Raw genomic sequence first — 115343 nt, forward strand, 5'->3', positions numbered from 1 at the left:
TTATTCGTTAAACGCGTTTACGATCAAACGGGACTTGACAGTTAGCCTTCCGCCTTTCCAGTATTTCTCTAACATAATCCGTTATTGGAATAGTTAACGCGGACCCGTTCTTCGAAAACTCACCCGGCACGGTCCAAATGCCTCCGTGAAAATTTAGGTCTTGCCAACGCATCGCCAGGACATTCTGGCGCCTCGCCGCTGTGAACAGCGATAAAAGTATGAAGTCTTTAAAATCTTGATGCTCATGTTTTTCTATGGCCGCTAAAAAACGGGGAAGTTCGTCGCCCGTGACATACCGGTCCCGGCTAACTTCCTTGAACTTATCAATGCCGTCGCAAGGATTTTCTCCGGAGTACAGCTTCCAAGCAATGACCTTGTTGTAGAGCGAACGAAGCAGGACGTAGGCCCGATTTGCAGTTCTTGAACCGGTATTGTCTTTGATACAAATCATCATATGGCGGACGTCTGCCGATGAAATAGCCGAGAGTTTGCGGTCCTCCCAGTCAATGGAACCAGGTGATTTCTGCCGTTCCTTTCCCCTTAGCTTTTTCTGGCCCGGTGCTACTTTGCCAATATACCGAGCAAAATCGTCCCTCATGAGTTCGGCGGAGCGTTTTTCATGGGCGATCAAGTGATCAGTAAAGTACTTATCAAACGCCTGACGTAACGTCATTTCATTTTGGTGCTTTTCTCGTGCTTGCCGAGCATTTGATGCTGGGTTAATGCCTTTGTCGAGTGAGGCGTTGACCGCATCGGCCAGTTTTCTTGCCATCCGAATGTTCAACTCTGCACTGTTTCCGACGACTGATAGCGGGTCAGTTCCTGCTGGGAAATCCCGTGTTTCCGGTAAGGCAGACGAAAAGCGGCCTAACAAAATTCGTAGCGGTCTGCCACCGATCTTGCGGTAGACGTAGAACGTCCTTGCTCCGCTCGTTTGGACGTAGAGGACAAGTCCCCGAGTCTGCTCGTCGGAGATCGATGTGCGACCGGTCGCAGGCGGGACTGTCGTTGTTAGTGCTGACTTAGTAAACGGGATTTTTTCAGAGGCCATTTTGATTCATGTGCTACCACTATGCTACCAGGAGGGCGCATTTCGGCATATTTTGGGTAGCACAAGGGTATCGTCTAGCTCCCCAAAAGGCTAGTGAAATCAATGACAAAGTACTGGCAAGCATCAGCAGATGTAGCTGGTCCTTGTGGCTTCTAAGCTGAGGGTCGCTGGTTCGAACCCAGCTGGGCAGGCCAAGTCATTTTCTCCTTATTGCATCTGCCAGACGCTTCGCCGGCGCAGGCCGCTACGCGCAGCCGGACGAGATTGCCCCCGGCTGCGCGTCCGCGCCGATCAGCGGCGCCCTTCCTGCACGCCCAGGTACTTGGCCGCTTTCGGATTGCTTTTGCTCCACTTCGGCGCCTCGCTGCTGTTGGCGATGTTCCAGATCGCCAGCGCCACCGTCCGATCGACCGCCGCCATGTTTTCGTAATCGATCTTGTCCCAATGGTCGCCCGCGCCATGGTAGTCGGGGAAGGCATAGGCCACGCTCACCGTGTGCGCCGGGATGCCCTGGTCGGCCAGCGCCTGGTTGTCGCTGTGCGCGAAATACTTGTCGCTGTTCACCGGATGCTTCCAGACCTTGATGCCCGTCTGATCGCCTGCCTTTTTCAGGATATCGCCGACGTCCGAGAAGTCATAACCAGTGACGGCAAACGCGCGCTGCTGCGGGCCTTCGCTGTCGTCGGTGCGGCCCACCTGTTCGATGTTGATGCCGGCCACGGTCTTTTCGATCGGCACCAGCGGATTGGCGCCGTAGTAGCGCGAGCCGACCAGGCCATGTTCTTCGCCGAACACCGTCATGAAGACGATGCTGCGCTTTGGGCGTTCCTTGTTGGCGGCAAAGGCCTTGGCCAGTTCGATCACCGACACCGTGCCGCTGCCGTCGTCGTTGGCGCCGTTGAAGATGCCGTCGCCTTCGCCCGGCTTCATACCCACGTGATCGTAGTGGGCCGTCACCAGGATGTAGCTGTCCTTCAGTACCGGGTCCGAGCCACGCAGGATGCCGACCACGTTGCGCACCTTGGCGGGCGCCGTTGGGGCGGCGTTCTTGTCGCGGCGCGGGTTGACCTGGTTCCAGTCGGCGGTCTGGAAGTAGGGCTCGTCGCCCAGCGGTTCCAGGCCGGCGGCGCGGAATTGCGAGGCGATGAATTCGGCCGCGATGTCGAGTCCGCGCGAGGGCGTACCGCGTCCTTCCAGTGCATCCGAGGCCAGGAAGGCCAGATTGCCGCGCATGGCCGTGGCCGAGATGCGGTCGAGGATCGGCGCTGCTGCTGCCGGTGCCGCAGCGGTCGGCGCCGACGGGGTGGCTGCGGAAGCGAGCGACGCGGCGCTGGCCAGGGTGGCGAGCATGACTGCGCGGGAAAGGAGACGTCGGGTCATAGGCATAAGGAAGTCCGTGGAGTGTCCGGGCAAGCGGTCGTGGTTGATGAAATGGCAAACTCTGCAAGTATAGCGCTGGCGGGGTAGCAAAGCACAGTGCCTGCAGGCGTCCAGCCAGCGGCCGCAACGCATGACCTGTCTGTTTGCAAACAAACGCCGCCCTGCTGGGCTTCATGATAGCGTTCCGACATCGCGCGCCCATGCCGGGCCGGCCATTACGGAGTGGGTATGTCTTTTTGTCGTCTGTTGGGAAGCACCGTCCTGTTTCTTGTCCTGGTCTGCGGCCTGGCTGGCGGCGTGTCCGCCCAGGAGGTGCAAACCGCCGACACTTATACGCTGAAGCTGCCGGCCGGCGACGCGGCTGCTGCGGGCGAGCAGAACGGCAACGTGCAGTTCATCGGCACCGCCACGGTCCTGATCCGCTACCGCGGCCTGACCATCATGACCGACCCGAATTTCCTGCACAAGGGCGAGCACGTGCATCTCGGTTATGGCCTGACCTCGCAGCGGCGCACGAATCCCGCCATCGATTTCGACAAGCTGCCCCCAATCGACCTGGTGATCCTGTCGCACATGCATGACGACCACTTCGACAAGCTGGTCCAGGAAAAGCTGCCGCGCAACACGCCGATCGTCACCAACAAGGAAGCCAGCGAAGCGCTGAAGCGCCTCGGCTTTACCCAGCGCTTCGCCCTCAGTGTCTGGGACCGGCTCGAGGTGATCAAGGGCGGGGCACGCGTGCGCATCACCGCCGCCCCCGGGCGCCATGGTGCAGCCGGGGTTTCGGTGCTGCTGCCGAAGGTGATGGGCAGCGTGCTCGACTTCGGCGCCAACGCCGATGCGCCGGACTACCGCATGTACATCAGCGGCGATACCCTGGTCTACGACGACATCCAGGCCATTCCGCAGCGCTTCCCGGGCATCGACCTGGCGCTGCTGCACCTGGGCGGCACCCGCATCTTGGGCGTATTCAAGGTGACCATGGACGGCAAGGATGGCGTGCAGATGCTGCAGATCGTCCGCCCGAAAAAGGCGATCCCGATCCACTACAACGACTACGACGTATTCAAGTCGCCGCTGGCCGATTTCGCACGCGAGGTGAAAGCGGCCGGGCTGGAGGAGGGCGTCGTCTACCTGCAGCACGGCGAAAGCTATACCTTCACGCCGCGCCAGCGCTGAGCGCCGGGCCGCTTACTGGCCCAGCAGGCTGCCGCCGACCGGCGACCCCGGGTCGATGGTCGACAGCTCGGAGTCGTATTCGTGCGGCATCACCACTGGCACCTGCAGGCAGATGCTCTTGGTCGGCAGCACGGCTTCCCAGGCGCGTACCAGTTCGCGGTAGGCCACGCCCACGGGCCGGATCTTGCGGTCGAGGTCGAACAGGCCGAGGGCATTCACGTTGCCGTTGTCCTCGCGCAGGGCAGTGTCCCAGTCGACCTGGTCGGTGAGCGAATACCAGGTGAAGCCGATCAGCGGCACCCCGTTGTTGCGCACCCGCAGGACATTTGCCCATTCCTTCTTCAGCCAATACACGGCTTCGTCGCCGGCCAGACCCTGGCACAGGTTGGTCTCCGTGTGCATTACCGGCAGGCGGTAGCGGTTGTAGTACTGGTGGGTAATGACCGCATAGCCGAAGATCTCGCCGGCTGCGCGCGTCATGCCGTCGGCCGATACATAGTGCTCGTTGGTCTGGTAATAGTCGTTCCCCATGATGCAGTGGTGCTTCAGGTTGTGCTGGAGGAAGAAGTGGTATTCCTCGCGCGTCATGCCGTTGTCCAGCAGGTATTCGTACATCTCGGAATCGACCCGCCGCCCATAGTTCAGGTCGAGCGCCAGGAAGCGGCGCGCATTGTTGACCTCGGCCGGGCCGATGGCGTCGGGCGCCTCGGCGTGGAAGTATTCGGTCGACTCGCTCTGGATGAACAGGGCGTCCGGACGCACTTTCAGGATCGCGTGCATGGCCAGGATGTTCGCCTTTACCACGTGCTTGATGGCCGTCACGAAAGCGGCGTCGGTGCGCATCTGCTCGTTCCACCAGCCGTAGAGGGTGGAGAACACGGCGCAGATCCACATTTCGTTGATCGGCGTGTACATCTGCACCCAGGGATAGCGGCGTGCAAAGGCGCCGGCGTAGTCCGCGAACAGTTCGGGAAAATCGGGATTCTGGAAGTTGCCGATCCAGTCGGGCACGCCGAAGTGGCAGAGGTCGACGATCGGCGCGATGTTCCGGCGCCGCAGGTCATTGAAGGTGAGGTCGGCGAATTCCCAGTCGTAGCGCTCGGGGCCGAGGTAGCAGCGGTGCAGCGGCGGGCCGTAGCGCAGCACGCGCAGGCCGAGTTCCTGGACCAGGTCGAAGTCGAGCTTCCAGTGCTGGTAGTGGCCGCATTTCTCGAGCTCGTCCATCCGGGTACGGCCACCGTTGATGGTGGGATTGCTGTTCTCGATGCCTGTCGCGAAAATGAAACCTGGATGCATGCAGCTTCTCCTTCGTCGCCAATCTGTTTCCAGTATTGTCCACGTGCCCATGGAATGCTAGCGTGCGCAGTGTTCCTTAAGTAAACGTTAAGCTGTGAGCTCATCCATACCGCCCCCGCGCATGACCGACGCCGCCTCCGCTCCGCGCGCTCCTGATCGCGCCAACCGCCGCATGCTGGCCGGCCTCGGGCTGTCGCTGCTCGCGCATGGCGTGATCCTGGCCATCCAGTTCGGCGTGCCGGGCATGGAGGCGGGGAGCGCGGGGCCGATCACGGTCACGCTGGCGCCTGTGGCGCCGCCTGTCGTCGGGGACTTGCCGGCGCCGGTGTCCGCATCGCCTGCCATTCCTGCGCCCCTGTCTCCTGTGGCTCCTGCTCCTGAGCTAACGACGCAGCCCGTGCCGCCGCTTGTCGCGGCACGGGCGCCACGGCCGCCGTCGTCCGGGTTCCAGCTGCGCGATCCAGTGCCGCTGGCGCCGCCGCCGGCGCCGGCCAAGCCCGTGCGGCAAGCGGCAAAGCGGCGCCGCCCCCGTCCTGGTCCGCCGCCCTTGCAGCCGGGGCTGGAGACGCCGGTCATCGCCCAGCTGGACGACGCCGATTCCCTGTTCAAGCTGCCGCCTCCTGAGCTGGTTCCGGAGGACTCGCCCGATATGGCGCCCGATCCGGCGCCCGAGCTGGTCCAGGCTGAGCCCGACACGAAGACGCTTGCCCAGGACGACCCGCCCGACGCCGAAGCGCCCGCCGCAGCCGAGGCGCTGGCGCGCGAGCAGGAGGCAGAGCGCATTGCCGCCGAGGAAGCGCAGCGTCTGGCGCGTGAAGAAGAGGAACGGCTTGCCGCTGCGCGCCTGGCGGCCGGGCAGGATGCACGGCTCGCCGACGAACGCAGGATGGAAGAGGCGCGCCGGCAGGATCGCCTGCGCGCTCAGGAACAGGATGCACAGCGCCAGCGTGCCGACGAAGAACGCCGCCTCGTCCAGGCGCGTGCGGCCGAGGACAGCGCACGCGACGCCGCCGAGCAAAGCCTGGCGCAGGCGCAGCGCGAGCGGGAAGCGATCCAGGTACGCGAACGCCAACTGGCCGCGCAACGGGAGCAGGAAGCCGCGGCGCGTGCATTTGCCGAACAGCAGGCGCTGGCCGAGCGGCAGCGCGCGGAAGCCCTGCAGCGCGAGCGTGCACTGGCCCAGCAGCGCGAGGAAGAACAGCAACGCCAGCGCTCGCTGGCCCAGCAGCGCGAAGAAGAACAGCAGCGTGCGCGCGCACTGGCACGGCAGCGTGAGGAAGAGCAACTGCGCGAGCTGGCCCGGCAGCGCCTCGATGAAGAACGGCGCGTGCGCGAGGCCGAGCTTGCCAGCGCGCGCCGTGCCGCCGAGCAGGAAGCCGAACGCCTGGCGCTGGAACGCCGTCAGCAAGCCGACGCCGCGCGCCGCCTGGCCGAACAGCAGGCGCAGCAGCGGGAGGAAGAGGCGGCACGCCGCGCCGGGCAGCTTGCCCAGCAAAAGGTGCAGGAATATTTGCAAGCGCAGCAAGCGCAGCAAGCGCAGCAGGCGCAGCAAGCGCAGCAAGCGCGGCAGGCAGAGCAGGCCGAGCGCCAGCGTGCTCTTGAGAATGCACGCCACGAAGCCGCGCGGACGGCCCTGGCCGACCGTGCCAGCCAGCCTGGCGCCGGCAGCGCCTTCGATCCTGGCCTGGACGCCGGCGCCGGGCACGGCAGTGGCGCCGGCGGCGCCGGCAATTCCGCTAGCGTCCCGCGGAGCATGCTCGGCAGCGACCTCGCCCTGCGCGCACGCGAGATGATGCGTGGTATCGATATCCCGGCCAATCCGCCGGCGGCCTTGCGCGCGGCGCGCGCGGCTGCGCGCCGTATCGCCGTCGCCGCGGACGAGCGGGACGTTCCTGTGCGCATGTATGTCGACAGCTTCCGCCAAAAAATCGAACGCACCGCCGCGCAGATCCAGATGCGCGTGGCGCCGGCGCCGGCCCGCTACGACCCGCTGGTCAGCGTGGCGGTGCGCAGCGACGGCAGCATCGACGAGGTCGTCATCCTGCGTTCGAGCGGACGCCAGGACACCGACGAGGCGATACGCCGCATCGTGCACCTGAATGCGCGCTACGCCGCGTTTCCGCCGAACGTGGCGGCGCGTTTCGATGTCATCGAGATCCGCCGGATCTGGACCTTCGCCGAGAACCTGAAGCTGCTAGAAGAGGTGCGCTGAGCGCGCAAGGCGCATATTCGCAGCGCATCCGGGCGCCGCCCCACGGCCCCGCGCGCTACCTGAGCCTGCCGTTTGATTTGCAGCAAAGCTGCCTGTGGTGGACGCCTTACGCTGGCTTGGTCAGCCAGACAAGGCGCTTCATTTTCATAGGCAAGCTCATGAATTTACCAACAGAAATTTTGCGTCTGCGCATTTTCGGCGCAGGCCGTACGTGCGCGCCTGCGCTCGTCCACTCCCGCGTCTATTCCCGCGTCCCTGCGCTGGCGCTGGCGCTCGTGTTGACCCTGGCGCTGAGCGGCTGCACCGGCGGACCGCGTTTCCACTCCGAGGCCGGCAGCGCTGAAGCAGCGCCCCCCACCGAACTGATCACCGAGCAGCTGATTGCCGCCGAGCAGCAGGCGGCCGCCGCGCGCGGCAACCAGGACCTGTCGAAGCTGCTGGTGGCGCACCCGCCGCCATACACCATCGGCCGTGGCGACATCCTCTCGATCGTGGTCTGGGACCATCCCGAGCTGGCCGCCGGCGGCATGACCGCCGCCACCGCCTCGTCGGACGCCGCCGTGGCCGTGGCCGGCGCCACCGCGAATGCGCAGCAGCCCGGCTTCGTGGTCGACCACCAGGGCCGCATCCAGTTTCCCTTCGCCGGCCTGCTGCCGGTCGAGGGCCTGACCGAAGACGGAGCGCGCGCGCTGCTGACGCAAAAGATCGCCAAGTACATTGCCAACCCAAACATCACGCTGCGCGTGCAGGCCTACCGCAGCAAGCGCGTCTACATCGACGGCGAGGTCAAGTCACCCGGCCTGCAGGCCATCAACGACATCCCCATGACCCTGGTGGAAGCACTGAACCGCGCTGGTGGCCTGCTGCCCTCGGCCGACCAGAGCCGCATCGCCCTCGAACGCGGAGACGCGCGCTACAGCATCAATTTGCGTGAACTGGTGCAGAAGGGCATCAACCCCGGCAACGTCATGCTGGCGCCGGGCGACGTGGTGCGTGTGCATTCGCGCGACGAGAGCAAGGTCTTCGTGTCGGGCGAGGTCGTCACCCCGCGCGCGCTCACCATGCACAACGGCCGCCTCACGCTCAACGAGGCGCTCGGCGAGACCGGCGGGGTCAGTCCCCTGAGCGGCGACGCGCGCCAGATCTACGTGGTGCGCAAGACGCCCGAACGCACCCGCGTGTTCCAGCTCGATGCCCGCGTCACCGGCTCGCTGGCGATGGCCGAATCCTTCGAACTGCGGCCGAAGGACGTGGTGTACGTGGCCGCTTCGCCGCTGGCCAACTGGAACCGCCATCTGAGTCTGCTCTTCCCGGGCGCGCTGACCAACGCGGTCGGCGTCAGCACCCGGCCCTGACGGCAATCGGCGCCCTATCGGGGAACACTCGAAGCATACGGAGAACACCATGACCAAACCTGCCGACAACCATTCGCTGGCCCACGTCGCCCACAGCCCGCCGATCCTGAGCGTGCCTTTCGATCCGCGTCCAACGGTCAGTGCCACCGACGAGCCGACCGTCGACCTGAAAGGACACTTCAATACCTTGTACGACAGCCGCTGGCTGATCGGCGGCATCACCGCCCTGATCACGCTGCTGGCGGTGCTGTACGCGCTGGTCGCCAAGCCGGTGTATGAAGCCAACCTGATGATCCACGTCGAGGAAGAAAGCCCGAACGCCTCGAAGAACATCCTGAGCGAGGCATCGTCGCTGTTCGAGACCAAGAAGGCCGCGATCGCCGAGATGGAGCTGCTGCGTTCGCGCATGGTCGTGTCGCAGGCGGTCGACAACCTCCAGCTCTACATCGAGGTGCAGCCGAAATATTTCCCGGTGGTCGGCTACTGGTTCGCTACCCAGAACAATGGCGCACTGGCCACGCCCGGCCTGTTCGGCTATGGCGGCTACGTATGGGGCGGCGAAAGGGCCGAGGTCTCGGTGTTCGACGTACCCGAATCCTGGCTCAACCGCGAATTCACCCTGACCGCGCGCGGCGTCAACCGCTACCACTTCTCCGGCGGCGGCCAGCGCGTCGCCTTCGAAGGCACGGTCGGTCAGCGCTACCGCGTGCCCACACCCGACGGCACCGTCGAAATCAAGGTCGACCGCATGACTGCGAACCCGGGCGCGCGCTTTCGCCTGAAGCGCAAATCACGCCTCGGCACCATCCAGGCGATCCAGACCGCCATGGTGATCACCGAGCAGGGCAAGCAGTCCGGCGTGATCGAGGTCAAGCTGCAGGGGGAAAATGCCAAGCGCATCAATGCCTTGCTGAGCGAGATCGGGCGCGAATACATGCGCCAGAACCTGGCGCGCAAGACCGAGGAAGCCGAGAAGTCGCTCGCTTTCCTGAACAAGCAGCTGCCGATCCTGAAGCGCCAGCTCGAGCAGTCCGAAGACCGCTACAACCAGTTCCGCAATTCGCATGGCACCGTCGACCTGCGCGAGGAAGCGCGCGTCAGCCTGGCCCAGGCCACCGCGGCGCGCGCGCGCCGCATCGAGCTGATGCAGAAGAAGACCGAGCTGCTGGCGCGCTTCACCGAGGATCACCCGATCGTTGCCGCCGTCAACCGCCAGCGCAAGGAAGTCGACGCCGAAATCGAAGCGATTGCCGCGCGCATCCGCACGCTGCCGGTGCTCGAGCAGGATGAAGCGCGCCTGACGCGCGACATCAAGGTGAACACCGATTTGTACACGGCCCTGTCGAACACGGCCCAGCAGCTGCGCCTGATTTCCGTCGGCCGCGTCAGCAACGTGCGCCTGGTCGACGCGCCGATCGCACCCGAGCGTCCACTCAAGCCGAACCGGCCGCTGATCGTGGCCCTGGCCGTGATCACCGGGCTGTTCCTCGGCACGCTGCTCGCCTTTGGGCGCAAGGCCATGAAGGGCGGCATTGACGACCCGCAAAAAATCGAGCAGCTGCTCAATGCCCGCGTCGTGTATGCCACCATCCCGCACAGCGGCAACCAGGACAAGCTGCTGCGCAAGGCGCGCGGCGATGGCGGGGCCTTGCCGCTGCTGGCCCAGATCCTGCCGGAAGATCCGGCGGTCGAGAGCCTGCGCAGCTTCCGCGCCGCGCTGCTGTTCGCCATGCCCCACTTCAAGAACAACATCGTGATGTTCGCCGGGCCGACGCGCGACATCGGCAAGTCCTTTGTCGCGGCCAACTTCGCCGCCGTGATGGCTGCCAGTGGCAAGCGCGTGCTGCTGATCGACGCCGACCTGCGCAATGGCCACCTGCACCGCTACTTCGGCGTCGCCCGCGAGCGCGGCCTGTCGCGCTCGATCATCGGCTCGATGCCGGTCGAGGACATCATCCACCACGACGTCATGGAAAACCTCGACTTCATTCCGACCGGGGAATTGCCGCCGAACCGCTCGGAATTCCTGCTGCACCTGAACTTCGGCGCCATGCTCGAGTCCGTCAGCAAGCAATACGACCTGGTACTGCTCGATCCGCCGCCGTTGCTGGCCGTGGCCGACGCCCTGATCATCGGTGCGCATGCCGGCGCCGTGTTCATCGTGGCGCGCGCCGGCATTACCACCGAAGGGCAGATCAACGAGTCGGTCAAGCGCCTGAACCACGCAGGGATTTCGCCGCAGGGGGTGCTGTTCAACGACATGGCCCTGCGCCTGGGCGCCAGCGCCGCCCAGTATGGCGCAGCGACGGCGCAGATCGGCTACGTGGCATGAGCGACCGGGTGGCCTGACCGGAAGGAGCGGCGCCTGCGCTCCCGCGTGGGGCACGCCAGGCGCCGCATGCAGCCTCCCAAGCGTGCCGCCCACCGCTTGCATGCGGCGCTGCCGGCGCCGCCATGCCTTGTCACGGTTCTCTGTGGCCAGGGTGGCGCTGCGGCGCATCGTCCGTCCGGTGCCATACGGAGCCTCTCGATGCCACACAGATGTCAGATATCCGGTGCAGCGAGCAGGGTGGCCATGGGCCAATTTCCATTTGTCTTGGTTTGCGATGGCGCGACCCGTCTTTTCGTATGGTATATCGGCGCCTGTATGCCGGATGAGGGACTTCGAGGGGAAAGGGGCGGAGGGCGCTGGCCGGGCAAGCAGGGGGGCTGGACGAGCGGCACAGCTGGATAATGCAGCCGCCACGCGCCCAGCCGCTCCAGCCTGACTGGCCGATGGAAGCGGTTGCGCTAGCCCCAGCTTGAGGACGCAAGAACAACCCCGGTGCGCCTGTCCGGAATGAACAGGCGCACCGGCCAGACCGGCTGCATGATACTTATTTAGGGAAGAGCATCGGCTTGGCCACCGGCTTGCCTTGCGGCTGCAGCAGCAGGCGCTTGACCAGGCGGCGTACCCGGTAGGTGTTGCGCTCGAATACCAGGTAGGAGAGCCAGGCCGACAGCATCAGGATGCCGAGTACACCGAAGTAGATCGCGAAATCGGCGGCGCTGCCGGGGTCGAGCTTTTCGCGGCCGAATTGCGTCAGGCCGATATGCTGGATGAGGTCGATCACCGGCACGTGCAGCACGTACAGGGTGAAGGAGAACTCGGACAAGTGCTTGCCAATGGCGCCGAGGCGGCGCAGGAAAACCGAATTGCGGTCGATCGGCGCGTGCATCGAGGCCAGCAGGAGCACGATCGGGATCGTGCAGATCAGGTCCTGGCCGAAGGACTCGGGCAGGATGTCGTCGTTGACCCCGGTGAGCCGGTAGTACACCGATACGGCCATGGCCACCGCGAGCACGGCGATGCGGGTCCAGAAGCCGCAGTCGATGCGGATGCGCGAGAAGGCGGCGCCCAGCAGCCAGATGCCGAAGTACAGGGTCATCACGTAGGGCAGGAAGGCCACGGTGAGCGCCAGCGCAGCGGCGGCGGCAAGCGGACGCAGGATGCCACGACCGGTAAACACCAGCACCAGCAGCGGAAACTGGATGTAGTACCAGGTTTCGTTGGCCAGGCTCCAGAGCGGATAATTGCCGCCGAACTTGTCCACCAGGATAGTCTGCAGGCCGAACAGGTTGCCGGCGAAGGCGGAGGCCGAGAATTCGTCGGACGCGCCCAGCCCGGACGGCTCGGGCGCGATGCTGCCGATCACCAGGCCGATGCCCAGCATCATGACCAGCATCGGCAGCAGGACGGTCCACAGGCGCGTCACGCGGTCGATGGCGTACGAGCGCAGGGCCTGGGGCTTGCCGATCTTGTCGAGCAGGCTGCCGCCCACCAGCCAGCCGCTGATCAGGAAGAAAACCATCACCGCCTGGTGCGCGAAGCCGGTGAAGAAGGCCAGGCCCATGTAGCCCAGGCCGGGTTCTTCCAGTCCGCGCAGGCCGGGGTAGATCTCGGCGCGCAGGTGGGCTGCGGCAACCTGCAGCGAGGCGAGGCCGCGCAGCAGGTTCATCAACAACGACTGCATCGCGTTTTCGTTCAGCTGGCTCTGTCGCAGACAGTGAAAGCTTGCAATGGACATGATCATTCTCCTCGATAAAAATACGGCTCAAAAGTGCGGCGCAAGACAGGAACGGCTCAGCTGCAGCTGTCCCAGGGAAATGGGCGCGCATTGCCCGACAGGGCGAGGGCGACCTTGATCATCCAGTACCCGACCTGCGCTCTCTGCATGGCCCAGGCCACGCCGGCAAAGGCGAACAGCGCGCAAACGAGTCCTGCGGACGGCCGCGCGGCCGGCGCCGGCCCGGCGAGCCGGATGGCGGCCAGGCTGGCGCCGCAGCCGACCAGCCAGCCGGCCCAGGCTTCCGCCGGGCTGTGCTCGCCGGCGAACACCAGCAGGCCTGCGGCCACGGCGCCGAGCACGATGCCGGCCGCGGCGCCGGCACGGCGCAGCCGCGCACCCGCGTGCCGCAGCAGCAGGTAGAACAGGGTCGGGAACACCACGCTGACGCCGGCCGCATGGCCGCTCGGCGCCTTGAAATCGATCGCCGGCACGCCGGTGCCCCAGCCGAGGAAGGCCAGCTTGGCGGCGCCGACCGTGCCGAGCGCCAGCGCGAACAGGCAGGCCCAGGCAATGCCGGCGCGCCAGTCGCGTGCGCCGAGCAGCCCGGCCGCCATGGCGGCGGCGAGCGGCAAGGTCAGCGTCAGGTCGCCAAGTTCGAAAAGGGGAGGCCAGGACATTGCGCACCTGTCAATGTGCAAGCGCGCCCAGCGTACGGAAGATGATGCGCACGTCGCCCCAGAAGCTGCGTTCGCGGACGTAGCGGGCGTAATACTCGAGCTTGGTCGGCAGGATGGTCTCGATGTAGGCACGCTCGGGGTCGGCTGCCTGGCCGAGGATGCTGCTCTCGTCCTTGTACAGGATGGCGGCAAGGTCGGTCACGCCGGGCTGGACCGACAGGACCAGGTCGCGCAGGGCCGGCGGATAGCAGGCGACGTAGCGCGGCACTTCGGGACGCGGGCCGACCAGGCTCATCGAGCCGCCGACGACGTTGATCAGCTGCGGCAGCTCGTCGAGCTTGTACCGGCGCAGCAGGTGGCCGGCGCGCGTGATGCGCGGATCGCGCCCGACGGTGAGCTGGCGCTGTGGGTCGCTTGCGGCGGCCATGGTACGGAACTTCAGGATCTCGAACAGCTGGCCGCCGCGTCCGACGCGCAACTGGCGAAACAGCACCGGGCCGCGCGAATCGAGCTTCACCCACAGCGCAATCGCGGCCAGCAGCGGCAGCAGCAGCACCACGCCCAGCGCTGCGGCCGTCAGGTCGAAGGCGCGTTTCATCATGACAGCAGCTTCTGCAGCGCCGCGACGACGCGGTCCTGGTCGGCGTCTTGCATGCGCGTGTACAGCGGCAGCGTCAGCATGGCGCCATAGGCCGCCTCGGCAGCCGGGAAGCGGGCCGGGTCCGAGGCGCAGTTCTCGCGCCAGTAGGGCTGGCGGTGCAGCGGGATGAAGTGCACGCTGGTGCCGATGCCCAGTTGCGACAGCCGCAGGATGAGTTCGTCGCGGCCCAGCGGCGCCTCGGCGCGCAGGCGCACCACGTACAGGTGCCAGGCATGGGTGCTATCGCTGCTTGGGCGCGGCGGCAGGAGCAGGGGCAGGCCGGCCAGGGCCGCGTCGTAGCGCGCCGCGAGCTGCTGGCGCCGCGCCAGGAAGCGGTCGATCTTGCGCAGCTGTTCCAGGCCGATGGCCGAGGCGATGTCGGTCAGGTTGTACTTGAAGCCGGCGGCAACGACTTCGTAGAACCAGGCCGGGGTCTTGGAGACGTAGCGGTCGAAGGCATCCTGGCTGATGCCGTGCAGGCGCATCAGGCGGATGCGGCGCGCCAGGCCGGGATCGCGCACGACCACCATGCCGCCTTCGCCGGTGGTCATGGTCTTGTTGGCGTAGAAGCTGAAGACGGTGATGTCGCTGTCCAGGGTGCCGACCAGGCGGTCCCGGTAACGGGTCGGGAAGGCGTGGGCGGCGTCTTCGACCACGCGCAGGCCGTGGGCGCGCGCAATCGCCAGCAGTTCGTCCATGGCGCAGGCCATGCCGGCATAGTGGACCGGGACGATGGCGCGCGTGCGCGGCGTGATCGCTGCCTCGACGGCGGCCGGCGACATGTTCAGGGTCACCGGATCGGCATCGACCAGCACCGGCTGCGCCCCCACGTAGCGCACCACCTCGGCGGTGGCAGTGAAGGTGAGGGTCGGCACGATGACTTCGTCGCCGGGCCCGATGCCGAGCGCTTCCAGCGCCAGATGCAGGCCGGCGGTGGCCGAGTTGACGGAAATGGCCTGGACGCCGTCGCCCAGGTAGTCGGCAAACGCCGCCTCGAAGCGGCGCGTCGCGGGGCCGGTGGTGACCCAGCCGGAGCGCAGGCACTCGACCACGGCCGCGATTTCCTCGTCGCCGATGTCGGGCAAGGCAAACGGGAGGAAGGGCGCCGGCGTCGTGCTCCCGGCGTCGGGTGTGCCGTTGCCGGCAAGCTGGTGGTCATCCATGTTGTGGGTCTCCTGTGCAGGCGCTCAAGAAGCGTTGTCCGAGGACGGGATAGGTGAGGTGGGCAAGGGCGTGGCGCTGGCCGCGCAGACCCATGGCGTCGCGCTCGGCGGGCGCGGTTGCCATCAGCGCCTCGATGGCGGCGGCCAGGGCCTGCGGGTCTTCGGGCGCGACCGTGACCCCGCAGCCGGCGTCGGCCACCGGGTCGTTGCCGGCTTCGACCGCGTGCACCACCGGACGCGCCGCCATCATGTAGTCGATCAGCTTGTTCGGTGCGATGCCGAAGCGGTACAGGGGCTGGCGCTTCCAGCCGATGTAGGCGAGGTCGAAGCGGCGCAGCAGGGCCGGCACCTGCTGCTTCGGCACCGGGTCGAGGAAATGGATGTTGTCGAGCGCCAGGGTGCGGGCGCGCAGGCGCAGGCGCTGCTTCTCGGGGCCGCCGCCGGCCAGCACGAAGGCGACGCGCCGGTGGCGCAGCAGCGAGGCGGCTTCGACCAGGGTATCGAGGGCGTTCGCGATGCCGTGGGTGCCGGCATAGCCGACGATGCAATCGTTCGAGGCGCGCAGCGCCGCCAGCCGCCGCTCGGTTTCGGGCGCCAGGGAGTCGCTGCCCGCCAGCCATTCGGCCGGATCGGCGCCGTTCGGCACGATGTGCAATTTGTGCGGCGCCATGCCGTGCGCTTCCAGGTGTTCGCGCACCTTGGGCAGGATCGAAACAATGGCGTCGGCATGGCGGCAGGCGTAGTTCTCGGCCGCTTGCAGCAGCATGATGAAGGGACGCCAGCGCGAGTAGCCGCCCAGTTCCATCGGCGACAGCGGCCACAGGTCGTGCAGCTCGAACAGCAGGCGCGCGCCGGCCAGGCGGGCGATGCGGCGCGCCGGCCAGATGTCGAGCGGATAGGTGCTGGAGGCGATGACGATGTCGGGCTGCACCTCGCGTGCGAGGGCGCGTCCTTCGCGCAGCAGGCGCCAGACGAAACTGGCCATGTTGCGCACCCGCGCTGCCCCGTTGCCCTGGTAGAAAGGGGTGGCGAACCAGGTGTAGTCGACGCCGTCGATGGTCTGGTCGAGCCGCGCGCGGCCGTTCATTTCCGGCGCCTGGGCGCGGATGTGCGAAGTCGAGGATGCGACGATACGCACGCGGTGCCCGAGCCGCACCCATTCGCGTGCCAAATAATAGGGGCGGTACTCCATGCCGTGGCGTACCGAGCCGGCGTAATGGTTGATCAGGAGAATGTTCAGGCGCGCCATGCGATCTCCTCTGCCAGTCGGCGGACGTTGCAGCGGGTGTTCTCGATCCAGTTGGTTTCCCATTGCACCGGGTGGGTCAGGAAGCAGATGCGCTCGTGCCGCTCGATGGCGTCGAAGGGCGACATCGGGTGGTAGAAGTGCGGGTAGGAGCGGTCGCTGATGTACATGTTGAAATGGCGCAGCAATTCGTTGTCGTAGGATTCGCACTCGATGCCGCAGCGGCGCCGCAGGTCGGGGTCGCGCAGCAGTTCGTGGTTGATGACGTTCAGGCGCCGGTTGGCGAAATCGCCGTGGCTGGCCACGGTGACCATCTGCAGGCCGAGCCGCTCGCCGATGCTGTTGAAGTTGCGTACGAACAGTTCGCGGATCTCGGGGAAGCGCTGGCGGATCAGCTTGGCGCAGCGGATGCGGTGGCGCTTGGCGAAGTCCGCCACTTCCTCGTAGTGGTAGCTGGCTTCGCCGCCGGCGGCCTCGATTTCGCGCATGAAGCCGAAATCGAGCGTACTGAGCCGGAAGTAATAGCTGGCGCTGACGCCATGCCGGGTTTCCAGCTCAAACATCTTGCGCGCCGTCCGCACATCGCTGTCGATGTCGTGCCGGTGCACCAGGATCCTGGCTGGCGCCGCCGCCGGCCCCGGCACTGCGCCATCCCCGGCCACCAGCTGGCGGAAAAAGCTACGCACGGTCATTTGTACATAACCGCGGTCGCGCGCCTCGCGCAGCAGGGCGCCATATTCGCCCAGCCTGGTCGGCATGAAATAGTCGGCATACAGCCGATTCAAAAGACTGATCATTGCAATGTGTACCTGGCACGATAAGGACGAAAACCAAGGATCTTCTTGAATGTCTGTAGACCTGGCTGGGCGCCGAAGAAGGTGTCGTACATCAGGTAGCGGGCGCGGCCCTGGGCAAATAACTGCTCGACGATGTCGACCACCATCATGTGCATGATGCCGTCGTTGTTGCGGATGCCGATCAGTTGCGAGAACGAGGAGAAATTGCCGTAATGGCCGAGATTCGCATAAGCTACCAGGCGGTTCTCGGCATTGAACACGCCGTAATAGCTGAAATGCGCAAGCGTATCGAATGCCGCGGATTTCTCGCGGTATTTCGCGTCCATCGGCCGGCCCTGGCGTTCTTCCAGCGAAGTATTGACCGCGTAGATGTCGTCGATATACGCATTGCGGTCGATGTGGCGCAACTGGTAACCGCGTGCGCGGGCGCGCCGCGCATGGTGGGCGCCGGCGTTTTTTCCCTTGATGAATTCCAGGTAGTCGTTCTGGTTGCCCAGGCTGCCCAGGTCGAGCAGGGCAGCGCCAATGGTTTTATTCCGGATCAGTTTATAGCGCGGATGCGGTTTCGTGTAATAGCGGTAGGTGGCGCGGATATCCGTAGGATGAATTGCTGAGTCGAAATGAAGATGGGCTACCGGGAGCCGGATAATATCGGACAGCAGGCGGTAATGATGCAGTATGGGATTCATGGTGTCGGCTCGGCAGTTTAATAAGACAATAAATCCGGTCGGTAAATTGTTCTTTGAAGCCGGTTAACTCTGCGTGTGGAATGCGCAATCAGAAAGCGCAATGCCATGGCGATGTAATGGATTTCGCCGCGTTCATGTGCAATCACACCGTTTCATAAAAGGCGATCAGCTTTTCGGATTCGTGCAGCCAGTTGTAATGCTGTTCTACGGCACGCCGGCCGTTCTCCCCCATGCGCGCCGCCAGTTCCGGGTGCTGGACCAGGTGGTCGATCGCGGCCGCGATTGCCGCCGGGTCGCCCGGATCGACGCAGACCCCGCAGCCGTGCTTGTCGATGATGCTGCGCCAGAGCGGGAAGCGCGAGGCGATCACGGGGATCCCCGCGGCCATGTATTCGAACATCTTCACCGGCAGCGCATCGAGGTAGTTCAGCACCGGGTGCAGGGTCACCAGCCCGGCCATCGCGCCGCGCATCACGCGGTTCACGCCCACCCGCCCCAGGTGGCCGTGGGCGATGACCTTGTCCCAGCCCGGATAGCCGCGCACCTCGGCCTCGAGCTCGGTCTCGGCGAACTGCCCGGCCAGCGCCAGGCGCGCGTTCGAGCGCAGCAGCGCGCAGGCGCGCACCAGTTCGCGGATGCCGCGGATGGCCGAGATGCTGCCGACATAGCAGACCTGGGGCGGCTTGCCGCGCCAGTCGGCGGCGACATCGAATTCGCTCACCAGCGGATAGTTGTTGACGTCGACCGAGCGCGGATTGATGGGCACGAACTTGTCGCGGATGGTCGGGGTGGCGGCGATCACGCCATCGAAGCGGCTGCAGGCGAAGCGCTGGTAGGCGCCGAAGGATTGCGACAGCAGGCGCGCCGAGGTCTTGCCGAGATAGGGCTTGGCCAGCAGCTGCGAAGGCACGTCTTCATGCGAATCGAAGACCACTTTCTTGCCCAGGCGCTTCAGGCTGAGGCCGACGGGGATCAGTTCGGGATCGTGCAACTGATAGACGTCGGCATCGAGGGCGAGGGCGGCATCGCGCACGCGGCGGGTGGTGCGCAGCATGCGGTTGACGCGGCCGGGCAGGCGCCCGACGTCGACCACGCGCACGCCGTCGGCGTGCTCGGGGCCGGCCCCGTCCGCCACCACCAGGCTCACGTCATGCCCATGCGCGGCCAGGCTACGACATTGCTTGATGAAGATGCGGGTGTCGTGGCGCGGGTGGGCGGAGGTCAGGTGTGCGATTTTTCGCATATTTCCTCTCATAGAAGTAGCGGGAGCTGGCGCCCAGCGTGGCGCCGATCAGCATGTCGGTGAAGTAGTGGGAGGTGATCAGCAGCAGGACGGTGACGCAGGCCATCGAAAAGCCGAGCAGGAAGTTGCCGCAGTGGCGAGGGGCGAAGTATTCGCGGATAAACATCGGAATGATCGGCACGATGGTCACCAGGCTCAGGTAGGCGATGCCGAAGAAGCCGAGGTCGACCCAGGCCGAGAGCACGTTGTGCGAGTAGTAGCCTGGTTTGTAGCTGGCATAGTCGCCGAGCAGGGGATGGGCCAGGATGGTCTGCACCGCGTGCACGGTCAGGTAGTGGCGCTTGTTGGCCGAGGTCGAGTGCGACAGATCGAGCAGCTCGAGGATGCGGTTGTCGGGCAGCGCCGCCAGGATGCGGTCGAAGTACAAATGGATCACGAAGAACAGGATCAGGCCGCAGAGGATGAAGTGCAGCTTGTGGCGCGAGTAATAGAACTCGATGATGGGAATCACGAACATCAGGGCCGCGAACTCGCTGCGCGCGGTGTTCACGAACAGGGTGGCGGCGCCGACCGCGTGCAGCAGCAGGCGCAGCGGCAGTGACCGGGTGAACGCGATGACCGGCAGGAAGGTGATCAGGTAGGAGCGCGCGAAACCCTGATAGGTGGCGAGCGCGTCCGCATCCTTGGCGATGCCCATGGCGCCGAGGTAGAACACCCCGTCCACCGAATAGGAAAAGGCGACCGCCGACATCCCGGCCAGGCTGAGCAACCCGACAATGCGGAAGGGGAGGCCGGCGAAGTCGAGGAAGCTGGCGATCACGAACATGTTGAAGATGAACAGGCAGCCCAGGATGTGGTTGCCGACGATGGTGCGGTTCGCCCCGGCCGCCGCGTTCACGACGATGACGGCGGCGAAGTAGAGCAGGAACAGGCCAAGATGCAGATCGACCAGGTGGAAGCGGCGCGGGTCGCGCCGCATGCGCTTGATGTAGACCAGGGTGAGCGGCAGTGCGAACAGCACCGAGATCGGGGCAAAATAGCCGCCCAGGAAGGCGCCGGTGGTGCCGGTGCCGAGCAGGGTGTGATAGAAGAAAAATCCCGGGAACAGCAGGAAGAACGCCGTCAGCAGGGTGGCCTGCTCGCGCCGCGAGGAAAGCGGCCGCGAGCTTGAGCGCACGCGCGGGTGCAAGGCCGGAATGGCGGCGGCGTGGGTGTTCATGCTGTGGCCAGCCGGTTCTGGGAGCACTGCCAGGACATGTGCAGGTAGACGAAATACAGCGAGGAATAGCCGATCGCATACCAGAGCACGTTGTCGTGCAGCGAGCCGGGAATGACAAAGGCGCTCACCGTCATCACGAACAGGGTCAGCTGCCACCACAAATCGACGTTCTGCTTGCCGGTGACGAAGAACACGTAGCTGAGCGGGCTGGCGACGAAGTTCAGGAAATAGAGCGGCGCCAGGATCTGCGCCAGCTCGCCGGCTTCGCGCCAGGCCGGGCCGAAGACCCAGGCAAACAGGTGGGGCGAGAACAGCAGCAGGGTCAGCGAGGGCGCCAGGCCCAGCAGCATCAGCACCTTGAAAGTGTAGCGGTAGGCCTGCTTGCAGTTGCCGACGGTCTGGAACTCGTGCACCGACTGGCGCTTGAATACTTCCAGCACCGAGGCCGCCAGCAGGGATATCGGTGCGGCCAGCACGCGCTGGGTCAGGGCGTACAAACCGGCCGCCATGGCGCCGTGGCGCATGCCGATCAGGAACAGCGGCAGCTGGCCGACCAGGTTGTTGAGCAGGTTCGAGGGCAGCGCATAGCGCCAGAAGTTGCGGTGCCGCGCCAGGTAGGCGCGCGCTTCCGGGCCGGGTGTCCAGCCGATGCGCGCCGGCGGCGGTTGCAGGAAGTGGCGCGCCATCATCAGGCCGGTGAACAGGCCGATCAGTTGCCCGGCCAGCAGGGCCACGCCGCCGACGCCGACGAACAGCAGCACCAGCTGGGCCACGGCGATGGTGCCGGCGCCCCAAACCTTGGCGCGCGCCGCCTTGCCGAAGGCATTGTGCGAGGTGGCATAGGCGAGCGTAGTCTGCATGTTGGCCGTCAGCCAGGTGCCGATACCAACCGTGAGCAGCGCCGGCCAGGTCAGCTGGCGGATTGCCGGCACGTCGACCAGGTGGGCGCCGACGGTGAGCGCGGTGACGATCACCGCGGTGATGGTGGCCGAGTACAGCACCACGCCGAAGCAGGTGCGCTGCTGCTCGGTGTCGTGGTCGAGGATCATCGCCGTTTCCATGCGCAGCGTGGCGCCGATGGTGGTGACCGCCACGATGGCTAGCCACAAACTGAAGGCGCCCATGTCGGCCGGCGTGCACAGGCGCGTGATCAGCGGCGCCGCCAGCAGTGGCAGGGCCTGGGCGCCGAGCGCGCCGCCCAGCACCGTCATCACGTGCTTCCAGAAGGTCGGCGGATGCAGCTTCATGCTGTAGCGGCGCTCGCTGTGAGGGTGGCTGCGGCAGCCGCCGTATCGGACGCCGCATCATAAGCAGCAGCGGACGCCGCATCAGAAGCAGCAGCGGACGCCGCGTTCGATCCCCCCTCCGGCGCCGGAACCGGAATGCGCAGCGACTGCAGCAGGGTCTGGGCCACGCGGCGCGCGCTGGCGTCGTCGAAGTAGGGACCCATCGGCAGGCTCAGCACGCGTGCGGCCATGCTGCTGGCCACCGGGCAGGCGTCGGCGCTGGACAGGTGGGCGTAGGCCGGCTGCAGGTGCATCGGTACCGGGTAGTGCACGGCGGTGGGAATCCCGGCCGCCTGCAGCTGGGCCTGGACGCGCTCGCGCTCCTCAACCACCACCGTGTACTGGGCGTGCACGCTGCTGCGGTCGCGCGCCTGGCCGACCAGCTGCAGGCGCCCCGAGAGCAGGGCCTCGTAGCCGTCGGCCACGCGCTGGCGCTGGCCCAGCTCCCAGTCGAAGCGCTCAAGCTTGGCCAGCACGATCGCGCATTGCAGGGTGTCCATGCGCCCGCCGACGCCGACGCGGGTGTGCACGTAGCGGCGCGACTGGCCGTGCACGCGGATTTCGCGCGCGGCGGCCGCGATCGCGTCGTCGCTCGTGAACAGGGCGCCGCCGTCGCCGTAGCAGCCCAGCGGCTTGCTTGGGAAGAAGCTGGTGCAGCCGACCGTCGACAGGTTGCAGCTCTGGCGTCCGCGGTAGGTGGCGCCGAAGCTTTGCGCGGCGTCTTCGATCACGGCCAGCCCGTGGCGCGTGGCAATGGCGTTGATTTCGTCCATGTCGGCCGGCTGCCCATACAGCGACACCGGCATGATGGCGCGCGTGCGCGGCGTGATCCGTTCCTCGATCAGGCCGGGTGCGATGTTGCAGGTGGCCGGGTCGATGTCGACGAACACCGGCGTGGCGCCGAGCAGCACGATGACCTCGGCGGTGGCGATGAAGGAAAACGGTGTCGTGATGACTTCGTCGCCGGGACGGATGCCGAGCGCCATCAGGGCGATCAGCAGGGCCTCGGTGCCGGAAGCGACCGTGATGCAGTGGCGTGCGCCGGTGTAGTCGGCCAGGCGCGCCTCGAGTTCGGCCACTTCCGGGCCAAGGATGTACTGGCCGTGGTCGAGCACGGCCTGGATGCGGGCGTTGATCGATGCGCGCGAGGCGGCGTACTGGGCTTTCAGGTCGATGAATTCCATGATGGTCCGGGTGTCCGTGTGGGAGGTGTCAGGCCTGGGCTTCGGGAACGCGCATGCAGACGCCGTCCTGGAGCAGATAAAGGTCGCCGGTATGCGGGCACAGGGCTTCGCCGTTGCCGCCCAGGCGCAGCGGCAGGCGCTCGCCGTGGCGGCTCATCCAGCCGATCTGGCGCGCCGGCACGCCGGCCACCAGGGCGTAGTCCGGCACGTCGCGCGTGACCACGGCGCCGGCGCCGACAAAGGCGTATTCGCCGACCGTAACGCCGCAGACGACCGTGGCGTTCGCGCCGATGGTGGCGCCACGTTTCACCCGTGTGCGCCGGTACTCGTGCTTGCGCTCGACGGCAGCGCGCGGGTTGTGCACGTTGGTGAACACCATGCTTGGGCCGCAGAAGACGTCGTCTTCCAGGGTGACGGCGTCGTAGACCGAGACGTTGTTCTGGATCTTGACGCGGTCGCCGATGACGACGTCGTTGGCGACGAACACGTTCTGGCCGAGCGAGCAGCCGGCGCCGACCTGCGCACCGGCGCAGACGTGGGCGAAGTGCCAGACCCGGGTGCCGGCGCCGAGGGTGGCGCCGGCGTCGACGATGGCGCTGGAGTGGATGTGGTCGGCCATGCTCAATACTCCAGCGGCAGGGCCACGCGCTTGCCGTCGCGCGCCGACATGTAGGCCGCCACCAGCACCTCGAGCGACTTCAGTCCCTCGCGCCCGTCGGTCTCGGGTTCGGCTTCGCCGCGCAGCACCTTGATGACGTTGTCGTAGTACAGCGGGTGGCCGAAGCCGTAGACCGAGGTGGTCTGGTAGCTGGCGTCGCGTACCTTGTCGTCGTCGGCGTCGGGCGTGGCGAATTCCCATTGCTGCACTTCGTTGACGGCGACGCCGCCGATACGCACCGTGCCGTGCTCGCCCAGCACCGTGATCGAGCCTTCCATGTTGCGCGGATAGGTGAGCATGGTGACGTTCATCGAGCCGAGCGCGCCGTTGCGCCAGCGCAGGCTGATGACGCCGGTGTCCTCGACCTCGATGTTGCGCGCCAGCGTGGCGGTGTAGGCCTGCAGGCTTTCCACCGGGCCGATGATCCAGTCGATCAGGTCGACGTAGTGGCTGGCCTGGTTCATGAAGGCGCCGCCGTCGAATTCCCAGGTGCCGCGCCATTTGGCGCTGTTGTAGTACTCGTCGGGACGGGTCCAGAACACGTTCAGGTTGACCATGTAGATGCGTCCGAAGCGCTTCTTGTCGACCGCGCTTTTCAGCAGCTGCAGGGTGGCGTTGCGGCGGTTCTGCTTGACGACGAACAGGCGCACCCCGGCGGCGTCGGCGGCATTCACCATGCGCTTGCCGTCTTCCCAGCGCGTGGCCATCGGCTTCTCGGTGATCACATGATGCCCGGCGCGGGCGATCTGCACCGCCTGCTCGGGGTGCAGGCCCGAAGGCGTGGTGACGATAAAGGCGTCGGCGTCGCAGCGGGCCAGCATGTCGTCCAGGCTGGCATAGGCTTCGGCGCCGGTCTTGTCGGCGGCTTCGCGCAGGGCGCGCGGGTCGATGTCGCACACGCCGACCAGCTCGCAGCGCTCGCGGTGCCCGGCGATGGCGGCGAAATGGTTCCTGGCGATGCGGCCGCAGCCGATCAGGGCGAAGCGGATCTTGCGGTCGACGATGGCGGGGGGGTAGTTGCGCATGAGGTTCTCCGGTGGACGCTGGGTGGCCTCAGGCCTTGACGACGTGGGGCAGGCGTTCGAGGTAGACGCCGCGGGTGTCGACGATCAGATTCGCGTAGTGCCGGATCATGTCGTAGTCGAAGGCGCTGTGGCTGGTGGCCAGCAGCACCAGGTCGTAGGAAGCCAGGGCGTCGGGCGTCAGCGCCACGCTGGAGAGGTCGAAGCGGTGTTCGCGCATGCGCGGAAACACTGGCACGTGCGGATCGGAGTAGTCGACATGGGCGCCCTTGTCGCGCAGCAGTTCCATGAGTTCGACCGAGGGCGACTCGCGCATGTCTTCGACGTCCTTTTTATAGGCGATGCCCAGCACCAGCACGCGGCTGCCCATCACCGAGCGCCCCCGTTGATTCAGTGCGTCGGTGACCTTGCCGATCACCCAATGCGGCATGTCGCTGTTGATTTCGCCGGCCAGTTCGATGAAGCGGGTATGGACGCCGTACTGGCGCGCCTTCCAGGTGAGGTAGAAGGGGTCGATCGGGATGCAGTGCCCGCCCAGGCCGGGACCGGGGTAGTAGGGCGTGAAGCCGAAGGGCTTGGTGGCGGCGGCGCGGATCACCTCGTGGATATCGATCTCCATCTTGTCGGCGATGATTTTCATTTCGTTGACCAGGCCGATGTTCACCGCGCGGTGGATGTTTTCCAGCAGCTTGGTGAGTTCGGCGGCGCGCGTCGAGCTGACCGGCACCACGTGGTCGATAGCGGCGCTGTACAGGGCGACGCCGGCTTCCAGGCAGGCCGCCGTGCTGCCGCCGCAGACCTTCGGGATGGTGCGGGTTTCGAAGTGGGCGTTGCCCGGGTCTTCGCGCTCGGGCGAGAACACGAGGAAGACGTCGCGCCCGACTTCCAGGCCGCGCGACTCGAGGCGCGGCCGCAATTCTTCCTCGGTGGTGCCGGGATAGGTGGTGCTTTCCAGCGAGACCAGCTGGCCGGGACGGATGAAGGGCAGCAGGGCGTCGACGGTGTCGAGCACGAATGAGAGGTCGGGCTCGCGGTAGGCGTTCAGTGGCGTGGGCACGCAGATGACCAGGGCATCCGCTTCGTGGGCCCGGGTGAAATCGGTGGTGGCTTCGAAACCGGCCTCGCGCGCGGCGGCGATGTCGTCGCCTGCGATGTGACGGATGTAGCTCTCGCCGCGGTTCAGCTTCTCGACCTTGGCGCCGTCGATGTCGATGCCGAGCACGCGGAAACCCGCTTCGGCATAGCGCAGGGTCAGCGGCAGGCCGACGTAGCCGAGCCCGATGATGCCGACGACGGCTGTGCGGTCGCGCAGTTTGGCGGTGAGCTGTTGCAGGTGGGCCGATGGGTGTTCGTCGCGCATGGGTATCCTCGCCAATTCAAGGTAAAAAAATCAAAGACGGAAGCCGTGCCGCTAGATGCGGAAGGGCACGAACTTGTTGATCAGACTGAGACGGGCCGGCTCGGGCAGCGGCACCGGTGCGGCGGCCGGCAGTTGCGGCGTGTATTCGCTGACGATGGCCTTGACCATCGATTCGATCATGGCGCGCTCGTGGGTCTCGCAGGCCATCATCAGGCAGGTGATGCAGGTTTCCAGCACGCTGGGACGCAGCGCGTTTTCCTTCATGCGCATGATGCGTGGATGCTCGCTGGGGAAGACGGTGCCGTCGGTGAGCAGTTCCTCGTGCAGCTTTTCGCCGGCAAACAAACCGACGAACTTGATCTCGATGTCGCCATTCGGATTTTGCGGCGATTTTTCGGTGAGGCCTGACATGGCGATCATGGTGCGCGCCAGGTCGACGATGCGCACCGGCTCGCCCATGTCGAGCACGAAGACGTCCCCGCCCTTGGCCATGGCGCCGGCCTGGATGACCAGTTGCGCGGCCTCGGGAATGAGCATGAAGTAGCGCGACACCTCGGGGTGGGTGATGGTGAGCGGGCCGCCCTTGGCGATCTGGCGCTGGAACAGGGGGATCACGGAACCCGAGGAACCGAGGACGTTGCCGAAGCGGACCATGCAGAAGGTGGTCTGGCTGCCGCGTGCGGCCGCTGCCTGGAAGATCAGCTCGGCGATGCGCTTGCTGGCGCCCATGATGTTGGTCGGGCGCACCGCCTTGTCGCTGGAGATCAGCACGCAGGTCTCGACGTTGTGGCGGGCGCAGGCGCTGGCCACGACCTGGGCGCCCAGCACGTTGTTGCGCAGGCCCTCGACAATGTTGGCCTCGACCAGGGGCACGTGCTTGTAGGCGGCGGCGTGGTAGACGGTGTCGACGTGGCTGTCGCCCAGGATGCGTTCGACCAGGTCGGCATTGCAGACCGAGCCGAGGTGGGCGTCGATGCGCAGGTCGGGGAAGCGGGTGGCGAGTTCCTGGCGCACCGTGTAGAGCGCGTATTCGGAATGGTCGAGCAGGTGCAGGCGGGACGGGCCGAGGGTGACGATCTGGCGGCAGAGTTCCCCGCCGATGGAGCCGCCGGCGCCGGTGACGAGCACGGTCTTGCCGCGCACGCAGCGGGCAAACAAATCGAGGCGCGGCGGCACCGGCGGGCGGCCGAGCAGGTCTTCGAACTTCAGTTCGCGGATCGAGTCGCGTGGACGCACCCGGTCGTCGGCCAGGTCGACCAGGCGGCTGAGGATCTTGGTAGTGACGCCGGCCTGCGCCAGGCGCTGCATGATGTCGCGCAGGCGTTCGGCCGGCATGGCGGGCACGGCGATGACGACGGTGCGGATGCCGTGGGCGGTCACCAGGTCGGCCAGGCGGTCGGTGTGGAATACGCGCAGGCCGGCAATGGTGCGGTCGACCAGGGCGCGCTTGTCGTCGAAGAAGCAGACCGGGCGGTGCTCGTCGCTGTTGCGCATGGTTTGCGCGAGGCGTGCCCCGGGTTCGGCGGCGCCATAGATGGCGACGGCGTCCGAAGTCTGGCGGCCTTCCGTATGATTGCGCAGGAAATTACGCATGCCAATACGCGAGGTGACGACATACGAGAAAACGATAAACCAGTAAATCGCCAATGCGCTGCGGGGAAATACCGCATCGTTAATGGCAAACAGCACGACATACGCGCATAATACGGCGATGCCGAGCGCCAGGCCGGTGGCGCTTAATAAGCGCCCGTCGATGAAACGGATAACGGCGCGATAAAGATCGGACATCGAAAAGGCGGCGATCGTGACCAGCGCCACCAATATATAAGACGCCGGGCCGTAATTGGCGGCGAGCCGCATGTCACCGCGCAGCAGCAGTGCGATCAGGAAGCAAAGGGGCAGCGCAAGTAGGTCAATCGCGACCATCAGGGCGATTTTCGTGGTCCGACCAAGCGACACCATGCGGGCACAGAATTGATTCAGGATATACGTGGACTGGGTCGACATGGTAATCGCGGTCAAATGGTTGCGGGAATGCGGATTATCCAGTGCTGATAAATCATGGAATTAACGTACTCAGCAATATTTCCGCAATTAATTAAATCAATGAGCGAGAATTAGACTAATCGCCGCTGAGTAAGTTTATTATCCGGCCCACTTGGCGTGCAGCGTTTGACCCTGCTCAACCGCGAATTGCGAATTAAAATGAAAAACGGCTGTCGTTAAATATAAGAAATGGAAATAGGAAATATATCGACGTAAGTTACGTGATAGATTTCTTTTTGGAACTAACTAAGGAGATGTTGGCCTTGGCGTGACGACGGCCGAGAGGGAGTAGCAGAGCCGGAGGCTTAAGGGCGTGAGGTGTAGCGAAGAATAGCTGCGGAAGGGGCGGGGCAAGGAGCGGCGGCAGCGAACGGCTGAAGGACGGCGGCAAGAGTGGCGGCGAAAAGCGCGCAAGAGCGCCAGTCCGCCGTCCGGCGCGGACGGCGGGGACGGGCAGGCGGATCCCGCGCCGTCAGGCTCCCGGACGCGGCTGCGGCGCCATCGGCGGCACCACGATGTCCTCGTTCAGGCGCAGGAACTTGAAGCCCGCCAGGTGCTGGCCGTTCTTCCCTTCGCGTGCGTTCTTCGCTTCGCGTTCGGCGGCGCGCGCGATGTAGGCGTCGAAGGTCTCTTCGCGCACCTGCGGTTCCGACGAATGCAGGAAGTGGCGTTCACCGTTCGGCCCCAGCACCACCAGCCCGACGTGGGAGGCCCAGTGCGCGCCGTCGCGGGTCGAGATCACGTTGACGAAATCGCCTTCCTGCAGCTGCGCCGCGATCGCAGCCACGCTCTCCTTCGGCACATAGGCCTGGCGGCTGGTCTCGACCGGGATCGCGCGCACCGTGTTATGGCGCGTCTCGAGGAAGCGCGCGCGGTCGACGCGCATGTCGTAGCCCGGACCATTCGCGCCGGCCAGGCCGGCGCTGATGTCGGTGACCAGCCAGCGGTTCGACACGTTCCAGTCCAGTTCCGTGTAGTGGTTGCGCGTGGCCACGCCGATCACGCCGTCCTTGTAGCGGATGCGCTGCAGCATCCAGAAGAACTCTTCCCACGATCGCGAGAGCGCCATCGCATAAGTGTGTTCCGCAAATACCACGCAGTCGCTGTGGTCCAGGCTGAACAGCGGCAGGTTGTCGTGCACCTCAAACGGGAATTCGCCCAGCAGATTCAGGATATAGGGCTGGCCGATGTTCTTGCGGCCGATGGCGGCGATGCGCTTGCGCAGGTCGGGCTCGGCCGCGTGCTGCCAGGCCACGTAGCGCCCGGCTTCCACCGGACTCATTCGATAGAGCGGCTTTTGCAGGATGGTCTCGATGGGGACCGGGGCGGCCGGCGCTTGGGCGGTCTTCGGCGCGGGCGGGGTGGCGCAGCCGGCAAGCACGGCGCCGGCGAGGAGCAGGGGGAGGAAGCGCATGGGCACGGGTCTTTCGGAATCGAAAAGCAGACGCTAACGCGGACGAGATCGTTTTGACAATGATTATTCGTGGCCCGGCCATAACCGGCGGTTGCAGGCGCACCGTACATTCCTCCAAGTTATGACAGGAGGATGACAAGTGATTATTCAAATTATTTGCTTATAGCTAATACTTTCAGAATGGCAGAGAAGTCACGCTGCCGCAGAACACAATACTTATATCAGGAGAGAGCATGTTCAAACAGAAGCCGCTGGCAGCGGCCGTATCGACGGCACTGTTCGGCCTGGCCGCGCTGCCGGCCATGGCCCAGACCGGCGCCGCCACGAGCGCCGAAGCGCAGGCGCCGATGCAGACCGTCGAGGTCACCGGCATCCGCGCCTCGATGGCCAAGTCGCTCGCCGTCAAGAAGAACGCCACCGGGAACGTCGAAGTGATCACGGCCGAAGACGTGGGCAAGATGCCGGACAAGAACCTGGCCGACTCGCTGCAGCGCCTGGCCGGTGTGGCCGTGCGCACCGACTACGACGAAGCGGAAAAGGTGTCGATGCGCGGCACCAACCCGGACATGTCCCTGATCCTGTTCAATGGCCACACGGTCTCCGGCGGCGACTGGTACGTCGGCGACCAGGGATCGAGTTCGCGTTCGACCAGCCTGTCGCTGCTGCCGTCCTCGGTGCTGAACCAGGCCGTGGTCTACAAGACCTCGTACGCCAACATCGTCGACGGCGGCCTGGCCGGCACCATCAACGTCAGCACGCGCAAGCCATTGGCCCAGAAGGAACGCCTGTCGGGGCAGGTCAGCGTCGGCGCCAGCTATGCCCAGCTGCCGGACAAGACCGCGCCCGACCTGAACGCCTCGATCAACTGGAAGAACGAAGCGAACACCTTCGGCATCATCGCCCAGGGCTTCGCCGAGAAGCGCTACGTGCGCCGCGACTCGGTCTCGCGCTTCGCCTACGGCACCAGCAGCGGCTGGGGCGAGATCAACACCGCCACCATGCTCGGCATCACCGACGCCTCGCTGGCCGGCACCGGCCTCAAGGCGGCCGACCTGAACGGCGTGCGCCTGCCGGGTTCGATGAGCTCGGAATTCGTCGAATCCGTGCGCGACCGCAAGGGCGGCATGCTGTCGATGCAGTTCAAGCCGAACGCCGACCTCGACATGACCGTGACCGGCTTCCATTCGCGCATGAACGCGAACAACAATGGCCGCCTGACCTCGGGCGCCATCTACTCGATGCTGATGGGTAAGGGCGAGACCCTGGGCGGCACGACCGGCACCTCGCCGAACACCTCGTCGAACGGCCAGCGCGTGTATGCGCAGATCCGCAATCCTGTAATTACCACCGAGCGCACCCTGTACGGCCACGAGCTGAAGATCCTGAAGTCGGCCGACATCGTCTTCCCGGACGGCACCACGCCCCAGTACGTCGGCAACTCGGAAGGCTTCTACCGCGACGGCGCCGAGGCCACCAGCGCCTTCCTCGACCTGGACGCCAAGTACCGCGTCAACCAGGACCTGACCCTGAAGGGCCTGTTCTCGACCACGCGCGGCGTCGGCAAGACCGACCTCGACCAGGGCACCACCTTTGCCCGCTTCGGCACCGGCGTGTCCTACGCGCTGCGCGGCCTGCACGACGCGCCTTTCGTCCAATACCAGGGCGCCGGCGAAAACCGTCCGGGCATCAATCCCGACGGCAGCGGCTACATGATCGTCGGCCGCACCGCGTCGGGCGTGCGCACCACCGACAAGGAAAAGAGCGGCCAGGTCGATGCCGAATACAAGCTGGAGAACGCCTGGGTGTCGTCGCTGGAAATGGGCCTGCGCCATGCCGACCACAAGCGCGACAGCCGCCGCTGGGGTCCGGCCTTCCGCACCCCGCTGAGCGTCACCTATGATGCCACCGGCAAGATCATCCAGTCGACCGTGACGCCGACCGAAGGCTGGCAGCCTTACCCGGGCAACTTCGGCTCCGGCCTGGGCGGCTCGGGTTGGGATAACACCGGCTTCACCTACACGCCGGAAGCCCTGAAGGCCTACATCGCGGCCAACACCAAGGAAACCAGCGAAGCCTTCGAACGCCGCGTCAGCACCGAAATCGACATGCGCGAGCGCCAGAGCGCGGCCTACCTGATGGCCAACCTGGAGCACGGTCCGTGGTCGGGCAACGTCGGCGTGCGCTACGTGCGCACCGTGGTCGACGCCCAGATCGCCACCCCGATCCCGAACCCGCGCACCTGCCTGCGCAGCGCGCCGGGCCAGGCGCCGACCGTCTGCGCCGCCTACCCGGGCGCGATCACCGACGCCGGCGACGCCGTCGCCTTCTACGACGGCACGACCTTCAACCAGCTGTCGGGCACGATGTACTACAAGACGCCGACCCACAAGGTGTTCAAGAACTTCCTGCCGAGCCTGAACCTGCGCTACGAGATCACGCCGGACATGATTGCCCGCTTCGGCGCCAGCCGCACCATCGGCCGCCAGAACTACAACGTGCTGGGCAGCGGCTTCGGCACCCCGGGCTGCGACGTGAACGGCTGCCGCGTGACCGGCCCGAACCCGGACCTGCATCCGCTTACCTCGGACAACATCGATTTGTCGTGGTCCTGGTACTTCGCACGCCGCTCCGCCGTGACGGCCAGCGTGTTCCACTCGAAGATCGACGGCTACGTGAAGACCGGCACCGTCGGCACCTCGACCATCGAACTGACCGACCCGCGCGACCAGGTGGTGAAAAGCTTCTTCATCAACACCTCCTCGCAGCAGGGCGCGAAGATCACCGGCATCGAACTGGCCTACGAGCAGCCGTTCGGCAGCAGCCCGTTCGGCTTCACCTCGAACGTCAGCCGCGCCAAGACGGAGGTCGACGACGGCCGCCCAATGGTGGGCGCGTCCGAATGGGCCGGCAACCTGGGCCTGTACTTCGAGAATGACAAGGCCTCGGCGCGCCTGGTGGCGAACTACCGCGGCGAATACGTGAACAGCACCACGGCGCCGTCGCCGACCGCGAACAGCCAGGGCAACTCGGTGATCAACGGAATCGTGATGCCGACCGCGCCGACCATGGCGGCGCCGGTGACCACGCTCGCCTTTAACGCCAGCTACAACATCACGCCGCAGATGGTGCTGTCGTTCGACGCCACCAACCTGACCAACGTGAAGCGCGCCTACTACCGCTACAGCGAAGAAGAGCAGCAGAAGCTGGACGTCGCCGGCCGCGTGTTCTACCTGAACCTGAAGTACCGGTTCTGACCGCAGGGTTCGCATCAACGGGAGGGAAGCTTCGGCTTCCCTTTTTTCTGCCTGCTGATTTCATCCTTCAGCTCATCTTTTGCGCGCAGTGTGCGGCAGCTAACGGTGCGCGCGCCGGGCCCCGGTTATGATGGACCTGTGTGAGTGAGGCGCCTGCGATTCGGTTCGGCGGGCAGCCAAATACCTCAACAGGTTAGCCGGTCGCCTCGAGGATCGGCACCAGATTCCACGCCGTCGCCATGGGGCGGCGGCATGCAGTGCAAGCGGAGGCGCCATGTCTGCAACGACCACGAATCCACCGAAGCATGTTGTGCGCGAATATTTGGAACGGCGTTCGCGCGACCCGAAACCGCCGCCGGCACCGGAAGAAATCCGGCGCCAGCTCGGTTGGGAAATGCTGATGCCGGCGGACGTGGGCGTGTCGCAGCAGCACTCCTGACCGCTGCCTTTCACACCGTTTTAACAGAGGAGAAGCGCATGACCAAGAAAATCGGCAACAAGCACGAAGCCCAACACCGCGGCAAGCAGGAACGCCTGGAAATCCGCCGCGTCAACATCGCACGCGAAGCCGTCAAGAAGGCCGAAGCCAGCGCCAAGTACCGCAACCAGGTGAAGAACCAGCCGGCGATGAGCCTGGCCGCCGCCTGACGCGCGGCAGTGACGCCACCCGGCCCGCCCTCGAGGCGGGCTTTTTTTCGTCCCCGTTTTTCTTCTCCCTTTCCAGCGTTCGCCGCTAGGTTCACAGCTTCATTCACCGCGCCATTGGCCGCGCCGTTTGCCGACCCTTGCGCCATTCACCGGCTCCGCACCGCCGTTCGCCGAAAGGCGCTTTCGGCGCCACCCGTCTTTCGCTATCGTATGGACATCACATACAGGAGGACGGCATGGGCATCGAAAACGGCTACAGGCAGCGCAAGCAGATGATGTGGGGACTGGTCCTGATCGCGGTCGGCGTCGCCTTCCTGCTCGACCGCATGGACATCGCCGACATCAGCACGCTGTGGCATTATTGGCCGCTGCTGCTGGTGGTGGCGGGCATCAACCAGACCATCGGCTATCCGAGCGCCAGGGAATTCACCAGCGGGCTGTGGACGGTGTTCGTCGGCCTGTGGCTGTTCGCGGTGTTCGAGGGCCTGCTCGGGCTGACCTTCCGTAACAGCTGGCCGCTGTTCATCCTGATGTGGGGACTGCAGCTGGTGCTCGAACCCGTGCTTGCGCGCCGCTTCGCTTCGAACAAGGAGAAGGACCATGTATAAGGAAAGCCTCGGCGACGGCCGCGCAGACAGCCGCAAAGACAGCAGCGAAGCAACGCGCACACTGCGGCGCGAGGAGCGGCGCGCCCGCCGCGCCGCGCGCCGCGCCGAACGCGGCATCACCGGCCAGGTCGTGATTGGTTTACTGGTGATCGTGGTCGGCCTGCTGTTCCTGCTCGATAACCTCGACATCATCGAGATGCACGATGCGATCAGCTTCTGGCCGCTGGTGTTCATCTTCGCCGGCGTCGCCAAGCTGCTCGACACCTCGACGCCGCACGGCTACCTGATCGGCATGGCGGGCATCGGCATCGGCACCTTGATGATCCTGCACCGCCTCGGCATCATCTACCTCAGCTGGCGCATGCTGTGGCCACTGGTCCTGATCGGCGCCGGCGTGGCGGTGGTGTACCGCGCCATGCGCGGGCAGGGCCTGCCGGTGCACGGCATGCTCGACAAGGAGGCCGAGGGCGAGGCAATGCGCGCCGGCGCCGACACCCAGAAGGTCGACGTCATGGCCATCCTCGGCGGCTTCGACCGGCGCGTGCACAGCCAGGACTTCCGCGGCGGCGAGGTCACCGCGGTGATGGGCGGCTGCGTGCTCGACATGCGCGGCGCCTCGATCGCGGCCGGCGAAGCGGTGATCAACGTGTTCGCCTTCTGGGGCGGCGTCACCATCAAGTGCCCGCCCGACTGGACGGTGGTCCTGCAGGGTACGCCGATCATGGGCGGCTTCGACGAAAAGACCGTGGCCCCGCCCGACGCCAGCAAGCGCCTGGTGATCCGTGGCTACGCGATCATGGGCGGCGTCGAGGTGCGCAACTGAAATCTGCAAGCGACGCGATGACCGATGGGGCATGGATGAGGGGACAGGACTGATGCACGCGCGGCGCAGCACCGCGCTCTACCTGGCGGCCTGGCTGCTGCTTGGCCTGCTGCTGGCCGGCCTGATCGTCGCCGCCACCGGCGCGCGCCCGCTGGCGGCCCTGCTGTTCGCGCTGCCGCTGGCGCTGGTGTATGGCTGCGCCAGCGGTTTTTCGTCCTACTACCTGTGCCGCGCCTATCCCCTGGCCGGCAAGCCGCTGTACGCGGTCCTGCTGGTGTTCGCCGCCACCGCGGTCTGCGCCAGCCTGCTCTGGACCGCCGCCGGCAGCAGCTGGAGCGAGCTGCTGCACGGCGCGGCGCCCGGCTTCTTCGTGGTCACGCGGCCCTTCGCCGCCTTGATGTTCGGCCTCGGCGTGATCCTGTATGCGATGACGGCAGTGGGCCAGTACCTGGCGCTGGAGTTCGAGCGCGCGCGCAGCCTCGAACGGCGCGAACTGGAGATGAAGCTGGCGGCCCAGGAAGCCGAGCTGCGCATGCTGCGCACCCAGATCGACCCCCATTTCCTGTTCAACAGCCTGAACTCGATCAGCGCCCTGACCTCGATCGACCCGCCCGCCGCGCGCGGCATGACCCTGCAGCTGTCCGACTTCTTCCGGCGCAGCCTCGGCATGGACGCCCGGCGCAATGTACCGCTGGAGCAGGAAATCGCGCTGGTGCGGGCCTTTCTCGCGGTCGAGCAGGTGCGCTTCGGGCCGCGCCTGGCGTTCGAGGACGAGGTCGGCGCCGACGCCGCCGCTTGCCTGGTGCCGCCGATGATCCTGCAGCCGCTGGTGGAGAACGCGGTCAAGCACGGCATCGGCAACCGCATCGAGGGCGGCGTGGTGCGCATCGTGGCGCGCCGCGCCGGTTCGCTGCTGCGCATCCGGGTCGAGAACGACGCCGACGAGGACGGCGGCGCGCCGGCCCTTGCCGGCTGCGGCATCGGCCTGGCCAACGTGCGCCAGCGCCTGGCGGCGACCTATGCGCACGAGGCGAGCATCAACTGGACGCGCGAGCCGGGCCGCTTCTGCGTCGACCTGACGCTGCCTGCGTCGCGCGCGGCCGTGGACCAGGAACCGGATTCGAACTGAGGAGAAGCGAGCATGCGGGTCATCATCGTGGACGACGAACACCTGGCGCGCGCTCTGCTGCGCGAGTTCCTGGCCGCGCACCAGGACATCGAGATCGTGGCCGAATGCGCCAACGGCTTCGAGGCCGTCAAGGCGATCGCCGAACTGGGGCCGGATGTGGTATTCCTCGACATCCAGATGCCGAAGCTGGGCGGCTTCGAGGTGGTGGAGCTGGCCGGCGCCGGGCCGCTTGGCAACACGCGCTACGTCTTCGTCACCGCCTACGACCAGTTTGCGCTGAAGGCCTTCGAGGTGCGCGCCATCGACTACCTGCTGAAGCCCTTCGGCCGCGAGCGCCTGGCCCAGGCCCTGGAGAGCGTGCGCAGCCGCGCCGCGCCGCCGGCGCAGGCGCAAATGCAGGCACAGGCGCTGGCCCAGGAGGCGGCAAGGCGCCACGGCTTCCTGGAACGCATCCTGGTCCGCGACGGCGTGCGCGTGCATGTGGTGCCGAGCGCCAGCATCGACTGGATCGAGGCCCAGGACGACTATGTCGCCATCAGCGCCGGCGGCAAGACCCACCTCAAGAACGGCCGCATGGCGGAACTCGAACAGGGCCTGGACCCGGCACTGTTCCTGCGCGTGCACCGTTCCTACATCGTGAACGTGGGCGCGATTGCGCGCATCGAGGCGCCGACCAGGGACAGCTGGTGCGCCGTACTGAATGACGGCAAGCGCATCCCGGTCAGCCGCAGCGGCTACGCCCGGCTCAAGGAGCTGATGCGCTGACGGTGTCGACTTGCCACCAGCGCGGCAGCAGGTCGCGCACCGCGGGCTGGGCGAAGCGGTCGTCGATCAGGTAGACCGTGCCCTGGTCCTGCTCGGTGCGGATCACGCGTCCGGCGGCCTGCACCACCTTCTGCAAGCCCGGATACAAATAGGTGTAGTCGTAGCCGGCGCCGAACATCGCCTGCATGCGCGCGCGCAGCTGTTCGTTGACCGGGTTCAGCTGGGGCAGGCCGAGGGTGGCGACGAATGCCCCGATCAGGCGCGCGCCCGGCAAATCGACGCCTTCGCCGAACGAGCCGCCCAGCACCGCGAAGCCGATGCCGCGCCCCTCGGGCTGGAAGCGGTCGAGGAAGCCGGCGCGCTCCGCTTCGCTCATGCGACGCTCCTGGCGCCAGACCGGCACCTCCGGGTGCAGCCGGGTGAACAGCTCGGCGGCCTGCGCCAGGTAGTCGAAGCTGCTGAAAAAGGCGAGGTAGTTGCCGGGCGTGTGCGCATACTGCTCGGCCATCAGCTGCGCGATCGGCGCCAGCGAAGCCGCGCGGTGCTGGTAGCGCGTGGAGATGCGACCGGCGATGTGCACGGCCAGCTGGCCGGCGGTGAAGGGCGATTCGACGTCGACCCAGGCGGTGTCCTCGGGCATGCCGAGCAGGTCGGCAAAATAATGCCAGGGGCTGAGCGTGGCCGAGAACAGCGTCACCGAATGCGCGCCTTCGAAGCGGGGTTTCAGGAAAGGGGCCGGCACCACGTTGCGGATGCAGACCGTGGTCTCCTTGCCGTCACGCGTGACGTCGCACAGCGAATGCTCGCCGAAGGATTCGGCCAGGCGCTGCAGCGCCAGCGCGCTGAAATGGAAATCCTGCAGTGCCGGGTCGATCGGCACCGCCTGCTCGGCCAGGTAATCGTTGATGGTGCTGGTGGCGTTCTGCAGGGCCGAGAGCAGCTTGTCCGGCAGCGCCGCCAGCACCTGGTAAGGCGCGGGCGCATCCGCATCCATCTCACCCCAGGCGCGCGCGACCTTGGTGAGGACCTTCTTGACGATTTCAGGCGCGGCCGCGCGCGCCATGCGCAGGGCGGCGCGATCGAGTTCGCCCGAATACATCGAACGCGCGCGCGACACCATGTTGTGCGCTTCGTCGACCAGCACGCTGGTGCGCCAGCCCTGCTCCTGGGCCAGTGCGTAGAGCATGGCGCCGCCGTCGAAATAATAGTTGTAGTCGCCGACGATGACGTCGCTCCAGCGCGCCATTTCGCTGCCCAGGTAATAGGGACAGACGCCGTGGGCGAGGCCGAGGTCGCGCAGGGCGGCGCGGTCCAGCACCGGCACGCCGAGGGCTGCAGCGCGCGCGGCGGGCAGGCGGTCATAAAAACCTTGCGCCAGTGGGCAGGACGCGCCCTGGCAGGCCTTGTCGGGATGCTCGCAGGCCTTGTCGCGCGCGGTCAGTTCGAGCACGCGCAAGGGCAGGTGCGGGTCGGCGGCGCGGATGATGGCGGCGGCATCGAGCGCGAGCTGGCGGCCCGGCGTTTTCGCGGCCAGGAAGTAGATCTTGTCGATGCGCTGGGCGGGGGCAGCTTTCAGCACCGGGAACAGGCTGCCGACGGTCTTGCCAATCCCGGTCGGGGCCTGGGCCAGCAGGCAGCGCCCGGTGCTGTTGGCCTTGAATACGGTTTCGGCGAGCTGGCGCTGGCCGGGGCGGAAGGCCGCATGCGGGAAGCGCAGCGCACCGAGCGCCGCATCGCGCGCTTCGCGGTGGCGCAGCTCCTGCTCGGCCCAGGCGGTGAAGCGGCTGCACTGGTCCTCGAACATCGCCTGCAGTTCGGCGGCGCCGCGGGTTTCGCGCAATACGGTTTCGTGGCCGCTGCCGATCTCGTAGTAGACCAGGGCCAGGTTGACGCTGTCCAGGCCGAGCTGGGCGCACAGCAGGTGGCCGTAGACGCGCACCTGGGCCCAGTGCAGGTGGCGGTGGTTCTCGGGCATCGAGGACAGCTGGCCGCGGTAGGTCTTGATTTCTTCCAGCAGGTTCTCGCCTGCGTCGTAGCCGTCGGCGCGGCCGCGCACGTGCAGCAGGCCATGGTCGCCGGAAAGGGACACTTCCGTCCGGTAGCCGTCGCCGCGGCGCGCTGTCACCACCGCGTGGCCGGCAATGCCTTCCTGGGCCGTGGGCGAGGGCGTGAAGCGCAGGTCGAGGTCGCCCTGCTTGGCCGTGAACTCGCACAGGGCGCGCACCGCAACCGTGTACTTGCGAGCTTCGCTCAAGCGGCCTGCTCCCACTGCAGGTAGCACACCGAGACCGGCATGCCGTGGGTGGCGCAGTACTCGATCCAGCGCAGCTGGTTGTCCTGCAGGCGGTCGCCCGGCCCTTTTACTTCGATCATGTTGTAGCGCTTTTCACCCGGCCAGAACTGGATCAGGTCGGGAAAGCCGGTGCGGTTTTCCTTGACGTCGGCCAGGATGCGCTCGCACCACTTCTTCAGGTGGGCGGCGGGGATGCAGTCCAGGGCCAGTTCGAGCAGGCCGGCATCCAGGTATTCCCAGGACACGAAGGGCGAGGAGATGCCGGCCTTTTCCGCGAAGTGCCCGAGGATGGTGGCGCGGTAGCGGCCATCGTCGCACTGGGCCAGGCAGTCGGCGAATTCATTCGCGCGGCGCTGGTGGAAGTCGGGGCTGTACAAATCGGCCGGGCCGCGGTGGAAGGGGTGGAAGAAGGCCCCGGGAATCGCGGCGAAGATGGCGCGCCAGCACAACAGCCCGAACAGCGCGTTGGCGAGCATGTTCTCGACGTAGAACACGGGTGCATCGTCGCCCGCCAGGTGTTCGCGCACCACGCCTTCGACCCACCGGTCGCCCAAGGGCATGGGCAGGCACAGGTCGAGGCGTGTCGGGTCCGGCCGGCGCGCAATGGTCTTCGGATGGCCGAGGCGGCGCGCCAGGCGCGGCCCGATGCGCAGCAGGTGCTGGCGCTCGGCGTCGTTTTCCGGCGCTTCGCGCGCCACCAGCAGCAGCGCCCAGGCGTCGTCGTAGCGTTCGGCCTTTTCCAGCACGCGGATGGCACGGCCGCGCGCGCCGGGGAAGCGGCAGCGCGTGTAGACGGCGTGCGCGTTCGGCCAGTCCTTCACCTTCTCGTAGTGCTGGCCCATCTGGAACAGCAGCTTTTCGCGCCGGCTCTCGAGCCAGTCGTTGCGGAAGGCATGCTGCGGCACGTCGCGCACGATGTCCTCGAGCGGCTCGATGCCCTCGACGAAGCGCGCCCGGCAATCGTGCAGGACCAGGTAGTGCTCGATGTCGCTGCGCTCGCGGAAACCGCGCGAGGCCGGCGAGAACTCGACCTGCTCGTAGCGGAACAGGCCGAGGTCGGACAGCACGAACTCGGTCCAGTCCTGGCGCAGGTTGCCGAAGAAGATCAGGCGCAGGCGGTCGCACAGGGGCTTGACGTGGATGCGCAGGGCGACGTCGCCGCACTCCTTGAACCAGCGGGAGAACGGGAGGGAGAAGGGGCGGACGGGAAGGCCGGCATCGCTGGCGCCAATGGGTTCGCCCGCGGCCTGGTCCGCGCTTTCCGCTGCAGTCTCCTGTGCAGTCTGCTCCATGCTGGCGCGCAGGGCTTCGAGCTGCTCGGCCTTGCGCGCGTTCTTGTGCTGGAGACGGTCGCCAAAGGCGAGGACGAGCTCGGGTTTCGAGAGCAGGTCGAACAATTCGTCGAGGGTGAGGTCGGGGTCGCCGGAGACCCAGCCGGTCGGGAACAGGTGCTGCGCCGCTTCCACCGGGCAGCCGATTTCGGCGTAGCGCAATTTACTGGCGCGGAACAGCTCGCCCTTGCGCATGACCATGCGCACGAACAGGGCGCGCGCTGGCTGCGGCAGCGCCGCGAAGGCTGCAATGAAGGCCTGTTCTTCGTCGGTCAGCAAATCGGGGTAGCGCTGCACGATCCAGTCCAGGACAGCCTGGAAGTTATCCAGGTAATAAAACTCGTTTTCCAGAACCCTGTTCATCTCGAGACGTCACTGTGCTTATGTACAGTATAGCCTCGGGCGCCGCCTTCATCCCAGCATTTTCAGGCGCCGGGATGCCTGGCCGTGGTTTTTTGCCACATCAAGGGCGGGGTGGCGGTGAGGGCGGTGGCGGGCATTTCGGTCCGGTGCAGGGAGCCGGCTGTTCGCGCTCGCTGCGGTGGCGTTCGGAATGCGCGATGATGGCCGAGATCAGGGCGACGTCGGTGTCGACCGCGGATTCGGCGGCCGCGGGCGTGGCGGCCTTGCGCGCGCGCGCCGGTGTGGAAGCCCTGGCAAGGCCGGGACGCTGGGCTTTCGCCGTACGCGGGGGGGCTTTTTCCGTTTTCCCTGGCTTGTCGGCTTTGGCAAGCGTTTCCTGCTTGTCCGCCCTGGCCGGCTTCGCCGCGGCCGGCGCCGCCGCTTTGCCCGGTGGCTCCACCTTGACCGGGCCTGGCGCCGTGGCCAGCGCTGGCGCCGTTTCCTTCGGCGGCGTCGGGCTTGCCTTGGTTGGACCCTCTGGCGGCAGCATCACCAGCGGCGGCGGGGAGGCCGGCATGCTGTGCGGCTGGTCGACGATCACGGCTGGCGCCGGAGCGGCCGGAGTCGCCGGAACCGGCGGCGCCACCGCATCCGCCTCGGCCACGCGTTCGGCCTGCACCTGGACCTGCATCGCGGTCGCCGTCTCGTGGTTGTCGTACGCCAGCCACGCCACCGCGCCGACCAGGATGCCGGAAAAGGCGGCGGCCGCGCAGTACCAGGCCAGGCGCGGGCTGGTCATGCGCGTGCCGCTGCGCCGTGCGGCATCGCGTTCCAGCATCGCCAGGATGTTTTCTTCCCCCGCCCCGCGGCGCGACGACATCAGGTTCGGTCGCGTCGAGGGTCCTTGATTTTCGTCTGTAGGGCGCACGTCATTACTCCTAAGATATTCGTTTCCAATCCGATTAGAAACAATCTGGGAAAAACCATGCTGATTTTTCTCGCACTTCTGTATTTTTGCGTTGCCTGCTCCCTGATCTGGCTGGCCTGTTTCCCAACCGGAAGGGCGATGCTGGGCCAGTTCGTTTTTGGCCTGCGCAGCCGCATGAAGCGGCGCGCGCCAGGCTGGCGTCCCGCGCGCAAGCGCGAGCACGGGGCGCTGCAGCGCGACCTGGCCGGCTGGGGGGCGGCTGCGGTGAAGCTGGCGCGCCGCAACTGGATCGTGTTCGCCATCGGGGTGCCGGTGGTCGCCATACCTTCGTTGTTGGCCCTGGTGCTGCGCTCGCCCGCCATGCTGCCCGACTACGTGCCGAGCGCTACGCTGCCCGATGCCCAGATCGCCGCGCTGCTGCAGGGCGAGCAACTGGTGCCGCCGGTGGCGCCGCCGCCGCTCGCGTTTACCACCCAGGAAGTGGTGCTGGTGCGGCCGATGCTGGTCAGCGCCAGCCGCAACTGGGGCTTGCTGCACCCGGACTTCAACGCCCGGCTGCTACTCGCCTTCAAGATCATGAAGGAGCAGCACGGCTATGAAATGGCCCTGCTCGAAGGCTACCGCAGCCCGGCGCGCCAGGACCTGCTGGCGCAGATGGGCGGCACCGTCACCAACGCGCGCGCCTTCCAGAGCTGGCACCAGTACGGCCTGGCCGCCGACTGCGCGTTCTGGCGCGACGGCAAGCTGGTCATTTCCGAGAAAGACCCCTGGGCCATGCGCGGCTATCGGCTGTATGGCGAGGTGGCCGAGCAGCTCGGCCTGACCTGGGGCGGACGCTGGAAAATGATGGACCTGGGCCACACCGAGCTGCGTTTGCCAGGGGTGATGCGGCGATAGCACACCTTCCCCGGAGCTTGATACAGGTCAAATTTTGCCTGTAGGAATGGTGCGAGCATTGCCTGTCCGACCCTTCCCATAACCCACACAAGCTCCCGCCATGGCCCGTCTCTGGAAGTTCCTCACCGACAGCCGCGTGCTCGTCGTGATCGGCATCACCGCACTGCTTGGCTTCCTGCTGCTGGGGGCCGATACCTTCGAAATCGGCCTGATCTGGGCACTCATCGCGGCACTCAGCCTGCTGGCGCTGTGGGGCATGTTCTGGGGTGTGCGCAAGCTGTGGCGCATCCGCGCCGCGAAACGCCTGACGGCCAGCCTGGCCGCCGGCGAAGCGGGCGCAGTTACCGGCACCGATAGCGGCGGCAACGAAGTCGCGGTGCTGCGCAAGAACATGCTGGAGGCGATCAACACCATCAAGACCTCGAAGCTGGGCCTGACGCGCGGCGCCGAAGCCTTGTACGAGCTGCCCTGGTACATGATCATCGGGAACCCGGCGGCGGGCAAGAGCAGCGCCATCGCCCATTCCGGTCTGACCTTCCCGATCCCGGGCAGCAAGGCGGTGCAGGGGGTGGGCGGTACCCGCAACTGCGACTGGTTCTTCACCACCGACGGCATCCTGCTCGATACGGCGGGGCGCTACTCGGTGCAGGAGGGCGACCGCGACGAGTGGTTCAGCTTCCTCGACCTGCTGAAAAAACACCGCCGCCGCGCGCCGATCAACGGCATCCTGATCGCGGTCAGCGTGGCCGAACTCACGGGCGGACCGGCCAGCGCCTCGATGGAGCTGGCCAAGAGCCTGCGCACCCGGGTCCAGGAACTGACCGAGCGCCTGGGCGTGTATGCGCCGGTGTACGTGATCTTCACCAAGGCCGACCTGATCGCGGGCTTTGCCGACTTCTTCCGTGACAGCGAACGCACCGAACGCGACCGGGTGTGGGGCGCCACCCTGCGCTACAACCGGCGCAGCACGCCGCAGGATGTGCTGGCCTTCTTCGACCAGCACTTCGACGAACTGCACGACGGCCTGAAGGAACTCAGCCTGGCGAACATGGCCGGCAACCGCAGCACGCAGATGCGGCCCGGCGTGTTCACCTTCCCGCTCGAATTCGCCTCGGTCCGCAGCCCGCTGCGCGCCTTCCTGTCCACCCTGTTCGAAGAAAACACTTACCAGTTCAAGCCGGTGTTCCGCGGCTTTTACTTTACCAGCGCGCTGCAGGAAGGCGCGGTGCAGGACCTGGCCTCGAAGCGCGTCGCGAATCGCTTCGACCTGGAATTGCGCGATGGACGCCTTGACGCAGGCGAGAATCCGGCGAAGGAGGGCGAGGGCAACGGCTACTTCCTGCTCGAGCTGTTCAGGAAGGTGATCTTCGCCGACCGCGAGCTGGTCAAGCGCTACAGCAACCCGGCCAGCGCGCGCCTGAAGTACGCCGCCTTTTTTGCGGCCACCATCGCCCTCGGCGCCGCCCTGGGTGGCTGGAGCTGGTCCTACATGGGCAACAGCCAGCTGGTGGCGAACGTCCAGGCCGACCTGGACAAGGTGATGCGCATGCAGGACAAGCGCATCGATCTGCAGTCGCGCCTGGAAGCGCTCGACATCCTGCAGGACCGCATCGAGCAGCTCGACAAGTACAAGCAGGACCAGCCCTGGGCGCTGTCGTTCGGCCTGTACCAGGGCGAAAAGGTCGAGCGCAAGCTGCGCGACGAATACTTCGCCGGCGCGCGCGCGGTGATGGTGGAGCCGGTTGCCGCCGCGCTGGAGACCATGTTGACCGAAGTGAACGCGAATGCGGCGGCGCTTGATTCGAATGGACAGGCGCCCAGTGCACAGGTGCAGAATGCACAGGCACCGAACGCGCAGGTGGCGGAAGTGGCCCAGGCCGCGCCCGCCGTCAAGTCTGGCCAGCCTTACCAGGACGTCTCGCCGACCAATGTGGCCGATGCCTACAACGCGCTGAAAACTTACCTGATGCTGGGCGATAAACGTCACGCCGAGCCGGGCCACCTGAACGACCAGCTGACCCGCTACTGGCGCACCTGGCTGGAAGCGAACCGCGGCGCCATGCCGCGCGAGCAGATGATCCGCAGCGCCGAGCGCCTGCTGAGTTTTCACCTGGCACAGATCAACGACCAGGCCTGGCCGCAGGTGACGCTGAAACTCGGCCTGCTCGACGGCGTGCGCGAAAACCTGCGCCGCGTGGTGCGCGGCACGCCGGCGCGCGAACGCGTATATGCCGACATCAAGACCCGCGCCGCTACGCGCTTCCCGGCGGTGACGGTGGCGCGCATCGTGGGCGAGCATGGCGACGGCCAGGACCGCGGCCTGCTCGCCGGCAGCCACGCCGTCAGCGGCGCGTTCACCCGCGATGCCTGGAGCAAGTATGTGCAGGGCGCGATCCGCGACGCATCGAACCGCGAGCTGTCGAGCACCGACTGGGTGCTGAAGACCGTGGCCAAGGACGACCTGACGCTCGAGGGCAGCCCCGAGCAGATCCAGAAGACCCTGGTCGACATGTACAAGGCCGAGTATGCCAAGGAATGGGGCCGCTTCGTGCAGGGCGTGACGGTGGCCGACCTGAAGGGCTTCGAGGCCAGCGTCCAGGCCATGAACCGCCTCGGCGACCCGCAGAATTCGCCGCTGGCGCGCCTCCTCAAAACCATCTACGACGAGACCTCATGGGACAATCCGGGCGCGCTGCAGGCCAACCTGAGCAAGACCGAGCGCGGCCTGATCGGCTGGTTCAAGGAAGTGGTGCTGCGCCGTGCGCCGTCGGATGCACGCACCCTGGCCGACGCCGTCGGGCCGCTGGCCCCTGGCGCCGCCGGCGCCCCGGACGCCATGGGTGTGGTCGCCCGCGAGTTCGCCGGCGTGGCGCGCCTGGTCGGGCCGCGCGAGCAGCAGGCTTCGCTGATGAGCGGCTATCTGGACGCACTCTCGCGCCTGCGCACCCGCCTGAACCAGCTGAAGAACCAGGGCGACCCCGGTCCCGGCGCCAAGCAGTTCATGCAGCAGACCTTGGAGGGCAGCGGCTCGGAACTGGCCGACGCCCTGAAGTACGTCGACGAGCAGATGCTGACCGGGATGGCGGAACCGCAGAAAGCCGCGCTGCGCCCGCTGGTGGTGCGCCCGCTGATCCAGACCTTCGCCATGATCGTGCAGCCGTCCGAATCCGAGATCAACAAGACCTGGCAGGCGCAGGTGGTTGAACCGTTCCAGAAGACCCTGGCCGACAAGTACCCGTTCGCACCTGGCAGCCGGATCGAGGCCACCGGCGCCGAGATCGGCCAGGTATTCGGGCCGGAAGGCGCAGTGGCAAAATTCGTCAATGCCTCGATGGGCCCGCTGGTGGTGCGGCGCGGCGACGTGCTCTCGCCGCGCACCTGGGCCGACATCGGCATCACGCTGGCGCCGGCGGCGGTGCAGTCCTTCCCCGGCTGGGTCGCGCCACTGTCCGCCAACGGCGTGGCCTCGCCCACGTCCTCAGGGCCGCAGACGGTGTTCCAGCTGCAGGCCACGCCGGCGCCCGGCACCACCGAGTACACGATCGAGATCGACGGCCAGCAGCTGCGCTACCGGAACACGCCGCCGGTGTGGTTCAACATGGTCCATCCGGGGCCGGGCACCTCGGGTGCGCGCATCACGGCCGTTACCTTTGATGGGCGCACCGTGGAGCTGTTCAACGAGCCGGGCCAGTTCGGGCTGAAGCGCATGATCGAGGCGGCGGCCAAGAAGCGCAAGGACGGTGGCGTACACGAGCTGCGCTGGAGCGGGCTTGGGGGCGCGGTGTCGGTGGCGGTCGACCTGAAGATCACCAGCAGCGCCGAAGCGAATGCCGGCAGCTCGGCCGCCGGCCAGGGCTTCAAGGGCATGCGCCTGCCGCCGGCCATCGTCGGCCGTACGCCTGAAAATCGGATGGACACCCCGGCCATGGCCGCTGCCGGAGGTGTGCAATGATGCGCAATTCGGACCGGATCGGCTACTTCGGCAAGATCCCGGCGCGCAGCGACTTCGTCAAGCTGGCGCACGACGCCGCGGCCATCGGCATGCTCGACGACTGGCTGGCCGCGGTGATGCAGCGCCTGCCCTCGAACGCGCGCTGGAAGATCGACTACGACGCCATGGCGCCGGTCAGCTTTGCCTTCGTCGGCCCGGCGCGCCGCCACGCCGTGGCCGGGCACCTGGTGGCCAGCCACGACGCGCCCGGACGGCGTTTCCCTTTTCTCACCATGCGCACGCTGGACGTGGCCGATCCGCCGGCCTTCCTGTCGCGCTGCGTGCTGGCCTGTGCGCCGCTCTGGACCTTCCTGGAAGCGGCGGCGCCACAAGTGCTGGCCGCTTGCGATCCAACGCCGCACCTGCAGGGCATCAGCGAGGCGGCGATCGCGCTGGGCGAAGCCGACGCCGCCTTGTCCGGCTTCCTTGCCGGCGCCACGGTCGGCTCGCTGTCGGACCTGCTGGACGGGCTCGATGCCAGCCGCACCATCCTCGCGCTCGGGCTGCTGCTGCAGCCGGTCATGCACAGCAAACCAGCCCAGGTCGACAAGAGCCTGGTGCTGCCGCTGCCCGACGACGCAGCCTTGCGCGCCCAGGTCGCCGCCTTCTGGCTGGAGCTGGTTGCGCCTTTCGTGCGCCGCACCGGTTTCGACCTGGCGCTGTTCCTGACGCGCCTGGACGGCCGGCCGGTGCTGGTGATCGGCTTTTGCGGCGCCGCCGCCCAGACCCTGCGCGCGATTGTCGACCCGCTGGTCGGCGCCGAGCAGCAGGTGCGCTTTGCCGACCTGGGCTGGATCGACGAGCAGCTCGGTTTGGACGTCGACGTGCGCGCCCTGGCCAGCTACCTCGACCAGCCGCAGCTGCCGCTGAAGATGGCGCGCGAACTGTTCCTGAAGACTTTCATTGGAGGCGCAGCATGAAACGATCCTTGACCAGCATGGCGGCGCTGCTCGTCGCCGGGACTGCCCTGGCACAGGTGCCTGCCACCGCGCCGGCGCAGGGCGCGGCAGCGAACGCACCGATCGTGGTGGCCGGCACCGTCGCCGACGAAGCCAGCAAGGCCGGCCTGCTGGCGCGCCTGCGCGCGGTGTATGGCGCCGATCGCGTGATCGACCAGCTCGCGGTCGGCACCGTGGCCACGCCGGCCAACTGGAACGACTACGTGCAGCGCCTGATCGGCCCCAACCTGAAGATGATCAGCCGCGGCCAGCTGAAAATCGACGGCAACAACGTCAGCCTGCGCGGCGACGTCGCCAGCGAGGCCCAGCGCCAGCAGATCGCCGGCGACATCGCCGGCACCCTGAACCCGACCTACACGGTGAACAACGGCCTGCGCGTGGCGGATAACCAGCAGGTCGTGCTCGATGCCGTGCTGGCCAACCGCATCATCGAGTTCGAGTCGGGCAAGGCGGCGCTCGCGCCCTCGGGCATGGCCGTCCTCGACCAGATGAGCGAGGCGCTGAAAAAGCTCAACGGCGTCAAGGTCGAGGTGATCGGCCACACCGACAACGCCGGCTCGCGCGCCGGCAATTTGTCGCTGAGCCAGGCGCGCGCGGAAGCGGTGAAGACCTACGTGACCTCGCGTGGCATCAATGGCGACCTGATCGCGGTGTCGGGCGAAGGACCGGACCGGCCGGTGGCGGATAATCGTACAATCGAGGGCCGCGCGCGCAATCGCCGCATCGAGTTCAAGGTTGTCCAGTGACCCCGGCCAGACGCCATCTTCTTCCACTCCTGATTCTCTTTCTTCTTGCCGCGCCGGCGTCGTCGCCTTGCCCGCCAGCGGCGCCGACTTCGCAGCCTACAGCCCGCCTCGGCGTGCAAACGAGCGCCTGGTCCAGCTGCAGCAGGCGGCAAGGAAGCGCAAGGTCGGCATCGCGCTGGTGATCTTCGATCCGGCCTTGAAGCCGGCCCTGATGAAGACTGCGCGTGGCAAGGAACTGGAGGGCTTGCCCTTCATGCAGGGCAAGCCGTGGATCCGGCACGACGAACACTATCATGTGGACTTCGCCGTGCCCTGCCAGCCGATGAAGCTCAAGGCAGGGTGATGGTCACGTTCGCCGCGCGCGGCGGCAGTTTCACCAGGTCGTTGTAGCTGGCCAGCGTGGTCTCGGTGTCGTGCGAGAGCTTGGCGCGAAAACCCACATAGGCCGCCAGCCCGGCCAGGACGAACACGGCGGACAGTACCCACAGCGACAGATCGCTGCGCAGGGTGTTGACGACCTGGTCCGGCCGCTCGGCATGCGGCGCGAAGGCGCGGCTTTTCCCGCGCATGCGCGCGATCTCGTCGCCCAGGCGCGCCACCAGGTAGTTCAGCTTGTCCTGGCCATCGAGCGCGTAGCGGCCCTGGAAGCCGAGCAGCAGGCACATATGGAAGACTTCCAGCGCCTGCAGGTGCACGCTGCCTTTTGCGCGCAAATCCTCCAGCCGGTGGAAGAAGTGTTCGCCGGCCAGCTGGTCGCCGAACACGCGCAGCTGCAATGGCCGCGTTTCCCAGGCTTCGCGCACCTCGAAGTTCGAGCGCAGGATGATCTCGTCGACCGCCGAACAGAAGGCATACTTGGCGGCGGTGACGTCTTCCGCCGCCACGCCCAGCGCTTTGGCGTTGCGGTCGACATCGCCCAGGAATGCCGTCATGTGGTCGGCAAAGGCGGTCTTGTCGTGCGGGCCGCAGCCGTTCTTCAGCAGGAACAGGGCGTAGAAGCCTTCGTACATCAGGTCGACCAGGTTCTGCGGCGTGCTGCCTGCCGCCCCGCGGTTGCCGGCTTGCGGCGCGGCGCGCCGTTCGACGTGGCCGCTCATGCCGCCACCGCGATCAAATCGAGCTGCAGGTCGCGGATCCCGTTCGGCACGTAGATCGAGATCGATTGCGCCTTCAGCATGTTGTCGTACAGGGTGCCGCGGTTCTCCAGTGCGAAGTAATAGGTGTCGGGCCGGACCGGCAGCGCCGCCGGCACCTGCGGCGCGTGCACCAGGCGCACGCCTGGCATGGCCGAGAGCACGAACTTGTCGACGTCCTGGGGCGCACCGAGCTTGAAGCGCAGCGGTACGATGTCGACCAGCTGCAGCGCCGGCATGTCGGCCGATACCGCCAGGTACAGCGTGGTCTGGGCGTTGATCTTGCCCGAGTCAAGGGCGCCCAGGTGGTAGGACGGACGCTCGTTCGACAGCGGGATCGAGAAGTATTTCGAGGACACCACGGTGTCGAGCAGGTCGCGCAGGATGTCGACCAGGCGCGCGAAGGCCGGGCCCGGGTCGGGGTGGGAATAGGCCGGCAGGTCTTCCAGCTTGTAGCTGCGCGAATAGGCCATCAGGCCGCCGGCGAGCGACAGCAGATCGCCGAACAGGCGCTCCGGATGCAGCTCGGGGTGGTGCAGGTAATGCGACAGGGCCGCATAGCCGGTGCTGGCCGTGTGCAGCAGCCAGAACGAGGACATGTCGCCGCCGCGGATCTCGACCACGTTGCGGCTCGGCTCGCGCATGTGGCCATATAAGGCGTTGACCTTGGCCAGCAGCTTTTCCATCAGCCGCGCCACCGCGTTGTGCAGGCCGGGCGCGCCTTCGATCGACACGCTGGGCGGCGTGAACGAAGGGTCGACCTCGAAGCCGCCGGTTGCCACCCGGCGCAGGCGCAGAAGGGGAAAGCTGTCGAAGGCTTCCAGCGCATCCTCGTCCGGCACCAGGCGCACGGTTTTCCTGAGGTAGACCACCGGCGCGTCGGCCGCATGGGTGAACAGGTCTTGCGTGTCGCGCTCGTGCTGGGCGAAGCGGACCGCGCCGGCATCCTCGTCGGGCTCGGCGCAGTTGTCGCCATGCGGTTTCAGGGCGGGCAGGGCGGCGTGGAAGGTGATGCTCTGGGTACTCGGTGGCAGCTCGCCCAGGCGCACCTGCAGCGGCAGCGGGTCCGACTCCGGAGCGCGGTACAGCTCGCCATCCGGGAAGACCAGCGACAGCGCGTCGATGCGCAGCGTGTCGGATTTCAGGGCTTCGTGGTCGACGCTGATGCGCCGCACGCCCCAGCAATACGGATGCAGGGCGCGCGCGGTCTGGTTCAGGCGCGCCTCGTGGTAGCGGTCTTGCTGCTGGAAATGTTGGGGGCGCAGGAACAGGCCTTCGCCCCACAGCAATTTCGATGGCATGGTCACGATGTACCTCGCAGAAGTTGAATCGAGAAATTTGAATCAGGCAAATGTTGAGCTTGATCGAATGCCGACCAAACTTATTGACACCGCGCAGAGCCGAGGGGCTTGACATCGGAAATGGTGGGTTTGGCGCCGGCCCCGGCCGACAGGGCGCAGGCATGCAGGCCCAGCGTCAGTCCGGCTTTCTCGGCTTCAGGGGCGGGAAAGGCGAGCCGCCAGCGCCCCGGCGCCGGGGCATGGAACAGCGCCACCACGCCCACATAGCCCGCTTCGCGCGGCACTTTTTCCACGGTCTCGTAGCGCTGGCCCGGCACCAGGGTCACGTCCTTGACGTCGACCAGGTCGGCGCCAAAGGCTTCCTTTTCCGCCGCGGGCGTAAGGAAGGCGGCGTAGGGCGCAGCCTCGAAGGCGGCGTTCTGGCGCAGCTTGTACACCCGCGCCACCAGGGCCAGCGGACGGCCCTTGGCGTCGACGTTCAGCTTGGGCGCGGCGTGCAGGCGGATCGCAACCTCGCGCGGCGGCTTCTGCGATTCGGACAGTTCGGGCGCCTTGCCGGTGATGGCGGACAGGCCGCCGCAGCCAGCGAGCTGGGCTGTGAGAACAACGAGGATCAGGCAGGGAAGGGAGCGCATGGCGTTCTTGCCTTTCGTAAATAAAACCATCGCTCATTTAACAGCAGCGCCGGCGGGGCCGGCTGAGGCAGCGCAAGCGGCTGGCAATTCATGCGCCGCACCACAGAAGCGACGGCTAGTTGACTCGGCGCAACTCTTGCGAAATCGCTTCCCGAATAATGGCGGCTGGTTCAACGTACCTGGAGAAAGACATGATGTTGAAACGACTGATTCCGGCTGTCGCCTGTGCCGTCATGCTGGTGGCCTGCGCCAGCCCGGGCGAAGGCGGCAGCGCGGCCAAGCCGGCCACCGTGGCCGCCGCCGTGGCCGAAGCCGACGCCGCCGTCGCCGCCGGCCAGCGCGACAAGGCCTTTGCCCTGTTGAAGACCGCCAGCCTGGCCTTCCCGACCGAGAAAACACCGCTGGTGCGCATGGCCCAGATGCGCTTCGACGCCAACGACTACGGCGAGGCCATCGTCCATGCGCAGGACGCGCTGGCGCGCGATCCCGACGACCTGCTCGCCAACAGCATCGCCGCCGTCAGCGGCCTGCGCGTGACCAGCAAGGCGCTGGGCGAGCTGACGCGCAAGAGCAAGCTCAATGGCGACGTGAAGTCCGAAGCCGAGAGCCTGGCCAAGCTGCTGCGCACCAGCCTGGGCGAAGACGTGCTGGTGCCGAATAAAGCCAAGCCGACGCCGAAGCCGACGCCGAAAACGCCTGCCTCGAACACGTCCAGGACCGCATCATCCTCGTCGAGCGATCCGTTCGGCGCGCTCAAGTAAATCCCCGTGGACCGGCCCTGCGCCGGTCCGTCTTCCCCACATGGAGTCGACATGTCAAAAAATGAAAGCGTGCAGAAACGCCTGCAAAAGGTGCGTGCGCCGCGTGTGCAGATGACCTATGACGTCGAGATCGGCGACGCCATCGAAAACAAGGAGCTGCCCTTCGTGGTCGGCGTGATCGGCGATTTCGGCGCCGACCCCGAGGCCGAGAAGAAGCGCATCAAGGACCGCAAGTTCGTGAATGTCGACGCCGGCAACTTCGACGAAGTGCTGGGCGCCGTGGCCCCCGCCACCCAGTTCCGCGTCGAGAACCACCTGAGCGAGGAAGGCGGCCAGTTCGGCGTGCAGCTGCAGTTCCGCGAGATGGCCGACTTCCGTCCCGAGTCCGTGGTGCAGCAGGTCGCGCCTTTGAAAGGCCTGCTGGAAGCGCGCACCAAGCTGGCCGATTTGCGCAACAAGCTGGCCGGCAACGACAAGCTCGACGACATCCTGAGCGAAGTCCTGGGCAATACCGAGAAGCTCGGCAGCCTGCGCAAGACGGAGGACAAATAAATGGCGGCGATCCTCAACGAAGCGGCCAAGCCCGCCCAGGCGGTGGAGCTGGACAACTCGCTGCTCGACCAGATCGTCGAGCAAAGCCGCGTGGCGTCGTCAGACAGCGAACATGCGCGTGCACGCGACCTGATCTCGGAACTGGTGACCCAGGTGATGTCCGGCACGATGGTGGTGTCGAACAACCTGTCGGCGATGATCGACGCGCGCCTGGCGGAACTGGACCGCATGATTTCGAGCCAGCTGTCGGCCATCATGCACGCCCCCGAATTCCAGAAGCTGGAACGCAGCTGGACCGGCCTGCAATACCTGGTCAAGAACTCCTCCACCAGTGCCGGCCTGCAGATCCGCATGCTCAACGCCAGCAAGCGCGAACTGGTGAAGGACTTCCAGGCCGCCCTCGAATTCGACCAGAGCTCGCTCTTCAAGAAGATCTACGAAGAAGAATTCGGCACCTTCGGCGGCGCGCCCTACGGCGCCCTGATCGGCGACTTCGAGATGAGCCGCCAGCCCGAGGACATGTACTTCCTCGAGCAGATGTCGCACGTGGCCGCCGCCGCCCACGCACCCTTCATCGCATCGGCCGCCCCGGACATGTTCGGCGTCGAGAGCTTCGGCGACCTCGGTAAACCGCGCGACCTGGCCAAGGTTTTCGACACCGTCGAATACGCCAAGTGGAAGGCGTTCCGCGAATCCGAAGACTCGCGCTACGTCGGCCTGACCCTGCCGCGCTTCCTCGGCCGCCTGCCCTTCAACCCGGTCGACGGCCAGACCACCGAGGGCTTCAATTATGTGGAAGACGTCGACGGCACCGACCACAACAAGTACCTGTGGTGTAACGCCTCGTATGCCTTTGCCGCCAAGCTGACGCGCGCCTTCGAGGACTACGGCTGGTGCGCGGCGATCCGCGGCGTCGAGGGCGGCGGCCTGGTGGAGAACCTGCCGACCCACACCTTCAAGACCGACGAAGGCGAGGTGGCGCTGAAGTGCCCGACCGAAGTGGCGATCACCGACCGCCGCGAAAAGGAGTTGTCGGACCTCGGCTTCATCTCGCTGGTGCACTGCAAGAACACCTCGTACGCGGCCTTCTTCGGCGCTCAGTCGGCGCAAAAGGCCAAGAAGTACAACAACGAGGCGGCGAATGCGAACGCCATGCTGTCTTCGCAGCTGCAGTACATCTTCGCCGTCTCGCGCATCGCCCATTACATGAAGTCCATGATGCGCGACAAGATCGGCAGCTTTGCCGCCGCATCGAACGTCGAGGATTACCTGAACCGCTGGCTGACCCAGTACGTCCTGTTGGACGACAACGCCAGCCAGGAACAGAAGGCGCAGTTCCCGCTGCGTGAAGCGAGCGTGCAGGTGTCGGAAGCGCCGGGCCGGCCGGGCTGCTACCGCGCCGTGTCTTTCCTGCGCCCGCACTTCCAGCTCGACGAGCTGTCCGTTTCTCTCCGACTGGTCGCGGAGTTGCCGCAGTCGACCAAAAGCTGATCCACCATCAACCTGAAAACTGGAGTAAACAAAAATGGCAATTGACGTGTACCTGCAGATCGACGGCATCAAGGGCGAGTCGATGGACGACAAGCACAAGGACTGGATCGAGTGCACCTCGGTGACCTGGGGCGTGAAACAACCGCGCTCGGCCACCGCGTCCACCGGCGGCGGCCACACCGCCGAACGCTGCGAGCACGAGGAAGTCGTGATCGACAAACTGGCCGACCTGGCCTCGCCGATCCTGCTGCAAACCTGCTCGGCCGGCAAGACGATCCCGAAAGCCAAGCTCGAATTCATGCGCGCCGACGGCCAGGGCGACCGCATCAAGTACTTCGAGATCGAACTCGAGAACGTGCTGATCGGCGCCATCAAGCCGAAGGTGGAAGAGGGCGCGATCATCCAGGAGAAAGTGGGCCTGAAGTTCTCGAAGATCAAGTGGAAGTACACCCAGCAAAAGGTGACCGGCGGCGCCGGCGGCAATACCTCGGGCGGCTGGGACCTGGCCAGCAACAAGGTCGTCTGACCTGCGGAGTCGATTCCGCAGTCTGCAGCACACGGGCCGGCGTCCTGCCGGTCCGTCATTTTCCATCAAGGTTCGTCATGAACGGTTTTACCCCCGGCGTGCTGGATCGCCTGATGGACGAGCGCCCGCAAGGAAGCGCCCAGCTGTCGGTCGAGCAGATCAAGGACCTGGTGGCGCGCGACCTCGAAGCACTGCTCAATTCCCGCGTGGCGCTGCCCGCCGGCGCCTTCGTCAGCCACCCGCTGGCCGGCGCCTCGATCCTGAACTACGGCCTGCTCGATTTCGCCGCCTTCTGCCTCACCAGCGCGGAAGACCGGGCTGCCATCTGCGCCAGCATCAAGTCCGCCATCGAGACCCACGAGCCGCGACTGAAGGAGGTCAGTGCCAGCCTGGTGCCGCTGGCCGGCAGCGTCAACCGGCTCGATTTCGTCATCCACGCGCGCCTCGCGCTTCTCGATACCGGCGACGCGGTGAATTTCAGCGCGGTGCTGCAGCCGTCGTCGCTGCATTACGCGGTGCGGCGCACGGCGCGTCCGCGCTAGTTTCCTCTATCGATATCAAGGACCCGACATCCATGGACATCAACCTCAAGATTCTGATCGGCAAACTGAACGACGCCTCGCGCACCGCGGCCACGCGCGCCGCCAACATCTGCGTCGGGCTGGGCCAGTACGAAGTCGACGTCGAGCATGTGTTCCTGGCGCTGCTCGAACAGCCCGATTGCGACTTCGTGGTGGCCGCGCGCGCCTGCGGCATCAGTCTCACTGCACTGGAAAACGATCTGCGGCGCGAGGTGGCGCGCTTTGCCACCGGCAGCGCGCGCACGCCGGTGTTCTCGAAACACCTGCCGATCCTGTTCGAGCATGCCTGGCTGATCGCCTCGCTCGGCAACGGCCAGCCGAACCTGATCCGAAGCGGCCACCTGCTGCTGGCGCTGCTGACCGAGCCGGGCCTGGCCCAGCTGGCGCGGCGCGGCTCGCCCCTGTTCGCCGACTTCCCGCTGGATCGCCTGAAGCACGACTTCGACAAGCTTACGCGCGGCTCAGGTGAAGCGGTCGCTGCCAGCGCGCCGGCGCCCGGTGGCGGCGACCCGGTCGGCGAGCTCGAAGCGCAAGCGCCCGGCAAGACGCCGGCGCTGGACCAGTTCACCACCTGCCTGACCGAACGCGCGCGCGGCGGCAAGGTCGACCCGGTGATCGGGCGCGACCCCGAGATCCGCCAGGCCATCGACATCCTGATGCGCCGGCGCCAGAACAATCCCATCCTCACCGGCGAGGCCGGCGTCGGCAAGACCGCCGTGGTCGAAGGTCTGGCGCTGCGCATCGCCCAGGGCGACGTGCCGGAAGTGCTGCGTGGCGTCGAAATCCACACGCTGGACATGGGGCTGCTGCAGGCCGGCGCCAGCGTGAAGGGCGAATTCGAGAACCGCCTGAAGAACGTGATCGACGAGGTGAAGCGCAGCCCGCACGCGATCATCCTCTTCATCGATGAGGCCCATACCATGATCGGCGCCGGCGGTACGGCCGGCCAGAACGACGCGGCAAATTTGCTGAAACCCGCCCTGGCGCGCGGCGAACTGCGCACGATTGCCGCCACCACCTGGAGCGAATATAAAAAATACTTCGAGAAGGATGCGGCGCTGGCGCGGCGCTTCCAGGTGATCAAGGTCGAGGAACCCGACGAAGCCACCGCCTGCGCCATGCTGCGCGCGATGGCGCCGCTGATGGAACACCACTTCAAGGTGCGCGTGTTCGACGAAGCGATCACCGAGGCGGTGCGCCTGTCGCACCGCTACATCAGTGGACGCCAGCTGCCCGACAAGGCGATCAGCGTGCTCGATACGGCCTGCGCCAAGGTGGCGCTGGGCCAGAGCGCCACGCCGGCTTTGCTGGAAACCTGCACCCGCGCCATCGAGCAGCTCGACGCCCAGGCCGCGGCGCTCGGCCGCGAGCAGAGCGCGGGCCTGGACCATGGCGCAATGCTGGCCCAGCTGCGTGACGAACGCGCGCTGCAGGCCGCCAAGCAGGAACGCCTGCAGGCACGCTGGGAACGCGAACGTGCCCTGGCCGACGAGATCGCGGCAATGCGCGGCGAACTCGAAGCCGGGCGCGGCGACAGCCCTGCCCTGAAGAACATGATGGAGCAGCTGCACACGCTGCAGGGCGAAGCGCCGCTGGTGCCGGTGCAGGTCGATGGCAATACCGTGGCGGCCATCGTCGCCAGCTGGACCGGTATCCCGCTCGGGCGCATGGTGAAGGACGAGATCAAGACCGTGCTGCAGCTGCAGCCGCTGCTGGAAGAACGCATCCTCGGCCAGTCGCATGCGGTCGGCGTGGTGGCGCAGCGCGTGCGCACCGCGCGCGCAAATCTCGACGACCCCAACAAGCCGAAGGGCGTGTTCCTGTTCGTCGGCACTTCGGGCGTGGGCAAGACCGAAACGGCGCTGGCGCTGGCCGATCTGCTGTACGGCGGCGAGCGCAAGCTCGTCACCATCAACATGAGCGAATACCAGGAGGCGCACAGCGTATCAAGCCTGAAGGGTTCGCCGCCGGGTTATGTCGGCTATGGCGAAGGCGGCGTGCTGACCGAGGCCGTGCGGCGCAATCCCTACAGCGTGGTGCTGCTCGACGAAGTGGAAAAAGCCCATCCGGACGTGCTGGAGCTGTTCTTCCAGGTCTTCGACAAGGGCGTGCTGGACGACGCCGAAGGGCGCCAGATCGACTTCCGCAACACCATCATCATCCTGACCTCGAATACGGCGTCGAGCACGATGATGGGCGCTTGCCTGAACAAGAGCGCGGCCGAGATGCCCAAGCCCGAGCAGCTCGCGGAACTGATCCGCCCGCAGTTGATGAAGCAGTTCAAGCCGGCCTTCCTGGGCCGCCTGACGACCGTACCCTTTTATCCGATCGGCGACGAGGTACTCGCGAACATCATCCGCCTGAAGCTGGACCGCATCGGCAAGCGCGTGCGCGACAACCACCAGGCCAGGTTCGAGTACGACGACGCGCTGGTGAACGCGGTGCTGGCGCGCTGCACCGAAGTCGATTCGGGTGCGCGCAATGTCGACACCATCCTGAACGGCACCCTGCTGCCCGAGATCGCCGACACCGTGCTGGCGCGCATGGCCGAGGGCGGGGCGATCGCGCGCATCAAGGTGAGCGCCACCAAGGCCGGGCGCTTCAAGTACACCATCGAGCCGGCATAAGGAGGCGTCATGAGCACGCTCGAGCAACTTCTCACACCGATCAGTGCGGCGGCGCCCTGCGGCGAGAGCCTGGCGTTCACGCCCGAACTCGACGCCATTGCCCAGGCGCGCAAGGCCGACGACCCGTCGCTGGAGCAGGGCGCCTGGGTCACCACGCTGAAGGAAGCCGACTGGAAGTTCGTGTCCAAGCGCTGCGCGGTGCTGATCGAGACGCGCAGCAAGGACCTGCAGCTGGCAGTCTGGCTGGCCGAGGCGAATGCCAGGACCGCCGGGCTGCGCGCGCTCGGCGACGCACTGCAGCTGGTCGGCGCGCTGTGCGACCGTTACTGGGACGGCCTGTATCCGCTGCCGGACGAAGACGGCTTCGAGCAGCGCATCGGTAACCTGAGCTGGATCGCGGCGCGCGTGCCGCAACTGGTGACCGAATGCCCGGTGACCGAAGGCGCGGGCTTTTCGATGCGCGACATCGAAGCCGCGCGTACGCATGGCGCGAACGCGATTGCCGACGTGGAGGCCGCGCGCGGCCGCACCTCGAAAACCTTTTCCGAGAAGTTGCTGGACGACGGCGCGCATTGCCTGGCCATGCTGGACGAGCTGGAGAGGTCGGTCGATGCGCGCCTGGGCAACGATGGCCCGAGCTTCGGCGGCGCCAGGAGCGCGTTGCAGAACCTGATCCATTTCGTCACGCCGGCGGCCGGCAAGACGGTGGCCGGGGCGGCGTCCACAGCTGCGCCGGCGGAGACGTCCACGAGTGAGGCGTTGCCGCCTGCGGCTTCGAGCGGCGCGGCATCCGGCCCGCTGCAAAGCCGCGCCCAGGCCCTGGCCCAATTGCGCGCGGTGGCCGAGTTCTTCCGTCGCACCGAGCCGCACAGCCCGGTCGCCTACCTGGCCGACAAGGCAGCGAGTTGGGGCGAGCAGCCGCTGCATGTGTGGCTCAAGTCGGTGGTCAAGGATGCGGCGGCGCTGGCCCACGTCGACGAACTGCTCGGCGTCGAGCGCGGAGGGGAAAAGGAGGGGTGAAATAACCTTTCATGCAGCGCCCTCCGGTGAAAGAGTATTTCAGGGCGGCTTATCAGGCTGCCCTGTTTGTTTTTGGGCCGATGCCTATTCGGCCGGCTTGTCACCCGGCGTAGCAGCCTTGCTCATGCCGGGATTGACCATCGACGAAGCCTTCGCGATCTGCTCCTCGACGTTCTGCACCGCCTGGCGCGTGGCCTGCGTCACCTGCTCGTAGCCCTTGAAAGCATTGTCGATGGCGGCCTTGATGATCTCGACCGCGTTCTCGGAACCCGGCTTGACGTTTTGCGTGACGTCGTAGATCAGCGCCGACAGCGTGCTTTTCGCTTCCGCCACGTGTACGTCGGCGGCGCGCCGAAATTCGCCCTGCATCTCGTCGATGATGGTCTTCAGCTGGGCACGGTATTCGGCGCTGTCGGTAGCGCCCGGCGCCATGCGGGCCGACAGGGCGTCGAAGGCGGCGCGGGCATCGCGTGCCTGGGACAGGTCGCGGCTGGCGGCCAGGGTCTGGTCCATGGTGGTGCGGGCGGTGGCCATGTTCAGCGCGACGACCTGTTCCAGACCCTTGACCGTTTTACTGGCAAGCATGTCGAAGGTTTGCATCTGCAGGTCGAACAGGGTTTTGGTGGCGCTGGCGAATTGCTCGGGGCTCGTGAACATCAATGTCTCCTCGGTATAGGTATGGAACGACGGACGACGTGCTGGCACATATGCTGGCTCAGTTGGTAGAACGAGCAGCCTATTATTTAGCAACGATGAGCTTTTCGCAACGGGCGTCCCGATACGGACCGGCAGCGCGTTCCCAGCCGGGGCCGAGCGGGGTCTGCGCGCAGGCCAGCGCGCCGTCGACCTTGCTGCGCCACTGGAACCAGGGCGCGGGTTTGGCGAGGGCGACTGCGCAGACGGTCGCGATGAGGAAGCCGCTGACGAAGGTGGAGAGTTTCATGTGAAGCCGAGCATAGCACAGGCCTGGGCGCGGGACTGCGCCTTGCGCTTCCCATGATGGGAAGGTGTATGCTTTCCGCTCGACTGGAGAGTAAAGAATGGACAGCATGAATATCGGCGACGCCGCACGCGCATCACGGGTATCGGCCAAGATGATCCGCCATTACGAAGCGATCGGCCTGATCGGCGCGGCGCGGCGCACCGATGCCGGGTATCGCGTGTATGCAAACCAGGATGTGCAGGTGCTGCAGTTCATCCACCGCGCCCGTGCGCTCGGCTTTTCGCTCGACCAGATACGGGATTTATTGGCGCTGTGGCAGGACAAAGGGCGTGCCAGTGCTGACGTACGTGCTTTGGCGCGTGAACATATCGGTGAACTGAACCGCAAGATTGCCGAAATGGAGGCGATGCGGCGTACGCTGGAGCGATTGGCGGCGTCCTGCCATGGCGATAGCCGCTCGGATTGCCCGATCCTGGATGACCTGGCGGCATCCTGATACAGGAAAAGGGAACAATAACGCAAAACGCCGCAAACCTTGAAAAAGGATTGCGGCGTTTTGCGCCGGCTGTCGCCAGAAAACTTTGGTGCCCACGGAGGGACTCGAACCCCCACACCTTGCGGCACATGGACCTGAACCATGCGCGTCTACCAATTCCGCCACGTGGGCCTACGGTACTGCTATTGCCAACATGATGCCGGCGATGAGCCGTGCGCTCAAGAGCACACGCTACGATACTGCTTGCTTCTGCGGTTTGCTGCCAGTAGATGGTGCCCACGGAGGGACTCGAACCCCCACACCTTGCGGCACATGGACCTGAACCATGCGCGTCTACCAATTCCGCCACGTGGGCCTACGGTACTGCTATTGCCAACATGATGCCGGCGATGAGCCGTGCGCTCAAGAGCACACGCTACGATACTGCTTGCTTCTGCGGTTTGCTGCCAGTAGATGGTGCCCACGGAGGGACTCGAACCCCCACACCTTGCGGCACATGGACCTGAACCATGCGCGTCTACCAATTCCGCCACGTGGGCATTCGGTACTGCTATTGCCAACATGATGCCGGCGATGAGCCGTGCGCTCAAGAGCACACGCTACGATACTGCTTGCTTCTGCGGTTTGCTGCCAGTAGATGGTGCCCACGGAGGGACTCGAACCCCCACACCTTGCGGCACATGGACCTGAACCATGCGCGTCTACCAATTCCGCCACGTGGGCATTCGGTACTGCTATTGCCAACATGATGCCGGCGATGAGCCGTGCGCTCAAGAGCACACGCTACGATACTGCTTGCTTCTGCGGTTTGCTGCCAGTAGATGGTGCCCACGGAGGGACTCGAACCCCCACACCTTGCGGCACATGGACCTGAACCATGCGCGTCTACCAATTCCGCCACGTGGGCATTGGTTGCTGCCAACAATGATCTGCGTTCCGCGTGGGCACGGAGTGCCCACCCTACGATCAATGGTACTGCTTACTTCTGCGGTTTGCTGCCAGTAGATGGTGCCCACGGAGGGACTCGAACCCCCACACCTTGCGGCACATGGACCTGAACCATGCGCGTCTACCAATTCCGCCACGTGGGCATTTGTACTGCTTACTGCTTAACTTCTGAAGCTGATACAATATCAGGCTTTCCTATTTTTCGCTAGATCAACTTTCGCTGCCTGGCGTAGAACTTCCTGATGCTGCTGCTTCTTTTTCTTTCGCTTCAACATGTGTCGTTGCGAGAGAGCCGAGATTATAGCGGAAGGATTGCAAAAGTCAAAGACCCAGCTGCAAGGGTTTCTGCGCGCCCGAATTGACGTGTAACGCAGGCCGCAACCCAGCCGTATTTGCAGCCTTATCAGCGGCCTTGTTTCGCCACCTTATCTGCCGGCCTCGTTTGCCCGCCTTATTTGCTGAGCTTATTTGTCCAAGCCTTTTCGTTCACCATATAGCGCGCCACGGCGCACGCTTCGTTAGGCGAATCGCCCGGTCCTCCGTTACACTACGCCTGTCAAGGTGTCAATCCAACCATGGCACCGGCCGCTCCGGCGCTTATATAGAAGAATTCAAGAAAACGATTTGAAGCAACCTACTCATACCATTCCTAGCCGCGAGGAAATCCTCGGCGTCTTCCGCGATGCCGGTACCTCACTCGACGCGGCCACTCTTGCGCGTGCCCTGAAGGTCAAGCCTGATGCCCAGGAAGTGCTGGGCCGCCGCCTGAACGCCATGCAGCGCGACGGACAACTCACTGCCGGCGACGACGGCGTCTATACGCTGGCCGACAGCGGCGGCTTCGTTGCCGGCCGCATCGCCGCCCACCGCGACGGCTTCGGCTTCGTGATCCCGGACGAGCCGGGCGCCGACCTGTTCCTGAACGACAAAGAGATGCAGAAGGTGCTGCATGGCGACCGCGTGCTGGCGAAAGTCACGGGCACGGACCGCCGCGGCCGTCCTGAAGGCACGATCGTCGAAGTCGTCGAACGCGCGAACAGCCACATCATCGGCCGCCTGCTCAACGAAGGCGGCGTCTGGATCGTCGCGCCGGAAGACCAGCGCATGAACCAGGACGTGCTGGTGGCCGGCGGACCGGGCAAGGCGAAAGCCGGCCAGGTCGTGAGCGTGGAACTGATCGAACAGCCGGCGCGTTTCCAGCAGCCGACGGGCCGCATCGTCGAAGTGCTCGGCGAGCTGGATGACCCGGGCATGGAAATCGAAATCGCCGTGCGCAAGTTCGGCGTGCCGCACGTGTTCTCGCCGACCGCGCTCAAGCAAGCGAATAAACTGCCGAACGAAGTGCACGATCCCGACCTGGTCGACCGCGTCGATTTGCGCGACGTGCCTTTGGTGACCATCGACGGCGAAGACGCACGCGACTTCGACGATGCCGTCTACTGCGAACCGGTCAAGCTTGGCGGCGAGCGCGGCTACCGCCTGCTGGTGGCGATCGCCGACGTCAGCCACTACGTGAAGCCGAACGATTCCCTGGACGCCGACGCCATCGAGCGCAGCACCTCGGTGTATTTCCCGCGCCGCGTGATCCCGATGCTGCCTGAGAAGCTGTCGAACGGCCTGTGCTCGCTGAACCCGGCCGTCGACCGCCTGACCCTGGTCTGCGACATGGTGGTCACCGCCAAGGGCGAAGTCACGGCTTACCAGTTCTACCCGGCCGTGATCCACTCGGCCGCGCGCCTGACCTATAACCAGGTCGCCGCCGTGCTGGCCGATCCGAAGGGCGAAGAAGCGCAGGCGCGTCCGGCCATCGTGCCACACCTGCTGAACCTGAACGACGCCTTCCATGCGCTGCTGGGCGCGCGCCAGGAACGCGGCGCCATCGATTTCGAGACGACCGAAACCTACATCGTCTGCAACCCGATGGGCAAGATCGAAAAGATCATCCCGCGCACCCGCAACGACGCGCACCGCCTGATCGAGGAGTGCATGCTGGCCGCGAACGTCTGCGCCGCCGACCTCCTGATCCGCCACAAGCACCCGGGCACCTTCCGCATCCACGCGGTGCCGACCGAGGAAAAGCTGAACCAGCTGCGCACCTTCCTCAAGCAGACCGGCCTGAACCTGGGCGGCGGCAGCAAGCCGGCCGCATCCGACTACGCCGCCGTCATGCGCGAGATCAAGGAGCGTCCGGACGCAGCCCTCCTGCAGACCATGCTGCTGCGCTCGATGCAGCAAGCCGTCTACAGCCCGGACAACGTCGGCCACTTCGGCCTGGCCTACGAGGCCTATGCCCACTTCACCAGCCCGATCCGCCGCTATCCCGACCTGCTCACGCACCGCGCGATCAAGGCGATCCTGCTGGGCAAGCGCTACGAGCCGAAGGGCATCGACCTCGGCAAGCTGAACACCACCGTGTCGAACGCCACCCGCAAGCAGGCCGCGAAAGACAAGCTTGAGGGCAAGGTCAAGAACGAAAAGGACCTGACCATCTGGGACGCGCTCGGCGTGCACTGCTCGGCCAACGAGCGCCGTGCCGACGAAGCGTCGCGCGATGTCGAGAACTGGCTGAAGTGCTACTTCATGCAGGACAAGCTGGGCGAGTCCTTCACCGGCACCGTGGCCGGCGTAACCACCTTCGGCATCTTCGTGCAGTTGGACGAGTTATACGTCGAGGGCCTGGTCCACGTGACCGGCCTGGGCCAGGATTACTTCCAGTACGACGAAGCGCGCCATTTGCTGCGCGGCGAGCGCACGGGTAAGACCTTTGGCCTGACCGACCGCGTGACGGTGCAGGTGGCCAAGGTCGACCTGGAAGCACGCAAGATCGACCTGGTGCTCGCCGAGGGTGAGGGCGCGGTTGCCGCGCCTGCACAGGACCGCCAGCCATCCCGCGCCGACGAGGGCCGGGGCAAGGCCAAGGCCGCCAATGGCCGCGATGCCAAGCCGGTCCAGGCGAACGGCAACGGCGGCGGCAATGCATCGCGCCTGAACTTCGACGAGCTCGCCGAAACCAAGCCGTCCGGTAAGTCCAAGCGTTCGCGCCGTGCCCGCAAGGAAGCGGCGGAACTGGCGCGCCAGCAGGCGAACGACGGCCGCGCACCGGAACTGCAAGCCGACAACGAGATCGAGACCGAAGTCGAGGCCGGAGTCGGGGCCGGAGTCGGGTCCACATCGGCCGAAATCGTCGGCAAGAGCAAGAACAAGCGTTCGCGCAGCGCGCGCCGCAGGGCCGCGGCGGAACGCCAGGCAGCGAGTGCGCAGGCGGCGAACGTGCAGCCAGCGAACGTGCAGCCAGTTAGTCCGCAACCGGCCCAGGACGCCCAGGTGTACAAGGTCGAAGCGCCGCAAGTGCAGCCGCAGCCGGAAGCTACGCCGCAGCCAGCAGCAAAACCGGCACGCAAGGCGAAAGCCAAGCCAGTGCCGGCAGCAGCGCCCGTGGAAGCGGCCGCTCCAGCCGTGGTGCCAGCACCCGCTGCAGTGCCAGCCCCGGTTGAAGCGGCAGCAGCCGAAGCTCCAGTCAAGCCGGCGCGCAAGCGCAAGGCCGCCGCTGCACCGGCCCCGGTTGAGCAGGTGGAAGCCGTGCGCGAGCCGGTTGCCGCCGCAGCGCCGCAGCCGCTGGACGCCCCAGTGCCTGCAGCGCCGAAGCGCACCCGCGCCGCCAAGGCCATCAAGGCCGTGCTGGAAACCCCGGCCCCGGCGCCGCAAGCCGAGACCGCCGTCGAGGCAGCACCGGTGGCGGCCAAGCGTGCACGCCGCACCAAGGCCGCCGACGTGGTTGCGCAAGTTGCCGAGGCGTCGCCAAGTGTCGCCGAAGCCATCGCCGCCGTCGAAGCGCCGGCCAAGCCACGCCGCACGCGCGCCGTCAAAGCCGTGGCTGAAGCGGCGCCAGCAGTAGAGCCGGCTGCAGCACCGGCAGCAGCACCAGCAGCCAAAACCGCAGTCAAACCTGCGGCCAAAACCGCAGCCAAACCTGCAGCCAAGACCGCAGCACCCGCACCCAGCGCCGCCGCCAAGAGCAGCGCCAAGAAGAAGCCGGCCGCCGAGGCCGGCACCGCATCCAAAACGAGCAAGAAAAGAAGTAAAGCATGAAGAATAAAATGATTTTCGGTTTCCACGCGGTGACGTCGCGCTTGCGCCACGAAGCCCAGTCGGTGGAAGAAATCTTCGTCGACGCCGAGCGCAACGACGCCCGCATGAAGGCCCTGGTCGCCAACGCCAAGGAAGCCGGCGTGCGCGTGATGCCGGTCGAGGCAGCCCGTCTCGACAAGATCGTCGGCACCCGCCGCCACCAGGGCGTGATCGCGTTCGCCAGCCAGCTGGCGCTGGCGCGCAACCTCGATGAGCTGCTGGACGCCATCGAGGGCCCGCCGCTGCTGCTGATCCTCGACGGCATCACCGACCCGCACAACCTGGGCGCCTGCCTGCGTGTGGCCGACGGCGTCGGCGCGCACGCGGTCATCGTGCCGAAGGACCGCGCAGTCGGCCTGAACGCCACCGCGGCCAAGGTCGCCAGCGGCGCCGCCGAGACCGTGCCTTACATCACGGTGACCAACCTGGCGCGCACCATGCGCGACCTGAAGGAACGCGGCATCTGGCTGATCGGCACCTCGGACGACGCCGACAAGGGCCTGTACGAAGCCGACTTCACCGGCCCGACCGCGCTGGTGATGGGCTCGGAAGGCGAGGGCATGCGCCGCCTGACCCGCGAAACCTGCGACCTGCTGGTCAGCATCCCGATGTTCGGTTCGGTCGAGAGCCTGAACGTGTCGGTGGCCTCGGGCGTCTGCCTGTACGAGGCACGGCGCCAGCGCGGGGCCTGATTCCCCGGACACGCGCGCCAGGCAGGCGCGCTAGCCGCCGGTTTTTGCTGGCAATCATTGAGCGCCCTTCGTGGGCGCTTTTTTATTGTCTCAGTGCAACTTCGTTGACGCCGCCGTACGCATAATGGCTCGTCTATCAACGCCATGCCGCCTGCCTTCCAACGGAGTCCGCCATGAACAACCCCTGTTACCAAGCCTCGGGCCGGGTGCCCGTCACCCTCCTGCCACTATTCCTGCTCGCCTTGCTGGCCATCCTGCCCTGCGCCTGGGTGTATGCATGGGCTCTCGGCAGCATTCCCATCGTGATCGGCGTCCTGCTTGCATTTGCCTACTCGGCCTGCATGGCGCTGATCGTACGGACGCTTGCCACCTGCGCCAAAGTGCGCAATCCCGGCTGGATGGGCAAGGCCGGCATCCTGCTGGCGCTGGCCGGCTGGTATGTCCAGTGGGCGTTCTGGCTCGCCATGCTGGTCAGCGCGAAGTCCGGCGCCACGGCAGGCACCTTGCAGGTAGCACTCAACGCGGCGCTCGACCCCGCCGACATGTTCGCCGTGGCGTCCGACATTGCCACGAGCGGCGGCGTACGGATCAGGAACGCGGCTGTGCCGGGCTTCATCGTCGCCCTGATCTGGCTGGGCGAACTGGCCATGCACCTGATGCTGCCGTCGCTGATGGGCCGCATGCGTGCCGGGGAGCCATTCTGCGAGACTGCGCTTGCCTGGGCCGACAGCCAGGTGGTGGAAGGGCGTTTTGCCTTGCTCGGCAGCGAAGACGTCGAGCGCCTGCGCGCCGATCCGGCGTTGCTGCCCACACTGCTGGTGCCGCTGGCGCTTGACGCGCCCGATTACGCCGAACTCACCATCTACCGCTGCCGGGCATCCGACTCGTTCGCGTCGCTGGTAAACATCACGTCGCATCCGGGCGATCGGGGCCGTCCCGAACGCAGGAAGGAGCCGCTGGTCGATTACCTGCGCCTGCCAGGCATGGATGTAGATGCGCTTGTCAGGCAGCTGACGCAGCCGCAAGATATCGCTGGCCGGGACGAAAACGCCGACCGCCCGGTCGCCCCCGAACTGGCGCCGGCCCTGGCCCTCCTGCAGGATGGCGCACACGAGCAAGCCTGCACCGCGGCGGCGGCCCAGCTGAACTCGGACGACCCGGCAGTGCAAGCCGACGCCCTGCGCATCTGCGCGCTCGCCTGTTCCGGCATCGAGCGCTGGAGCGAGGCCCGCTACTTTTGGCAGGCATTGTTCGGCCACGAGCCGACCGCGCACAACGCCCTGCAGGCCGCGACCACCTCGGTGATGGCCGGCGCCACGGCGCAAGGTGTCGACTGGGTCGAGCAGGCGGCGGAGCTGAACCTGCGATCGCGCGAACTGCCCATGCTGCAGGTCTGGATCGGCTTCGTCACCGCGCTCGGCCGCGTGGGACAGGAGCGGGCGGCGCTGCCCTACCTGGAAAAGATCCGCCAGGTGTATGCCGAACTCGGCACCACCGATGCGACGGTGCTGTACGCCCAGCGCATTCCCTTCTTCGGCGCTTTCCTCGACAACACGCGCCCGCTGGTGCGCGCCGCGCTCGACGACGAGCAGGGCCGGCGCTGGTATGCCGCGCTGCTGCCCAGCCTGGACGCCAGCGGCAGGCAGGAGCTCAATGCCTGGCTCGACGAGGCGTTTGGCGAAAGCGCCTGGCAGCAGCCGATGGCATGAGCGGCGACGCGGAAGGCGCCGCCGGCTTGCCAAAACCGCCAACTCGCAAGCAGCCAGCAGCCGGATAAGCTACCATTGCCGCTGTTTTGCTTTTGTACTCATTATGTTTGCCTCCCTGCGCGAAGATATTCGCAACATCATCGAACGCGACCCGGCCGCCCGCAACGGCTGGGAAGTGCTCACCTGCTATCCCGGCCTGCACGCCATTGTCCTGCACCGCTGGGCGCATGCCTGCTGGCGCCTGAACCTGAAATGGCTGGGCCGCTTCGTCTCGCACATCGCGCGCATCGTCACCGGCATCGAGATCCATCCCGGCGCCACCATCGGCCGCCGCGTCTTCATCGACCACGGCTTCGGCGTGGTGATCGGCGAAACGGCGATCGTCGGCGACGACTGCACCATCTACCAGGGCGTCACGCTCGGCGGTACCACCCTGGTGGCCGGCACCAAGCGCCACCCGACGCTGGAGCGCGGCGTGATCGTCGGCGCCGGCTCGCAGGTATTGGGCGCGTTCACGGTCGGCGAGTTCGCCAAGATCGGCTCGAACGCGGTGGTGGTCAAGCCGGTGCCGGCCGGCGCCACGGCGGTCGGCAACCCGGCCCACATCATGCGCAAGGAAGACCAGTCGAGGAGTGCCCGCATGTTCGCCGCCTATGGCGTGACGCCGAACGGCGACGACCCCTTGAGCAAGGCGCTGCGTGGCCTGATCGACCACGTGGCGCGCCAGGACGAGCAGCTCGAACGCCTGACGGCCACCATCAAGGCGGCCGGCATCGCCTGTCCGAATGTGCGCGAGGGTGATAAACTCGACTCGGCCGAACTGAACCGGCTGGTCGACTGAGGAACCGATGACTGAAGAAACCAAGGATGTACTGGATCCGTTCGAGATCCGCGTGCTGGCCGTGCTCGCCGAAAAAGAAGCGCTCACGCCCGATAACTACCCGATGTCGCTGAACGCCATCACCAACGGCTGCAACCAGCTGTCGAGCCGCGATCCGGTGATGCAGCTGTCCGAGGACACCGTCCAGGACACCCTGCAGCGCCTGATCGAACGGCGCCTGGTGAACGGCATCACCCAGGCCGGCGCGCGCGTCGCCAAGTACGAGCACCGCATGCGCATCAAGTGGACGCTGGAGCAGGATAAGGTGGCCGTGCTGACCGTGCTGATGCTGCGCGGCCTGCAGACCGCCGGCGAAATCCGCACCCGCACCGGGCGCCTGCACGAGTTCAAGAGCGTGGCCGAGGCGGAAAGCGCGCTGCAGTTCCTGATCGATAAATACCCGCCGCTGGTGGCCAAGCTGGAACGCGCGCCGGGCACCAAGGAATCGCGCTACGGCCAGCTGCTGGGCGGCGAGATTTCGGTGGCGCGCGACGATTCGGCCTTTGGCGCCGCCGCCGGCCATGCGGCGCCGGCGGGCAGCCGCATCGGCCAGCTGGAGGCGGAAGTGGCGGCCCTGCGCGACGAAGTGGCCGACCTGAAGGCCCAGTTCGAGGCCTTCCGCCAGCAGTTCCAGTAACGTTGCGGTAAAACCTCAGCGCTGCGCCTGCAGCGCCGGCTCGCCCGTAGCCTTGTCGGCTGCGGCAATTACCTCCTTGACGGCCGCAATCACCAGCTCGGGTTCCTCGAGCTGGATGTTGTGGCCGCTCTTGCTTGTGACCACCTGCGAGCCGGTACGGAACTGGCGCACGAAGTCCGCCTGCAGCTGCAGCTTGATGGCCACCGCTTGCGGCGTCTCCAGGAAGAACTCGGGCTTTTCCGCCTGCTGGTTCGAGGTCAGCACCACGGTCGGCACATCCGGCAGCTTGCCGGCGAAGGGCAGCTTGCCGCTGTCGAGCACCGGCTGCAAGAGCTTGAGCTCGGGCTGGAACTTCGGCGGCACGATGCCGGCAAAGGCGCGGTCGTCGCTCGCTGCGCGCTCGGCGTCGAGCTGGCGCAGGGCCGGATTGAAGCGCTCGTCGCTCGGATCGACCAGCACCATGCCGGCCACCTGATCCGGATGACGCGCGGCGAACGAGCGCATCAAGAGGGCGCGATACGAATGCCCGACCAGCACGAACGGCGGCGCCAGTTTTGCGCTGGCGATCAGCTGTTCCAGTTCGATCGTGCTTTGCTCGATGGTGCGCGGTTCCGGACGCGCTTCGGACTGGCCATGGCCGGCACGCGAATACGCCACGGCGCGCGCCGACTTGGCCACTTCCGGCGCCACCTTGCGCCAGGCCCGTAAATCGGTGCCGAAGCCGGATTCGAAAATCACGGTGTAGCGCCCGCTGCCGAGGCTGGCCATCTGCATCGCATACGGCTTGGCGCCGACAGCGACCTGTTCGCTGGCGAGGGCGGCCGGCGTTGGGGCTTGCGCCTGCGCCAGGGTGCAGCAAGCCAGGGCCAGGGCCGACATCATCGTGCGGAGTAGTTTGTTCTTCATTTGGTCTCGCTATTCTTGTGGTGATCGGTTCAGTTCGTGGGAGCCGGCGCAAACTCCAGCTCGACCAGCGCATCGTCGCCCCAGGACATGTCGCCCAGCGCCACGCTGAAGCGGTCGCCGGAGGTGGTCAGCAGCTTGCTGCGCTTGCCCTCCTGCAGGATCGCGCCGACGATCGGCGCGTCGCTGTCGAAGCCCCAGTCCGGCATCGCTTTCTTGTGCGTGAAATTGCACCAGTCGCGGGTCAAGAGCAGTCCGTTGATCGCCACCACCCAGAACAGCGGAATCTCTTCCTTGGCGATGGCAATCATCGTCTTGCATTCCAGCCGCAGGTCGCCCAGGCGGCGCACATTGGCCGGCAGGCCCGGGGTGCGCACATCCGGATGGATGCGGTACAGCTTGCGTTTCTGGTTCAGCACCACCTCGCCGTTCTCGTGCTCGGCCGCCTCGCTGCGCGGCACGCTGAAGCGGTTGGCGGCGTCCAGGTCCAGCGGCAGGACGAAGTCGTGGTCGCCTTCGATCCGCACGCGCGGCTGCTCGGGCAGCCCGGCGCCGCCGCGCGGCCGGATCCGGAAGCGCAGTTCCGGCACGTTCGGCGCCAGGGCGTGGTGCTGGTCGAAGCTGTCCAGCCCGGCCAGCACGGCCTTGTAGGTATGGATCTCCGGGTTGCGGATCGCGTTCACTTTCACGGTATCCGGCTCGTCGACGCCCGGCACGGCGGCGGCCGGGTTTGCCAGGAGCAGGGCGCCGAGGGCGCAGGCAAGCATGATGGGGCGCATGGCCGGCTCCCTCAGCCTTCGTCGCGCCAGCGGCGCAGGCGGATGGCCGCGGCAATCATCGCCACGCCGCCGGCGGCGCCGACCCAGGCTTCGGGCCGCGCCAGGCTGCCCCAGGAGGCGCTCAGCAGCGACAGCATGTCCGCGCCGTACTGGGCACGCACCGGCAGGGCGGTGCCGCCGTCCATGAACCAGGCGCCAGGAACCAGGCCCAGCAGCATGGTCTCGAGCACGTTGTTGATGATCCAGTCGGCGTTGATGGTGGTGCCGTACAGGGCCAGCATGTAGTCCAGCCACTTCAGCAGCACCGCCACGATCAGCGGCACGCCCACGGCCCACAGGAAGACCTTCGATTTGGCCCAGCTCGACACCAGCAGCAGCCAGCCGGCGGTCGGCAGCGCCCACAGCACATACACCGGGATCATGGCCAGCAGGTACACCGGCGACAGGTACAGGTTGATGTTGCTGAGCACCGGCGCGAACAAATTCACACCCTGGGCGCTGACGGCGATCCCGGCGAGCAGCAGGATCACGAAGGCGGCGGCGCTGGCGATGCCGATGGTGATCGCCGGCGCCAGCACCAGCGCCGTCAGCAGCTTCGACAGCACGGTGGTGGTGTCGGAAATCGGCAGCGACTTCCAGAACAGGATGCTGCGGTCGCGGCGGTCGTCGTAGAGCGCGGCCAGGCAATAGAAGAAAGCCACCACCGGCAGCACGATGAAGATCGGCGCGCCGACGGCCATGTAGTTGTTTGCCGCCACGTTCGCCATCTCGTTGCGGGTGTGGCCGGTCGCCAGCACCGACATCTGCGTGCGGTGTATCTCCTCGCCATCGACCCGCACCGTGACACTGTCGCCCTGGAACTTGTCGGCGCCGACGCCGTAGCCGACCACGCCCGCCACCAGCACCACCATGATCGCCGCCGCAATCAGCGGCGCCCACACGAAGCCGCCCTTGTGTTCCCAGAACTCGCGGCGCAGCAGCCATTTCATCGTATTCATGCGTAGGTTCCTTTCATGGTTGCCACAAACAGATCGGCGACGCTGGGATTGCGCGTTTCGCCGAGGGCGGACAGCTGGGCGCGCGAGACGCCGTCGAACAGCATCACCGACTTGCCGAACACGGTGCGCTGGTCGATCGGCTGCAGCGCATTCGCCGCGTTCACCTTGTCGGCCGGCACCATCACTTCCACGTAACGCTCGCCCACTTCGTCCATCGAAGCGGCCAGCACGATCTTGCCGTCGCGGATGAACATCAAATCGGTCAGGATGTGCTCGACTTCCTCGACCTGATGGGTGGTGATGACAATCGTTTTGTTCTCGTCAAAATAGTCTTCCAGCAGGTTCTGGTAGAACTGCTTGCGGTACAGGATGTCCAGGCCGAGCGTCGGTTCGTCCAGCACCAGCAGCTTGGCGTCGATCGCCATGACGAGTGCCAAATGCAGCTGGACGATCATGCCCTTCGACATCTGCTTGACCTTCATCTCGGGTTTCAGGCGGGTATTCGCGATGTAGCGCTCGGCGCGGGTGCGGTCGAAGCGCGGGTGGATGCCGGCCACGAAGTCGATGGCGTCGCGCACTTTCAGCCAGCGCGGCAGGATCGCCACGTCGGCGATGAAGCAGACGTCCTGCATCAGGGCGTCGCGCTGGGTGCGCGGGTCCAGGCCCATCACGCGCAGTTCGCCGTCAAAAGGAATCAGGCCGAGGGCCGCCTTCAGGGTCGTGGTCTTGCCTGAGCCGTTGGGGCCGATCAGGCCGACGATGCGGCCTGCGGGGATCTCGAAGTCGATGCCGTCGATGGCCGTCTGCTTGCCGTATTTCTTGCTCAGGTTCCTGGCGGAGATGGCGGCGTTCATGCTGTGCCTCCCGGCTCCGTGGTGTGCAGCAATTGCTCGACATTCAAGCCGAGCTGGCGGATGCGCTCGACCATGGCCGGCCATTCCTCGCTCAGGAAGCGCTCGCGCTCGCTGGCCAGCAGTTTCTCGCTTGCTCCTTCAGTGACATACATGCCAATTCCCCTTCGTTTTTCTACTAGGTTTTCGTCGACCAGCTCCTGGTAGGCCTTGGAGACGGTGATCGGGTTGAGTTGGTATTCGGCCGCGATCTGGCGGACCGAGGGCAGGGCGTCGCCGGCTTTCAGTACCCCGTCGAGCATCATGCCGATGACGCGGTCCTTCAGTTGGCGGTAGATCGGTGCGTTGTCGTTCCAGCCGATGTTCATGTCCGGCCTCCCTGTCGCGCTGGTGTTGCCACATGTTCCTGCATGTCTGGCTCCTGTGGGTGAATGCGTTGGTGTTGTAGTGGAGTATGACACCAGCATTCCGGTCAACCAGCGGGATGCGACGAGCTGCAAGAAATCGGGAATAAACGGCAGGAAAGGCGCGCTGGACCGGAGGACAGCCGGATGGTTCGCCAGGACCAGGCAATGCTGTGGGCACGACAAATCCTCTTGCAAGCGCTGTGGAACCAGCGAGCAATCATAGAGGATTTGTTTGCGAGAAAACTAACGAATTATTGCTGAGTACGAAGTATTTACGCAGCGTCCGCAGATGCTTAGCCATCGTGTGCACAGCGCACGATCTGGCCATCTTCCAAAACAGCGATCCAGCCGCCGCGCGCCGGCTCGGCATCGCGCTCCCAGTCCGGCAGTACGTAGCGCAGGCGTTCGCCGTGCCGGTGCAGGGCGGGGCGGTGGGTGTGGCCATGGATCAGCACCTGCGCGCCGCTGGCGTCGAACAGGGCCTCGATGGCTTCCGGCGTCACATCCATGATGTCGTAGGACTTGGTGGTGTGCGCTTCGCGGCTGCCTTCGCGCATGCCGGCGATGATGGCCTTGCGCTGGGCCAGGGGCATGGCCAGGAACTGCGCCTGCCAGGCCGGCTGGCGCACCATGGCGCGAAATGCCATGTACCTGGTGTCGAGCGTGCATTCGGCGTCGCCATGCACGAGGGCGATGCGCCGGCCATTGACGTCGATGACGTGCGGTTCCTGCAGCAGGGTCAGCCCGGCGGCGTCGGCGAAGCCCTGGCCGACCAGGAAATCGCGGTTGCCGGCCATCCAGAACAGTGCGACGCCACTGTCGGCGAGATTGCGCAGGGCGGCAATGATGCGGGCATGGAAGGGCGTGTCGAGATCGTCGTCGCCGGCCCAGTATTCGAAGATGTCGCCTAGCAGGTAGAGCTGGCGGGTATGGCGCCCGTGTTCTTCCAGGAAGCGGAAGAAAGCCTCGGCGGTGCGAGGATGGGATTCCTGCAGGTGCAGGTCGGAAATGAAAAGCGCGAGCGTGCGCGCAGGAATGGACATGGTGGTACTGGTGTTCTCGTTCCCGCGCGCCTTTACCTGACTAGCTGATTACTGGACGACTTCGATTTTCTCGATGATGACCGGCTCGGCAGGCACGTCGGAATGCATGCCCGAACGCGAGGTGGCCACGCCGTTGATGGCGTCGACGATCTCGGTGCCCTGGGTGACTTTGCCGAACACGGCGTAGCCCCAGCCGTCCTGGCCCGGGTAGTTCAGGAAGTCGTTGTTCTTGGTGTTGATGAAGAACTGGGCCGATGCCGAATGCGGCGCCGAGGTACGGGCCATGGCGATGGTGTATTTGTCGTTCTTCAGGCCGTTCTTGCCTTCGTTTTCGACGGTGGCGTCGGTGGCCTTCTGCTTCATGCCCGGCTCGAAACCGCCGCCCTGGATCATGAAGTCCTTGATCACGCGGTGGAAGATCGTGTTCGAGAAGTGACCTTGTTCGACGTATGCCAGGAAGTTGGCAACGGTCTTCGGCGCTTTTTCAGCGTCCAGCTCGACGGTGATGTTGCCCTTGTTGGTGGTCATGAGTACGGAGGTCATGTGCTGTCCTTTTTTAATGAAATTCGTGTATGAATGCGAAATGCACAAGCGTTATTTTACAAGCTTATCGCCCGACAGGATGGTCGCGTTCTGAATCACGACCGGCACGACCGGCACATTCTGCATGCCGCGCACGTCGTCGACCATCACGTTCTTGATCTTGTCGACCGTTTCCTGGCCCTTCACCACGCGGCCAAACACGGCATAGCCATGGCCATCCATGCCCGGATAATCGAGGCCGCCGTTGTCGTTGGTATTGATGAAGAATTGCGAGGTGGCCGAGTTCGGATCGCCGGTGCGCGCCATCGCCACCGTGTACGGCTTGTTCGAGAGGCCATTCTGGGCTTCGCTGGCGATGGGCTTGCGCACGCCCGGCTTGTCGATCAGTTTCTCGGTATAGCCACCGGCCTGGATCATGAAGTCGCTGATCACGCGGTGGAAGACCGTGCCTTTGTAAAAGCCGGCTTTCACGTATTGCAGGAAATTCGCCGTGCTTTTCGGCGCCTTTTCCTGGTCCAGTTCGATGACGATCTCGCCCATCGTGGTCTTCAGGGACACCTGCGGATTCTCGAAGGCAAAGGCGGCGCCCGAGATCATCAGGGCGGCGCCGGCGGCGGCAACCTGCATCATCAGGCGGCGGGTTGGGTGTGCGATGGTGTGCTTCAAGGGCTCTCCTTGGTGGACGTGGCGCAAAGCCGTGTCAAGTCTTTTACAGAAAAATAAACCTGAGCCGTAGGCGGCCAGTCGGGTTTTTATCAATGCTATACTTTGCGCAGAACGTCCCATTCTATCAAGAAGAACAACAACGAGGGTCTCGACGATCCCGACGCAAAGCATCACCTCCCGGCGCGCGCCCGTTTTGGCGCTGTGCCCGGCATTCGCTTGCTCGGGCGTCCCGTTCCCTCAGATTCATCATCACCAATGAGCCAATTAAAGATCTATAACACGCTGGCGCGCGAAAAACAGGTATTTGTCCCGATCGAGGCCGGCAAGGTCGGCATGTACGTATGCGGCATGACCGTCTACGACTACTGCCACGTCGGACACGCACGCATGATGATGGCCTTCGATGTCATCTACCGCTGGCTCATGGTGTCGGGCTACGAAGTCAAGTACGTCCGCAACATTACCGACATCGAAGACAAGATCATCAAGCGCGCCGCCGAGAACGGCGAAACCATGGCTTCGCTGGTGAACCGCTTCACGCGCTATATGGACGAGGACATCGAGGCGCTCGGCATGCTGGCGCCGAACGCCGTGCCGCGCGCCACCGAGCACGTGCCGGGCATGCTGTCGATCATCGGCATGCTCGAGGAAAAAGGCCTGGCCTACCGCAGCGAAGACGGCGACGTCAACTTTGCCGTGCGCCAGTTCGAGGGCTACGGCAAACTGTCCGGCAAGTCGCTCGACGATTTGCGCGCCGGCGAACGCGTCGATGTGAATACCGGCAAGCGCGATCCGCTCGACTTCGTGCTCTGGAAAGCCGCCAAGGAATCCGAGCCCGACGAAGCGAAATGGGATTCGCAATGGGGCCGCGGCCGCCCGGGCTGGCACATCGAGTGCTCGGCCATGTCGTGCGCGCTGCTGGGCGAGCACTTCGACATCCACGGCGGCGGCCAGGACCTGCAGTTCCCGCACCACGAAAACGAGATCGCCCAGAGCGAAGGCGCGTTCGGCGGCCCGATGGTGAACTACTGGGTGCACAACGGTTTCGTGCGCGTCGATAACGAAAAGATGTCCAAGTCCCTGGGCAACTTCTTCACCATCCGCGACGTGCTCAAGAAATACGATGCCGAAGTGGTGCGCTTCTTCATCGTGCGTACCCACTACCGCAGCCCGCTGAATTATTCCGACGTCCACATCGACGACGCCAAGGCGGCCCTGACGCGCCTGTACACGGCGCTTGCCGATGTCGATCTCGGCGCTGACGCCGTGGAAGTCGACTGGAGCGAGGAGCACGCGGTGCGTTTCCGCGAAGCGATGGACGACGATTTCAACACGCCGCTGGCCGTGGCCGAACTGTTCGACCTGGCCAGCGAAGTCAATCGCACGAAGTCGATCGACACCGCGCGCCAGCTGAAGGCGCTGGCCGGCGTGATCGGCCTGCTCGAACGCGCGCCGCAGGACTTCCTGCGTGCCGGCGTCGGCAGCGGCGAAGGCGGTCTCGACGAAGCGGCGATTGCCGGCCTGATCGAGCAGCGCGCCGCCGCCAAGAAGGCGCGCAACTTCGCCGACGCCGACCGCATCCGCACCGAACTGACTGCCGCCGGGATCATCCTCGAAGACAAGCCAGACGGCACCACGAATTGGCGCCGCGCATAATGGCAGCCGAACAGGACAAGGGCGGCCCGGGGGCGCCGGCGCCGGAACTCGACGTTCCCGCCTACTGGGCCGAGGCCAAGGCGGAACTGATGCGGCGCGACCGCATCATGAAGCGCCTGATCCCGCAAATCGGCGACATGCACCTGAAGGGCCACCCGGACCCGTTCACGACGCTGGCCCGTTCCATCGTCGGCCAGCAGGTCACGCCGAAAGCCGCCGACGCCGCCTGGACCAAGCTCGGCCTGGCCTGCCCGAAACTGACCCCGGCGCAAGTGATCAAGCTGGGCGGCGAGGGGCTGGCCGCCTGCGGCCTGTCGAAGCGCAAGACCGAATACATCCTGGATCTTGCAGACCACTTCAAGGCCAAGCGCGTGCACACGAATTTGTGGTCGCAGATGGACGACGAGGCGGTCATTGCCGAGCTGGTCCAGATCCGCGGCATCAGCCGCTGGACAGCCGAGATGTTTTTGATATTTAATCTGCTTCGCCCGAACGTCCTGCCGCTGGACGACGCCGGTTTGATCCAGGGCATCAGCCAGAACTATTTTTCCGGCGAGCCGGTGTCGCGCAGCGATGCGCGCGAAGTCGCGGCGAACTGGGAACCCTGGCGCACCGTCGCCACCTGGTATTTGTGGCGCAGTCTCGACCCTGTAAATGGGTCTGATGGCGCGTCCGATACGGTCTAGGCTGCGGTAGAATAGCGCCGAATCAGGTCCGCCGGCCCCGCGCCGGCGCGGCCACAGAACAACCCCGGAGGTACAATGACTAAAACAACTTTCCTCAGCTTCGAGCAGCCGATTGCCGAGCTCGATTCGAAAATCGAAGAGCTCCGCTTCGTCCAGGACGATTCGGCCGTCGATATTTCGGAAGAAATCGACCGCCTGGCCAAGAAAAGCCAGCAGCTGACCAAGGATATCTACGCCAAGCTGACCCCATGGCAAGTGTCGCAGATCGCGCGCCACCCGCAGCGTCCCTACACCATGGACTACGTGAACGCGATCTTCACCGACTTCCACGAGCTGCACGGCGACCGTACCTTCGCCGACGACCAGTCGATCATCGGCGGCCTGGCGCGCTTCAATGGCCAGGCCTGCATGGTCATCGGCCACCAGAAGGGCCGCGACACCAAAGAGCGCGCGATGCGCAATTTCGGCATGCCCAAGCCCGAAGGCTACCGCAAGGCCATGCGCCTGATGAAGCTGGCGGAAAAGTTCAACCTGCCGATCTTCACGTTTGTGGATACGCCAGGCGCCTTCCCCGGCATCGACGCCGAAGAGCGCGGCCAGTCGGAAGCGATCGGCCATAACCTGTACGTCATGGCCGAGCTGAAAGTGCCGCTGATCGCCACCATCATCGGCGAAGGCGGCTCCGGCGGCGCACTCGCGATTGCCGTCGGCGACGCGGTGCTGATGCTGCAATACGCCACCTATTCGGTGATCTCGCCGGAAGGCTGCGCCTCGATCCTGTGGAAGACCTCGGAGCGCGCTTCGGACGCGGCCGACGCCCTGGGCCTGACCGCGCACCGCCTGAAAGCCATGGGCGTGATCGACAAGATCATCACCGAACCGCTGGGCGGCGCCCACCGCGACCCGAAAGGCATGGCGCAGATGCTGAAACGCGCGCTGGCCGACACCCTGCGCCAGTTCCAGGGCATGAAGACCAAGGACCTGCTCGAATCCCGTCACCAGAAGCTGATGGCATACGGCAAGTTCAAGGAAACCCTGCCCACCGAAGAATAATTCTTCCTTCATTCGAGATGTTCAGTGAGTAGTCCTTCAGCCGGGCAGGTCCCGGCCATTTTCGCGCGCGCCCTCGCGGCGCTGCGCGAGCAGGTTTCCCCTTCCTCCCTTGCCATAGCCTGTAGCGGCGGCCTCGATTCGATGGTCTTGCTGCACCTGGCGTCCAGCTGGTGCCGCCAGCATGGCGTGTCCCTGTTTGCCTTCTACGTCCATCATGGTTTGAGCCCGCATGCCGATGCCTGGCTGGCGCACGTCGAGGCGTCCGCCGCCGCGCTCGGCGCCGTGGCTGACCATCGCCGCGTGGCGGTGGAGAAGGGCGGCTCCGGCATCGAGGCGGCGGCGCGCAAGCTGCGTTACCGCGCGCTGGGCGAGATGTGCCGCACGCATGGGGCCGGCCTGCTGCTGACCGCCCACCACCTCGACGACCAGGCCGAGACCGTGCTGCTGCAACTGCTGCGCGGCTCGGGCCCGGCCGGTTTGTCGGGCATGGATGCGGCCAACAGCGCGCCTGAACTGCTCGGCAACCCGGACCTGGTGATGGCGCGCCCGCTGCTGCCGCTGGCGCGCGCCGAGCTGGAAGCCTATGCGGCCGAGCACGATCTCGCCTGGGTCGAGGACGAATCGAACCTGGACCCGCGCTACGCCCGGAATGCCCTGCGCCACACGGTAATGCCGGCCCTGGCCCAGGCCTTTCCCGGCTTCCAGGCCCGCTTCGCACGCAGTGCCGCGCATGCGCAGTCGGCGCAGCGCTTGCTGGACGAGTTGGCGGCGCAGGACCTGGCCGCCAACCTGGTCGACGGCGCCATCGATGTCGCGCACCTGCGGTCGATGTCGCTCGACCGCGCCTACAACATGCTGCGCCACTGGTTCCGCCAGCAGGGGCTGGCAATGCCGTCGACGGCCTGGCTGGTGGAGATGGTGGCGCAACTGGTCGAAGCCCGCCACGACGCGCAATTGCTGGTGACCCACCCGGCCTGCCACATCCGCCGCCACCGCGACCGCCTGTACATCACGCCGAAGCTGGCCGATCTGGCCGGCATGCGCGACCCGGACGACGAAGGCGTGATCGAGAAGCTCGGCGAACCTTTTACCTGGAAGGACGAGTCCTCGCTGGCCTTCCCGGCCTATGGCGGTGTGCTGCATTTCGATGTCGCCGACGTCGGTTTCGACGCCGCCTGGCTACGCGGCCGGGCGTTGGTGATCGACTTCCGCAAGGGCGGAGAACGCCTGAAGCTGGCGCCGAACCGCCCGACGCGCGGGCTGAAGGCGCACTACCAGGCGGCCGACGTGCCGGCCTGGGAACGCGCGCGGCTGCCCATCGTCAGCAGCGGTTCGGACTTGCTGTACGCGGCCGGACTGGGCATGGATTGCCATCACTTCGGTAGCAGCGCGGATGCCCGTATCGCCTTGCGCTGGGAGTCAAACATCGAACAGTTGTAATACGTAAAACGTATTACTTTATTTTGATTCCGTATAGCTTTTCGGACTTCCCTCTCTTGTGATTTTGCGCTGCAGCATGCTAGAGTGATTATCCCCTTTTATCATTTTCAAGCTGGGAAGCTCCTTTTATGGCTTTAATTGTCCACAAATACGGTGGTACGTCGATGGGTTCGACGGACCGTATCAAGAACGTTGCGGCCCGCGTCGCCAAGTGGCATGACGCGGGGCACCAGATCGTCGTGGTGCCGTCGGCGATGTCGGGCGAAACCAATCGCCTGATCGGCCTGGCCAAGGAACTCATGGCCCAGCCCGACCCGCGCGAACTGGACATGATCGCCTCGACCGGCGAGCAGGTGTCGGTGGGCCTGCTGGCGATGGCGCTGCTGGCCATCGGCAAGGACGCCGTTTCCTACACCGGCTGGCAGGTCGGCATCCGCACCGATTCCTCGTTCACCAAGGCGCGCATCCAGTCGATCGACGACTCGCGCGTGCGCAGCGACCTCGACGCGGGTAAGATCGTCATCATCACCGGCTTCCAGGGCGTGGACGAGCAGGGCAACATCTCGACCCTGGGCCGCGGCGGTTCCGACACTTCGGCCGTGGCGATCGCCGCCGCGCTGAAGGCCGACGAATGCCTGATCTACACCGACGTCGACGGCGTCTACACCACCGATCCGCGCGTGGTGGATGAAGCGCGCCGCCTGGAAAAGATCACGTTTGAAGAAATGCTGGAACTGGCCTCGCTCGGATCGAAAGTGCTGCAGACGCGCTCGGTCGAGTTCGCCGGTAACTACCAGGTCCCGACGCGCGTGCTGTCGTCGCTGACCGACCCCCTGATGCCATTGGCCGAGGAAGCCAAGTCGGGCACCCTGATTTCGTTTGAGGAAGAAACCAACATGGAACAAGCCGTCATCTCCGGTATCGCATTCACCCGTGATGAAGCCAAGATTACCGTCATCGGCGTGCCGGACAAGCCGGGCGTTGCCTTCCACATCCTGGGTCCGGTATCGGACGCCAACATCGAAGTGGACATGATCATCCAGAACCAGTCGGTGGACGGCAAGACCGATTTCACCTTCACCGTCTCGCGCGGCGACTACCAGCGCGCCATGGCGGTGCTGGAAAGCCAGCGCGAAGAGCTCGGCTACACCCGCATCGTCGGCGACGCCAAGGTCTCGAAGGTCTCGGCTGTCGGCGTGGGCATGCGCAGCCACGTCGGCGTCGCCTCGCAGATGTTCCGCACCCTGGCCGACGAGAACATCAACATCATGATGATCTCGACTTCCGAGATCAAGATTTCGGTACTGATCGACGAGAAATACATGGAGCTGGCCGTCCGTGCCTTACATAAAGCTTTTGATCTGGAGAAAGCTTAACTTTTTTCATATTTTTGGCCGTGCTTCCTTGACCAAACGGGGCGTGGCCATTAATATGCCTGCACTCAGCGACAACGAGCAACATTGTTAAGAGCTGATTGGAGACGTGGCCGAGTGGCCGAAGGCACATCCCTGCTAAGGATGCATACGGCTTATACCCGTATCGTGGGTTCGAATCCCACCGTCTCCGCCAAAGTTACAAAGAAAAAAGCCACCGCAAGGTGGCTTTTTTCTTTTGTATGTCCGCGCGTACCGATGCAGATGCGCCACACGCACGCCGTCCGACACCTGACCTCCATCAATGCCGGGCTGCCGCCCCGATGGGAGCATGCATCTTGGTCTTCAGCAATTTTTGCGGAGAGCGCATGGATGAGCTTCTGCGGTATTTCGAGGAAGAGCTGGGCCTGTTCGGGGAATTCGCGCGCGAGTTTGCGCGCCGCTATCCAAAGCCCGCCGGCGCCTTGCACCTGGCCGGCGACAGCATCGAAGACCCCGGCGTGGCGCGCCTGATCCAGTCGGTGGCGCTGCTCAGCGCGCGCATCCACAAGCGGCTCGACGACGACTATCCGAAGTTCACCGAGTCGCTGCTCGAAAGCCTGTATCCGCACTACCTGCGGCCCTTGCCCTCGTATTCGGTCGCGCGGCTGGTCCAGGAGGGCGCCGGCGACAGCGGCGAGTTCGCCGAGCTGGCGCGCGGCACGGCGCTGCGCAGCATACCGGTCGCGGGCACGATCTGCCACTTCCGCACCGTGTATCCGGTGCTGGCAGGGCCGCTGCGCGTCCTGCGCGCTTCCTTTGCGGCGCCATTCACTGCCGGGAGGGCGCCGGGTGCGGTGCGCCTGCCGCGCGGGGTGGGCGCCTGCATCGCCATCGAGTTCGGCGTGCGCGGCTCGCTCGGCGCACTGTGCGCGCGTGGGATCGGGCGCGTGCGCCTGTTCGTCGATGCCGACGCCTCGCTGCGCGCCGCCCTGCTCGACGCCCTGTTCATCCACGCGGCAGGGGCCTGGGTCCAGGCCGGGGATGGCGCCTGGCAGGCGCTCGCGCGCGTGCCGCTGCAGCTGGCGGGCCTGGCGCCGGAAGACGCCATCCTGCCCGACAGCGGCCGCTCGCATCCGGCCTTCCGCCTGCTCACCGAGTATTTCAGCTATCCAGAGAAATTTGCATTCGTCGAAGTCGACCTGGCGGCCATGGCGCGCGTGCTGCCGGCCGGGTGCGTGCGCTTCACCCTGCACCTGCCGCTGCGCGCGCCGGCCGCCGACACGCCCGAGGCGCGCCTGCTGGCGCCGCTGTCGCCGCAGCACCTGCTAACCGGCTGCACGCCGGTGGTGAATTTGTTCCGCAAGGGCGGCGATCCGATCCAGCTGTCCCACACCCGGGCCGACTATCCGCTGGCGGCCGATTCGGCGCACGCCGCTTCCTACGAGATCCACAGCATCGACCGGGTGCGCCTGGTGCGCGAAGCGCGCGGCGCAAGTGGAGCAAGCGGAGGAGGCGGAATAAGCGGCATCACCGAGTTCGCCCCGCTGTACGCCGTGGGCCACGATACGCCGGGCGGCGGCGTGCATTTCTGGGTCGCGCGGCGCGACGAGACGCTGGCCCAGGTCAGCCCCGGGCACGAGGTCCGGCTGGCCCTGGTCGACGCCGATTTCCGGCCCAGCGAGGCGGCCGGGGCCACCGTGTCGACCGAGCTCACCTGCAGCAACCGCGACCTGCCGGCGCAGCTGGAGGCGGGCGGCCCCGGCGCCGTCCTGATCGCCGAATCGGCGTCGAGCAGCGCGCCCTGGCGCCTGCTGCGCACGCCGACGCCGAGCCGCCGCTTCGACGGCAAGGGCGCGCACTGGCGCCTGATCGCCCACCTGTCGCTGAACCATGCCGGATTGACCGAGGCCGGACTGGGCGACCTGCAAAAGATGCTGACCTTGTACGACTTGCCGAAGTCGGCCGGCGCGCGGCGCCAGATCGGCGGCATCCTCAAGCTCGAACACGGCAGCGTGCGTGCCTGGATCCGCACCCGCCCGGTGCCGACCCTGATGCCCGGCATCGGCATCCGCATGACGCTCGACGAAGACGCCTTTGCCGGCGCCAGCCTGTACGTGTTCGCCCAGGTGATGGACCGCTACTTCGCCCTGAACAGCCAGCTGAACTGCTTCACCCGGCTCGAGATCGTCTCCGCCCGCAGCGGCCAGGAAATCCTCGCATGCGCCCCACGCAGCACCGAAGCGACGTGAGCGGACTGGGCGGCCTGAGCGCTCTCGAACGCCTGCTGGCCGCGCCGCAGGCCTTCGAGTTCGTCCAGGCGGTGACGATCCTGCTGCGCTGGCTGGAAGAGCAGGGCGTGCCGAACGAACAGGCCTGGCGCGCGCACCTGCGTTTCGCGAACAGTTTGCGCCTGGGTTTCCCGGCCGGCGAGATCGAGGACCTGCGCGCGCTGGAAACGGACGCGGCGCAGGCGCCGCAGTTCCTGCTTACGCCAAGCTTCATGGGCCTGCTCGGCGTTCATGGCGCGCTGCCCCTGCACGACACCGAGCGCATCCAGCAATGGCAGTCGGCGCATGGAGACGACGCACCGCGCGCCTTTCTCGACATCCTGTCCGGGCGTATGCTGGCCCTGTACTACGCGGCCTGGCGCAAGCACCGGGTCGAACATGACCTGGCCTGCGGACTGGATTGCTTCATGCCGCGCCTGCTGGCCCTGGCCGGGGCCGCCGGCAGCAGCATGGCAACCGAAGCGGCAACCGAAGCGACAACCCGCGTGCCGGCGGCGTCGCTGGCCTACTTCGCGGGTTTACTGCACCAGCGCCCGCGCTCGGCGGCCGTGCTGCGCAGCCTGCTGGCGGGCTACTTCGGCGTGCCGGTGGCGCTGCAGGAAACGGTGGGGCACTGGAGCCGCCTCGCTGCCCATGAACAGAGTGCGCTCGGCGCCGCCCGTCTCGGCGAAAACACGCTGCTCGGTGCGCGCAGCTGGCGTCCCGACCTGCGGGTACGCCTGCGGATCGGGCCGCTGGATCGGTCCCGCTTCAGCCGGTTCCTGCCCAGCGGCGACATGGCGGCAGCCCTGCACCAGCTGTTGGCCCAGTTCGCAGTACCGGGCATCGAATTCGAAGTGCAACTCATCCTGCGCGCCGCCGACGTCGGGGCGAGCCGGCTTGCCGGTGCAGACACCCCGCCGCCGCGGCTGGGCCGCGACAGCTTCGTGGTGACGGCGCCGGTAAGCACGGACCGGGCTGACATGCGCTACCTGGTGCGCCCGATGGCGCCTCTGCCACCCATGCCCGCACCCGCTACCCGGCGCTAGCGCCGCGGCTGGCTCTTTTCTGCCGCACCTTATTTCAGCACCAGGCCCGTGAACCCGATGGGCTCGGCAATGAAGACCGTCCCACAGTTCACGGTCGGGTATTCGTAATCGAAGGCGATCTGGCCGCTGCTGTTGATTGCGCGCAGCTTGCTGCGCGTACGGCCTGCCGCCGCGGCGTAGCCGATCAGGTAGTTGCCGGGCGTGGTTTCGTAGGTGCTGGAGCAGACGTCCGAATAGATCGGTGGTTCGGGGGCATAGGTCCAGACCTCGGCGGCAGTGCGCTTCTTCTCGTCGATCGCATAGCGCGAAGGCGTGCTGAAGTCACGCGTAATACCAGGCGCGGTGTCCGCAGGATGATTGTAACTGCCAAGGCCGTTATTGAAGAGCAGCAGTTCGCCGTTCGGCGTGATCGACAGCGTATGCTGCCCGATCGGCACCTTGCCTGAGGTGAGTTCGAGCGCCAGCGCGCGCAGCGAGGGATAATCGACGTACCAGTGCTTGGTGGTGTCGCCGAACAGCCATTTGATCTTGCCGGTCTGGTAGTCGAGCTTGACGACGAAGTTCTCGCGGCTGGAGATCAGCAGCGAATCGTCGGCTGGCACGTAGATCGCGGAATTCATGTGGAACCAGTCGGTGCCGTCGCGCACGAAGTTAGCGGGGTCGTCGCCTCCGGCCTGTATCGCTGCGCGGAAGATATGAGCCAGGTCCCATTCCTTCAGGATCGCGCCGTCGGTGCCGATTTCCGCCAAAATCGACTCGATCTTCGGCACTCCGCCATCGTTCGCGTCGAGTTCGGCAAGCAAGCCCTTCTTGCCCGCCGACAGGTCGTGGTGGAAGTTGGTATAGCGCGTGGCGGCGAGCGGGATGGTGGTAAATGAACCGGTCAGGTCGAAGCGCCGCAATTCCGGCGTCGTGGCGCTGCCGACGTAGAACGCGTCGTCGCCGAACCAGGTCGAGGGCGAGGTGTTCGGATCGGCGCCCAGCCAGCGCATGTTGCCGTCGGAGTCGAGCACGACCGGCGCATAGGCATTGTTCTTGATGAGCATATAGTCGAACCCCGGCGCCGCGGCGGCGCTGCGCGCGGTGTTCACCTCGGGCGTGGTGTAGACTGCCGCCGGCCCCGTATAAGCCGGCGCAGCCACCGTCACCTGCTCGTCGTCGGTCGACTTGTCCTCGAACGCCGCGCTGACCGTGACGCCGTTGGCATACCCGGCATACAGCCCGAACACCGGAATGACGAGCCGCCGGTCGGCCGCGCGCCAGGCGCCGGTGCGTTCGATCCAGGCGCGGGTAAAGGTGGTGCTCATCGGCTTGGAAAAGGTGCCGGGCCGGGCGGCGATGGTGTACGACACGCTGGACAGGTGGGAAAAGTCGTCGAGCGAGAGGGTGAGGTTGGCGACGAAAGGCGTGGAGCCCGGCGCCTGGCCGACCACCCGTACGCGCGCCTCCTCGGCCTGGGTGTCGTCGTCGGAATGGCTGCAGGCTGCCAGCAGCAGGCAGGGGGAAAGTAACAATACGGTACGCAATGCGGTCTTCATGCAGCCTCCAGGAAATGGGATACTGACGAGTTACAGATTCGATGCCGGCTCTGCCTTGAAGTTCTGGCAGGACGGCGATGCCACCGACCGGCTCAATCGTCTTCGCCATGCTGCCCCGGCAGCGGCGCTTGACCTTCCCACGATGGGAAGCAATATCCTGTGGGTATCGGAAGGAGATGAACCATGAACAAAAGCCTCGAACAGCATGCCAAGCCCGGCGCGGCAAGCTTTGATATTTCCGGCATGACATGCGCATCCTGCGTCGCGCGTGTGGAGAAGGCGCTACGCGCGGTGCCCGGGGTGGAGGACGCCAGCGTCAACCTGGCCACCGAGCGCGCCAGCGTGCGCGGCGCGGCCGACAGCGCCGCCATCGTCGCGGCCGTGCACAGGGCCGGCTACGAGGCTGCCCCCACCCCGGCCGCGCCGCTGCGCACCGCGGCGCCGGCTCGCGCCCTGCCGGCCTGGTGGCCGGTGGCCGCCGCCGCACTGCTGAGCGCGCCGCTGATGCTGCCGATGCTCGGTCAGCTGGCCGGCGCCGACTGGCCGCTGCCGGGCTGGCTGCAATGGCTGCTGGCCACGCCAGTCCAGTTCTGGCTCGGCGCGCGCTTCTACCGCGCCGGCTGGAAAGCGCTGCGTGCCGGCGCCGGCAACATGGACCTGCTGGTCGCGCTTGGCACCAGCGCCGCCTACGGCCTGTCGGTCTACCTGCTGCTGGCCGGCGGGCATGGCGCCGGCCACCTGTATTTCGAATCCTCGGCGGTCGTCATCACCCTGGTCCTGCTGGGCAAGTGGCTGGAAGCGCGCGCCCGGCGCCAGACCCTGGAAGCGATCGGCGCGCTGGAATCGCTGCGCGCTACCGATGCCCTGGTGCGGCGCGGCGGCCACGACCATGTGATCGACGTCGGCATGCTAGTTGTTGGCGATGTGCTGGTGGTGCGGCCCGGGGCGCGCGTCGCCGCCGACGGCGTGGTGGAGGAAGGCCGCAGCCATCTCGACGAATCGCTGCTCACCGGCGAGAGCCTGCCGCTGGCCAAGGGGCCGGGCGAGCGCGTTACCGGCGGCGCCGTGAACGGCGAGGGCCTGCTGCTGGTGCGCGTGACGGCGGTCGGCGCGGCGACCCTGCTGTCGCAGATCATTCGCCAGGTGGAAGACGCGCAGGCGGTCAAGGCGCCGGTCCAGCGCCTGGTCGACCGCGTCAGCGCGGTGTTCGTGCCGGCCGTGCTGCTGGTCTCCGTGCTCACTTTCATCGGCTGGTGGCTGGCCACCGGCGACTGGCAGGGCGCGCTGCTGAACGCGGTGGCGGTGCAGGTGATTGCCTGTCCCTGCGCGCTGGGCCTGGCGACGCCGACCGCGATCATGGTCGGCACCGGCGTGGCGGCGCGCCACGGCATCCTGATCCGCGACGCCGAGGCGCTGGAAACCGCGCACGCGGTGGACACCGTGGTCTTCGACAAGACCGGCACCCTGACCGAGGGCCGGCCGGTGGTGGTGGCGCTCGAAGGCAGCCAGCCGGAGCGGGTGCTGGCGCTGGCGGCCGCCGTGCAGCAGGCGAGCAGCCATCCGCTGGCGCACGCGGTGGGCGAGCTGGCCCGCCAGCGCGGCCTGGTCCTGCAGCCCGCCGCCGAAGCCCAGGCCCTGCCGGGACGCGGCGTGCAGGCGAGCGTGGGCGCCGCGCGCGTCTGGCTGGGCAATGCGCGCCTCGCCGATGAACTCGGCGCCGCGCTTGGGCAGTGGCAGGAGGCGGCGGCGCGCCATGAAGCCGAAGGCCGCACCGTGTCCTGGCTGCTGCGCGAGCAAGGCGGCCAGCCTGAGGTGCTGGGCCTGCTCGCCTTTGGCGACCGCGTGCGCGCCACGGCGCCGGCCGCGGTGGCGCGCCTGCAGGCGATGGGTGTGCGCACCAGCATGCTGACCGGCGATAACCTGGGCGCGGCGCGCGCGGTGGCGGCGGCGGTCGGCATCGGCGAATACGCCGCCGGGGTCTTGCCCGGCGAAAAGGCCGAGCACGTGCAGCGTGCGCTGGCGGCCGGACGCAGGGTGGCGATGGTCGGCGACGGCATCAACGATGCGCCGGCCCTGGCTGCGGCCAGCGTCGGCATCGCCATGGCCGGCGGCACCGACGTCGCCATGCACACCGCCGGCATCACGCTGATGCGCGCCGATCCGGCCCTGGTGGCGGACGCCATTGCGGTGTCGCAGCGCACCTACCGCAAGATCCGCCAGAACCTGGGCTGGGCCTTTGCCTATAATGTCGTCGGCATTCCGCTGGCTGCCTTCGGCCTGCTGAACCCGATGCTGGCCGGCGCCGCGATGGCGCTCAGCTCAGTGAGCGTGGTGAGCAACGCGCTGCTGCTGCGGCGCTGGCAGCCGGCCGCGCCTGCACCATCGAGCATGGACCAGGCAAGCATGCCATCATCAACCATCGGGGCGAGCCTGCCCCTATCCAAAGGAGAACACACCATGTACGAACTGACTGTCGAAGGCATGAGCTGCGGCCATTGCGTGGGCCGCGTGACCAGGACCGTGCAAGGCATCGACGCCGGCGCGAAGGTCGAGATCGACCTGCCGACCAAGAAGGTCAGGATCGACAGCGGCGCCGACCTGGACCGGATCGCGGCGGCGATCGACGACGCCGGCTATCCGGTGACGGCGCGCGCGGTGGACTGAAGCTTCAGGCGGCGATCTCGGGCAGCGACTTCAGTCCGCGCCCGATGGTCTCGCAATCGGCGGCGCTCGGCTTGCGGTCTTCGGCGATACCCAGGCTGCCAACGGTCCAGGCCTGCAGCTTGAGCTGCTCGTCGCGCACCACTGCGCTGGCGGCGGCGGCATCGCTGCGGCTGGAGCGCGCCATCATCACCACGGCCGCCTGGTCGAGCGCGGGCTTGTGCGCCGCCTGCCAGGCGCCGTAGGCCTCCTGCACGCCTGGTGCAGTAGCGGGGAAGGCGCGCGCGCAGAACGTCACGATCCCGCCCAGCAGGTCCTTGCGCGCCATGAGGCGGGTCAGGCGCTCTTCTTCGGCGGACAGAGGCGCAGCAGGGGCCGCCGGCGCCGCAGGAACGGGCACGGCGGCCTGTAGCTCGCGGTAGAAATCCTTCGGGTCTTTTGGATTGGCCTGGACATGCGCCACCTTGGCGAGGAAGCCGCTGTCGGGTTCGAGCCTGCCGCCGACGGACCCGATCGCCGTACCGCGCCGGAACACCATCTGCTCGGGCAGGCCGATCGGCTTGGGCAGCTTGCCGAAATCCGGGAACGTGTGCCACACCGGCCACTGCACGCGCACGTACTTGACCCTGGTATCGCGTGCCGGCGCGACGGCGTTGTCGAAGGCCTTGTCGGCGCCGATGCAATAGCGGCACTTGGGGTCGGGAGACGTAAATTGCACCACGACGGTGTCGTTCCTGGCGAGGAAGGCGGGCAGGTCCTGCATCCGGACTTCCTGCACGCGGGCAGCGTGGGCGGGGTTGGCGGCAGCGCTGACGAGGACAGCGGAAAGAATGCATCCGATACGAGAGAGTGTCATGGAAAAGAAGGGCTGGAAGTCGACTGTCCGATTGTCGATTATTCAAGCCCTTCCTTCAATGCCGCACGCATGAACGTGCCGAATAAGGTCTCAAGCCGAAAAACGCTTCAATGCCCGTGCTGTTGCGGCTTGCGTGCCGATGCGGCGCCTGGCGCAGGGGCGGGCGCCGTGCCCGGCGCCTGGGCGGCCGGCGGCAGTTCGCCGGTCCACTCGCGCGCCACCGTGCCGGCCGGATGCCGGTACCAGCCGGGGTCGCGGTAGTCGCCGCGCGCCAGCCCCTCGCGCACCTTCAGCACCGTGAACATGCCGCCCATCTCCAGGTTGCCGAAAGGGCCGCGCCCGGTCATCATCGGCAGGGTGTTCTCGGGCAGCGGCATCTGCATGTCGCCCATCGAGCCGCCCTTGTCGCCCATGACCATGTAGCCGGGGATCAGGTCGTTGATCTTCTCGGCCACGTCGCGGTGGTCGACGCCGATCAGGTTCGGCACCTCGTGGCCCATGGCGTTCATGGTGTGGTGCGACTTGTGGCAATGGAAGGCCCAGTCGCCGGGATTGTCGGCCACGAATTCGATGGCGCGCATCTGGCCTACGGCGACGTCGACGCTCACTTCCGGCCAGCGTGCCTCGGGCCGCACCCAGCCGCCGTCGGTGCAGGCGACTTCGAAGCGGTGCCCGTGCAGGTGGATCGGATGGTTCGTCATGGTGAGATTCCCGACGCGGATGCGCACCCGGTCGCCCAGGCGCGCCACCATCGGGTCGAGGCCGGGGAAGACGCGGCTGTTCATGGTCCACAGATTAAAGTCGAGCATGGTGTTGGTGCGCGGCGTGTAGCTGCCCGGCTCGATGTCGAAGGCGCCGAGCAGCATCACGTAGTCGCGCTCGACGGCATGCTGGCGCGGGTCCTTCGGGTGCGTGACCCAGGAACCCATCATCCCCATCGCCATCTGCTGCATCTCGTCGGCGTGCGGGTGGTACATGAAGGTGCCGGCGTGGCGCGCCACGAATTCATACATGAAGGTCTTGCCGGGCGCGATGCCGGGCTGGGTCAGGCCGGTTACGCCGTCCATCCCGCAGGGCAGGATCTGGCCGTGCCAGTGGACGCTGGTGTGCTCGGGCAGCTTGTTGGTGACGAAAATGCGCACGCGGTCGCCCTCGACCACCTCGATGGTCGGGCCCGGGCTCTGGCCGTTGTAGCCCCACAAATTGGCCTGCATGCCAGGAGCGAGTTCGCGCACCACGGGTTCGGCCACCAGGTGGAATTCCTTGACGCCGTCCTTCATGCGCCAGGGCAGGGACCAGCCGTTCAGGGTAACGACCGGATGGTAGGGACGGCCGTTGGGCGGGGCCAGCGGCGCGGCGGTGGCGCCCGATGCCGCGGCATTGGCTTGCGGGTTCGGTGCATACGGTGCTTCCGGCAGGCCGGCTGCGCCGGCGCGGCTGACCGCTGCGGCGCCGACCAGGGTGCCGCCGGCGCCGAGGAATGCTCTGCGGGTGGTCATGGTGCGTGTTCCTTGTGTTGGTTGGTGGCGGCCTGCGGTGCGGGGCCGCCCAGGGCCAGCTGCAATGCCGCTTCCTGGATCCAGAAATCCTTTAAAGCCTCGATGGCGGCGTTCACGGCGCCGGCCTGTTCGCGCGCATCGAGCAGCAGTTCGAAGGGGCTGGCCAGCATGCCGTTGTAGCGCAGCAGGACTTCGCCGGAGATCTTCTTGCGCAGCGGGAGGACCTCGTCGCGGTAGTGGCGCGCCAGGTCCCAGCCGCCGCGGTAGGCGAGGTAGCGTTCGCGCGCCTCGCTGCGCGCATTGACCGCGGTCTCGGCGACGCGCCGCAGCGACTGCATGTACACCGCTTCGGCGCGCGCGCTGCGGGCGCCGCCCCAGTCGAACAGCGGCAGTTCCAGCGACAGCGCGTAGCCGCGCGCGCGCGGTTCGCCGGTCTCGCTCTTGCGTTCCAGGCCGAGCTCCAGCACGTTGACGAAGCGCGTGGTGCGGGTCAGGCCGAGATTCGCCGCGGTGCTGGCCGCTTCCTGGCGCGCGGCCTGGACGTCGGCGCGGCGCGCCAGGGCGAGGCGCTCGGTTTCGTTCAGTTCCAGCGGCGCGGCCGGCAGGTCGGGCAGGCGCTCGGGCAGAGTAAAAGCGGTTTGCTCGCCCCACAGGCCGAGCAGGCGCGCCAGGCGTTCGCGGCTGGCGACCAGCCCCTGTTCGGCGCGCATGACGCCGGCGGCGGCTTCGGCATGGAACAGCTGCTCGCGTGCGCTGTCGAGGGCGCTGGCGTTGCCGGAGCGGGTCATGCGGCCGGTCAGCTCGGCGCTGGCCTCGGCGGCGGCGTTCACGCGCCGTGCGTAATCCAGGGCCTGACGCGCGGCCACCGCCTCGGCCCAGGCGCGCCGTGTCTCGAAGGCGTGGCGCTCGATGGCGGCGCCGACGTTCAGGCTGACCTGCTCGAAGCGCGCCTGTTCCAGCCGCCGCGACAGGGGCAGGGTCAGCGCCTGCACCAGGCTGAAGGTAAGCGAGCGTTCGATCTCGACCGACCCGCCGCCGGATGTGCGCTTGAAGCCGACACCCGGATTTTGCAGGCGCGCTGCCTGGGCCAGGTCGGCCTGGGCGAAGCCGGCGTCCCAGTAGCTCGCCTGCAGGCCGGGATGGTTCAGCAGGGCGATGCGCACCGCGTCTTCGCGGCCCAGCGGCTGCGCCAGCAGGGCGCGCACGGTGTCGGCGACCGAGCGTTCGTCGGCCTCGGTGCGCACCAGCTTCGCTTCGGCGCCGGTGCGCGCACGGGCCGCGTCGGCGACGGCGCCGAACCCGCCATCCGGCGCCACGCCGACACAGCCCGCCAGCAGCGCAGCGGCGCCGGCCAGCGCACCGCGTGTCACGATGGAGGCTGGCATCAGTGCTGCCCCTCGTGCTGGTGCGCCGGCGCGGCCGGACGGTGGCCGGCATGCGGATCGGCCGGGGCTGGAGCGGGCATGGTGTGGCCGGCGTGCGGGTCGGCTGGTGCTTGAGCAGGCATGGTGTGGCCGGCATGTGGATCGGCCGGGGCCGGAGCTGGCATGGCGTGGCCAGCATGCGGATTGGCTGGTGCAGGAACTGGCATCGCGTGGCCGGCATGCGGATCGGCCGGTGCCGCAGCGGGCATGGCATGCCCGGCGTGCGGGTCGGCGCCGTGCGTCGCGTGGCCGTGGCCCGGTGTGGCCGCGACGATGCGGTTCTGTTCCTTCCAGGCCTGGTCGGGCGTGGCCGGTTCGGCGCGGCGCGGCTGGTAGGCGGCGCCGGTCTGGTAGCGCGTCGGCGGCACCGGCGCGTTGGGGTCGGCGGCGGGCACGCTGGCGGCGTGGGCAGCATGGACGCTGACGGCCAGCAGGCCGGCGCTCAGGAAAGCTGAAGACGCGCGGGACGGCGCGATGCGCGCAATGCGCGAAATGGCGGATAGCATGGAATCCTCACTGGTTGCATACGACAGGGCCGCGCGGCAAGCGGCGCGGCAGGCGGCAAATCAGGCGAGGACGAAGCGGGGAGGCCGTTCGGGCAGGGCGAGGTCGACCGAAGGCAGGAGCCCGGCCGAGAACGGAGCCGCCAGGCGCGGCGGCGCATGCACCGGCAGGGCGAGGACGGGCGCCGGCACGATGGCCGCACCGATGGAGCAGGCCGAGCAGGCGCCACACTTGGCGTTGCCGTGGTGCTGGGGCGAATGCTGGCTGTCGCCCGCATCCGGAGCCGACATGGCGTGGTGTGCGCCGCCATGCATGCCGTGGTGGGCATGCTCCGCGCCCGCATCCGCCGGCGCGGAAGGGGCGGGCATCGTGTGCCCCATGCTGCCCACCCCGCAGCCGAACATGGCCGCCGAGGCGAATCCCTGGAAGGGAACCGCCAGCAGGACCAGCCACAGGGTCAGGGTGCGCAAGAGGGTATTCACGCGGCCATTCTAGCACGCTGCCTCGGCGATATGGCGGCGGGGCGCCGGCCGGCCGTCGTCTCTGCAGCTCCCCGCAATTCTTGATTGTCAGCATAAATACCTGCTGATAATATGTTGCCCATCAGTCAATCACTGTTGAATAAAGGACCACACGGATGGCCTGGATCGCCCAGCTCCTGATTCCGCGCCGGCGCAAGAACCGGCGCGAACTCGCCGACCGCGCGGCCGAGGTGGTCAGGCACGTCCTGTTCGACATGGGCATCGAGCGTTTCCTGGGCGGGACCATGTTGGTCGACCGCCAGTACCGGATGCGCTTCGTGAGCGGCAACCTGCCCGGCGGCGGCGCCCTGGCCGCGCTGCCGGTGGCGGCGCTGGTGCACGCCCAGGCGCTGCAGGCGAGCGTGCCGCAATTGCCGGCCCTGGCCGCCTTCCACCAGCACGACGTCGCCCTGCTGGTCGATGAACTGATGGCCGCGCTGCTGGCGCAGTCGGCCCTGCTGCGCGCCTTGCCCGAGCAGCGCTACCGGCTGGCCGAGCGCAGCGCCGCCGCCTCGAAATAAACGCGCCGGATCGCCGGATCGAATTCCCTCACAGCTGCTTCCAGGCGTGCGATCGCCAGGTCGACTTCGTCGATGCGCATGCCGCGCCGGAAGCGCACGGCGGCGGTCAGCAGCACGTCGTCGGGGCCGAGCTGCATGGTCATCAGCTGGCCCACGGTTTCCAGCGCGGGGTCGGCGCAGAAGATATCCCTCAGCTGGCCGGTCTGCTCCACGCCTACGCTTTCGCCCACCAGCAGGCCGCCGGTCTCGCGCGCCAGGGTCCAGGCCGCGCCCACCAGCAGCAGCCCGATCGCGATCGATGCGGCCGGGTCGATGTAGGGATTGTCCAGCAGGTGCCCGAGCCAGATGCCGCCGGCCGCCACCAGGATCCCGAGCAGGGCTGCGCTGTCTTCGATGAAGACGGTGAACACCGAGGCATCCTTGCTGGCCTTGACGGTCTGCCAGAGCGTGGCGCCGGGCAGGCGGTTGCCGTTCAGTGCGCGCCGCGAAACGTTCCAGCTGTATCCTTCGAACAGGAAGGCGGCGCCCAGCACCACGTAGTTCCAGAACGGGTCTTCGAGCGGCGCCGGTTGCTGCAGGCTGTGGATGCCGTGGTAGATCGACAGCCCGCCGCCCAGCGTGAACACGGACAGGGCGACGATCAGGGCCCAGAAGTACACGGCCTTGCCGTAGCCGAAGGGGTGGCGCGCGTCGGGCTTGCGGCTAGAGACTTTTTCGCCGACCAGCAGCAGGAGTTCGTTGCCGGTGTCGACCGCCGAGTGGATGCCTTCGGCCAGCATGGCGGCGCTGCCGGTGACGGCGGCCACCGAGAACTTGGCGGCGGCGATGCCGAGGTTGGCGACGATGGCGGCGTAGATCACCTTGCGGCTGTCGGTGGCGGGTGCTGTGTTCTTGTTGTCAGTCATGAGTGAAGAGGAGTCGGATTTGATGCCCAGTCTAGCCAATCCGCCGGTTTCGCCGGGCACGCTTGCGATGCGGGCCGCCGCCGCATGAGCACCCGCAACCTGCGCAGCCTGTTCGCGCCGCGCTCGGTGGCCCTGGTCGGCGCCTCGGCGCGGCCGGGCAGCCTGGGCGCGACCGTGCTGGCCAACCTGGCGGCGGGCGGCTTCAAGGGCCCGGTGTACCCGGTCAATCCGAAGTACACCGAACTGCACGGCCAGCCGGTGTACGCCAGCGTGGCCGAGCTGCCGGCCGCGCCCGACCTGGCCATCATCTGCACCCCGGCCGCCACCATCCCGGCCATCATCCGCCAGCTCGGCGAGAAGGGCACGCGCGCCGCCATCGTGCTGAGCGCCGGCCTGGCCGGGGCGCGCGACGAACGTGGCCGTCCCGTCAAGCAGGCCATGCTCGACGCCGCCCACCCCTACCTGCTGCGCATCCTCGGCGCCAACAGCGCCGGGCTGCTGTCGCCGGCGCTGGGCCTGAACGCCAGCGTGGCGCACAGCGGCGCGCTGCCGGGACGGATCGCCTTTGTCTCGCAGTCCGGCGCCCTGATGACGGGCGTGCTGGACCGGGCGCGCTCGCGCGGCATCGGCTTTTCGCACTTCATCGCGCTGGGCGACTCGAGCGACGTCGACCTCGGCGACGTGCTCGACTACCTGGCCAGCGACGGCGCCACCGGCTCGATCCTGCTGTACGTGGAAAACCTGCGCCATGCGCGCAAGTTCATGTCGGCGGCGCGCGCGGCGGCGCGCAGCAAGCCGACCCTGGTGCTGAAAGCCGGCCGGGTCGGCAACGACGTGCGCGCCGCCGCCAGCGAGACCGGGCTGCTCGCGGCCACCGACGACGTGTTCGACGCCGCCATCCGCCGCGCCGGCATGCTGCGCGTGGACACCACCGAGGAGCTGTTCGCGGCGGTCGAGACCCTGGCCCATGCCAGGGCGCTGTACGGCGAACGGCTGGCCATCGTGTCGAACGGCGCCGGCCCCGGCGTGCTGGCGCTCGACGCCCTGGTGCGCGGCGGCGGCACCGCGGCGCAGCTTTCGCCCGAGTCGCTCGAACGCCTGGCCGCGCTGCTGCCGGCCGGCCCGCCGCGCGCCAACCCGGTCAATTTGCTGGGCGACGCCGAGCCCGAACGCTACCGCCAGGCCCTGGAGATCCTGTTGCAGGACAAGGGCGCGGACGCGGTGCTGGTCGTGCATTCGCCCACGGCCACGGTCGACCCGGCCGATATCGCGCGCGCCATCGCGCCGCTCGCGCGCGCCGCCTCGCGCAACGTGCTGGCCTGCTGGCTGGGCGGCGATTCGGTGGCCGCGGCGCGCGAGATCGCCTCCGGCGCCGGCATGCCGACCTTCGACACGCCCGAGGATGCGGTGGCCGGCTTCCTGCAGATCGTGCATTACCGCCAGAACCAGAACTTGCTGATGCAGGTGCCGCCCTCGATTTCCAGCACGCTCGCATCCGGCCGCGCCACTGCGCGCGCCCTGGTGCGCGAAGCGCTGGCGGCCGGGCGCCACCTGCTGTCCGATCCCGAAACCAAGGCCATCCTGCGCGCCTACGGCATGGCCCTGGTCGAGACGCGCCAGGCGGCGGACGTCGAGGACGCGGTGGCGGCGGCCAGGAGCATCGGCTTTCCGGTGGCCGTGAAGATCCTCTCGCCCGATGTGATGCACAAGTCGGACGTCGGCGGCGTGGCGCTCGACCTCGATTCCGAGCAGGCGGTGCGGGCGGCGGCCGGGCGCGTGCGGCGCCAGCTGGCCGAGCTGCGCCCCGACGCCCGCTTCGAGGGCTATTCGGTGCAGGCCATGGCGCGCCGTCCCGAGGGCCATGAACTGATCCTGGGCGCGGCCACCGACCTGGTGTTCGGACCGGTGATCCTGTTCGGCCAGGGCGGCATCGCAGTCGAGGTGACCGACGACCACGCGGTGGCGCTGCCGCCGCTGAACGCGGTGCTGGCGCGCGAACTGGTCGACCGCACCCGCGTGGCGCGCCTGCTGGCCGGCTACCGGAATCGCCCGGCGGCCGACATGAACGCCATTCTCGCCGCCGTGGTGCAGGTGGCGCGCCTGGTGGCCGACATTCCGGAAATCGTCGAACTCGACATCAACCCGCTGATTGCCGATGCCTCGGGCGCCGTGGTGCTGGACGCGCGCATGCGCCTGGCGCTGGCCGACCGCTCCGCCAGCACGCTCGACCGGCTGGCGATCCGGCCTTATCCGCGCGAGCTGGAGCAGACCATTCCCTGGCAGGGCGGCGCGCTGCTGCTGCGCCCCGTGCGGCCGGAAGACGGGCCGGCCCATCTGCGATTCTTCGACGCCCTCACGCCCGACGACATCCGCTACCGCATGTTCGTGCGCATCCGCGAGCTGCAGCCCTCGCAGCTGGCGCGCTTCACCCAGATCGACTACGACCGCGAGATGGCCTTCATCGCCACCCGCCCGGGGCCAGACGGCCAGGCCGAGACGCTGGGGGTGGGAAGGGTGGTGGCCGATCCCGACAATACCTCGGCGGAGTTTGCCGTGACGGTGCGTTCGGACCTGAAGGGCATGGGGCTGGGGCGCATCCTGATGGAAAAGCTGATCGCGTATTGCCGCGCGCGCGGCACGCGCGAGATCGTCGGCGAGGTGCTGCCGCAGAACAGCCGCATGATCGGGCTGGTGAAGAAGCTTGGCTTCGAGGTGACGCCGGGCGAGGAGGGGGTGCGCAAGCTGCGGCTGGTGCTGCAGTAGACAGTGAAATAAAATTTCACCGGATGCTTCCGGTTGAAATTTTATTTCATGCGTGACAAGACAAGCTTCAGCGGCGGAAGCGTACATCCTCGCTCACCACGCGCTGTTCGCCGCGTGCATCGCCCTTGGGTTTCTTCGGTTTTTTCGGCTTCTTGACGACCTGGCCGCTGGCATTCGTTTCCGGCACGCGGTGGTCCGGCGCGAAGCCGCTTTCCTCGACCCGCTTGAGGTTCTGTCCCGTCAGCATCTCGATCGCCGCCAGCTGCTGTACTTCGTCGGCGCAAACCAGCGACACCGCTTCGCCCGAGGCGCCGGCGCGTCCCGTGCGGCCGGTGCGGTGCACGTAATCCTCGGCCACGATCGGCAGGTCGACGTTGACCACCACCGGCAAATCGTCGATGTCGAGCCCGCGCGCGGCGACGTCGGTAGCCACCAGCACTTTTACCTCGCCGGCCTTGAAGCGCTCGAGCGCACGCAGGCGCGCCGGCTGCGGCTTGTCGCCGTGGATGGCGTCGACGGCGATGCCTTTCGCCTCCAGCAGCACGACCAGCTCGTCGACGCCCTTGCGCGTCCTGGCAAAGACCAGCACCTGGCCCCAGCCGTGCTTCTTCAGCAGGTGCAGGAACAGTTCCGGCTTGCGCTTCTTGTCGACAGGCACCGCCCACTGCTTGATCGCCTTGACGGTGGTGTTGCGCGGCGCGGTCTCGATGCTGACCGGGTCGACCAGCAGCTTGGCGGCCAGGGCGCGGATCGGGTCGGAAAAGGTGGCCGAGAACAGCAGGGTCTGGCGCTTATTGGGCAGCGCCGCCAGCACCTGGTCGAGCTCGCGCGAAAAGCCGAGATCGAGCATGCGGTCGGCTTCGTCGAGCACCAGCATCTGGGTGGCCGTGAACTTCAGCGCGTTCTGGCGGTACAGGTCGAGCAGGCGGCCAGGCGTGGCCACCAGCAGGTCGACGCCCTTGCGCAGGCGCATCATCTGCGGATTGATGCTGACGCCGCCGTAGGCCACCATGGTGCGCAGCGGCAGGCTGGCGCCATAGGTCTGGAAACTCGTGTGCACCTGCTCGGCCAGCTCGCGCGTGGGCACCAGGATCAGCGCACGCGCAGTGTTGCTGGCCAGCGGCGTGCCTTCCATCACCAGGCGCTGCAGCAGGGGCAGGGCGAAGCCGGCGGTCTTGCCGGTGCCGGTCTGGGCCGCGGCCATGACGTCGCGCCCGGCCAGCACGGCGGGAATCGCCTGGGCCTGGACCGGCGTCGGGTTCTTGTATTCGAGCGATTCGAGGGTGCGGGCGATCGGATCGATCAGGCCGAGCGAGGCAAACGACATGGAAACCTTGGGCAAAGATGAACAGCCGACAGTTTACCTTGCCGCGCGCCGGCAAGCGCAAAAACCGTGTGCCTTGCCTCAGGTATCGAGGAAACGGCCGAACACCGCGGGCGCGCCAGGCGCGGTCGGCTTCACCGGCTCATGACGGTCCTTGCAGCCGCTGGCGAGCAGGCAGGCAAGGGCGAGGGCGGACCAGCGCAGGACGTGGATTTTCATGGCGATCTCCTTGATGCCGATGATAGCCGCAATTGCGCGCCGGCCGCGCGCACGTGTACTTCAAAAGCGGTGGATCAGAAACGATACGACAAGTTGGCGCGCAGCACCGGATAGACCTTGTAGTCCGAGGCTTCGTCGGCCAGGCGCGCTTCTTCCACCGCCACGTCGGCGGCAAGCCGGTCGCACAGGGCCGACTGCACGGTGCAATTGACGCTGCGCAGGCTGACGCGTGCCTTGCTCTGGTAGAAGGCGCCGAGGTCGCCGCCGAAGCTCCAGCCGCGCTCGCTGCTGAGCGCGTTGCCCCAGCCGATGCCGATGTAGGGCGCGGCCTTGCGGAAGTCGACCTTGCCGACCAGCAGGCCGACATCGGCCGCATTGTAGGGCCGTCCGTTCAGGCGGAAGGTGCCGAGCTGGTCCGGCGCGGCGACGGCATCGAAGTGGGTGTCGTTGTAGAACACGCCGCCGGTCAGGCGGAAACTGCTGCCTGCGCTCGGGTACCAGTCGAGCAGGGCGTCCACGGTTTGCAGCTTGCCGTCGAGGTCGTACTTGACCTGGCCGGAACGTTTCGTGAAGTCGTGCTGGAAGTAATTGACACCGATGCGGCCGTTCAGGCTGGGGTGAAGCCGAAGCTCAGGTGGGCGCCGATGCCGGTGGTGCCGAGGTCGGCCGATACACCGGTCTGGGCCTGGGCCGCGCCCGCGGCGAGCAGGCAAACGAGAGTCAGGGAAACACGCTGGGACGACATGAACTCCTCCATGCTGGATGCGTTGGGCCGATTGTAGCGAGCCTGGCGTCGCATCCGTACCACAGCGCGAATTCCGCGCGGCATTTGTAAATGTGTGTTGCAGCGTACAGGAACGTAACGTTTCAGCTGATAAAGTTCACATCAACGAAACAACATGACAAGAGGAGCTCTCCCATGACTTCCCCCTTCAAACTCCTGGTTGCCGGCCTGGCCCTGGCCGCTTCCGCACTCCCGGCCGTTGCCGCCACCAACGTCAGCATCAACATCGGCCAGCCCGGCTTCTACGGCCGCCTGGATGTCGCCGACTATGGCCGTCCGCCGGTCATCTACGAACGCCCGGTGATCGTGCGCGAAGTGCGCCACGTGCGCGCCGCCCCGATCTACCTGCGAGTGCCGGCCGGCCACCGCAGCAACTGGAAACGCTACTGCGGCGGCTACGACGCCTGCGGCCGTCCGGTGATGTTCGTGCGCGACGACTGGTACACCAACAGCTATGCGCCACGCTGGCGCGAGCGTCACCATCGTCCGGCGCACCACCACGGGCGCCCCGAGCACCACGACCGCCGCGACCATCACGATCGCCATGATCGCCATGACCGCCGCGACCACCACGGCCGCGATCGCGACCACCACGACCGCGGCCACGGACACGGCCACGGACGATAAGCGGCGCGGCCGGCCTCTCGCATTGCTTCCCGCGCATTGCCTCCTGATTTCAGGGGCCGCGCCACGCGATTTCCTCTGCCGGTGTAGACTTGCGCTTGTAGCAAGGTACATACGGAATGGAGGTAAGTCTTGCAAAGTGAAATCGTGATCGTGGGTGGTGGGGCAGGCGGGCTGGAGCTTGCGTGCAAACTGGGGCGCAAACTGGGGCCGTCGAAGGTGATGCTGGTCGATACCCGGCTGTATCACATCTGGAAACCCTCGCTGCACGAGGTGGCGGCCGGCACCCTGGACATCCACCAGGAGGGTCTGTCCTACCAGATGCTGGCCCACGACAACGGCTTCACCTTCGTCTATGGCCCCATGACCGCGCTCGACGCGGGCGCGCGCCGCATCACGGTCGGCGCCGTGAAGGCTTCGGATGGCGAAGACGTGCTGCACGAGCGCCGCATCGAGTACGGCTCACTGGTGATGGCGGTCGGCAGCACCTCGAACTACTTCGGCGTGCCGGGCGCGCGCGAACACACGATTTCCCTGAACGCCACCGAGGACGCCGAGCGCTTCCGCCTGCGTCTGCTGCGCCTGATGGCGGTGGCCGAACAGGTGCGCGAAGAGCGGCCCGATGCCGCCGCCGCGCTCGACGTGGTGATCATCGGCGGCGGCGCTACCGGCGTCGAGCTGGCGGCCGAGCTGCGCGAAGCCTCGGGCGTGTACGCCACCTACGGTTTCTCGCGCCTGCAGGTCAAGCGCGACGTGCGCATCACCCTGCTCGAAGGCGCGCCGCGCATCCTGGCGCCGCTGCCGGAGCGGGTTTCGGCGGCGGCGCTCAAATTGCTGGGCGAGCGCGGCATCAACGTGGTGACCGATTGCCGCGTCACGCAAATCGACCCGGACAAGGTGCTGGATAACGCCGGCAACGTGTATCCGGCCAACCTGGTGGTGTGGGCGGCGGGCATCCGCGCGCCGGAATTCCTGGCCACGCTGGGGCTGCCGACCAACAAGGGCGGCCAGATCGAGGTCGACGCCAATCTGCGCGTGAAAGGCGTGCCCGGCGTATACGCGCTGGGCGACTGCGCAGCCTGCATCGACGAATCCGGCAAGCCGGTGCCGCCGCGCGCCCAGGCCGCGCACCAGCAGGCCGATTACCTGCGCAAGCAGTTCCTGCGCCTGGCCGCAGGCAAGCCGTTCGACGAAAAGCCCTATCGCTACCGCGACTACGGTTCCCTGGTCTCGCTCGGCAAGACCACCAGCGTCGGCAACCTGATGGGTTCGCTGCGCGGCGCGAGCTGGTTCGTCGAAGGAATGGTGGCGCGCTTCATGTACACCAGCCTGCACCTGATGCACCACCAGGCCGTGCTCGGCTCGATGCGCACCGGCGTGTTGGCGATCGCGCGCTTCCTGATCCGCCGCACCACGCCGCTGGTGAAGCTGCACTAAGGCGGTAAATAAGCCGCATGAAACAAAGGCCGGCATTGCCGGCCTTTGTTTCATGTCTCCGGCACCTGCCGCGGCAACACCATCGTCAACGCCGTCCCACCCTCGGGCCCGGGCCCCAGCGCCAGCGTCCCGCCCAGCGCCCGCGCACGCTCGCGCAGCAGGCGCAGGCCGTGGCAATGCAGCGATTCCGACGGCGCCGCTCCATCCGGCAGGCCGGCGCCGTCGTCGCGCACGGTCAGCATCAGCTGCTCGCCGTCGTCGTCCAGGATCACCTCGACCTTGCCGGCCTGGGCATGGTGCAGCACGTTGCGCAGGCCTTCCTCGGCGCAGCGCAGCAGGGCCACGCCCTGGGCGCGCGCGTAGCCGTCGTCGTCGTCGGGCAGGCTGGCGCTGGCCTTGATGCCATGTTCCTGGCCGAACTCGGCCACCAGTTCCGTCAGCGCAGCCTTGATGCCCAGGAATTCGAGCTTGTCGTTCCACAGGCCCAGCTGCACGGTGCGGTTGGTCTCGATGATGTTGTTGAGCAGGCTCTTCATCTGGCTGGCGCGGTCCTTGGCCTTGTCTTCGCTCAGGTTCTTTGCCAGCAGGCCCAGGTGCATGGTGAGCGCCGTCATCGACGAGCCCAGGCTGTCGTGCAGCTTGCGCGCCAGCAGGCGGCGCTCTTCGTCCCAGCAGCTCATCAGGTGGCCAACCAGTTCGGTCAGTTCGGCAGTGCGTGCGGCCACCTTGCGATCCAGTTCCGGGTCGGGGTGGTGCGGGTCCGGTGCGGTCATCGTCGGCTCGGTTAAATGTTTCCCAAATCATACAACAGAGTCGCCCGGGAAGCGCGCACTGACGCTGCCTTGCTGTCGAGCGTGCGCTTCCGAACAGTAGGCCTGCGCTTTTCGGATCAGGCTGTAGGGGTAGTCAAAATTATTATATTCACAACCATCAAGGAGCTCACATGGCAACCAACAAGAACACCAGCGCGACCACCGGCATCGACGCCGTCGAACTGCTGACCAAGCAGCACCGCGAGGTCGAGGATCTGTTCGAGCAGTTCGAAAAAGCCGGCGACAACGCCAAGGACAAGAAGAAAAAGCTGGCCGACGAGATCTGCAACGCCCTGACCATGCACACCATGATCGAGGAAGAGATCTTCTACCCGGCCACCCGCGCCGCCGGCGAGGAATCGGAAGAAACCGAGGACATGATCGACGAAGCCGTTGTCGAGCACGCGTCGGCCAAGGACCTGATCGCGCAGATCCGCGAGATGAGCCCGGAAGACGATTTGTACGACGCCAAGGTCAAGGTGCTGTCGGAGATGATCGACCACCACGTCGAGGAAGAAGAGAAGGAAATGTTCCCGAAAACGCGCAAGCTGAAGCTGGACCTGGGCGTGCTGGGCGAGGAAATGAAGAAACGCCAGGTGGAGATCGAGGCGGCGATGTAAACAGCCGCGCGGCCGGCATGGTGATGGCCGTGTCGGAGGGACGTAGGGTGGGCCGGGCCGCGCTAGGCACTCCGTGCCCACGCGGAAGCGTGCGTGGTGATGGCCGTGCCGAGGGCCTGGCGACGGCTCGTCTGGAGGGAAACACCTCGGCCGAAGCCGCATCGCCGATGTCCACACGGTGAGACCGCGTGGGCACAAGTGCCCACCCTACGAAAACCCGCCATTTTTAGCCGGCGGACGTCCACCCCGCCATTTTTAGCCGGCGGACGTCCACCCGGCCGTTTTCAGCCGGCAGCCGTCTACCCCGGCGTTTTCAGCCGGCAGCCGTACGCAGCGGCGCCGGTTCCCCCAGCGCCCCCAGCAGCTGCGCAATATCCACCGGCTTCACCAGGTGCATGTCGAAGCCTGCCTCCAGCACGCGGCGCTGGTCTTCGGCCAGGCCATACCCGGTCAGCGCGATCAGCCGCATCGCCTGCGTGTCCGGATTCGCCCGCAGGCGGCGTGCCACTTCGTAGCCGTCGATCCCCGGCAACCCGATGTCGACCAGCGCCACCTTCGGCAGCCGCGACAGGGCCTGCTGCACGCCATCGAGCCCGTCGGCCGACTGCAGCACCGGGTAGCCATACACGTCGAGCATGGTCGCCATCATCTCGCGTCCATCCTCGTTGTCTTCGATCAGCAGCACGGCCGGCTTGGCGCAGTCCGCTTCCGGCGCGGCGGCGGCCGGCGCGCTGGCCTGGGCCGCTTCGGCGCGCGGCAGGCGGATGATGAAGGCGCTGCCGGCGCCGCCGCCGGCGCTGGTGGCCGATACGCTGCCGCCATGCAGCTCGACCAGGCGGCGCACCAGCGACAGGCCGATGCCGAGCCCGCCCTGGGCGCGGTCCAGGCTGATGCTGCCCTGCACGAACACGTCGAACACGTGCGGCAGCAAATCAGGCGCGATGCCGACGCCGGTGTCGCTCACCGTCAGCAGCACGTCCTCGTCCTCGGCGGAAATCCGGATCGCGATGCTGCCGCCGGCCGGCGTGTACTTCAGGGCGTTGTCGATCAGATTGGTCGCGATCTGCTCGAGCCGGGTCGGGTCGCCGTCGACCCAGTTCGGCGCCAGGTCGACGTCGATGCGGTAGCCGGCGGTGCGGCCGGTGGCGCGGAAGGTGTCGAGGCAGGCGCCGACCAGGCTGGCCATGTCCACCGGGCGGCGCGCCAGCAGGATCTTGCCGGACATCGCGCGCGACAGATCGAGCAGGTCGTCGACGATGCGCGACAAGTGCTGGCTCTGGCGCCCGATGATCTGGCGCGCACGGCTGGCCGTCTCGAGGCCGGCGCCGGGCATGTCGATCAGGGCGGCGGCGCTGCTGATCGCCGACAGCGGGTTGCGCAGCTCGTGGCCCAGCATGGCCAGGAATTCGTCCTTGGCGTGGCTGGTGCGCTCGGCGGCCTGGCGCTCTTCGATCTCGCGCATCAGGCGCTCGTTGGTCGCGGTCAGCTCCAGGGTGCGCTGGGACAGGTCCTCGGTCTGGCGCCGCAGCTGCTCGTTCTTGTTGGCCAGGGCCACGAACACCGAGACCTTGGCGTGCAGGATCTGCGGGATCACCGGCGTGAACAGGAAGTCGGCGGCGCCGCGCTGGTAGGCCTTCAGGCGGTCGATCTCGTCGGCCAGGAAGGCGGTGACGAAGATGATCGGGATGTCGGCGGAACGGGCGCGCTGGTGGATCGCCTCGGCGGTCTCGAAGCCGTCCATGCCGGGCATGTTGACGTCGAGGATGATGACGGCGAAGTCGTGCAGCAGCACCTGGCGTAGCGCTTCCTGTCCCGAGCGCGCCGAGAGCACCGTGTAGCCGGTGTCGGAAGCCCATTGGTCAAGCAGGCTGGTCAGGGCCAGGAGGCTGGCCGCGTCGTCGTTGACGACCAATATCTTCGGTTTGGCGGTGGTGAGCACGTCGTTCCTGCTGCGTTTGTCGGGGCCGGGGTTGGTGGCGCTGCCGGTTAACAAGGATAGCAGAGTGTGACTGCTTTCCAAGAGTAAAGACACGGTTGAGCGGCGTCGAATGATATCACGGCAATTTGCAATGTTTGGGGGCAATCGTGCGCGCTTTTGCACCCCGCATCAGGCTTTTACGGGAGGCTTCGTGTACGGCACCGCACATACGGTTTTGCGGGGCTATGCGATAGTGGGACCGTGTCCAGTTCAACCGTGTCAATGGAGGACAGGCGCGCCCACTTGAAAGGACAAAAACATGAATATCAATACCATCGTCAACGAACAGTTCCACGGCAAGTCGTTCAAGGAACTGGTGAATTGCCCGCTGACCGCGCTGTGCGGCATCGGTCCGAACCAGGCCAAGGCCCTGGAAGACGCCTTTGGCGTCACGACCATCGGCCAGCTGGCCAGCTTGAAGGTGGTCGCCCATGCTGTCGCCATCGAAATGATGGCCGGCGTGGAAACCCAGTCGCAGGGTGACGCGGCCAAGGAAACCCTGCTCGACGACGCCGTCGAGATGACCTTCCCGGCAAGCGACCCGATCTCGGTCGACGCCGGCATCACCCGCATCGAAGTGGCGCCGGACAAGGTCGACGCCAGCCGCGACCACCAGGGCGCGGTTGCCATGGCGGCGCACAACGAGCAGGCCGTCGGGGAATCGTGCATCGGCACGAAGGACAAGGAGCCCGGCAGCGCCTGATCGCAGCACGCAGTAGCGTTCCAGGCCACGGCGCCTCGGGGCCCGCATCGCGCGGACCTCGAGGCGCCGTTGTCGTTTGTGTGGCCAGGAACGCCGACGGGTAGGGTGGGCGCCCCGTGCCCACGCGTAAACGGTGAGCAGACGCGGCTTTGAAACATGTCAACACGGCGCACGCGTCACGCGTGGGCACGGAGCGCCCACCCTACGTGCACAGACATCACGGCCATAACAGACGCTCCGGATATTCATGCCAATAAAAACGGCGCCGGGCTGGTGGGCCGGCGCCGTGGAAGGCGGGTGTCCGCGCGGGGCGGCTGGCGGGGCTTCAGCGGTGCTGAGCCAGCTCAGCCACCTGCTTTGGGGGCGATTTCGCGGCCGCCTGGCGCGCGCCTCCGGCGGTCGAGCAGAAACGGTTCTTGCCGGCGCGCTTGGCTTCGTACAGCGCGTAGTCGGCGATGCTGATCAGGGCGTCCACCGATTCGGCGTCGTCCGGATAGATGCTGATGCCGATCGAGGTCGACAGGCGCAGCGTCAGGTCGTTGATGAAATAGGGCTCGGACAAGGCCTCGACCAGCTTGGCCGCCGGCCCCTGGGCGTCGGCCAGGCTGTGGATGTCGCCCAGCACTACCATGAATTCGTCGCCGCCCAGGCGCGCCACCGTGTCTTCCTTGCGGGAAGTCGACAGCAGCCGCTGCGAGACCATCTTCAGGATGTCGTCGCCGTAGGTATCGTTGATCGCCTTGAAGCCGTCCAGGTCCAGGTACATGATGGCGGCCTTGGCGTGGCTGCGATTGGCGTGCTGGAGCGCGGTTTCGATGCGGTCTTCCAGCAGGCGCCGGTTCGGCAGGCCGGTGAGGGCATCGTGCAGGGCCAGCTCCTGCTGGGCCTTGGAATACTGGGCCAGCTCTTTATACAGCAGGCGCACCTCGAGCATGTTGTGGATGCGCTTGTGCACTTCCAGCAGATCGAAGGGCTTGCTGATGAAGTCGCGCGCGCCCGCTTCCAGCGCCGCGATCTTGAAACTCGGTTGCGCCGTGAGGGCCAGCACCGGCAGGTAGCCGCCTTTTTCGATTTCCTTCAGGCTTTTCATGACCTGGAAACCGTTCAGGCCCGGCATCTGCAGGTCGAGCAGGATCAGGTCGTAGTTATGCTCGCGGTGCAGCGGACACACCTGTTCCGGCTCCATGGTCGAGCTGACATCGGTGTAGCCCTCTTCGGACAATATCTCTTCCATCAGCTCGATATTGTCTGGCGAATCGTCTACGACCAAAATCTTGGCGTTCAAAATGTCTTGTCTGCTCGGCATGCTTCTCTCGTCGAAATAGGGTCTGGAAGGACGCAAGTTTCACTAAGGAATCCAACTTTCCCATCCAGATCAGTCTAGCAAAAGCACCAAAATTTCTTGTAGGACAGCGCCGCGTGCGCGGGTAGGAACATCACAATTGCGATCAGCGCCCCGCCGGACGCACCAATGATGCCACGGCAGCAATCAGTTCGCTCGGTTCCACGGGCTTGGAAATGTGCGAATTGAACCCGGCTTCGAGCGCGCGCAGGCGATCCTCGGAGCGGGCAAAGGCGGTGAGCGCCACCGCCGGCAGCAGGCCGCCGCGGTCGCGGCCCAGGCTGCGCACCCAGGACAGCAGCTCGAAACCGTCCACCTCGGGCATGCCGAGGTCGCTGATCAGCAAATCGGGCAGGTCGGCGCGCAGGGCGTCGAAGGCTTCGCGCGCGCTGGCGGCGATGCGCACCCGCGCATGGCAATCGGTGAGGATGCGCGCGATCAGTTCGCGCGCGTCGCGGTCGTCGTCGACCACCAGCACCGACACGCCGCCCAGGTCGCGCAGGGTGAGCTCGGGCGTGGCAGGGCTCGGGGAGCCGACCATGCCGGCGCGGCTGCGCCGGGTCGGCGGCGCGGCCTTGGCCAGCGGCAGCTCGATCGAGAAGCTCGACCCCATGCCTTCGCCGGCGCTCTCGGCGCGCACCGTGCCGCCGTGCTGCTCGATCAGGTGCTTGACGATGGACAGGCCCAGGCCCAGGCCGCCGTGGCGGCGCGTCATCGAGGCGTCGGCCTGGCGGAAACGCTCGAACACGTGGGTGATGAATTCGGGCTTGATGCCGGCGCCGCTGTCGCGCACCGTGATCAGGACCGAATCGCCGCGCCGCGCCAGCTCCACCGCCACCTGGCCGTCGCGCGGGGTGAACTTGATGGCGTTCGACAGCAGGTTCCACACCACCTGCTGCAGGCGCGCCGGGTCGCCGGCGATCATGCCGGGGTCGGCGTCGTAGTGCTTTTCCAGGCGGATGTTCTTGGCGTCGGCCGCCGGGCGCACGGTTTCGATGGCGGCGTCGAGGAAGCCGGCCGGGGCCAGGGTCTGGATATCGAGCAGCACCTTGCCCGAGGTGATGCGGCTCATGTCGAGCAGGTCTTCGATCAACTGGGCCTGCGCGCGCGCATTGCGTTCGATGGTCTGCAGGCCGCGCTGGCGGTCGGCCTCGTCCTTGCCGCCGCGGCGCAGCACCTGGGCCCAGCCGAGAATGGCCGAGAGCGGGGTGCGCAGCTCGTGCGACAGGGTGGCCAGGAACTCGTCCTTCATCTGGCTGGAACGCTCGGCCTCGGCGCGCGCCTCGCGTTCGCTCTCGAGCAGCACCTTGCGTTCCTCGGCGGCCTGCTGGGCCGCTTCGTACAGGCGGGTATTGTCGAGGGCGACGGCGGCCTGGGCCGCAATGCCGCGCACGATGCGCTCGGTGCGTTCGGTGAACACGCCCGGTTCCGGATGGCCGAAGAACATGGTGCCGATCGCTTCGCCGCTGGCAGCCGTGACCGGCACCGACAGATAGCTTTTCACCACCGGCTCGCCGGACAACATGCCGAACTGCGGCGGAACAGGGCCGTCGTGCCCATCGCTGCCGATGTCGGTCGAGCGCACCAGGCCGGCGCTGCGGAAGCCGGCGCCGAACAGGGCGGTCGCGTGCGGCTCGCCGAAGCTCTGGAATTCGTTGGCGCTGCCGCCCGACACGGTGTACAGCGAAAACTTCGGTCCTTCGCCTTCCTTGCCGTGGTAGAAGAAGGCGGCGAAGCGGGCGCCGGCGATGCCGCTGGCGGCGTCGGTGGCCACCTGCAGCAGCGAGCGCAGGTCGCGCGTCGAGGCCAGGGCGCCGCCGGTGCTGTTGAGCAGTTCCAGCACCTTGGATTCCTCGCGCAGGGCCTGTTCGGCGCGCTTGACCTGGTCGACGTCGGTATTCGTGCCAAACCAGCGCACCACCTTGCCGCGCCGGTCGCGCACCGCGTTCACGCGCGTCAGGAACCAGCGGTACTGGCCGTCGGCGCCGCGGATCGGGTATTCCATCTCGAAGGGTTCGCCGGTGCGCAGCGAGCTGGCCCAGTTTTCCTGCATGGCCGGCAGTACCTCGGGGTCGACCGTGCCTTGCCAGCCCCAGCCGGCTGCGCCCTCGGGCGTGGTGCCGGTGTACTCGTACCAGCGCTCGTTGAACCAGACGATGGCGCCGTCGGGCTCGACCATCCAGGCCAGCTGCGGAATGGTATTCGCCAGCGCACGCAGCACTTCTTCGCTCTGGCGCAGGCTATCCTCGGCAATCTTGCGCGACGACACATCCTGGACCACGCCGGTCATGCCGATCACGCTGTCGCGCAGGGACGGGGTAGTGTAGTCGGCGCGTCCGACCAGGGCGATCCAGCGCGACTGCCCGCCGTCGGGCAGCAGCCGGCATTCGATGTTCAGGTCGGTGTGCGTGGCGAACGCGTGCAGGACGGCGCGGCGCACTGCCTCGCGGTCGGCGGCGTCGAGGCGCGCGCGCAGTTCGGTCCAGGCGAGCGGCGCTTCCGCTTCCAGGCCGAGGATGGTGGCGGCGCGCTCTCCCAGCAGCACGCGGTCGCTGGCGGCGTCCCAGCGCCAGTCGCCCAGGCGGCCGGCGGCCAGGGCCACTTGCAGGCGGCTGTTGCCGTCGATCAGGGCTTGCTGGTCGATGCGGCGCTGGGTGATGTCCTGGAAGTACAGGGTCAGGCCGTCGGGGGAAGGATAGAGGCGGGCCTCGACCCAGATCGCCAGGCGCTGGTAGAAGAACTCGCGCGTGCCCATCTGGCGCGACTCCATGGCCTGGCGCAGGTTGCTGGCCAGGTTGGTGCCCTGCAGCTCGCCGAACTCGTCCCACAGGCTCTTGCCGAGCAGGCCCTCGCGGGTCTTGTTCAGCGGCGCCAGCATGTCCAGCGCGCGGCCGTTGATGTAGGTGATGCGCCAGTCGAAGTCGACCGCGCAAAAGGCGTCGGTCAGGCTTTCGAGCATGTTTTCCATGCGCTCGTTGGCCTGGCGCAGGGCTTCCTTGGCGGCCATCAGTTCGGCTTCGGCCTGCTGGCGTGCTGCCAGCACCTTGCTGGCATTGCGCATCGCGGCCGCGCGCATCGTTTCGAGATCGTCGCGGTTGTCGCTCACGCGCGGCTCCCGGTGCCAGGGCGGGATGGACGGCTGGCGGCGATGGATACGGTGGACATCAGGGTGGAATTCATGGTCGGTTGCTCGGCGCGCTGGTGGCGCGCAGGTGGCACGCAAGCGACGCGCTGCGGCAAGCGCAGGCGCGGCGACACCCGGCCTGGAACCATTTTAGCCCAGCCGCTCGCGCGGGATGCACACGCTTGGGCACTCAGGCGCCCGCTCGCAGCTGGTCGCCAACCTGGTTCAGCGCATTCTGCAGCTGGTCGAGCTCGTACGGCTTTTGCAGCGACTGGTAAGGGAAGTCGAGATGCTTGAGCAGCATGTCGCCATAGCCCGAGGCGAAGATCACCTTCAGGTATGGGTACAGGCGCATCGCTTCGCGCGCCAGGTCGACGCCGGACATGCCGGGCAGGCTGACGTCGGTGAACAGCACGTGGTAGCGCTGCGCCGCCAGGCGCGCCAGGGCGTCGTCCGGATGGGCCACGCCGTCGGCCTCGTAGCCGAAGGCCTTCAGCATTTCGCAGACCAGGTACTGCGAATCGAGGTTGTCTTCGACCACCAGCACGTTCCGGGTGCCGAAATCCTCGGACGCTGCGGCTGGCGCCTCGACCGCGGTGGCGGGCGCCAGCATGCACAGCACGCCGGCCACCGCGCCATCCTGCAGCAGCGGGGTGAAATGCAGGTCGTACTGGCCGGCGCCGGCATTGCCGAAGTTGACCGTTACTCCTGCCACCTGCACCGCTTCGCCGCGCCAGGCGCGTGCGGCGCCTTCCTGCGCAGCCTGCAGCGGCGGCGGCATGATGGCGGGCACCGAGCCGCCGGGCACCCGGCCATAGCCGGGACCGGCGAGTGCGCCATACGCCTCGTTGCACAGGAGGATGGATTGCAGACCCCATTGCAGCAGCATCGGCAGCGGGGTGTTGAACATCAGCCCGGCGGCGATGCGCAGCGGCTGCGGCCAGGCGGACGGGTCGCCGACCGTGCTGGCGCTCCAATCGTAGGTGGAAACGGAGGGTGCGGGCTTACCGGGAGCGGACATGGACGACGGCCTGTTGTGTATTCGAAAACATGGCCGAATCGTACACTAAACGGCGCGTCTCTGTCGGCGCGCAAGTGTGTGCGGGGAAGGGCAGGGCGGTCGGCCAAGCGAATCCTGCCCTAGCAGTTGTCGGCGCCGCGCAGGCAGGCGTCTCCCGGCTCCCTGGTGCCGGCGAGGGTTCTCAGTTCGGCAACGAAACGGTCAATCGCATGCGGCTCGACCTGAATGTCGACCTCGAGCTTGTTCTTGCCTGGCCAGGTGTGAGCTGAATTCGATTCCAATGCGACACGGCAGGTGCAATGGCCCAGTGTGTCGACGACGGTGAAGGCGATGCTGAGCCAGGCATAGCTGTCGCGTGCGCCGGCCTGGAAGGCAACGGTTTCGCCCGCTGTCAGTGCAAGCGCGGCCAGCTCGTTCGCCCATTGTTCCAAGGCTTCGTAAGTCGTGTACACCTGGGTCAGGCCGCTGAAGCCGCCGCCCGCGACATGACTGTCGATGGTCAGCATGCCGTCGTCGTCCTCGAGCAGGATCTGAATGCGCAGTCGGGATACCATTGAAGCTGGGCCTTTGATATGTCCGGGCTGTCATCGTACTACACGGCATATGGTCAAAAAAAAGCCCGCTCGGTAAGGAGCGGGCTGAATCTATTTCCTTGCGGGGAATAGAGGAGACAGAGCAATTATGCTGCTACGCAACAAAAGTTTCCAATTTATATTTGTAATGACAGATATAGTGTCCGTATATGGCTGTAACAGCTTTGTAACAGCCGAGCAGGGCAAAGCGGCTAGCTTATGCAGCCAGAATCCCCGCGCACGACAGGCGCACACCCTTGGTGCATGCCAGAAAATGTTTTACCATGGCAAATATGTTAAAACGATGTCTGCCGACTTGCGCCTTTGCGGGGCTACTTACGGTGTTCCCCGACGTTCAGGCCCAGGAGGGCGGGTCGCTGGCCGACTATTCGCTGGAGCAATTGGCGGATGTGGTCGTTACTTCCGTGGCGCGCCAGGAAACGCGCCTGTCCGAGGCGCCGGCCTCGGTATTCGTGATCAGCGGCACGGATATCCGTCGCTCCGGCGCAACAAGCCTGCCGGAAGCGCTGCGCCTGGCGCCGAACCTGCAGGTGGCGCGCGCCGATGCCCACGACTACGCCATCAGCGCGCGCGGCTTTGGCTCGACGCTGGCGAACAAGCTGCTGGTGCTGATTGACGGCCGCAGCGTGTACTCGCCGCTGTTTTCCGGTGTGTTCTGGGATACCCACGATGTGGTCATGGCCGACATCGAGCGCATCGAGGTCATCAGCGGGCCCGGCGCCACCATCTGGGGCGCGAACGCCGTCAACGGCGTCATCAACATCATCACCAAATCGGCGCGCGATACCCAGGACAACCGGCTTGTGGTGCGCGGCGGCGCCGAGGGCGCCAGCGCTTCGCTGCGCCACGGCGGCGAGCTCGGCAATGGCGGCCACTACCGCGCCTATGCCAAGCTGGTCCGCCACGACGACATCGGCCGCGAGGACGGCAGCGTCAGCGGCACCGGCTGGCGCCGCCAGCAGGCGGGCTTCCGCGCCGACTGGGACGGCGAGGGCCGCAGCACCAGCGTCAGCGGCGACGTGTATGACGGCAAGCTCGACGAGATCGGCGCACAGGACACCCGGCTCGACGGCGCCAACCTGGCGGCGCGCTCGCTGCGCACCCTGGCCGACGGCTCGATCCTGCGCCTGCAGGCCTACCTCGACCACACGCGGCGCGAGCAGACCCTCGGCGCCCAGCGCCTGGAAACCCTGGACCTCGAAGCCCAGCACAACCTGCGCGCCGGCGAGCGCCACAGCCTGGCCTGGGGCGGCGGCTACCGCATCAGCCGCGACCGCATCCGCAGCAGCCCCTGGTTGAGCATGCTCGACGAGAACAAGACCCTGCGCTGGGCGAATCTGTTCGTGCAGGACGAGATCGCCCTGACCGATACCCTGCGCGCCACCGCCGGCATCAAGGCCGAACACAATGTGTACACCGGCGTCGAGTGGCTGCCGAGCGCGCGCCTGGCCTGGGACGTGGGCCCGAATGCGCTGGCCTGGGCGGCGCTGTCGCGCACGGCGCGCGCGCCGTCGCGCATCGACCGCGACCTGCGCCTGGCCGCCGGCGCCGCCCCGGGTGGGGTGCCACGCTACTTTGTCGAGGGCGGACCGGGTTTCGAATCCGAGACCGCGCGCGTGATCGAGTTCGGCTACCGCGCCCAGCCTACTCCGGCGATCTCGTATTCGGCCACCCTGTTCCACAGCGAGTACGACCGCCTGCGCACGCTGGAACTGCGGCCGCGCATGCCGGCGCAGTTCGAGAACCATGCCCGCGGACGCGCGAGCGGCCTGGAGACCTGGGCCAGCTGGCAGGTGCTGCGCGGCTGGCGGCTGTCGGGCGGCGCCGTGTTCCAGGACGTGCGCATCCGCACCGACGAGGCCAGCCGCGACTGGTCGCGCCTGCTGGGCATGGCCAGCAACGACCCGAAACACTACTGGAGCCTGCGCTCGGCGCATGAGCTGAGCGCCGATGTGCAACTCGATTTCGCGCTGCGGCGCGTCGGCAGGCTGACGCGCCCCGCCTTACCGGGCTATCATGAGCTCGACGCGCGCATCGCATGGCAAGCCAGGCCGAACCTCGAACTCGCCCTGGTCGGGCGCAACCTGCTGCACAATCAGCATGCCGAATTCGGCGAGCCGGGCCTGCGCCAGACCTTCGAGCGCAACGTGGGCTTCAGCGCGATCCTGCAATTTTAAGCGGCCAATGATTCGACACCGATCCCTATTCTCTACCACGCCGCCCGCCGGAATGCCCGGCGCCACGGCGCGGCCGCTTGCCATCCAGTCCGGGCGTCCATGGTGGCGTCCTTCCGGCCTGGCCGGCTGGACCCTGGCCTGCGCCGCGGCCCTGTTCACGGCCGCGGCCATCACGCCGCCGCCGGCGCTGGCCGAAAGCGGCGGCGCCAGCCAGGCGCTCGAGCGCCGCGTCAAGGCGGCCTTTCTCTATAAATTCCTGGGCTATGCCGAATTCCCGGCCGGCGCCTTTGCCGACCCCGGCGCGCCAGTCACGATCGGTGTGATCGGTTCCGACGAAATGGCAGCCGAGCTGGCGCGCGTGGTGGCCGGCCGCAACGTGGGCGGGCGCCCGGTGGTGGTGCGCCAGCTGCGCGAAGGAGAAGGCGGGAATGCCGTGCACCTGCTGTTCGTCGCCGGCAGCGACAGCGCGCGCGCCGGCCGCATCCTGAAAAGCAGCCCGCCGGCGCTGCTGCCGGTCACCGAGTGCGAGCTCGGCCTGCAGCAGGGAAGTGTCATCAATTTCAGGATCGTCGACGAGCGTGTGCGCTTCGACGTATCCCTCGATTCAGCAGAGAGAAATAACGTGAAACTCAGTTCGCGGCTGCTTACCGTCGCCAACCGTGTCGTGAAGGGGAATTCCTGATGAACGCGCACGATACCGGCTCCGTCCGCAGCAAACTGATCAAGATGGCGGTGTTCACCACGCTGGCGGCCCTGC

The 115343-nt window shown here is 66.5% G+C and carries 98 protein-coding genes and 7 tRNA genes (1 of these 105 running past the window's edge); 47 read left to right on the forward strand and 58 right to left on the reverse strand.

Going from position 1 to position 115343, the window contains the following annotated elements:
- Positions 1-7: 7 nt before the first annotated feature.
- Positions 8-1051 (reverse strand): tyrosine-type recombinase/integrase, encoded by a 1044-nt coding sequence (locus QWL29_RS01990; RefSeq protein ID WP_305821215.1) that lies wholly within the window; start codon positions 1049-1051, stop codon positions 8-10.
- Positions 1052-1342: 291 nt separating this feature from the next.
- On the reverse strand, positions 1343-2401 hold the full coding sequence (locus QWL29_RS01995) for a M28 family peptidase (RefSeq protein ID WP_305821216.1): 1059 nt from the start codon (positions 2399-2401) through the stop codon (positions 1343-1345).
- Between the two features lie 258 nt (positions 2402-2659).
- Here QWL29_RS01995 and QWL29_RS02000 point away from each other — a divergent pair, with 258 nt between their 5' ends.
- On the forward strand, positions 2660-3610 hold the full coding sequence (locus tag QWL29_RS02000; protein WP_305821217.1) for an MBL fold metallo-hydrolase: 951 nt from the start codon (positions 2660-2662) through the stop codon (positions 3608-3610).
- A gap of 12 nt (positions 3611-3622) precedes the next feature.
- Here the strand turns inward: QWL29_RS02000 and QWL29_RS02005 are convergent, their stop codons facing one another.
- Positions 3623-4906, reverse strand: a complete 1284-nt coding sequence (locus QWL29_RS02005; RefSeq protein WP_305821218.1) for a family 1 glycosylhydrolase — start codon at positions 4904-4906, stop codon at positions 3623-3625.
- Positions 4907-5027: 121 nt separating this feature from the next.
- Between QWL29_RS02005 and QWL29_RS02010 the strand changes: the two genes are divergently transcribed.
- From QWL29_RS02010 to QWL29_RS02020, 3 genes are all read left to right on the forward strand, one after another.
- A complete protein-coding gene (locus QWL29_RS02010) occupies positions 5028-7118 on the forward strand; it encodes a hypothetical protein (protein WP_305821219.1) in 2091 nt (696 codons plus the stop codon).
- A 158-nt stretch (positions 7119-7276) separates the two neighbouring features.
- Positions 7277-8473, forward strand: a complete 1197-nt coding sequence (locus QWL29_RS02015; RefSeq protein ID WP_305821220.1) for a polysaccharide biosynthesis/export family protein — start codon at positions 7277-7279, stop codon at positions 8471-8473.
- 49 nt (positions 8474-8522) lie between these two features.
- Positions 8523-10805, forward strand: a complete 2283-nt coding sequence (locus QWL29_RS02020) for a polysaccharide biosynthesis tyrosine autokinase (protein WP_305821221.1) — start codon at positions 8523-8525, stop codon at positions 10803-10805.
- A gap of 544 nt (positions 10806-11349) precedes the next feature.
- Here QWL29_RS02020 and QWL29_RS02025 read toward each other — a convergent pair.
- The 16 genes from QWL29_RS02025 to QWL29_RS02100 all read right to left on the reverse strand — a co-directional run bounded on the left by QWL29_RS02025 (position 11350) and on the right by QWL29_RS02100 (position 29166).
- Positions 11350-12486, reverse strand: coding sequence for an acyltransferase family protein (locus QWL29_RS02025; RefSeq protein ID WP_305821222.1), 1137 nt, complete (start codon positions 12484-12486; stop codon positions 11350-11352).
- Between the two features lie 110 nt (positions 12487-12596).
- The gene (locus QWL29_RS02030) at positions 12597-13199 is read right to left on the reverse strand and encodes a phosphatase PAP2 family protein (protein ID WP_305821223.1); all 603 of its coding nucleotides are present in this window, start codon (positions 13197-13199) and stop codon (positions 12597-12599) included.
- A gap of 10 nt (positions 13200-13209) precedes the next feature.
- Complete coding sequence (locus QWL29_RS02035; RefSeq protein ID WP_305821224.1) at positions 13210-13800, reverse strand: sugar transferase; 591 nt, start codon at positions 13798-13800, stop codon at positions 13210-13212.
- Positions 13797-15002: a DegT/DnrJ/EryC1/StrS family aminotransferase gene (locus tag QWL29_RS02040; RefSeq protein ID WP_305821225.1), complete on the reverse strand. Its 1206-nt coding sequence runs from the start codon at positions 15000-15002 to the stop codon at positions 13797-13799. The genes QWL29_RS02035 and QWL29_RS02040 overlap by 4 nt, the downstream gene beginning before the upstream one ends.
- Positions 14995-16251 carry a glycosyltransferase family 4 protein gene (locus QWL29_RS02045; protein ID WP_308634753.1) on the reverse strand — a complete coding sequence of 419 codons (1257 nt, stop codon included), beginning with the start codon at positions 16249-16251 and terminating at the stop codon, positions 14995-14997. Before QWL29_RS02045 ends, QWL29_RS02040 begins: the two co-directional genes overlap by 8 nt.
- A complete protein-coding gene (locus QWL29_RS02050; protein ID WP_305821226.1) occupies positions 16239-17045 on the reverse strand; it encodes a hypothetical protein in 807 nt (268 codons plus the stop codon). The genes QWL29_RS02045 and QWL29_RS02050 overlap by 13 nt, the downstream gene beginning before the upstream one ends.
- Positions 17042-17734, reverse strand: a complete 693-nt coding sequence (locus QWL29_RS02055) for a hypothetical protein (protein ID WP_305821227.1) — start codon at positions 17732-17734, stop codon at positions 17042-17044. Before QWL29_RS02055 ends, QWL29_RS02050 begins: the two co-directional genes overlap by 4 nt.
- Before the next feature lie 142 nt (positions 17735-17876).
- Positions 17877-18977, reverse strand: coding sequence for a glycosyltransferase family 4 protein (locus QWL29_RS02060; RefSeq protein WP_305821228.1), 1101 nt, complete (start codon positions 18975-18977; stop codon positions 17877-17879).
- Entirely contained in the window at positions 18904-20196 is a 1293-nt protein-coding gene (locus QWL29_RS02065; protein WP_305821229.1) for a hypothetical protein, read from the reverse strand. The genes QWL29_RS02060 and QWL29_RS02065 overlap by 74 nt, the downstream gene beginning before the upstream one ends.
- The gene (locus tag QWL29_RS02070) at positions 20193-21443 is read right to left on the reverse strand and encodes a lipopolysaccharide biosynthesis protein (protein WP_305821230.1); all 1251 of its coding nucleotides are present in this window, start codon (positions 21441-21443) and stop codon (positions 20193-20195) included. The genes QWL29_RS02065 and QWL29_RS02070 overlap by 4 nt, the downstream gene beginning before the upstream one ends.
- Complete coding sequence (locus QWL29_RS02075; protein WP_305821231.1) at positions 21440-22666, reverse strand: DegT/DnrJ/EryC1/StrS family aminotransferase; 1227 nt, start codon at positions 22664-22666, stop codon at positions 21440-21442. The genes QWL29_RS02070 and QWL29_RS02075 overlap by 4 nt, the downstream gene beginning before the upstream one ends.
- 28 nt (positions 22667-22694) lie before the next feature.
- A complete protein-coding gene (locus tag QWL29_RS02080) occupies positions 22695-23285 on the reverse strand; it encodes an acyltransferase (RefSeq protein ID WP_305821232.1) in 591 nt (196 codons plus the stop codon).
- 2 nt (positions 23286-23287) lie between these two features.
- Complete coding sequence (locus tag QWL29_RS02085) at positions 23288-24349, reverse strand: Gfo/Idh/MocA family protein (protein WP_305821233.1); 1062 nt, start codon at positions 24347-24349, stop codon at positions 23288-23290.
- Between the two features lie 28 nt (positions 24350-24377).
- Complete coding sequence (locus QWL29_RS02090; protein ID WP_305821234.1) at positions 24378-25706, reverse strand: nucleotide sugar dehydrogenase; 1329 nt, start codon at positions 25704-25706, stop codon at positions 24378-24380.
- Positions 25707-25757: 51 nt separating this feature from the next.
- Positions 25758-27632 (reverse strand): polysaccharide biosynthesis protein, encoded by a 1875-nt coding sequence (locus tag QWL29_RS02095; RefSeq protein ID WP_305821235.1) that lies wholly within the window; start codon positions 27630-27632, stop codon positions 25758-25760.
- A 592-nt stretch (positions 27633-28224) separates the two neighbouring features.
- Positions 28225-29166, reverse strand: coding sequence for an N-acetylmuramoyl-L-alanine amidase-like domain-containing protein (locus tag QWL29_RS02100; protein ID WP_305821236.1), 942 nt, complete (start codon positions 29164-29166; stop codon positions 28225-28227).
- A 233-nt stretch (positions 29167-29399) separates the two neighbouring features.
- Here QWL29_RS02100 and QWL29_RS02105 point away from each other — a divergent pair, with 233 nt between their 5' ends.
- The 7 genes from QWL29_RS02105 to QWL29_RS02135 all read left to right on the forward strand — a co-directional run bounded on the left by QWL29_RS02105 (position 29400) and on the right by QWL29_RS02135 (position 36393).
- Complete coding sequence (locus QWL29_RS02105) at positions 29400-32420, forward strand: TonB-dependent receptor (protein ID WP_305821237.1); 3021 nt, start codon at positions 29400-29402, stop codon at positions 32418-32420.
- Between the two features lie 274 nt (positions 32421-32694).
- Positions 32695-32859, forward strand: a complete 165-nt coding sequence (locus QWL29_RS02110; RefSeq protein WP_305821238.1) for a hypothetical protein — start codon at positions 32695-32697, stop codon at positions 32857-32859.
- Positions 32860-32897: 38 nt separating this feature from the next.
- Positions 32898-33068: a hypothetical protein gene (locus QWL29_RS02115; RefSeq protein WP_305821239.1), complete on the forward strand. Its 171-nt coding sequence runs from the start codon at positions 32898-32900 to the stop codon at positions 33066-33068.
- A gap of 236 nt (positions 33069-33304) precedes the next feature.
- Entirely contained in the window at positions 33305-33676 is a 372-nt protein-coding gene (locus QWL29_RS02120; protein ID WP_305821240.1) for a LiaF transmembrane domain-containing protein, read from the forward strand.
- Positions 33669-34499 (forward strand): LiaI-LiaF-like domain-containing protein, encoded by an 831-nt coding sequence (locus tag QWL29_RS02125; RefSeq protein ID WP_305821241.1) that lies wholly within the window; start codon positions 33669-33671, stop codon positions 34497-34499. Before QWL29_RS02120 ends, QWL29_RS02125 begins: the two co-directional genes overlap by 8 nt.
- 31 nt (positions 34500-34530) lie before the next feature.
- Positions 34531-35628, forward strand: a complete 1098-nt coding sequence (locus QWL29_RS02130) for a sensor histidine kinase (RefSeq protein ID WP_305821242.1) — start codon at positions 34531-34533, stop codon at positions 35626-35628.
- Positions 35629-35640: 12 nt separating this feature from the next.
- Positions 35641-36393, forward strand: coding sequence for a LytR/AlgR family response regulator transcription factor (locus QWL29_RS02135; RefSeq protein ID WP_305821243.1), 753 nt, complete (start codon positions 35641-35643; stop codon positions 36391-36393).
- Here QWL29_RS02135 and QWL29_RS02140 read toward each other — a convergent pair.
- From QWL29_RS02140 to QWL29_RS02150, 3 genes are all read right to left on the reverse strand, one after another.
- Positions 36374-38647 (reverse strand): ATP-dependent DNA helicase, encoded by a 2274-nt coding sequence (locus QWL29_RS02140; RefSeq protein WP_305821244.1) that lies wholly within the window; start codon positions 38645-38647, stop codon positions 36374-36376. The two genes, QWL29_RS02135 and QWL29_RS02140, sit on opposite strands and share 20 nt — an antisense overlap.
- Complete coding sequence (locus QWL29_RS02145; protein WP_305821245.1) at positions 38644-40380, reverse strand: VRR-NUC domain-containing protein; 1737 nt, start codon at positions 40378-40380, stop codon at positions 38644-38646. The genes QWL29_RS02140 and QWL29_RS02145 overlap by 4 nt, the downstream gene beginning before the upstream one ends.
- A gap of 100 nt (positions 40381-40480) precedes the next feature.
- The gene (locus QWL29_RS02150; RefSeq protein ID WP_305821246.1) at positions 40481-41287 is read right to left on the reverse strand and encodes a hypothetical protein; all 807 of its coding nucleotides are present in this window, start codon (positions 41285-41287) and stop codon (positions 40481-40483) included.
- A 138-nt stretch (positions 41288-41425) separates the two neighbouring features.
- Between QWL29_RS02150 and QWL29_RS02155 the strand changes: the two genes are divergently transcribed.
- The 5 genes from QWL29_RS02155 to QWL29_RS02175 all read left to right on the forward strand — a co-directional run bounded on the left by QWL29_RS02155 (position 41426) and on the right by QWL29_RS02175 (position 48223).
- Positions 41426-42184, forward strand: coding sequence for a M15 family metallopeptidase (locus QWL29_RS02155; RefSeq protein ID WP_370663656.1), 759 nt, complete (start codon positions 41426-41428; stop codon positions 42182-42184).
- Positions 42185-42284: 100 nt separating this feature from the next.
- The gene (gene tssM, locus QWL29_RS02160) at positions 42285-46136 is read left to right on the forward strand and encodes a type VI secretion system membrane subunit TssM (protein ID WP_305821248.1); all 3852 of its coding nucleotides are present in this window, start codon (positions 42285-42287) and stop codon (positions 46134-46136) included.
- Complete coding sequence (gene tagF, locus QWL29_RS02165) at positions 46133-47095, forward strand: type VI secretion system-associated protein TagF (RefSeq protein ID WP_305821249.1); 963 nt, start codon at positions 46133-46135, stop codon at positions 47093-47095. The genes tssM and tagF overlap by 4 nt, the downstream gene beginning before the upstream one ends.
- Positions 47092-47880 carry an OmpA family protein gene (locus QWL29_RS02170; protein ID WP_305821250.1) on the forward strand — a complete coding sequence of 263 codons (789 nt, stop codon included), beginning with the start codon at positions 47092-47094 and terminating at the stop codon, positions 47878-47880. Before tagF ends, QWL29_RS02170 begins: the two co-directional genes overlap by 4 nt.
- Positions 47870-48223 carry a hypothetical protein gene (locus QWL29_RS02175; protein WP_305821251.1) on the forward strand — a complete coding sequence of 118 codons (354 nt, stop codon included), beginning with the start codon at positions 47870-47872 and terminating at the stop codon, positions 48221-48223. Before QWL29_RS02170 ends, QWL29_RS02175 begins: the two co-directional genes overlap by 11 nt.
- Here QWL29_RS02175 and icmH read toward each other — a convergent pair.
- The 3 genes from icmH to tssJ all read right to left on the reverse strand — a co-directional run bounded on the left by icmH (position 48210) and on the right by tssJ (position 50949).
- Positions 48210-48977 carry a type IVB secretion system protein IcmH/DotU gene (gene icmH / locus QWL29_RS02180; protein WP_305821252.1) on the reverse strand — a complete coding sequence of 256 codons (768 nt, stop codon included), beginning with the start codon at positions 48975-48977 and terminating at the stop codon, positions 48210-48212. The genes QWL29_RS02175 and icmH overlap by 14 nt on opposite strands.
- On the reverse strand, positions 48974-50314 hold the full coding sequence (gene tssK, locus QWL29_RS02185; RefSeq protein WP_308634764.1) for a type VI secretion system baseplate subunit TssK: 1341 nt from the start codon (positions 50312-50314) through the stop codon (positions 48974-48976). Before tssK ends, icmH begins: the two co-directional genes overlap by 4 nt.
- A gap of 80 nt (positions 50315-50394) precedes the next feature.
- Positions 50395-50949, reverse strand: coding sequence for a type VI secretion system lipoprotein TssJ (gene tssJ, locus QWL29_RS02190; protein ID WP_305821254.1), 555 nt, complete (start codon positions 50947-50949; stop codon positions 50395-50397).
- A gap of 191 nt (positions 50950-51140) precedes the next feature.
- On the opposite strand from tssJ, the gene QWL29_RS02195 reads away from it, so the two are divergent.
- The 7 genes from QWL29_RS02195 (at position 51141) to tssA (ending at position 58507) form a co-directional block, all read left to right on the forward strand.
- A complete protein-coding gene (locus QWL29_RS02195) occupies positions 51141-51710 on the forward strand; it encodes a hypothetical protein (protein ID WP_305821255.1) in 570 nt (189 codons plus the stop codon).
- A 51-nt stretch (positions 51711-51761) separates the two neighbouring features.
- Positions 51762-52262, forward strand: a complete 501-nt coding sequence (gene tssB / locus QWL29_RS02200) for a type VI secretion system contractile sheath small subunit (protein WP_305821256.1) — start codon at positions 51762-51764, stop codon at positions 52260-52262.
- A complete protein-coding gene (tssC, locus tag QWL29_RS02205) occupies positions 52263-53753 on the forward strand; it encodes a type VI secretion system contractile sheath large subunit (protein WP_305821257.1) in 1491 nt (496 codons plus the stop codon).
- A 34-nt stretch (positions 53754-53787) separates the two neighbouring features.
- Complete coding sequence (locus QWL29_RS02210) at positions 53788-54279, forward strand: Hcp family type VI secretion system effector (RefSeq protein WP_305821258.1); 492 nt, start codon at positions 53788-53790, stop codon at positions 54277-54279.
- Positions 54280-54356: 77 nt separating this feature from the next.
- Positions 54357-54821 carry a type VI secretion system baseplate subunit TssE gene (gene tssE / locus QWL29_RS02215; RefSeq protein ID WP_305821259.1) on the forward strand — a complete coding sequence of 155 codons (465 nt, stop codon included), beginning with the start codon at positions 54357-54359 and terminating at the stop codon, positions 54819-54821.
- 32 nt (positions 54822-54853) lie between these two features.
- Complete coding sequence (gene tssH / locus QWL29_RS02220) at positions 54854-57487, forward strand: type VI secretion system ATPase TssH (RefSeq protein ID WP_305821260.1); 2634 nt, start codon at positions 54854-54856, stop codon at positions 57485-57487.
- Between the two features lie 9 nt (positions 57488-57496).
- Positions 57497-58507, forward strand: a complete 1011-nt coding sequence (gene tssA / locus QWL29_RS02225) for a type VI secretion system protein TssA (RefSeq protein WP_305821261.1) — start codon at positions 57497-57499, stop codon at positions 58505-58507.
- Between the two features lie 84 nt (positions 58508-58591).
- On the opposite strand, the gene phaP is transcribed toward tssA, so the two are convergent.
- Positions 58592-59164: a TIGR01841 family phasin gene (phaP, locus tag QWL29_RS02230; RefSeq protein WP_305821262.1), complete on the reverse strand. Its 573-nt coding sequence runs from the start codon at positions 59162-59164 to the stop codon at positions 58592-58594.
- 82 nt (positions 59165-59246) lie between these two features.
- A complete protein-coding gene (locus tag QWL29_RS02235; protein ID WP_305821263.1) occupies positions 59247-59450 on the reverse strand; it encodes a hypothetical protein in 204 nt (67 codons plus the stop codon).
- A 106-nt stretch (positions 59451-59556) separates the two neighbouring features.
- On the opposite strand from QWL29_RS02235, the gene cueR reads away from it, so the two are divergent.
- A complete protein-coding gene (gene cueR, locus QWL29_RS02240; protein WP_305821424.1) occupies positions 59557-59946 on the forward strand; it encodes a Cu(I)-responsive transcriptional regulator in 390 nt (129 codons plus the stop codon).
- A gap of 86 nt (positions 59947-60032) precedes the next feature.
- On the opposite strand, the gene QWL29_RS02245 is transcribed toward cueR, so the two are convergent.
- From QWL29_RS02245 to QWL29_RS02270, 6 genes are all read right to left on the reverse strand, one after another.
- Positions 60033-60117: transfer RNA gene (locus QWL29_RS02245), tRNA-Leu, on the reverse strand.
- A 99-nt stretch (positions 60118-60216) separates the two neighbouring features.
- Positions 60217-60301 (reverse strand) — tRNA-Leu (locus QWL29_RS02250).
- Positions 60302-60400: 99 nt separating this feature from the next.
- Positions 60401-60485 (reverse strand) — tRNA-Leu (locus tag QWL29_RS02255).
- A 99-nt stretch (positions 60486-60584) separates the two neighbouring features.
- A tRNA-Leu gene (locus QWL29_RS02260) sits at positions 60585-60669 on the reverse strand.
- A 99-nt stretch (positions 60670-60768) separates the two neighbouring features.
- Positions 60769-60853: transfer RNA gene (locus tag QWL29_RS02265), tRNA-Leu, on the reverse strand.
- Between the two features lie 99 nt (positions 60854-60952).
- Positions 60953-61037: transfer RNA gene (locus QWL29_RS02270), tRNA-Leu, on the reverse strand.
- A gap of 466 nt (positions 61038-61503) precedes the next feature.
- Between QWL29_RS02270 and rnr the strand changes: the two genes are divergently transcribed.
- From rnr to QWL29_RS02295, 5 genes are all read left to right on the forward strand, one after another.
- Complete coding sequence (gene rnr / locus QWL29_RS26630; RefSeq protein ID WP_370663657.1) at positions 61504-64983, forward strand: ribonuclease R; 3480 nt, start codon at positions 61504-61506, stop codon at positions 64981-64983.
- Positions 64980-65714: a 23S rRNA (guanosine(2251)-2'-O)-methyltransferase RlmB gene (gene rlmB, locus QWL29_RS02280; RefSeq protein WP_305821264.1), complete on the forward strand. Its 735-nt coding sequence runs from the start codon at positions 64980-64982 to the stop codon at positions 65712-65714. Before rnr ends, rlmB begins: the two co-directional genes overlap by 4 nt.
- A 173-nt stretch (positions 65715-65887) precedes the next feature.
- Positions 65888-67423, forward strand: coding sequence for a hypothetical protein (locus QWL29_RS02285; RefSeq protein ID WP_305821265.1), 1536 nt, complete (start codon positions 65888-65890; stop codon positions 67421-67423).
- A gap of 103 nt (positions 67424-67526) precedes the next feature.
- Positions 67527-68264: a serine O-acetyltransferase gene (cysE, locus tag QWL29_RS02290; protein ID WP_305821266.1), complete on the forward strand. Its 738-nt coding sequence runs from the start codon at positions 67527-67529 to the stop codon at positions 68262-68264.
- A gap of 7 nt (positions 68265-68271) precedes the next feature.
- Positions 68272-68940 carry a YceH family protein gene (locus tag QWL29_RS02295; RefSeq protein ID WP_305821267.1) on the forward strand — a complete coding sequence of 223 codons (669 nt, stop codon included), beginning with the start codon at positions 68272-68274 and terminating at the stop codon, positions 68938-68940.
- A 15-nt stretch (positions 68941-68955) separates the two neighbouring features.
- On the opposite strand, the gene QWL29_RS02300 is transcribed toward QWL29_RS02295, so the two are convergent.
- The 8 genes from QWL29_RS02300 to QWL29_RS02335 form a co-directional block, all read right to left on the reverse strand.
- Complete coding sequence (locus QWL29_RS02300; protein ID WP_305821268.1) at positions 68956-69846, reverse strand: alpha/beta fold hydrolase; 891 nt, start codon at positions 69844-69846, stop codon at positions 68956-68958.
- A 29-nt stretch (positions 69847-69875) separates the two neighbouring features.
- On the reverse strand, positions 69876-70622 hold the full coding sequence (locus QWL29_RS02305) for a hypothetical protein (RefSeq protein WP_305821269.1): 747 nt from the start codon (positions 70620-70622) through the stop codon (positions 69876-69878).
- An 11-nt stretch (positions 70623-70633) separates the two neighbouring features.
- A complete protein-coding gene (locus QWL29_RS02310) occupies positions 70634-71620 on the reverse strand; it encodes a hypothetical protein (protein ID WP_305821270.1) in 987 nt (328 codons plus the stop codon).
- Positions 71617-72474, reverse strand: a complete 858-nt coding sequence (locus QWL29_RS02315) for an ABC transporter ATP-binding protein (RefSeq protein ID WP_305821271.1) — start codon at positions 72472-72474, stop codon at positions 71617-71619. The genes QWL29_RS02310 and QWL29_RS02315 overlap by 4 nt, the downstream gene beginning before the upstream one ends.
- Positions 72471-72839: a GntR family transcriptional regulator gene (locus QWL29_RS02320; RefSeq protein WP_305821272.1), complete on the reverse strand. Its 369-nt coding sequence runs from the start codon at positions 72837-72839 to the stop codon at positions 72471-72473. The genes QWL29_RS02315 and QWL29_RS02320 overlap by 4 nt, the downstream gene beginning before the upstream one ends.
- 332 nt (positions 72840-73171) lie before the next feature.
- On the reverse strand, positions 73172-73921 hold the full coding sequence (locus QWL29_RS02325) for a UDP-2,3-diacylglucosamine diphosphatase (RefSeq protein WP_305821273.1): 750 nt from the start codon (positions 73919-73921) through the stop codon (positions 73172-73174).
- A 48-nt stretch (positions 73922-73969) separates the two neighbouring features.
- Positions 73970-74464 (reverse strand): peptidylprolyl isomerase, encoded by a 495-nt coding sequence (locus tag QWL29_RS02330; RefSeq protein ID WP_305821274.1) that lies wholly within the window; start codon positions 74462-74464, stop codon positions 73970-73972.
- Between the two features lie 51 nt (positions 74465-74515).
- Positions 74516-75094, reverse strand: a complete 579-nt coding sequence (locus QWL29_RS02335; protein ID WP_370663658.1) for a peptidylprolyl isomerase — start codon at positions 75092-75094, stop codon at positions 74516-74518.
- A 291-nt stretch (positions 75095-75385) separates the two neighbouring features.
- Between QWL29_RS02335 and cysS the strand changes: the two genes are divergently transcribed.
- From cysS to tssG, 8 genes are all read left to right on the forward strand, one after another.
- A complete protein-coding gene (cysS, locus tag QWL29_RS02340; RefSeq protein ID WP_305821275.1) occupies positions 75386-76786 on the forward strand; it encodes a cysteine--tRNA ligase in 1401 nt (466 codons plus the stop codon).
- Positions 76786-77472 (forward strand): DNA-3-methyladenine glycosylase family protein, encoded by a 687-nt coding sequence (locus QWL29_RS02345; protein WP_305821276.1) that lies wholly within the window; start codon positions 76786-76788, stop codon positions 77470-77472. Before cysS ends, QWL29_RS02345 begins: the two co-directional genes overlap by 1 nt.
- A 75-nt stretch (positions 77473-77547) precedes the next feature.
- Entirely contained in the window at positions 77548-78525 is a 978-nt protein-coding gene (locus QWL29_RS02350) for an acetyl-CoA carboxylase carboxyltransferase subunit alpha (RefSeq protein ID WP_305821277.1), read from the forward strand.
- Between the two features lie 24 nt (positions 78526-78549).
- Positions 78550-79965, forward strand: coding sequence for a tRNA lysidine(34) synthetase TilS (tilS, locus tag QWL29_RS02355; RefSeq protein ID WP_305821278.1), 1416 nt, complete (start codon positions 78550-78552; stop codon positions 79963-79965).
- Positions 79966-80093: 128 nt separating this feature from the next.
- Positions 80094-81341, forward strand: coding sequence for an aspartate kinase (locus QWL29_RS02360; protein ID WP_305821279.1), 1248 nt, complete (start codon positions 80094-80096; stop codon positions 81339-81341).
- Between the two features lie 100 nt (positions 81342-81441).
- Positions 81442-81534, forward strand: a tRNA-Ser gene (locus tag QWL29_RS02365).
- Between the two features lie 172 nt (positions 81535-81706).
- Positions 81707-83569, forward strand: coding sequence for a type VI secretion system baseplate subunit TssF (gene tssF, locus QWL29_RS02370; RefSeq protein WP_305821280.1), 1863 nt, complete (start codon positions 81707-81709; stop codon positions 83567-83569).
- Positions 83539-84636, forward strand: a complete 1098-nt coding sequence (gene tssG / locus QWL29_RS02375) for a type VI secretion system baseplate subunit TssG (protein ID WP_305821281.1) — start codon at positions 83539-83541, stop codon at positions 84634-84636. Before tssF ends, tssG begins: the two co-directional genes overlap by 31 nt.
- A gap of 29 nt (positions 84637-84665) precedes the next feature.
- Here tssG and QWL29_RS02380 read toward each other — a convergent pair whose 3' ends face one another.
- Positions 84666-86174, reverse strand: a complete 1509-nt coding sequence (locus QWL29_RS02380) for an aryl-sulfate sulfotransferase (RefSeq protein ID WP_305821282.1) — start codon at positions 86172-86174, stop codon at positions 84666-84668.
- A 183-nt stretch (positions 86175-86357) separates the two neighbouring features.
- Between QWL29_RS02380 and QWL29_RS02385 the strand changes: the two genes are divergently transcribed.
- Positions 86358-88838, forward strand: a complete 2481-nt coding sequence (locus QWL29_RS02385) for a heavy metal translocating P-type ATPase (RefSeq protein WP_305821283.1) — start codon at positions 86358-86360, stop codon at positions 88836-88838.
- 4 nt (positions 88839-88842) lie between these two features.
- Here QWL29_RS02385 and QWL29_RS02390 read toward each other — a convergent pair whose 3' ends face one another.
- From QWL29_RS02390 to QWL29_RS02410, 5 genes are all read right to left on the reverse strand, one after another.
- Complete coding sequence (locus QWL29_RS02390) at positions 88843-89598, reverse strand: hypothetical protein (RefSeq protein ID WP_305821284.1); 756 nt, start codon at positions 89596-89598, stop codon at positions 88843-88845.
- A 200-nt stretch (positions 89599-89798) separates the two neighbouring features.
- On the reverse strand, positions 89799-91190 hold the full coding sequence (locus QWL29_RS02395; RefSeq protein ID WP_305821285.1) for a multicopper oxidase family protein: 1392 nt from the start codon (positions 91188-91190) through the stop codon (positions 89799-89801).
- Entirely contained in the window at positions 91187-92575 is a 1389-nt protein-coding gene (locus QWL29_RS02400) for a TolC family protein (RefSeq protein ID WP_305821286.1), read from the reverse strand. Before QWL29_RS02400 ends, QWL29_RS02395 begins: the two co-directional genes overlap by 4 nt.
- Entirely contained in the window at positions 92575-93120 is a 546-nt protein-coding gene (locus QWL29_RS02405) for a hypothetical protein (protein WP_305821287.1), read from the reverse strand. Before QWL29_RS02405 ends, QWL29_RS02400 begins: the two co-directional genes overlap by 1 nt.
- Before the next feature lie 60 nt (positions 93121-93180).
- Positions 93181-93600 carry a DUF2946 family protein gene (locus tag QWL29_RS02410; protein WP_305821288.1) on the reverse strand — a complete coding sequence of 140 codons (420 nt, stop codon included), beginning with the start codon at positions 93598-93600 and terminating at the stop codon, positions 93181-93183.
- 155 nt (positions 93601-93755) lie between these two features.
- On the opposite strand from QWL29_RS02410, the gene QWL29_RS02415 reads away from it, so the two are divergent.
- Positions 93756-94160, forward strand: coding sequence for a hypothetical protein (locus QWL29_RS02415; protein WP_305821289.1), 405 nt, complete (start codon positions 93756-93758; stop codon positions 94158-94160).
- Here the strand turns inward: QWL29_RS02415 and QWL29_RS02420 are convergent.
- On the reverse strand, positions 94121-95065 hold the full coding sequence (locus QWL29_RS02420) for a cation diffusion facilitator family transporter (protein WP_305821290.1): 945 nt from the start codon (positions 95063-95065) through the stop codon (positions 94121-94123). The two genes, QWL29_RS02415 and QWL29_RS02420, sit on opposite strands and share 40 nt — an antisense overlap.
- A gap of 84 nt (positions 95066-95149) precedes the next feature.
- Between QWL29_RS02420 and QWL29_RS02425 the strand changes: the two genes are divergently transcribed.
- Positions 95150-97828 carry a bifunctional acetate--CoA ligase family protein/GNAT family N-acetyltransferase gene (locus tag QWL29_RS02425; protein ID WP_305821291.1) on the forward strand — a complete coding sequence of 893 codons (2679 nt, stop codon included), beginning with the start codon at positions 95150-95152 and terminating at the stop codon, positions 97826-97828.
- A 67-nt stretch (positions 97829-97895) separates the two neighbouring features.
- On the opposite strand, the gene rhlE1 is transcribed toward QWL29_RS02425, so the two are convergent.
- The 4 genes from rhlE1 to QWL29_RS02445 all read right to left on the reverse strand — a co-directional run bounded on the left by rhlE1 (position 97896) and on the right by QWL29_RS02445 (position 100116).
- On the reverse strand, positions 97896-99155 hold the full coding sequence (gene rhlE1 / locus QWL29_RS02430) for an RNA helicase RhlE1 (protein ID WP_305821292.1): 1260 nt from the start codon (positions 99153-99155) through the stop codon (positions 97896-97898).
- A 78-nt stretch (positions 99156-99233) separates the two neighbouring features.
- On the reverse strand, positions 99234-99371 hold the full coding sequence (locus tag QWL29_RS02435) for a hypothetical protein (protein ID WP_305821293.1): 138 nt from the start codon (positions 99369-99371) through the stop codon (positions 99234-99236).
- A 74-nt stretch (positions 99372-99445) separates the two neighbouring features.
- Positions 99446-99889, reverse strand: a complete 444-nt coding sequence (locus QWL29_RS02440) for a hypothetical protein (protein ID WP_305821294.1) — start codon at positions 99887-99889, stop codon at positions 99446-99448.
- A gap of 89 nt (positions 99890-99978) precedes the next feature.
- Positions 99979-100116 carry a hypothetical protein gene (locus QWL29_RS02445; protein WP_305821295.1) on the reverse strand — a complete coding sequence of 46 codons (138 nt, stop codon included), beginning with the start codon at positions 100114-100116 and terminating at the stop codon, positions 99979-99981.
- A 174-nt stretch (positions 100117-100290) separates the two neighbouring features.
- Between QWL29_RS02445 and QWL29_RS02450 the strand changes: the two genes are divergently transcribed.
- Complete coding sequence (locus QWL29_RS02450; protein ID WP_305821296.1) at positions 100291-100782, forward strand: hypothetical protein; 492 nt, start codon at positions 100291-100293, stop codon at positions 100780-100782.
- A gap of 129 nt (positions 100783-100911) precedes the next feature.
- Positions 100912-102216 (forward strand): NAD(P)/FAD-dependent oxidoreductase, encoded by a 1305-nt coding sequence (locus QWL29_RS02455; RefSeq protein ID WP_305821297.1) that lies wholly within the window; start codon positions 100912-100914, stop codon positions 102214-102216.
- Positions 102217-102266: 50 nt separating this feature from the next.
- On the opposite strand, the gene QWL29_RS02460 is transcribed toward QWL29_RS02455, so the two are convergent.
- Positions 102267-102989 carry a sensor histidine kinase gene (locus QWL29_RS02460; protein ID WP_305821298.1) on the reverse strand — a complete coding sequence of 241 codons (723 nt, stop codon included), beginning with the start codon at positions 102987-102989 and terminating at the stop codon, positions 102267-102269.
- A gap of 170 nt (positions 102990-103159) precedes the next feature.
- Between QWL29_RS02460 and QWL29_RS02465 the strand changes: the two genes are divergently transcribed.
- The gene (locus QWL29_RS02465; protein WP_305821299.1) at positions 103160-103648 is read left to right on the forward strand and encodes a hemerythrin domain-containing protein; all 489 of its coding nucleotides are present in this window, start codon (positions 103160-103162) and stop codon (positions 103646-103648) included.
- A gap of 313 nt (positions 103649-103961) precedes the next feature.
- Here QWL29_RS02465 and QWL29_RS02470 read toward each other — a convergent pair whose 3' ends face one another.
- Positions 103962-105587, reverse strand: a complete 1626-nt coding sequence (locus tag QWL29_RS02470; RefSeq protein WP_305821300.1) for a response regulator — start codon at positions 105585-105587, stop codon at positions 103962-103964.
- A 298-nt stretch (positions 105588-105885) separates the two neighbouring features.
- Here QWL29_RS02470 and QWL29_RS02475 point away from each other — a divergent pair, with 298 nt between their 5' ends.
- The gene (locus QWL29_RS02475) at positions 105886-106329 is read left to right on the forward strand and encodes a hypothetical protein (RefSeq protein WP_305821301.1); all 444 of its coding nucleotides are present in this window, start codon (positions 105886-105888) and stop codon (positions 106327-106329) included.
- A 325-nt stretch (positions 106330-106654) separates the two neighbouring features.
- Here the strand turns inward: QWL29_RS02475 and QWL29_RS02480 are convergent, their stop codons facing one another.
- From QWL29_RS02480 to QWL29_RS02495, 4 genes are all read right to left on the reverse strand, one after another.
- Positions 106655-107635 (reverse strand): GGDEF domain-containing response regulator, encoded by a 981-nt coding sequence (locus tag QWL29_RS02480; RefSeq protein WP_305821302.1) that lies wholly within the window; start codon positions 107633-107635, stop codon positions 106655-106657.
- Positions 107636-107777: 142 nt separating this feature from the next.
- A complete protein-coding gene (locus QWL29_RS02485; protein ID WP_305821303.1) occupies positions 107778-110777 on the reverse strand; it encodes a PAS domain-containing hybrid sensor histidine kinase/response regulator in 3000 nt (999 codons plus the stop codon).
- A 208-nt stretch (positions 110778-110985) separates the two neighbouring features.
- Positions 110986-111816, reverse strand: a complete 831-nt coding sequence (locus tag QWL29_RS02490; protein ID WP_305821304.1) for a response regulator — start codon at positions 111814-111816, stop codon at positions 110986-110988.
- Positions 111817-111935: 119 nt separating this feature from the next.
- Entirely contained in the window at positions 111936-112370 is a 435-nt protein-coding gene (locus QWL29_RS02495) for a hypothetical protein (RefSeq protein ID WP_305821305.1), read from the reverse strand.
- 359 nt (positions 112371-112729) lie between these two features.
- Here QWL29_RS02495 and QWL29_RS02500 point away from each other — a divergent pair, with 359 nt between their 5' ends.
- The 3 genes in view from QWL29_RS02500 to QWL29_RS02510 are tightly spaced (at most 52 nt apart) and all read left to right on the forward strand, a layout consistent with a single transcriptional unit that may run on beyond the window.
- Positions 112730-114586, forward strand: a complete 1857-nt coding sequence (locus QWL29_RS02500; RefSeq protein ID WP_305821306.1) for a TOL_0244 family TonB-dependent receptor — start codon at positions 112730-112732, stop codon at positions 114584-114586.
- Between the two features lie 52 nt (positions 114587-114638).
- On the forward strand, positions 114639-115268 hold the full coding sequence (locus tag QWL29_RS02505; RefSeq protein WP_305821307.1) for a TOL_0243 family YfiR-like periplasmic protein: 630 nt from the start codon (positions 114639-114641) through the stop codon (positions 115266-115268).
- Positions 115268-115343, forward strand: the 5' portion of a protein-coding gene (locus QWL29_RS02510; protein WP_305821308.1) for a sensor histidine kinase, YfiR-like protein-associated. 1817 nt of this gene lie beyond the right edge of the window; the window shows 76 of its 1893 coding nt (coding positions 1-76); it begins with the start codon at positions 115268-115270; its stop codon lies off the right edge, out of view. The genes QWL29_RS02505 and QWL29_RS02510 overlap by 1 nt, the downstream gene beginning before the upstream one ends.

Source organism: Massilia brevitalea, from assembly GCF_030711405.1.
In the GTDB taxonomy this organism is placed as follows: domain Bacteria; phylum Pseudomonadota; class Gammaproteobacteria; order Burkholderiales; family Burkholderiaceae_D; genus Telluria; species Telluria brevitalea.

Bases quoted from the DNA above. Each gene is read 5' to 3' on its own strand.
- QWL29_RS01990 (WP_305821215.1), bottom strand. From the start codon at position 1,051: ATGGCCTCTGAAAAAATCCCGTTTACTAAGTCAGCACTAACAACGACA.
- QWL29_RS01995 (WP_305821216.1), bottom strand. From the start codon at position 2,401: ATGCTCGCCACCCTGGCCAGCGCCGCGTCGCTCGCTTCCGCAGCCACC.
- QWL29_RS02000 (WP_305821217.1), top strand. From the start codon at position 2,660: ATGTCTTTTTGTCGTCTGTTGGGAAGCACCGTCCTGTTTCTTGTCCTG.
- QWL29_RS02005 (WP_305821218.1), bottom strand. From the start codon at position 4,906: ATGCATCCAGGTTTCATTTTCGCGACAGGCATCGAGAACAGCAATCCC.
- QWL29_RS02010 (WP_305821219.1), top strand. From the start codon at position 5,028: ATGACCGACGCCGCCTCCGCTCCGCGCGCTCCTGATCGCGCCAACCGC.
- QWL29_RS02015 (WP_305821220.1), top strand. From the start codon at position 7,277: ATGAATTTACCAACAGAAATTTTGCGTCTGCGCATTTTCGGCGCAGGC.
- QWL29_RS02020 (WP_305821221.1), top strand. From the start codon at position 8,523: ATGACCAAACCTGCCGACAACCATTCGCTGGCCCACGTCGCCCACAGC.
- QWL29_RS02025 (WP_305821222.1), bottom strand. From the start codon at position 12,486: ATGCAGTCGTTGTTGATGAACCTGCTGCGCGGCCTCGCCTCGCTGCAG.
- QWL29_RS02030 (WP_305821223.1), bottom strand. From the start codon at position 13,199: ATGTCCTGGCCTCCCCTTTTCGAACTTGGCGACCTGACGCTGACCTTG.
- QWL29_RS02035 (WP_305821224.1), bottom strand. From the start codon at position 13,800: ATGATGAAACGCGCCTTCGACCTGACGGCCGCAGCGCTGGGCGTGGTG.
- QWL29_RS02040 (WP_305821225.1), bottom strand. From the start codon at position 15,002: ATGGATGACCACCAGCTTGCCGGCAACGGCACACCCGACGCCGGGAGC.
- QWL29_RS02045 (WP_308634753.1), bottom strand. From the start codon at position 16,251: ATGGCGCGCCTGAACATTCTCCTGATCAACCATTACGCCGGCTCGGTA.
- QWL29_RS02050 (WP_305821226.1), bottom strand. From the start codon at position 17,045: ATGATCAGTCTTTTGAATCGGCTGTATGCCGACTATTTCATGCCGACC.
- QWL29_RS02055 (WP_305821227.1), bottom strand. From the start codon at position 17,734: ATGAATCCCATACTGCATCATTACCGCCTGCTGTCCGATATTATCCGG.
- QWL29_RS02060 (WP_305821228.1), bottom strand. From the start codon at position 18,977: ATGCGAAAAATCGCACACCTGACCTCCGCCCACCCGCGCCACGACACC.
- QWL29_RS02065 (WP_305821229.1), bottom strand. From the start codon at position 20,196: ATGAACACCCACGCCGCCGCCATTCCGGCCTTGCACCCGCGCGTGCGC.
- QWL29_RS02070 (WP_305821230.1), bottom strand. From the start codon at position 21,443: ATGAAGCTGCATCCGCCGACCTTCTGGAAGCACGTGATGACGGTGCTG.
- QWL29_RS02075 (WP_305821231.1), bottom strand. From the start codon at position 22,666: ATGGAATTCATCGACCTGAAAGCCCAGTACGCCGCCTCGCGCGCATCG.
- QWL29_RS02080 (WP_305821232.1), bottom strand. From the start codon at position 23,285: ATGGCCGACCACATCCACTCCAGCGCCATCGTCGACGCCGGCGCCACC.
- QWL29_RS02085 (WP_305821233.1), bottom strand. From the start codon at position 24,349: ATGCGCAACTACCCCCCCGCCATCGTCGACCGCAAGATCCGCTTCGCC.
- QWL29_RS02090 (WP_305821234.1), bottom strand. From the start codon at position 25,706: ATGCGCGACGAACACCCATCGGCCCACCTGCAACAGCTCACCGCCAAA.
- QWL29_RS02095 (WP_305821235.1), bottom strand. From the start codon at position 27,632: ATGGTCGCGATTGACCTACTTGCGCTGCCCCTTTGCTTCCTGATCGCA.
- QWL29_RS02100 (WP_305821236.1), bottom strand. From the start codon at position 29,166: ATGCGCTTCCTCCCCCTGCTCCTCGCCGGCGCCGTGCTTGCCGGCTGC.
- QWL29_RS02105 (WP_305821237.1), top strand. From the start codon at position 29,400: ATGTTCAAACAGAAGCCGCTGGCAGCGGCCGTATCGACGGCACTGTTC.
- QWL29_RS02110 (WP_305821238.1), top strand. From the start codon at position 32,695: ATGTCTGCAACGACCACGAATCCACCGAAGCATGTTGTGCGCGAATAT.
- QWL29_RS02115 (WP_305821239.1), top strand. From the start codon at position 32,898: ATGACCAAGAAAATCGGCAACAAGCACGAAGCCCAACACCGCGGCAAG.
- QWL29_RS02120 (WP_305821240.1), top strand. From the start codon at position 33,305: ATGGGCATCGAAAACGGCTACAGGCAGCGCAAGCAGATGATGTGGGGA.
- QWL29_RS02125 (WP_305821241.1), top strand. From the start codon at position 33,669: ATGTATAAGGAAAGCCTCGGCGACGGCCGCGCAGACAGCCGCAAAGAC.
- QWL29_RS02130 (WP_305821242.1), top strand. From the start codon at position 34,531: ATGGATGAGGGGACAGGACTGATGCACGCGCGGCGCAGCACCGCGCTC.
- QWL29_RS02135 (WP_305821243.1), top strand. From the start codon at position 35,641: ATGCGGGTCATCATCGTGGACGACGAACACCTGGCGCGCGCTCTGCTG.
- QWL29_RS02145 (WP_305821245.1), bottom strand. From the start codon at position 40,380: ATGAACAGGGTTCTGGAAAACGAGTTTTATTACCTGGATAACTTCCAG.
- QWL29_RS02155 (WP_370663656.1), top strand. From the start codon at position 41,426: ATGCTGGGCCAGTTCGTTTTTGGCCTGCGCAGCCGCATGAAGCGGCGC.
- tssM (WP_305821248.1), top strand. From the start codon at position 42,285: ATGGCCCGTCTCTGGAAGTTCCTCACCGACAGCCGCGTGCTCGTCGTG.
- tagF (WP_305821249.1), top strand. From the start codon at position 46,133: ATGATGCGCAATTCGGACCGGATCGGCTACTTCGGCAAGATCCCGGCG.
- QWL29_RS02170 (WP_305821250.1), top strand. From the start codon at position 47,092: ATGAAACGATCCTTGACCAGCATGGCGGCGCTGCTCGTCGCCGGGACT.
- icmH (WP_305821252.1), bottom strand. From the start codon at position 48,977: ATGAGCGGCCACGTCGAACGGCGCGCCGCGCCGCAAGCCGGCAACCGC.
- tssK (WP_308634764.1), bottom strand. From the start codon at position 50,314: ATGCCATCGAAATTGCTGTGGGGCGAAGGCCTGTTCCTGCGCCCCCAA.
- tssJ (WP_305821254.1), bottom strand. From the start codon at position 50,949: ATGCGCTCCCTTCCCTGCCTGATCCTCGTTGTTCTCACAGCCCAGCTC.
- QWL29_RS02195 (WP_305821255.1), top strand. From the start codon at position 51,141: ATGATGTTGAAACGACTGATTCCGGCTGTCGCCTGTGCCGTCATGCTG.
- tssB (WP_305821256.1), top strand. From the start codon at position 51,762: ATGTCAAAAAATGAAAGCGTGCAGAAACGCCTGCAAAAGGTGCGTGCG.
- tssC (WP_305821257.1), top strand. From the start codon at position 52,263: ATGGCGGCGATCCTCAACGAAGCGGCCAAGCCCGCCCAGGCGGTGGAG.
- QWL29_RS02210 (WP_305821258.1), top strand. From the start codon at position 53,788: ATGGCAATTGACGTGTACCTGCAGATCGACGGCATCAAGGGCGAGTCG.
- tssE (WP_305821259.1), top strand. From the start codon at position 54,357: ATGAACGGTTTTACCCCCGGCGTGCTGGATCGCCTGATGGACGAGCGC.
- tssH (WP_305821260.1), top strand. From the start codon at position 54,854: ATGGACATCAACCTCAAGATTCTGATCGGCAAACTGAACGACGCCTCG.
- tssA (WP_305821261.1), top strand. From the start codon at position 57,497: ATGAGCACGCTCGAGCAACTTCTCACACCGATCAGTGCGGCGGCGCCC.
- phaP (WP_305821262.1), bottom strand. From the start codon at position 59,164: ATGTTCACGAGCCCCGAGCAATTCGCCAGCGCCACCAAAACCCTGTTC.
- QWL29_RS02235 (WP_305821263.1), bottom strand. From the start codon at position 59,450: ATGAAACTCTCCACCTTCGTCAGCGGCTTCCTCATCGCGACCGTCTGC.
- cueR (WP_305821424.1), top strand. From the start codon at position 59,557: ATGAATATCGGCGACGCCGCACGCGCATCACGGGTATCGGCCAAGATG.
- rlmB (WP_305821264.1), top strand. From the start codon at position 64,980: ATGAAGAATAAAATGATTTTCGGTTTCCACGCGGTGACGTCGCGCTTG.
- QWL29_RS02285 (WP_305821265.1), top strand. From the start codon at position 65,888: ATGAACAACCCCTGTTACCAAGCCTCGGGCCGGGTGCCCGTCACCCTC.
- cysE (WP_305821266.1), top strand. From the start codon at position 67,527: ATGTTTGCCTCCCTGCGCGAAGATATTCGCAACATCATCGAACGCGAC.
- QWL29_RS02295 (WP_305821267.1), top strand. From the start codon at position 68,272: ATGACTGAAGAAACCAAGGATGTACTGGATCCGTTCGAGATCCGCGTG.
- QWL29_RS02300 (WP_305821268.1), bottom strand. From the start codon at position 69,846: ATGAAGAACAAACTACTCCGCACGATGATGTCGGCCCTGGCCCTGGCT.
- QWL29_RS02305 (WP_305821269.1), bottom strand. From the start codon at position 70,622: ATGCGCCCCATCATGCTTGCCTGCGCCCTCGGCGCCCTGCTCCTGGCA.
- QWL29_RS02310 (WP_305821270.1), bottom strand. From the start codon at position 71,620: ATGAATACGATGAAATGGCTGCTGCGCCGCGAGTTCTGGGAACACAAG.
- QWL29_RS02315 (WP_305821271.1), bottom strand. From the start codon at position 72,474: ATGAACGCCGCCATCTCCGCCAGGAACCTGAGCAAGAAATACGGCAAG.
- QWL29_RS02320 (WP_305821272.1), bottom strand. From the start codon at position 72,839: ATGAACATCGGCTGGAACGACAACGCACCGATCTACCGCCAACTGAAG.
- QWL29_RS02325 (WP_305821273.1), bottom strand. From the start codon at position 73,921: ATGTCCATTCCTGCGCGCACGCTCGCGCTTTTCATTTCCGACCTGCAC.
- QWL29_RS02330 (WP_305821274.1), bottom strand. From the start codon at position 74,464: ATGACCTCCGTACTCATGACCACCAACAAGGGCAACATCACCGTCGAG.
- QWL29_RS02335 (WP_370663658.1), bottom strand. From the start codon at position 75,094: ATGATGCAGGTTGCCGCCGCCGGCGCCGCCCTGATGATCTCGGGCGCC.
- cysS (WP_305821275.1), top strand. From the start codon at position 75,386: ATGAGCCAATTAAAGATCTATAACACGCTGGCGCGCGAAAAACAGGTA.
- QWL29_RS02345 (WP_305821276.1), top strand. From the start codon at position 76,786: ATGGCAGCCGAACAGGACAAGGGCGGCCCGGGGGCGCCGGCGCCGGAA.
- QWL29_RS02350 (WP_305821277.1), top strand. From the start codon at position 77,548: ATGACTAAAACAACTTTCCTCAGCTTCGAGCAGCCGATTGCCGAGCTC.
- QWL29_RS02360 (WP_305821279.1), top strand. From the start codon at position 80,094: ATGGCTTTAATTGTCCACAAATACGGTGGTACGTCGATGGGTTCGACG.
- tssF (WP_305821280.1), top strand. From the start codon at position 81,707: ATGGATGAGCTTCTGCGGTATTTCGAGGAAGAGCTGGGCCTGTTCGGG.
- tssG (WP_305821281.1), top strand. From the start codon at position 83,539: ATGCGCCCCACGCAGCACCGAAGCGACGTGAGCGGACTGGGCGGCCTG.
- QWL29_RS02380 (WP_305821282.1), bottom strand. From the start codon at position 86,174: ATGAAGACCGCATTGCGTACCGTATTGTTACTTTCCCCCTGCCTGCTG.
- QWL29_RS02385 (WP_305821283.1), top strand. From the start codon at position 86,358: ATGAACAAAAGCCTCGAACAGCATGCCAAGCCCGGCGCGGCAAGCTTT.
- QWL29_RS02390 (WP_305821284.1), bottom strand. From the start codon at position 89,598: ATGCAGGACCTGCCCGCCTTCCTCGCCAGGAACGACACCGTCGTGGTG.
- QWL29_RS02395 (WP_305821285.1), bottom strand. From the start codon at position 91,190: ATGACCACCCGCAGAGCATTCCTCGGCGCCGGCGGCACCCTGGTCGGC.
- QWL29_RS02400 (WP_305821286.1), bottom strand. From the start codon at position 92,575: ATGCCAGCCTCCATCGTGACACGCGGTGCGCTGGCCGGCGCCGCTGCG.
- QWL29_RS02405 (WP_305821287.1), bottom strand. From the start codon at position 93,120: ATGCTATCCGCCATTTCGCGCATTGCGCGCATCGCGCCGTCCCGCGCG.
- QWL29_RS02415 (WP_305821289.1), top strand. From the start codon at position 93,756: ATGGCCTGGATCGCCCAGCTCCTGATTCCGCGCCGGCGCAAGAACCGG.
- QWL29_RS02420 (WP_305821290.1), bottom strand. From the start codon at position 95,065: ATGACTGACAACAAGAACACAGCACCCGCCACCGACAGCCGCAAGGTG.
- QWL29_RS02425 (WP_305821291.1), top strand. From the start codon at position 95,150: ATGAGCACCCGCAACCTGCGCAGCCTGTTCGCGCCGCGCTCGGTGGCC.
- rhlE1 (WP_305821292.1), bottom strand. From the start codon at position 99,155: ATGTCGTTTGCCTCGCTCGGCCTGATCGATCCGATCGCCCGCACCCTC.
- QWL29_RS02435 (WP_305821293.1), bottom strand. From the start codon at position 99,371: ATGAAAATCCACGTCCTGCGCTGGTCCGCCCTCGCCCTTGCCTGCCTG.
- QWL29_RS02445 (WP_305821295.1), bottom strand. From the start codon at position 100,116: ATGTCGTCCCAGCGTGTTTCCCTGACTCTCGTTTGCCTGCTCGCCGCG.
- QWL29_RS02450 (WP_305821296.1), top strand. From the start codon at position 100,291: ATGACTTCCCCCTTCAAACTCCTGGTTGCCGGCCTGGCCCTGGCCGCT.
- QWL29_RS02460 (WP_305821298.1), bottom strand. From the start codon at position 102,989: ATGACCGCACCGGACCCGCACCACCCCGACCCGGAACTGGATCGCAAG.
- QWL29_RS02465 (WP_305821299.1), top strand. From the start codon at position 103,160: ATGGCAACCAACAAGAACACCAGCGCGACCACCGGCATCGACGCCGTC.
- QWL29_RS02475 (WP_305821301.1), top strand. From the start codon at position 105,886: ATGAATATCAATACCATCGTCAACGAACAGTTCCACGGCAAGTCGTTC.
- QWL29_RS02480 (WP_305821302.1), bottom strand. From the start codon at position 107,635: ATGCCGAGCAGACAAGACATTTTGAACGCCAAGATTTTGGTCGTAGAC.
- QWL29_RS02490 (WP_305821304.1), bottom strand. From the start codon at position 111,816: ATGTCCGCTCCCGGTAAGCCCGCACCCTCCGTTTCCACCTACGATTGG.
- QWL29_RS02495 (WP_305821305.1), bottom strand. From the start codon at position 112,370: ATGGTATCCCGACTGCGCATTCAGATCCTGCTCGAGGACGACGACGGC.
- QWL29_RS02505 (WP_305821307.1), top strand. From the start codon at position 114,639: ATGCCCGGCGCCACGGCGCGGCCGCTTGCCATCCAGTCCGGGCGTCCA.